88 protein-coding genes and 2 pseudogenes (1 of these 90 running past the window's edge) are annotated in these 93,984 nt (G+C 59.6%); 41 read left to right on the top strand and 49 right to left on the bottom strand.

The features are described 5' to 3' along the window. Both AC2CGI_RS12880 and pqqF read left to right on the top strand, forming a co-directional pair. Window positions 1-750, top strand: a 750-nt coding sequence (locus AC2CGI_RS12880; protein WP_484593949.1) for an SPASM domain-containing protein, incomplete at its 5' end; no start/stop codon positions are given. 2 nt (window positions 751-752) lie between these two features. Continuing rightward, on the top strand, window positions 753-3,065 hold the full coding sequence (gene pqqF, locus AC2CGI_RS12875; protein WP_076740215.1) for a pyrroloquinoline quinone biosynthesis protein PqqF: 2,313 nt from the start codon (window positions 753-755) through the stop codon (window positions 3,063-3,065). A gap of 157 nt (window positions 3,066-3,222) precedes the next feature. Here the strand turns inward: pqqF and AC2CGI_RS12870 are convergent, their stop codons facing one another. Both AC2CGI_RS12870 and AC2CGI_RS12865 read right to left on the bottom strand, forming a co-directional pair. After that, window positions 3,223-3,537, bottom strand: a complete 315-nt coding sequence (locus AC2CGI_RS12870) for an AprI/Inh family metalloprotease inhibitor (RefSeq protein ID WP_004928502.1) — start codon at window positions 3,535-3,537, stop codon at window positions 3,223-3,225. A gap of 98 nt (window positions 3,538-3,635) precedes the next feature. Further along, entirely contained in the window at window positions 3,636-5,075 is a 1,440-nt protein-coding gene (locus AC2CGI_RS12865) for a serralysin family metalloprotease (RefSeq protein ID WP_076740216.1), read from the bottom strand. 948 nt (window positions 5,076-6,023) lie between these two features. Between AC2CGI_RS12865 and AC2CGI_RS12860 the strand changes: the two genes are divergently transcribed. The 7 genes from AC2CGI_RS12860 (at window position 6,024) to AC2CGI_RS12830 (ending at window position 15,401) form a co-directional block, all read left to right on the top strand. Then, window positions 6,024-8,129, top strand: a complete 2,106-nt coding sequence (locus tag AC2CGI_RS12860; RefSeq protein WP_076740217.1) for a putative bifunctional diguanylate cyclase/phosphodiesterase — start codon at window positions 6,024-6,026, stop codon at window positions 8,127-8,129. Between the two features lie 276 nt (window positions 8,130-8,405). Continuing rightward, complete coding sequence (locus AC2CGI_RS12855; RefSeq protein WP_033645489.1) at window positions 8,406-9,782, top strand: glycosyltransferase family protein; 1,377 nt, start codon at window positions 8,406-8,408, stop codon at window positions 9,780-9,782. Between the two features lie 76 nt (window positions 9,783-9,858). Further along, window positions 9,859-11,136 carry a glycosyltransferase family 2 protein gene (locus AC2CGI_RS12850; RefSeq protein WP_031299974.1) on the top strand — a complete coding sequence of 426 codons (1,278 nt, stop codon included), beginning with the start codon at window positions 9,859-9,861 and terminating at the stop codon, window positions 11,134-11,136. Continuing rightward, on the top strand, window positions 11,136-12,584 hold the full coding sequence (locus AC2CGI_RS12845) for a radical SAM protein (RefSeq protein WP_021504585.1): 1,449 nt from the start codon (window positions 11,136-11,138) through the stop codon (window positions 12,582-12,584). The genes AC2CGI_RS12850 and AC2CGI_RS12845 overlap by 1 nt, the downstream gene beginning before the upstream one ends. Before the next feature lie 3 nt (window positions 12,585-12,587). Then, a complete protein-coding gene (locus tag AC2CGI_RS12840; protein WP_015377860.1) occupies window positions 12,588-13,397 on the top strand; it encodes a hypothetical protein in 810 nt (269 codons plus the stop codon). After that, a complete protein-coding gene (locus AC2CGI_RS12835; RefSeq protein ID WP_015377859.1) occupies window positions 13,394-14,566 on the top strand; it encodes an MFS transporter in 1,173 nt (390 codons plus the stop codon). The genes AC2CGI_RS12840 and AC2CGI_RS12835 overlap by 4 nt, the downstream gene beginning before the upstream one ends. Before the next feature lie 22 nt (window positions 14,567-14,588). After that, window positions 14,589-15,401, top strand: a complete 813-nt coding sequence (locus AC2CGI_RS12830; protein ID WP_015377858.1) for a hypothetical protein — start codon at window positions 14,589-14,591, stop codon at window positions 15,399-15,401. A 30-nt stretch (window positions 15,402-15,431) separates the two neighbouring features. Here the strand turns inward: AC2CGI_RS12830 and AC2CGI_RS12825 are convergent, their stop codons facing one another. Beyond that, window positions 15,432-16,625: an MFS transporter gene (locus AC2CGI_RS12825; protein WP_076740218.1), complete on the bottom strand. Its 1,194-nt coding sequence runs from the start codon at window positions 16,623-16,625 to the stop codon at window positions 15,432-15,434. Window positions 16,626-16,774: 149 nt separating this feature from the next. Between AC2CGI_RS12825 and AC2CGI_RS12820 the strand changes: the two genes are divergently transcribed. Continuing rightward, the gene (locus AC2CGI_RS12820) at window positions 16,775-17,692 is read left to right on the top strand and encodes an ABC transporter substrate-binding protein (RefSeq protein ID WP_021504584.1); all 918 of its coding nucleotides are present in this window, start codon (window positions 16,775-16,777) and stop codon (window positions 17,690-17,692) included. A gap of 53 nt (window positions 17,693-17,745) precedes the next feature. Here AC2CGI_RS12820 and AC2CGI_RS12815 read toward each other — a convergent pair whose 3' ends face one another. After that, entirely contained in the window at window positions 17,746-19,521 is a 1,776-nt protein-coding gene (locus AC2CGI_RS12815; protein WP_076740219.1) for a sigma-54-dependent Fis family transcriptional regulator, read from the bottom strand. Between the two features lie 275 nt (window positions 19,522-19,796). On the opposite strand from AC2CGI_RS12815, the gene exaC reads away from it, so the two are divergent. After that, on the top strand, window positions 19,797-21,317 hold the full coding sequence (gene exaC / locus AC2CGI_RS12810; RefSeq protein ID WP_015377854.1) for an acetaldehyde dehydrogenase ExaC: 1,521 nt from the start codon (window positions 19,797-19,799) through the stop codon (window positions 21,315-21,317). Window positions 21,318-21,372: 55 nt separating this feature from the next. On the opposite strand, the gene adhP is transcribed toward exaC, so the two are convergent. From adhP to AC2CGI_RS12795, 3 genes are all read right to left on the bottom strand, one after another. After that, window positions 21,373-22,389 (bottom strand): alcohol dehydrogenase AdhP, encoded by a 1,017-nt coding sequence (adhP, locus tag AC2CGI_RS12805; RefSeq protein WP_004928541.1) that lies wholly within the window; start codon window positions 22,387-22,389, stop codon window positions 21,373-21,375. A gap of 197 nt (window positions 22,390-22,586) precedes the next feature. Beyond that, window positions 22,587-23,876 (bottom strand): bifunctional sulfur transferase/dioxygenase Blh, encoded by a 1,290-nt coding sequence (gene blh / locus AC2CGI_RS12800; RefSeq protein ID WP_076740220.1) that lies wholly within the window; start codon window positions 23,874-23,876, stop codon window positions 22,587-22,589. Between the two features lie 16 nt (window positions 23,877-23,892). Next, on the bottom strand, window positions 23,893-24,678 hold the full coding sequence (locus AC2CGI_RS12795) for a sulfite exporter TauE/SafE family protein (protein WP_076740221.1): 786 nt from the start codon (window positions 24,676-24,678) through the stop codon (window positions 23,893-23,895). Between the two features lie 191 nt (window positions 24,679-24,869). Here AC2CGI_RS12795 and AC2CGI_RS12790 point away from each other — a divergent pair, with 191 nt between their 5' ends. Together AC2CGI_RS12790 and AC2CGI_RS12785 are read left to right on the top strand one after the other, a co-directional pair. Next, on the top strand, window positions 24,870-26,108 hold the full coding sequence (locus AC2CGI_RS12790) for an NAD(P)/FAD-dependent oxidoreductase (RefSeq protein ID WP_049241037.1): 1,239 nt from the start codon (window positions 24,870-24,872) through the stop codon (window positions 26,106-26,108). A gap of 127 nt (window positions 26,109-26,235) precedes the next feature. Beyond that, window positions 26,236-26,529, top strand: coding sequence for an Rdx family protein (locus tag AC2CGI_RS12785; RefSeq protein WP_004928553.1), 294 nt, complete (start codon window positions 26,236-26,238; stop codon window positions 26,527-26,529). Window positions 26,530-26,535: 6 nt separating this feature from the next. On the opposite strand, the gene AC2CGI_RS12780 is transcribed toward AC2CGI_RS12785, so the two are convergent. Further along, complete coding sequence (locus AC2CGI_RS12780; protein WP_015377850.1) at window positions 26,536-27,477, bottom strand: LysR family transcriptional regulator; 942 nt, start codon at window positions 27,475-27,477, stop codon at window positions 26,536-26,538. Between the two features lie 97 nt (window positions 27,478-27,574). Here AC2CGI_RS12780 and AC2CGI_RS12775 point away from each other — a divergent pair, with 97 nt between their 5' ends. The 7 genes from AC2CGI_RS12775 (at window position 27,575) to AC2CGI_RS12745 (ending at window position 32,187) form a co-directional block, all read left to right on the top strand. After that, window positions 27,575-28,774, top strand: coding sequence for an MFS transporter (locus AC2CGI_RS12775; protein ID WP_015377849.1), 1,200 nt, complete (start codon window positions 27,575-27,577; stop codon window positions 28,772-28,774). Window positions 28,775-28,868: 94 nt separating this feature from the next. Next, entirely contained in the window at window positions 28,869-29,363 is a 495-nt protein-coding gene (locus tag AC2CGI_RS12770) for a TIGR00645 family protein (protein WP_004928561.1), read from the top strand. Window positions 29,364-29,551: 188 nt separating this feature from the next. Then, window positions 29,552-30,007: a 3-hydroxyacyl-ACP dehydratase FabZ gene (gene fabZ, locus AC2CGI_RS12765; protein ID WP_015377847.1), complete on the top strand. Its 456-nt coding sequence runs from the start codon at window positions 29,552-29,554 to the stop codon at window positions 30,005-30,007. Window positions 30,008-30,037: 30 nt separating this feature from the next. Then, on the top strand, window positions 30,038-30,826 hold the full coding sequence (locus AC2CGI_RS12760) for a spermidine synthase (RefSeq protein WP_004928565.1): 789 nt from the start codon (window positions 30,038-30,040) through the stop codon (window positions 30,824-30,826). Window positions 30,827-30,906: 80 nt separating this feature from the next. Then, window positions 30,907-31,101 (top strand): ribbon-helix-helix protein, CopG family, encoded by a 195-nt coding sequence (locus tag AC2CGI_RS12755; protein ID WP_004928567.1) that lies wholly within the window; start codon window positions 30,907-30,909, stop codon window positions 31,099-31,101. A 145-nt stretch (window positions 31,102-31,246) separates the two neighbouring features. Continuing rightward, window positions 31,247-31,648, top strand: a complete 402-nt coding sequence (locus tag AC2CGI_RS12750; protein ID WP_015377846.1) for a VOC family protein — start codon at window positions 31,247-31,249, stop codon at window positions 31,646-31,648. After that, window positions 31,648-32,187, top strand: coding sequence for a dihydrofolate reductase family protein (locus tag AC2CGI_RS12745; protein ID WP_021504579.1), 540 nt, complete (start codon window positions 31,648-31,650; stop codon window positions 32,185-32,187). Before AC2CGI_RS12750 ends, AC2CGI_RS12745 begins: the two co-directional genes overlap by 1 nt. Here AC2CGI_RS12745 and AC2CGI_RS12740 read toward each other — a convergent pair. From AC2CGI_RS12740 to AC2CGI_RS12730, 3 genes are all read right to left on the bottom strand, one after another. Then, a complete protein-coding gene (locus AC2CGI_RS12740; RefSeq protein WP_484593948.1) occupies window positions 32,172-33,566 on the bottom strand; it encodes an MFS transporter in 1,395 nt (464 codons plus the stop codon). The genes AC2CGI_RS12745 and AC2CGI_RS12740 overlap by 16 nt on opposite strands. 113 nt (window positions 33,567-33,679) lie before the next feature. Next, window positions 33,680-34,747 (bottom strand): oxidoreductase, encoded by a 1,068-nt coding sequence (locus AC2CGI_RS12735; RefSeq protein ID WP_076740223.1) that lies wholly within the window; start codon window positions 34,745-34,747, stop codon window positions 33,680-33,682. 12 nt (window positions 34,748-34,759) lie between these two features. Beyond that, window positions 34,760-35,509 (bottom strand): DeoR/GlpR family DNA-binding transcription regulator, encoded by a 750-nt coding sequence (locus AC2CGI_RS12730; protein ID WP_033645883.1) that lies wholly within the window; start codon window positions 35,507-35,509, stop codon window positions 34,760-34,762. Between the two features lie 142 nt (window positions 35,510-35,651). On the opposite strand from AC2CGI_RS12730, the gene AC2CGI_RS12725 reads away from it, so the two are divergent. Continuing rightward, window positions 35,652-36,527 carry an alpha/beta hydrolase gene (locus tag AC2CGI_RS12725; RefSeq protein WP_076740224.1) on the top strand — a complete coding sequence of 292 codons (876 nt, stop codon included), beginning with the start codon at window positions 35,652-35,654 and terminating at the stop codon, window positions 36,525-36,527. On the opposite strand, the gene AC2CGI_RS12720 is transcribed toward AC2CGI_RS12725, so the two are convergent. Together AC2CGI_RS12720 and AC2CGI_RS12715 are read right to left on the bottom strand one after the other, a co-directional pair. Further along, entirely contained in the window at window positions 36,454-37,671 is a 1,218-nt protein-coding gene (locus AC2CGI_RS12720) for an MFS transporter (RefSeq protein WP_076740225.1), read from the bottom strand. The genes AC2CGI_RS12725 and AC2CGI_RS12720 overlap by 74 nt on opposite strands. Further along, complete coding sequence (locus tag AC2CGI_RS12715; protein WP_076740226.1) at window positions 37,662-38,828, bottom strand: serine hydrolase domain-containing protein; 1,167 nt, start codon at window positions 38,826-38,828, stop codon at window positions 37,662-37,664. Before AC2CGI_RS12715 ends, AC2CGI_RS12720 begins: the two co-directional genes overlap by 10 nt. Window positions 38,829-38,949: 121 nt before the next feature. Between AC2CGI_RS12715 and AC2CGI_RS12710 the strand changes: the two genes are divergently transcribed. From AC2CGI_RS12710 to AC2CGI_RS12685, 6 genes are all read left to right on the top strand, one after another. Next, window positions 38,950-39,837: a LysR family transcriptional regulator gene (locus AC2CGI_RS12710; RefSeq protein ID WP_076740227.1), complete on the top strand. Its 888-nt coding sequence runs from the start codon at window positions 38,950-38,952 to the stop codon at window positions 39,835-39,837. Between the two features lie 236 nt (window positions 39,838-40,073). Beyond that, window positions 40,074-41,378, top strand: a complete 1,305-nt coding sequence (locus AC2CGI_RS12705) for an MmgE/PrpD family protein (protein WP_076740228.1) — start codon at window positions 40,074-40,076, stop codon at window positions 41,376-41,378. 19 nt (window positions 41,379-41,397) lie between these two features. Next, entirely contained in the window at window positions 41,398-42,735 is a 1,338-nt protein-coding gene (locus AC2CGI_RS12700) for an LLM class flavin-dependent oxidoreductase (RefSeq protein ID WP_021504570.1), read from the top strand. A 17-nt stretch (window positions 42,736-42,752) separates the two neighbouring features. Beyond that, a complete protein-coding gene (locus tag AC2CGI_RS12695) occupies window positions 42,753-43,667 on the top strand; it encodes an ABC transporter substrate-binding protein (RefSeq protein ID WP_021504569.1) in 915 nt (304 codons plus the stop codon). After that, entirely contained in the window at window positions 43,664-44,569 is a 906-nt protein-coding gene (locus tag AC2CGI_RS12690) for an amino acid ABC transporter permease (protein ID WP_015377834.1), read from the top strand. The genes AC2CGI_RS12695 and AC2CGI_RS12690 overlap by 4 nt, the downstream gene beginning before the upstream one ends. Beyond that, complete coding sequence (locus AC2CGI_RS12685; RefSeq protein WP_004940693.1) at window positions 44,566-45,327, top strand: amino acid ABC transporter ATP-binding protein; 762 nt, start codon at window positions 44,566-44,568, stop codon at window positions 45,325-45,327. Before AC2CGI_RS12690 ends, AC2CGI_RS12685 begins: the two co-directional genes overlap by 4 nt. A gap of 39 nt (window positions 45,328-45,366) precedes the next feature. Here the strand turns inward: AC2CGI_RS12685 and AC2CGI_RS12680 are convergent, their stop codons facing one another. The 3 genes from AC2CGI_RS12680 to AC2CGI_RS12670 form a co-directional block, all read right to left on the bottom strand. Next, window positions 45,367-45,504 carry an AcrZ family multidrug efflux pump-associated protein gene (locus AC2CGI_RS12680; RefSeq protein WP_004940695.1) on the bottom strand — a complete coding sequence of 46 codons (138 nt, stop codon included), beginning with the start codon at window positions 45,502-45,504 and terminating at the stop codon, window positions 45,367-45,369. Between the two features lie 193 nt (window positions 45,505-45,697). Further along, entirely contained in the window at window positions 45,698-46,168 is a 471-nt protein-coding gene (locus AC2CGI_RS12675) for an Rrf2 family transcriptional regulator (protein WP_076740229.1), read from the bottom strand. A 131-nt stretch (window positions 46,169-46,299) separates the two neighbouring features. After that, window positions 46,300-46,695, bottom strand: a complete 396-nt coding sequence (locus tag AC2CGI_RS12670; RefSeq protein ID WP_015377833.1) for a DUF427 domain-containing protein — start codon at window positions 46,693-46,695, stop codon at window positions 46,300-46,302. A gap of 230 nt (window positions 46,696-46,925) precedes the next feature. On the opposite strand from AC2CGI_RS12670, the gene osmB reads away from it, so the two are divergent. Further along, entirely contained in the window at window positions 46,926-47,138 is a 213-nt protein-coding gene (gene osmB, locus AC2CGI_RS12665; protein ID WP_004940700.1) for an osmotically-inducible lipoprotein OsmB, read from the top strand. A 153-nt stretch (window positions 47,139-47,291) separates the two neighbouring features. Here osmB and AC2CGI_RS12660 read toward each other — a convergent pair whose 3' ends face one another. Beyond that, window positions 47,292-48,839 (bottom strand): methyl-accepting chemotaxis protein, encoded by a 1,548-nt coding sequence (locus AC2CGI_RS12660; RefSeq protein ID WP_099982797.1) that lies wholly within the window; start codon window positions 48,837-48,839, stop codon window positions 47,292-47,294. A gap of 413 nt (window positions 48,840-49,252) precedes the next feature. Between AC2CGI_RS12660 and AC2CGI_RS12655 the strand changes: the two genes are divergently transcribed. Both AC2CGI_RS12655 and AC2CGI_RS12650 read left to right on the top strand, forming a co-directional pair. Then, window positions 49,253-50,491, top strand: a complete 1,239-nt coding sequence (locus AC2CGI_RS12655) for a hypothetical protein (protein ID WP_015377831.1) — start codon at window positions 49,253-49,255, stop codon at window positions 50,489-50,491. A 46-nt stretch (window positions 50,492-50,537) separates the two neighbouring features. Next, window positions 50,538-50,936 (top strand): SRPBCC family protein, encoded by a 399-nt coding sequence (locus AC2CGI_RS12650; RefSeq protein WP_076740230.1) that lies wholly within the window; start codon window positions 50,538-50,540, stop codon window positions 50,934-50,936. 6 nt (window positions 50,937-50,942) lie between these two features. Here the strand turns inward: AC2CGI_RS12650 and AC2CGI_RS12645 are convergent, their stop codons facing one another. Together AC2CGI_RS12645 and mrdA are read right to left on the bottom strand one after the other, a co-directional pair. Then, entirely contained in the window at window positions 50,943-52,661 is a 1,719-nt protein-coding gene (locus AC2CGI_RS12645) for a penicillin-binding transpeptidase domain-containing protein (RefSeq protein WP_076740231.1), read from the bottom strand. Between the two features lie 107 nt (window positions 52,662-52,768). Then, a complete protein-coding gene (gene mrdA / locus AC2CGI_RS12640; protein ID WP_076740232.1) occupies window positions 52,769-54,694 on the bottom strand; it encodes a penicillin-binding protein 2 in 1,926 nt (641 codons plus the stop codon). Between the two features lie 294 nt (window positions 54,695-54,988). On the opposite strand from mrdA, the gene AC2CGI_RS12635 reads away from it, so the two are divergent. Further along, a complete protein-coding gene (locus AC2CGI_RS12635) occupies window positions 54,989-55,270 on the top strand; it encodes a YjcB family protein (protein ID WP_004940713.1) in 282 nt (93 codons plus the stop codon). A 37-nt stretch (window positions 55,271-55,307) separates the two neighbouring features. On the opposite strand, the gene AC2CGI_RS12630 is transcribed toward AC2CGI_RS12635, so the two are convergent. The 3 genes from AC2CGI_RS12630 to AC2CGI_RS12620 all read right to left on the bottom strand — a co-directional run bounded on the left by AC2CGI_RS12630 (window position 55,308) and on the right by AC2CGI_RS12620 (window position 57,435). Next, the gene (locus AC2CGI_RS12630; protein WP_015377827.1) at window positions 55,308-55,757 is read right to left on the bottom strand and encodes a MarR family winged helix-turn-helix transcriptional regulator; all 450 of its coding nucleotides are present in this window, start codon (window positions 55,755-55,757) and stop codon (window positions 55,308-55,310) included. A 92-nt stretch (window positions 55,758-55,849) separates the two neighbouring features. Then, window positions 55,850-56,866, bottom strand: a complete 1,017-nt coding sequence (locus AC2CGI_RS12625; RefSeq protein ID WP_021504561.1) for an FUSC family protein — start codon at window positions 56,864-56,866, stop codon at window positions 55,850-55,852. Beyond that, entirely contained in the window at window positions 56,863-57,435 is a 573-nt protein-coding gene (locus AC2CGI_RS12620; RefSeq protein WP_033633093.1) for a cysteine hydrolase family protein, read from the bottom strand. Before AC2CGI_RS12620 ends, AC2CGI_RS12625 begins: the two co-directional genes overlap by 4 nt. Before the next feature lie 255 nt (window positions 57,436-57,690). On the opposite strand from AC2CGI_RS12620, the gene AC2CGI_RS12615 reads away from it, so the two are divergent. Beyond that, complete coding sequence (locus tag AC2CGI_RS12615) at window positions 57,691-58,890, top strand: multidrug efflux MFS transporter (RefSeq protein WP_076740233.1); 1,200 nt, start codon at window positions 57,691-57,693, stop codon at window positions 58,888-58,890. Between the two features lie 171 nt (window positions 58,891-59,061). Here AC2CGI_RS12615 and AC2CGI_RS12610 read toward each other — a convergent pair whose 3' ends face one another. The 4 genes from AC2CGI_RS12610 to AC2CGI_RS12595 all read right to left on the bottom strand — a co-directional run bounded on the left by AC2CGI_RS12610 (window position 59,062) and on the right by AC2CGI_RS12595 (window position 61,649). Then, window positions 59,062-59,553, bottom strand: a complete 492-nt coding sequence (locus AC2CGI_RS12610) for a nuclear transport factor 2 family protein (protein ID WP_021504558.1) — start codon at window positions 59,551-59,553, stop codon at window positions 59,062-59,064. Window positions 59,554-59,562: 9 nt separating this feature from the next. Beyond that, window positions 59,563-60,015, bottom strand: coding sequence for a MoaF-related domain-containing protein (locus tag AC2CGI_RS12605; RefSeq protein ID WP_015377823.1), 453 nt, complete (start codon window positions 60,013-60,015; stop codon window positions 59,563-59,565). 311 nt (window positions 60,016-60,326) lie between these two features. Beyond that, a complete protein-coding gene (locus AC2CGI_RS12600) occupies window positions 60,327-60,761 on the bottom strand; it encodes a VOC family protein (RefSeq protein ID WP_021504557.1) in 435 nt (144 codons plus the stop codon). Between the two features lie 18 nt (window positions 60,762-60,779). After that, window positions 60,780-61,649: a helix-turn-helix domain-containing protein gene (locus AC2CGI_RS12595; protein WP_076740235.1), complete on the bottom strand. Its 870-nt coding sequence runs from the start codon at window positions 61,647-61,649 to the stop codon at window positions 60,780-60,782. A 178-nt stretch (window positions 61,650-61,827) separates the two neighbouring features. Between AC2CGI_RS12595 and AC2CGI_RS12590 the strand changes: the two genes are divergently transcribed. Together AC2CGI_RS12590 and AC2CGI_RS12585 are read left to right on the top strand one after the other, a co-directional pair. After that, window positions 61,828-62,745 (top strand): DMT family transporter, encoded by a 918-nt coding sequence (locus AC2CGI_RS12590; RefSeq protein WP_076740236.1) that lies wholly within the window; start codon window positions 61,828-61,830, stop codon window positions 62,743-62,745. A gap of 53 nt (window positions 62,746-62,798) precedes the next feature. Further along, window positions 62,799-63,695, top strand: a complete 897-nt coding sequence (locus AC2CGI_RS12585; RefSeq protein WP_076740237.1) for a PhzF family phenazine biosynthesis protein — start codon at window positions 62,799-62,801, stop codon at window positions 63,693-63,695. A gap of 66 nt (window positions 63,696-63,761) precedes the next feature. Here AC2CGI_RS12585 and AC2CGI_RS12580 read toward each other — a convergent pair whose 3' ends face one another. The 9 genes and pseudogenes from AC2CGI_RS12580 to AC2CGI_RS12540 form a co-directional block, all read right to left on the bottom strand. Next, window positions 63,762-64,142, bottom strand: coding sequence for a hypothetical protein (locus AC2CGI_RS12580; RefSeq protein ID WP_076740238.1), 381 nt, complete (start codon window positions 64,140-64,142; stop codon window positions 63,762-63,764). Window positions 64,143-64,217: 75 nt separating this feature from the next. Then, window positions 64,218-64,685, bottom strand: a complete 468-nt coding sequence (locus AC2CGI_RS12575; protein WP_076740239.1) for a hypothetical protein — start codon at window positions 64,683-64,685, stop codon at window positions 64,218-64,220. Between the two features lies 1 nt (window position 64,686). After that, window positions 64,687-65,016, bottom strand: coding sequence for a hypothetical protein (locus AC2CGI_RS12570; RefSeq protein WP_031299968.1), 330 nt, complete (start codon window positions 65,014-65,016; stop codon window positions 64,687-64,689). A 462-nt stretch (window positions 65,017-65,478) separates the two neighbouring features. Continuing rightward, window positions 65,479-65,937 carry a hypothetical protein gene (locus AC2CGI_RS12565; protein WP_075686905.1) on the bottom strand — a complete coding sequence of 153 codons (459 nt, stop codon included), beginning with the start codon at window positions 65,935-65,937 and terminating at the stop codon, window positions 65,479-65,481. Window positions 65,938-66,100: 163 nt separating this feature from the next. After that, window positions 66,101-66,475, bottom strand: a complete 375-nt coding sequence (locus AC2CGI_RS12560) for a hypothetical protein (protein ID WP_230199816.1) — start codon at window positions 66,473-66,475, stop codon at window positions 66,101-66,103. 8 nt (window positions 66,476-66,483) lie between these two features. After that, window positions 66,484-67,221 (bottom strand): annotated as a pseudogene (locus AC2CGI_RS12555) (RHS repeat-associated core domain-containing protein); the annotation flags it as partial. A gap of 81 nt (window positions 67,222-67,302) precedes the next feature. Further along, window positions 67,303-67,569, bottom strand: a complete 267-nt coding sequence (locus AC2CGI_RS12550; RefSeq protein WP_041035036.1) for an immunity protein TriTu family protein — start codon at window positions 67,567-67,569, stop codon at window positions 67,303-67,305. Continuing rightward, the gene (locus AC2CGI_RS12545; RefSeq protein WP_242517255.1) at window positions 67,554-71,771 is read right to left on the bottom strand and encodes a TreTu family toxin; all 4,218 of its coding nucleotides are present in this window, start codon (window positions 71,769-71,771) and stop codon (window positions 67,554-67,556) included. The genes AC2CGI_RS12550 and AC2CGI_RS12545 overlap by 16 nt, the downstream gene beginning before the upstream one ends. A 31-nt stretch (window positions 71,772-71,802) precedes the next feature. Then, window positions 71,803-72,234, bottom strand: coding sequence for a DcrB-related protein (locus AC2CGI_RS12540; RefSeq protein WP_004940742.1), 432 nt, complete (start codon window positions 72,232-72,234; stop codon window positions 71,803-71,805). A gap of 234 nt (window positions 72,235-72,468) precedes the next feature. Between AC2CGI_RS12540 and AC2CGI_RS12535 the strand changes: the two genes are divergently transcribed. Together AC2CGI_RS12535 and AC2CGI_RS12530 are read left to right on the top strand one after the other, a co-directional pair. Beyond that, on the top strand, window positions 72,469-73,473 hold the full coding sequence (locus AC2CGI_RS12535; RefSeq protein WP_076740240.1) for an alpha/beta fold hydrolase: 1,005 nt from the start codon (window positions 72,469-72,471) through the stop codon (window positions 73,471-73,473). Window positions 73,474-73,542: 69 nt separating this feature from the next. Further along, entirely contained in the window at window positions 73,543-74,190 is a 648-nt protein-coding gene (locus tag AC2CGI_RS12530) for a dihydrofolate reductase family protein (protein ID WP_076740241.1), read from the top strand. A gap of 42 nt (window positions 74,191-74,232) precedes the next feature. On the opposite strand, the gene AC2CGI_RS12525 is transcribed toward AC2CGI_RS12530, so the two are convergent. Further along, entirely contained in the window at window positions 74,233-75,849 is a 1,617-nt protein-coding gene (locus tag AC2CGI_RS12525) for a serralysin family metalloprotease (protein WP_076740242.1), read from the bottom strand. Between the two features lie 411 nt (window positions 75,850-76,260). Between AC2CGI_RS12525 and AC2CGI_RS12520 the strand changes: the two genes are divergently transcribed. Continuing rightward, window positions 76,261-76,614 (top strand): AprI/Inh family metalloprotease inhibitor, encoded by a 354-nt coding sequence (locus AC2CGI_RS12520; protein WP_004940750.1) that lies wholly within the window; start codon window positions 76,261-76,263, stop codon window positions 76,612-76,614. Between the two features lie 4 nt (window positions 76,615-76,618). Here the strand turns inward: AC2CGI_RS12520 and AC2CGI_RS12515 are convergent, their stop codons facing one another. Next, complete coding sequence (locus AC2CGI_RS12515) at window positions 76,619-77,140, bottom strand: chromate transporter (protein WP_041922337.1); 522 nt, start codon at window positions 77,138-77,140, stop codon at window positions 76,619-76,621. Then, complete coding sequence (locus AC2CGI_RS12510; protein ID WP_076740243.1) at window positions 77,137-77,703, bottom strand: chromate transporter; 567 nt, start codon at window positions 77,701-77,703, stop codon at window positions 77,137-77,139. Before AC2CGI_RS12510 ends, AC2CGI_RS12515 begins: the two co-directional genes overlap by 4 nt. Window positions 77,704-77,806: 103 nt before the next feature. On the opposite strand from AC2CGI_RS12510, the gene AC2CGI_RS12505 reads away from it, so the two are divergent. Together AC2CGI_RS12505 and AC2CGI_RS12500 are read left to right on the top strand one after the other, a co-directional pair. Continuing rightward, window positions 77,807-78,718 (top strand): LysR family transcriptional regulator, encoded by a 912-nt coding sequence (locus AC2CGI_RS12505; protein WP_041922231.1) that lies wholly within the window; start codon window positions 77,807-77,809, stop codon window positions 78,716-78,718. Between the two features lie 292 nt (window positions 78,719-79,010). Further along, window positions 79,011-80,180 (top strand): cupin domain-containing protein, encoded by a 1,170-nt coding sequence (locus AC2CGI_RS12500; RefSeq protein ID WP_063919420.1) that lies wholly within the window; start codon window positions 79,011-79,013, stop codon window positions 80,178-80,180. Window positions 80,181-80,222: 42 nt separating this feature from the next. Here AC2CGI_RS12500 and AC2CGI_RS12495 read toward each other — a convergent pair whose 3' ends face one another. Continuing rightward, complete coding sequence (locus tag AC2CGI_RS12495; RefSeq protein ID WP_004940758.1) at window positions 80,223-81,143, bottom strand: alpha/beta hydrolase; 921 nt, start codon at window positions 81,141-81,143, stop codon at window positions 80,223-80,225. 150 nt (window positions 81,144-81,293) lie between these two features. Between AC2CGI_RS12495 and AC2CGI_RS12490 the strand changes: the two are divergent. Then, window positions 81,294-81,551 (top strand): annotated as a pseudogene (locus AC2CGI_RS12490) (LysR family transcriptional regulator); the annotation flags it as partial. 149 nt (window positions 81,552-81,700) lie between these two features. On the opposite strand, the gene AC2CGI_RS12485 reads toward AC2CGI_RS12490, so the two are convergent. The 9 genes from AC2CGI_RS12485 to AC2CGI_RS12445 all read right to left on the bottom strand — a co-directional run bounded on the left by AC2CGI_RS12485 (window position 81,701) and on the right by AC2CGI_RS12445 (window position 92,928). Then, window positions 81,701-83,005 carry a c-type cytochrome gene (locus tag AC2CGI_RS12485; RefSeq protein ID WP_021504541.1) on the bottom strand — a complete coding sequence of 435 codons (1,305 nt, stop codon included), beginning with the start codon at window positions 83,003-83,005 and terminating at the stop codon, window positions 81,701-81,703. An 11-nt stretch (window positions 83,006-83,016) separates the two neighbouring features. Further along, window positions 83,017-83,475 carry a (2Fe-2S)-binding protein gene (locus tag AC2CGI_RS12480; RefSeq protein WP_016927823.1) on the bottom strand — a complete coding sequence of 153 codons (459 nt, stop codon included), beginning with the start codon at window positions 83,473-83,475 and terminating at the stop codon, window positions 83,017-83,019. Beyond that, window positions 83,475-85,697, bottom strand: a complete 2,223-nt coding sequence (locus AC2CGI_RS12475; protein WP_015377805.1) for a xanthine dehydrogenase family protein molybdopterin-binding subunit — start codon at window positions 85,695-85,697, stop codon at window positions 83,475-83,477. The genes AC2CGI_RS12480 and AC2CGI_RS12475 overlap by 1 nt, the downstream gene beginning before the upstream one ends. Before the next feature lie 201 nt (window positions 85,698-85,898). Continuing rightward, on the bottom strand, window positions 85,899-86,723 hold the full coding sequence (locus AC2CGI_RS12470) for a M55 family metallopeptidase (protein ID WP_015377804.1): 825 nt from the start codon (window positions 86,721-86,723) through the stop codon (window positions 85,899-85,901). Between the two features lie 16 nt (window positions 86,724-86,739). After that, on the bottom strand, window positions 86,740-87,795 hold the full coding sequence (locus tag AC2CGI_RS12465) for a P1 family peptidase (RefSeq protein WP_021504539.1): 1,056 nt from the start codon (window positions 87,793-87,795) through the stop codon (window positions 86,740-86,742). 168 nt (window positions 87,796-87,963) lie between these two features. Next, complete coding sequence (locus tag AC2CGI_RS12460; RefSeq protein WP_076740244.1) at window positions 87,964-90,063, bottom strand: peptidase domain-containing ABC transporter; 2,100 nt, start codon at window positions 90,061-90,063, stop codon at window positions 87,964-87,966. Next, the gene (locus tag AC2CGI_RS12455; protein WP_076740245.1) at window positions 90,056-91,330 is read right to left on the bottom strand and encodes an HlyD family secretion protein; all 1,275 of its coding nucleotides are present in this window, start codon (window positions 91,328-91,330) and stop codon (window positions 90,056-90,058) included. Before AC2CGI_RS12455 ends, AC2CGI_RS12460 begins: the two co-directional genes overlap by 8 nt. 261 nt (window positions 91,331-91,591) lie before the next feature. Further along, a complete protein-coding gene (locus tag AC2CGI_RS12450; RefSeq protein ID WP_015377800.1) occupies window positions 91,592-91,915 on the bottom strand; it encodes a hypothetical protein in 324 nt (107 codons plus the stop codon). A gap of 269 nt (window positions 91,916-92,184) precedes the next feature. Beyond that, window positions 92,185-92,928: a sulfite exporter TauE/SafE family protein gene (locus AC2CGI_RS12445; protein ID WP_015377799.1), complete on the bottom strand. Its 744-nt coding sequence runs from the start codon at window positions 92,926-92,928 to the stop codon at window positions 92,185-92,187. Between the two features lie 107 nt (window positions 92,929-93,035). Here AC2CGI_RS12445 and AC2CGI_RS12440 point away from each other — a divergent pair, with 107 nt between their 5' ends. Next, window positions 93,036-93,917, top strand: coding sequence for a LysR family transcriptional regulator (locus AC2CGI_RS12440; protein WP_004940783.1), 882 nt, complete (start codon window positions 93,036-93,038; stop codon window positions 93,915-93,917). A 6-nt stretch (window positions 93,918-93,923) separates the two neighbouring features. Here the strand turns inward: AC2CGI_RS12440 and AC2CGI_RS12435 are convergent, their stop codons facing one another. After that, on the bottom strand, window positions 93,924-93,984 hold the end of the coding sequence (locus tag AC2CGI_RS12435; RefSeq protein ID WP_076740246.1) for a molybdopterin cofactor-binding domain-containing protein. 3,512 nt of this gene lie beyond the right edge of the window; 61 of the gene's 3,573 nt are visible here — the last part of the coding sequence; its start codon lies off the right edge, out of view — the gene reads right to left on this strand; its stop codon occupies window positions 93,924-93,926.

The raw sequence follows: 93,984 nt of genomic DNA, 5'->3' as shown, positions 1-93,984 counted from the left end.
CTGGCGGGCTCCGCCAGGGCGTTTCAGCAGAAGCTGGCGATGGCCAGGGCAGTCAAGGCGCTCGGCTATCCGATGGTGCTCAACTTCGTGTTGCATCGCCATAATATCGGCCAGATCGACCGCATCATCGAACTGGCGATCCAGCTGGATGCCGACGACGTCGAGCTGGCGACCTGCCAGTTCTACGGCTGGGCGCACCTGAACCGCGAAGGGCTGCTGCCGACCCGCGAACAGATCGCCGAGGCAGAAGCGGTGGTGAAACGCTATCGCGAGCGCATGGCCGCCGACGGCAAACTGGCCAACCTGCTGTTCGTCACGCCGGATTACTACGAGGAGCGGCCTAAAGGCTGCATGGGCGGTTGGGGCGCCATCTTCATGAGCGTGACGCCGGAAGGCATGGCGTTACCCTGCCACAGCGCCCGTCAGTTGCCGATTACGTTTCCGTCGGTGCTGGAGCACGATCTGCAGCATATCTGGTACCACTCCTTCGGCTTTAACCGCTATCGCGGCTATGACTGGATGCCGGAGCCCTGCCGGTCCTGTTCGGAGAAAGAGCAAGACTACGGCGGCTGCCGCTGCCAGGCGTTCATGCTGACCGGCAACGCCGACAACGCCGACCCGGTGTGCGGCAAATCGCCGCACCACGGCACCATTCTGGCGGCGCGTGAAGCGGCGAATCGCTCGCAGATCGGTATCGATCAGCTGCGCTTTCGCAATCAGACCAACTCCCGACTGATCTTCAAGGGCTGACGATGACACTCGCCGCTTCGTGGCAGCTCGATAACGGTTTGGCCGTCAGGGCGATAAGCACCCCGGCCGCTGAGGGCGCCGCCGCACTGGTGTGCATCGAAGCGGGCAGCTTTCAGGCGCCTGCCGCCTGGCCCGGCCTGGCGCATCTGCTGGAGCATATGCTGTTTCGCGGCAGCGCGAACTTCAGCGCGCAAGATGGGCTGATGGGCTGGACGCAGGCGGCCGGCGGCCGGCTAAACGCCACCACCCAGGCCACGCAAACCGCGTTTTTCTTTGAAGTGGGCGCTGCCCCTCTGGCGGAGGGGTTGGCTCGGCTGAGCGATATGCTCGCCGCCCCGCAGCTGGCGGCTGAGGCAATCGCCCAGGAGATCGAGGTCATCGACGCCGAATACCGCCTGCTGCGCGCCGACGGTGAAACCCGCTGCGAAGCGGCGCAGCGGCAGATGTTCAGCGGATTTGACGCGCTGCATCGCTTTCATATCGGCAGCCGCGCCGCTTTCGGCAGCGATATTTCCGCATTGCAGCAGGCGTTGCGGCAGTTTCACCACCACTATTACCGCGCACCGAACATGACGCTGTGGCTGCAAGGCCCGCAATCGCTCGAGCAGCTGCATGCGCTGGCACAGCGCTACGGTGGCGGCTTGCCGTCGGGCAGCGCCACGCCGCCCGAGACATTGCCGCCGCTGGCCGCCGGACAAGATTACACGCTGTCTCTTCCCGGCGCGCCGCAGCTGCGGCTGGTGTTTGCCCTGCCGCACTGCCGTTCACGCGGCTGGCTGCGACGGCTTGAGCGTTTATTGCTGGACGATGCCCCAGGCGGGCTGCTGGCACGGCTGCGCGCGCACGCGTGGGGTGACGCCGTTCGTCTGGATTATGCCCGCTGCGGCGAAAACAGCGCCCTGCTGAGTTTTATTTTCACCGTCAATCACGGCTCGGCGTCTGAGGCCGCCCATATCGAAAGCGCCTTGCTAGCATGGCTGCAGGCCCTGAACGCGCTGACACCGGGTCAGCTCGAGCATTTCGGGCAACTGGCGAACCGCGATTTTCACCGTTTGGCGCCGCTCGATCAGCTGCGGGCCAGGGCATTGGGGCTGCCGCCGACGGAACAGCATGACGACTGGACACGGCAACTCGCTATGCTGATGGCAGCGCCGCGCCGCCGCCTGGCCGTGCTGCCCGAGGGGGGCGGTGAAACGCGCGAAATCCAAGGGCTGCCGCTGACCCTTGGCCCCTTCGTCGGCGCCGCGCTGACGCCTACAGCGGAGCCTTTCCGCTTTTTCTCCGCTTCGGCGGCGCTGCCGATACCGCCCTTGCCGGCCGGCCAGGCGCCGCTGCAGCATCTACGTTCCGGCGAGGCGCAGCCGGTGCTGTTGCTGCGCCCATCGTCGCATGGCTCACTCAGCGAAGAACAGGCCTGTGGTTTGCAGGCGGCATTGCGCCCCGGAGCGGCCGAGTTAGCGCATCGGGAGGGACATTTAAGCGTCGAACGCCACCAGGGTGTGTGGCTGCTGCAGCTGGCGGGCAGCCACGGGCTGATCTGCCACGGCCTGAACGTCGTGAACCGGGCCCTGGCGGCGCCGTCGTCGGCCGTCATCAACGAGGCGGCGAGAAACCTGCGCCACGCGCAGTTAAAACAACAAAACGATATCGCCATTCGCCGCCTGTTAGCCCAATTGCCGGCGGCGTTGAACGTCTCTACGGCAACGGCGCCACACTGGCATGCCACCCTGGTCGGCGGCGATGGCGAGTTAAAACGGCGGCTGTCACATTTGCTGTATGACTTCCCCTACGCCATAACGGCTGAGCCGCAAACGCCGCCGCGTTTACCTCCTCCTGTCACGCTGACGGAAAGCGGCGCCGAACACGCCTTGCTGCAGTTTTACCCGCTGCAAAGCGATGAAGCCGAAGGCCGCTGGGCGCTGCGCGTGCTGGCCCGGCTTTACGCGCCGCGCTATTTTCAGCGGCTGCGCGTGGAACGCAACGTGGGCTACGTGGTGCAATGTGCCTTCCACCGCTGCACCCATGCCGAAGGCCTGCTGTTCGCGCTGCAATCCCCGACGTTCACCGCGGAACAGCTGCGGCAGTTAACCGACGAATTCTTGCAGCAGATGCATCATGAGCTGACGCACGTTAGCGTTGGTGAGCTGGAGCAAACGCAACAGGCGCTGCAACAAAACTTGCAACGCCTCAGCGCCGAGCCGTTGCAACGCGCGCGGGAGATTGCGTTGGAAAATCGCGCGACCATTGCTGCCGCTGCGTCAATCACGCTGACACAACTGTTGCACTGGCAGCAGCGGCTGTTCGTTGCCGGCTGATATTGCGCCGGTGTCCACCCGACGCAATATAAACGCAGCAAGACAACGAATAACCAAGGGAACGATATCTCAGAAAATCGTGAGCGGAGCGACGTGAAACCTGATGACAGCGTTCAGAAGCGCCGGCCGAGGCCGAGGGATAAGAAGGCGTTGTTGGCTAGTTATTTCTCTTCAAGATCTTTCCTGTCTCAGCCCAGATTTGACTACGGTAATGATCGTCTTCCTGAGAGAAGAAAAGTACGGTTAGCCCATCCTTGTCCAACAGCGCAATGCCATCGGGGGCGGGACGCCATGCGGCAGGCTCTTGCGGCAATACGTCGGGCGTGCAATCAGACAAGAATTTCAGGCTATAGCCGCCAGCCGAATCCACACTCTCCGTGTTGAGCTGCACAACACAAGATTTTGATTTATCACTGACCGTCCACTGCCCGGATAGCGTTTCGGCGGAAGGTAAAACCAGGCTGCTTGCCATAGAGACTCCTGAAAACAAGAATATTATTCCGACAAGAATAAATTTATACATAGGTGGCCCATGTGAAACGGTGGGCATCATCGCCCACCGTTGCCATTTTAAACGATAAAATCAACAGCGACGTCAGCCTGTCCAACGATGTGCACCAGGAAGTCTGGATTTGCACCGCCCTGGATGTTGAAGGCCAGTTCACTCAGATTGTTCTGGCTATCATAGGACAATAGCGCCTCACCGGCCTGCCCGCTGAAATGATCGACGAACTGAATGAAATCACTGCCTTTATCGCCTTGGTTGAAGAAGGACAGATCGATCTTGTCCTTGCCTGACTCAAAGTCCCAAATTGTATCAGGTGCCTGAACAGGCGAGTCATTAAGATCAGAGAAGACAAAAATGTCATTACCGTCTCCTCCCCATAATTGATCCTGACCAGCCCCGCCGTAAATAACATCATTGCCGGCGCCGCCTTTGAGCGTATTGCCTGCGTGATTCCCAACGATGATGTCATTACCTGAGCCCCCTATCGCGTTTTCGATGGTGACACCGGCAGCGATGGAAACATTCCCTTTTAATCCCCCGACGTCGGAGAACGCGCCTTCGTTCAAGTTGATACGTTGATTTTGGCTATACCCCGAGAAATCAAGGGTATCATTACCACCTGCATCCCAGACAGACATCACCAGCTTGTCGTGGCTGCCCTTGAGTGTATAGAAGTCTCGGCCTGTATTTGAATTAAACCCGTAAACGGTGTCGCCGGTTCGGGTGGTCATGTTGGCACCGTAAAGATGTTGGATGGCCGCGATATCATCAACCAGCGGTGCAGCGGCATAGTAGTGGCCATGATCCGCATCGGTAATGGATTCATTCCAGTAACTCATTACGCTAAACTGCCGGGTATCTTCGGCGTAAACTGCCTTGGTATAATTTGGGCTTCCTTGCCCCGCATTATACGTTCCCGGATGATCTAACCCGAGAGTATGGCCAACTTCGTGGGTAATGGTTAAACGGCCGTAATTACCCAGCTCAGGGTGCAAGTTTTCAGAATGGTTCTTAATATTATACCAACTTTGCCCATCAGAATTGTATCCTCTGTAGTCATTGCCATTATATGAGAATGGTTTCAAGGCATACGCTTGCCCTTTCCCCTCATAATTCCCAAAAGTAATATTGGAAGGTTGATCCGATGCCACTTCGACAAACTTTAGGTTGGCAACATCGGCCCAGGATTGCAAAGATAACTTCGCCTGTTCTTGTTGATGTTGCGTGAACGCACTTAGCCCCGTATCGCGTTCTGAGGAGCGGTGGCCCAGGTTCAGTTCGTTATATTCCCAATCCGGGAAGGAATAGGTCACCGTCGCATCTTTGCCCGTGACGTGAACGCCATTCCAGGTTTTATCGCTGCGCGCTATCTGCAACCCCGCATCATTTATGTCATAGGACGGTTTATTATTGATCGTCAAACCATTCCCGCGCTCATGGTAGTGAATAAGATCGTTAACACTGTCCCAACCTGTTTTGTTTCCATTCATGGTATTACCCATAGATTTCTCCACAAAGAAGCTAGTATTAATATGACATCCGAAATGTCTCTTGGGGTTAATCAAAGTCCTGAGAATAGCGGTAACCCGATACGCCCCATTCTTTTTGCCAATTCCTTTACACCCAGAGAGTAAATTTAATTTTAACCGCCCGAGGCCTCCTTACCCATGATTGAGAACGTATGCAACTCCGTGAGATCGCGATATATCCGCGAAAAATGCGTGGAAATAATAGACCGCCTTGATCCGGCCATGGCTTAATACTGAGATCTGCTGGTTGAGGCTAAGTGAAGATGCCGCCCAAGAGGCCTGATGACAACTGCCGTTCGATACATTGTCTCGTTGCCAGAGAACACAGCAGACGTGGTCTCGTGTGATGAACGTTGCCTGTCATCCGAACCGCTACCTGGGGATCATTACGTGAATGCATTTGCGACACCATCCAGTTTTGCTAATGATTATCATTCGCGAGGCTATCTCACACGTCAGCAAAGTGTCAACAGATGAAACAAAACATTTCTTGATTTATATCATCACTTTTCTCGTCATCGCCCGGGAGCCGTGCTTTGGCGCCTGTTGAAACGTGCATAAAATGGTGAGCATCACCGCCATAAGCGAGGATTTCTTCAGTATTGGTGCATAGCGCAAGCAAAATGCCGAGCGCAACAACAGCATGGCAGCTAAACATTTCGCCACATTGAAACATCAATATTGATTACTTTTTCAGACAGTAAAGCATCGTGGTCGGAGCACTTATTTTTCGATGCAATATAAGAGGGGCTTATAAATAACAGGAGTATTCCTAATGCGTTCTTGCGTAATCTATTTCATGCTACCAGGCTGGTTCTTAGCCGCGCCCGCTGGCTATTCCCATTTTCATTGGCAATGACTATATTGAAAGAGGCTCTGCTATAGAGCAAGAATATGGGTAATTTTCCGAGGAAATACCGCATGACCCTGTTGCCCAAGCAGAGTAATAACAAAAATCCTATTGATCTCTATAGCGAAATCGTAGACGACTTGCCGGGTCTGATTTGCTTCGGCAACCGCCTTGGCGGTTACTTCAATAAGCAGTGGCGCGACTATACCGGCGCCATCGCCGGTGAGCACGCCGCCGCAGACTGGCTCGATGCACTGCATCCCGACGACCGCGATCGCCTGGCCGCGCAATGGCGCCAGGCGATCGTTGCCCTCTCCTCGTTCGCCGGCGAAGCCCGTCTGCGCGAGCGCAGCGGCGCCTACCGGTGGTTTATGCTGGCGTTTAACGCCCGTCAGGACGGCATGGCGCAGGAGCCCAGCTGGTACCTCACCGCCACCGACATCCATCCGCAAATGCTGCAACGCCAGCAAAACGTTCAGGCGCTCTCTATCCAGCAAGACATGCTGGACGCCAGCGTCGACTGCATCAAAGTGATCAATCACGACGGCACGCTGCGCCACATGAATCGCTCCGGCAGCCTGGCGCTCGGTCTTGATCCGGCGCAAAAAGAGTTTGGCATGCCCTGGCTGGGGCTGCTGTCCCCCGAGATCCGTCGCCGCGGCAGCAAGGCGCTGCGCAACGTCAGAGCCGGAAAAAATGCGCGCTTCACCGGATTGAGCGTGACGCCGCAGGGTAAAAAACAGCACTGGGACAACATTCTCACACCGGTCAGCGATGAACACGGCGCCGTGGCCGAGATCTTGTGCGTCTCGCGCGACGTGACGTCGCAACGCGTGATGGAACAACGTCTGTTGCTCGCCAGCGAATATGACGAATTGACCGGCCTGCCCAACCGGCGCTTATTCAAGAAAAAGCTGAAGCAAGAGATGAAACGCGCCCTGCACGGCAAAAAGTCGCTTGGGCTGATGCTGCTGGATCTTGACCACTTCAAGCTGGTGAACGACACGCTGGGCCACGCGGCGGGCGACCATCTGCTGCGGATCTTGGGTAAAAGGCTCAGCGCCTGCATGAATGCGCATTCGTTCGTCTCCCGCCTCGGCGGCGACGAGTTCGCCGTGGTGATCAGCGATGTCGAAAACGAGCAGGATATTTTCCGCATCGCCAACAAGTTTCTGCTGCAGTTGGAGACGCCGATCACCCACGGCGGCAAGACGCTGCATTGCGGCATGAGCATCGGCGGCGCCATCTATCCCAAAGACGCTCGCGACGCTTCGGAGCTGATGAAATGCGCCGATACCGCGCTGTATGAACTGAAAGACGGCGGCCGCGGCGGCGTCTACATGTTCGATCGCAAGATGATGGACAAAGCCCGCGCCCGCGCCAGCCAGCTCAACTACGCGCGCCAGATCGTACGCGACAACTGCATCCGCCCCAGCTACCAACCGAAAGTCTGCCTGATCGACGGCAGCATCATCGGCTTTGAAGCGCTGCTGCGCTGGCACTGCCCGCAAAACGGCGTACAGCTGCCGGCGACGGTAAGCGAGGCGTTCAACGACTACGAATTGGCAACCAAGATCAGCGAAGCCATGCAGCTGAAAGTCTTCGCCGATATCGCCCGCTGGCGCGCGGCCGGCGTGGCGGTGCGGCCTATTTCGCTGAATGTGTCGCCGATCGAGTTTTTACGCGACAACTACGCCGAAACCTTCCTGCAACGTCTGCTGAAGTTCCGCATTCCCCATCACCTGATCGAACTGGAAGTGACCGAACACGCGTTCAACAAGCACGGTTCGAAATATGTACTGCGCGCGCTGCAAATGCTCAAAGAGATGGGTATCCGCATCGCGCTGGACGACTTTGGCACCGGCCACTCCTCATTCAGCCATATCATGGATTACCCGCTGGACTGCATTAAGCTGGACTGCGACTTTATTCAACGCATGAACACCGAACCGGCGATCCTGGCGATCGTGGAAAGCATCGGCATTCTCGGTCAAAAACTGTCGATCGATATCATCGCCGAAGGCGTGGAAACCGAGCAACAGCGCCAAACGCTGTGCGAAGCCGGTTTCCATATCGGCCAGGGTTTTCTGTTCAGCCGGGCGGTGGAGTCCCAGCAGGTGCCCGAGTTGCTGCAGGCGATACTTCAGCCTGCCGAAGGCGGCATGGCGAATCGTTAAATCGGCATCGCATGCCCCACATTCGGGGGGTTGATCCCCCCTCTTTTCCTCTGCTTGTTTCACGCCTCCCGCACCGGAATATTTGTGAGAGCCCTCACAAAGCATAAACGTATCTTTACATTTTTGAACGGTTAAGCTTCCGTTCTGTCAGATTTGAGTGTATTCCAGAGCGTCAAAACGATTCTTTTTCCACTCAATTGGGAACGTTACCGGAGACTTGTTAAGAAATAGTTAATTTAAATCAATGCACTACAAATAATAGCAGGAGGTACTGCGATGCACGAAAGGCAAGAGAAGAATGCAATGTTCATTTCGTTCGATGCCGTCTCGGTCTCGGGGATCACGGTGGAAGCAATGAAGATTGCCAAACGACTGCAAGCCTGTGGATTTCGCTCTTATCTTGATCTGGGATACGACATCAAGATTGATAAGGGAAACTTTAATAAACCCTATCAGCATGAGCATGACATCTACCGCGATGTCTTTACGCTGGTCCGCCTGGACGACATCACGTCGATTCCAGATTACCACCCCGCCTTTCTCGACTACGCACACGCGGCGTTGATCGGCCAGAAAACGCCCATTGACGAGCAAGAAAAAGCCGCTTTGCTGCATACCATCGCGTTGACGGCGCGGCAGCTGGCGGATCGCCTCGTCGCCCAATGGGAAGCGCTCGCAGTCAGCCATGTGGTGGTGGAAAACGGCACGCTGCCGGAAAACATCATCTATACCAAAGCGCTGTATCTGGCGATCGAAGATTATGGCCGACGTTATCGACTGACGCGTTTCGTCATCTGGCGCGATCATGACCTGATGTGGAACAGCGAAAAAAAGGTGCTCAAATACGGCCCGCCACCTTATTCTCACGCCATCAAACCTATCCCTTCAAAATACATTACCTATGTCACGCTCAATCACGATCTGAAGCAAAAGCTGGAGGCCTGGTGCAATCATGATGTCCATGTCGAGGTAAAGAAAAATACCTATGACTTCTCGGACAGTCACGAAAGAACGAATGTCAGAAAGCAGATGAATATTCGCGATAATGATCTTCTCATTGCCAGAACCACCCGCATCATCCCTCAGAAAAGATTGGACCGCGATATTATGCTGATCAGCCGGCTTAATGATTTATTTATCCGCGACCACAACACTCGACGCGCCTATTTGGCGATCGCCGGCAATGAATATGAAAACCCGTCATGTTATCTGCAACTCGCCAAATTGGCGCAGGAACTGAATGTTCTCCCCTATGTCAAATTCGTCGGCATGCTTCCCCATGTCGATATGCGCTCGGAAAACGACGCGTTTTGCATAGAGGACCTCTATCACTCTTGCGACCTGGTCTCTTTTCTCACCTCGTATGATTATGATAGCTATGGCAATCCTATCGGTGAAGCGATCAGTTGCCGCCGTTGCTATATCACCACTCGCTACGAATATTATCACGAAGTCTACGGCCGGCATGGGTTTGAAGCGCCCGTCATGCCGATCTCCGAGTTACAGGATGGGCCGCCGAACGACGAATTCATCCAGGAAGTCTACCGGTTCATTAATAACAAGGAGCAGATGAAGCGCGTGGCGGAAAAGAATTACGCGCTGGGCAAGCGAATTTTATCCAACAACGTCATGGAGTTCTTAAATATCAGCTAATCATCGAATAACGTGACATTTCATTTTCAGACAAGCCATTTCTAACTGTGGACTTTCATTAGCCCTTGGAGGATCTATGCGTGATACTGTTTTTGTGTCTGTCGTACTGCCCGTTTATAATGAAAGCGACCGTATTGAGGCGGTTTTACTTTCGCTGTTCAATCAGCACACCAAGAATGAATTAATCACCCACGACACTTACGAACTGATTGTCGTTGATAACAACTCCACCGATGATTCCGTCGCTAAAATAAACGCGTTTAGTGAAAGGCATCCGGCTATGGCCATTCATGTTATCGCCGAAACGGTGCAGGGTGTCTCCTCGGCCAGAAAACGCGGCATGGACTATGCGTCGCTGCGTTCTAAAGCCCGCGACAGCCGGCTGGGAAATAAACGCAAGCACTATATCGTTTCCGCCGATGCCGATTGCACCGTGGATGCATTTTGGCTTTACGAGCTGGTGAATACCATGATCGAGCAACAAGGCGACCTGGGCACCTGCAACTATTACTACCCTCCCGCAGAGTTTGAGCACCGCCCCAACCTGTTCCGCGAGATCCAAAAAACGCTGCGTCTGCGCGAATTTTCGTTCTCCCTGTTCGGCGGCTTCCCCGACGGCAAAGGGTTCGGGGTGGAGCGTAGCCTGTATGACGCGGTAGGCGGCATCGAAATCTTCTACCAGCTCAACCATGGCCGCTTTGTCGAACACCTGTCCGACGACTGGGATTTCGGCATTAAGGTCATCGCCTACGGCGGCAAGCCGGTTTACGCTCGCCATGCTTACGTTGAGATCAACAGCCGCCGGGTGGACACCATTCTCGATGAGGTGATCAACGGCATCGCCTACGGCAAGGACGGCATCATTATCATGAAGGACGTCCGGCCGGACGTTGAACGGCAGAAAACCGCGCTGGCGGACGCCACGCCGGCGGAGGCGAAACTGGCCTGGGACTACTCGGTCAAGGACTACACGCCAAAGAATATCTTACTGCCGGTGCTGCTCAATCCGTATCTGCTATTGGAAAACAGCGAAGTGCGCGATTTCTTCTCCGGTTCGCTGGCCGACAGCCTCTACCGCCGCATTCACGAGCTGAAACACGAGATGCGCATCATCGATTTCAAACCGATCCATGCCTACAAAACCCCCGCCTATCGGCTCTACCTCGAATTTCGCGATGCGCTGTTTGCCGCCATGCGGCGCGCCGTCGGTGACGATATCGGCTTCCCGCCCGCATTGCCGGCCTGCTTCGATACGATCAAAGACGAGGATTTCACCCGCTTTGTTTATTACTTCTGTGAAGACCGCGAGTCCGGCGAAGCCCACAACTATTTCGGCAACGGAGGGGTATTCTGATGAACGACGAAGCCTTGCACTCATTGCTGGATATCGATGAAAACTATCCCACGCCGCGGGTGAACGCGTTCCTGGTGCAACCGGAAAACCGGGCCTTTCTGGAGTACGTCCATAAGGATCCGTTCGGCTGTCACGTGTTCCCCGGCGATCTCGTCGACTACCCGCTGGCCGCGTTTTTTGCCGATATGGAGGCCGACATTCGCCAGGCGGGCAAAATCCACCTCTGGGCCTATATCCCGACCTGCCGCTATCGCTGCCATTTTTGTCAGTACCCCACGGTGATCCTCAATCCCAAGGCGCCCGCCTCTCAGGCGGTATTCCGCGATTTGGTCGATTTCAACATCAAGGAGGCGCAAATGTGGCTGGCGCGCGTGCCCAGCCTGGCCGAAGTGGAAATCGGCGAATTCAACGTCTTTGGCGGCACGCCGTCCTTGCTGCCGGAGCCGGAACTGCGCCGCATGATGGCCTTCTACTTCAGCCACTTTAACTTCACCAACGCCACCCTGCGCTTCGAAGGGGAGCCCGGCACCCTGAACAAAGCCTATCTGGCGCTGCTGAAAGAGCTCGGCTTCAGCAAAATCAGTTTCGGCACCCAATCCTTCAATGACGACATCATCACCGCCTGCGGGCGCATGCACTCGGCCGAAGAGTGCGTGGAGACCATTCATCACGCGCGCGCGCTCGGCATTGATTGGGTCAGCGTGGATCTCATTTACGGCATGCTGGGCCAAAGCGTGGACGACGTGAAATACGACATGGAAAAAGCCCTCGAGCTGAATCTGTCGCACGTCGTCTGCACCAAGCTGCACATGGATGAGTTTATTAAAAATCGCACCGGCGTCTCGGGCGAGCGCGAAAGCCTGTGGCAGAAAAAGGGGCTGATCAGCATCAACAACCTGCGCTTCCCTGGGCTGGGCAAACAGTACCAAATGCGCGAGCTGGTCGAGAACTACCTGAATGGCGGCTATACCGAACACCCCACCATGTACTTTCACCGCAATGACCAACAGCCGGAAAAGTGGAAAGCACTCATCACCGATCTCGACAAGCAGTATCCGGAAGTGGCGATCGGTTTGGGCGGCAGCTCCAAATCGACGCGATCCGAAGCCATCAACATCACCGGCTACAAGAAGTACAAGGAAGCGCTCAACCAAGACCGCCTGCCCATCGAGGAAAGCCGCGGCTTCTCCCCGATCCAGCGTGAAGTGAACGCCTTCAAAATGGCGCTCTCCACCTTGCTGCCGGTGGACGATCGGGTGTTTAAACGGCGCTTTGACGGCAACAGCCTGTTTGCTAACCCGGTCATCCGCCGCACGTTGAAAATCCTGGTAGATAAAGCGCTGGTCACCGTCGATGGTCCGTGCGTGACGCTCACGCCCATCGGCGTCACGCTGGTCGAAGCCATTATCAATACCCAATTTTCCGCCGCATTCGCCAATCAGGAGTGAAAGATGACGACGACAGTCTCCGATCCCAAACCGGTATTCAGCTTCTATTACATCGGCATCGATACCGAAGCCGGCGTCACGCCACAACAGTTTGAAACCTTCGTGCGCGAACAAGGCGTGCATATCCCCTGTTATCCCGGCTGGCGCTGGACGTTGCTGCGCGGCCTGCGCGGCGAACGCGTCGGGCAATACCTGATGCTGTACGAGATTGACAGCGCCGAACAGCGCGATCGTTACGTCACCGCCACCGGGCAGCGAACGGCGCACGCGCACGAATTCTGGCGGCGGCATGCCGCCGCGCAGGAAATCCTCGCCGAGTGGCGAAAACTGGGCACCTACAGCCTGCTACCGACGCTGTTCAGCGATTATCGCCTGCTGGCTGAGAACAGAAAAAGCGACGTGCCGCCCGGCCCGCGCTACCGGGAACGGCCGGGCGAACCGCCTGAGGCGCGCATTATCGGCATCCACAATCTGGCGCTGCGCGAAGGCGTGACCCCGGCGCAATTCGAACGCTTTATCGCCGAAAATCACCATCGCATTGAGGATTATCCGGGCTGGAAGTTTCACTTGCTGAAGGGAGAGCGCGGCAATCGGCTCGACCAGTACGCGGTGATGATGGAAATCGTCAGCCTGGCGGCGCTGGACGTGTTCTATCCGGAGCCCGATATCGCCACCGCCGAAGCGGCAACCTTCGCCAAAGCGCATCGCGACACCAAGCAAATGTATGAAGAGTGGAAGCAACTGGCGTCATTTTCCGGTTCACCGCAGATTTATACCGATTATCTGTCCGTCGCACAGAGCCGATCGTCATGATGCTGCCTTGGCTAACCGGCGAGGCCGCAGAGAATCATCGCCGGCAAATCGCCACCCGAGCGATCTTCTTCCTCGCCGGGTTGGGCATGGCTGCCTGGGCGCCGTTGATCCCTTTCGTGAAAGCGCGATTGGGCATCGATGACGGCGCGCTCGGTTTGCTGCTGTTTTGCCTCGCCGCCGGCTCCATGGCGATCATGCCCTTCGCCGGTTATCTGATCGCCAAACTGGGGTGCCGTGCCGTGTTGCTGGGCGCAGGCGCCTTGCTGTGCATCGACTTGCCGCTGTTGGCGTTACTCGATGCTCCGCTGTTGATGGGGGCGGCATTGGGGGTATTTGGCGCCGTCAACGGCATCATGGATGTGGCGATGAACTCACAGGCGATAATCGTCGAGCGGGAGAGCGGCCAGGCGAAAATGTCCGGTTTTCATGGCTTCTACAGCCTTGGCGGCATTGCCGGCGCCGGCGGCGTCAGTCTGTTGCTGCTGGCGGGCCTCGCCCCGGCCCAGGCCATCGGCCTGATCGCCCTCCTCATCGCGATCCTGCTGCTGATCGTCGCCGGCGATTTACTGGCGCACGGCGGCATCGGCGAGCAGCGACGGGGCGGCGCGCGGTGGGCGCTGGCCCACGGCAAGATCCTGTTTATCGCCCTGCTCTGTTTCTTCGTGTTCCTGACCGAGGGGGCGATGCTCGACTGGTCGGCATTATTCCTGCATGCCGAGCGCGGCGTGGCCAAATCGCAGGCGGGGATCGGGTTCACGCTGTACGCCGTCGCCGTGGCCTGCGGGCGGCTGTATGGCGACAGGCTGATCGGCGCCGTCGGGCGCTTCCGCACTCTGCTGCTCGGCAGCCTGTGCGCTGCGGCAGGCGTGCTGTTGACCGTCACCGTCCCTCTGGCATCGGCCGCCTTTGGCGGGTTGATGCTCGCCGGCCTGGGCATCGCCAACATTGTTCCCATTCTGTTCAACGCCGTCGGCAATCAAAAACAGGTGCCGCCTGGCCAGGCGTTTCCGGCCGTGACGCTGGTCGGCTATCTCGGCTTATTAACCGGCCCGGCGCTGATCGGTTTTATCGCCAATTACACCAGCCTGGCCCTGGCGTTCGGCTGCACGCTGCTGTGCCTGTTGCTGGTCAGCATCAGCGCCAAAGCCGTGACGAACACATCTCACTAACTTAACTTGCGAGGATCGTTTAATGCATGCATCAACCACGCCGGTTTTCTCCCTGCACTACGTGGGAATCAACCTGAAACGGGGCGTCGCCTCGGATCGTTTCGAAGCGTTCGTTCGCCGTAAAGGCGTCGCCATCCCGGCCTATCCCGGCTGGCGATGGACGCTGCTGCGCGGCCTGCGCGGCGAGCGTGAAAATCAGTACCTGATGGTTTATCAGGCTAAAGACGCCGCCACCTACGCGCGCTATATCGACGGCAACGGCGAGCTGACCGACGAGGCGCACGCCTTTTGGCGGCAGCGTCCGGAGGCCGCCGCGCTGATTGAGGAGTGGAAAACCTTCGCGACCTTCGCCGAACTGCCGACCCTTTACACCTGTTACCGTCTGGTGGCCGAGAATAGCCGCAGTTCATTGCCGCCCGGCCCCAATTACCGCAGCGAACCAGGGAAGGAAAGCATTCAGCGTGTCATCGGCATTCATAACCTGGCGCTTAAAGCGGGCGTCTCGCCCGAGCAGTTTGAACGGTTCATTACCGACAACATCCACCGCGTGGAAGACTACCCGGGCTGGAAGTTTCACCTGCTGAAGGGCCAGAGCGGTAACCGGCTGGACCAATACGCGGTGATGCTGATCATTGAAAGTCTGGCGTCGCTCAACGCGTTCCATCCGGAGCTCGATGTTTCAACCGAGCAAGCGCTCAGGTTCGTGGCCGAGCATCAGGACACCGAACGCATGTACGACGAGTGGAAAACACTGGCGTCGTTCTCCGGCGCGCCGCAAATCTACACGGATTACCTGGCGATTGGCGGCAACGAGAATGACGCCCATCCGGCGTAAACCGCGCGGCGGCGTTGAGCGCCGCCGCTTTCACGGCCGCCGTTCGCCGAACGGTGCCAGCTTCATGCCGACCAGCGTCACCACGCAGATGATCGCCCCGGCGTAAAAGGTGGAGGCGGAACCGAACAGTTCCCACAGGGTTCCGGCGCCGAGACTCGCCAGCAGCAATGCCACGCCACCGATCAGATTGAACATGCCGAACGCGGTGCCGCGCAGGTGCGCCGGCGCGGTATGCGCCACCATCGCCGCCAATAGCCCCTGGGTCATGCCCATGTGCACGCCCCACAGCGCAACGCCCAAAAGCACCCCGCCCCAATGATCGCTCAGCGCCAATACCAGGTCGGCGGCGATCAGCACCAGCAGCCCGGCTTTCAGCAATCCTTCATGGCTCATGCGGTCGGACAATTTACCGAACGGATAGGCCGAGCAGGCGTAGACCAGATTCATGGCGACCATCACCAGCGGGATCAACGCCAGCGGCGTGCCGCCCTGCTGCGCCTTCAACACCAGGAACGCTTCACTGAAACGCGCCAGCGTAAAGATCGCGCCGATGCTCACCACCCACCAATAGCTGCGCCCCAACAGCCGCAGGTTGGCGCGGGTGATCGGGTTGGTGCGCTTGTGGGCTATCGCGGCGGCCGGCTCTTTCAGGCCGAAAAACAGCAGCGCAATCGCCAGCGCCGCCGGGATCGCCGCCACCCAGAAGATGGCGCGAAAATCGTTGTGCCACAGCAGCATCAGGCCGACGGCCAGCAGCGGCCCTAAAAAGGCGCCGACGGTATCCAGCGACTGGCGCAGCCCGAAAGCCGCGCCGCGGATCTCCGGCGGCGTCACGTCGGCCACCAAGGCATCGCGCGGCGCACCGCGAATGCCTTTGCCCACGCGATCCAGCAGGCGCGCGCTCATCACCATGCCGGACGACGACGCGATGGCGAAAAACGGTTTGCTGATGGCGCCCAACCCGTAGCCCAGCAGCGCCAGCCCTTTGCGTTTGCCGAGGTAATCGCTGAGCACGCCGGAGAACACCTTGACGATCAACGCCGTCGCCTCCGCCAGCCCTTCGATCAACCCGATGACGATCACGCTGGCACCGAGCGTCGTCGCCATAAACAGCGGCAACAGGCTATGGATCATCTCCGAGGAAACGTCCATCAGCAGGCTCACGCCACCCAATACCCACACGCCGCGCGGTATGCGGCCCAACGTAGCGAAACGCGACGACATGGTGCATCCTCGATCGATTCAGCGCCGCCAGAGGCGCCTCATGATTTTTCCAAGATTGGTTAGTTGATTTTGTTCGTTCACAGATCTCCCGCCTTTAGAGATAGTGCAACGACCGTGTGACACCCATAATAATGAAGGTAATTAACATAATGATATATAGCAAAAAGATGATAGTGATTGCGGCGCTGCTGAGTTTTTCCGCCGCCGCCGCACCAGGCGTGGATCTCGTCGCCAACGAAACGCCGATCCACACGGTGAAGAGCGCCGAAGCCGTGGCCAAAATCCCCGCCGGCTTCCGGTTCGTGGAACCCGGCACGCTGACGGTCGCCATTTCTCTGCTGGGCAGCGGCCCGCCGTTCGGCCTGTACGCCCGCGACAATAAAACGGTGATTGGCAGCGAGGCGGACATTGCGCGCCTGGTGGCCGACGGTTTGGGGTTAAAACTCAAGCTGGTGCCCACCTCGTGGGAAGACTGGCCGCTGGGGGTGGCCTCCGGCAAATATGACGCCGCGGTTTACAACATCACCGTGACCAACGAACGCAAGACCAAATTCGATTTCGCCACCTATCGGCAGGATACGCTGGGTTTCTACGTCAAATCCGACAGTAAAATCACCCAGATCAAAACCGCGCCGGATATCGCCGGTAAAAAGATCATCGTCGACTCCGGCACCAATCAGGAAGCGGTGCTGCTGGCCTGGGACAAAGAGAACCGCGCCAAGGGGCTGGCGCCGCTGCAGCCGGTGTATGTCACCGACAAGGCCGCCTCCACGCTGGCTATTCAGTCCGGCCGCGCCGACGCCACCTTCGGGCCCAACGTTTCCGGCGCTTATCAGGCGCGGCTGACCGGCAAAACCCGGCTGGTGGGCATCGTGCCCGGCGGCTGGCCGAAGACCGCCAACATCGCCGTCACGCTGAAGAAAGGCAACGGCCTGGTGGACGCGGTGCAGGCTTCGCTCAACAGCGCCATCGCCAACGGCAGCTATCTGCAGGTGCTGGATCGCTGGGCGGAGAGCGACGAGAAGATTGCCCATTCCGAGATTAACCCGCCGGGGCTGGGGGATTGAGAGAGCAACAGGCCCCGCGCAGCGGGGCCTTATCGCCGCTCAATCGCGCCGCCTTATTCCGCCGCCGTTTTCTGCCTCCCCAGCTTGCGATACAGCGTGCTGCGTGAAACGCCGAGCGCCTTCGCCGCCCGGCTGAGATTGCCGCCCGCCCTGTCGATCGCCGCCTGCAGCGCCCCCAGATCGGTATCGGCGTTCTCTTGCCGCGGCGCCAGCACCGCGATGGACTGAGGAAGATCGTCCAGGGTAAGCACCGCATGATCGTCCGCCAGCGCCAGCAGCACCTTGAGCGTACTCAACAGTTGCCGCACGTTGCCGGGCCACGGATAGCGCGCCAGCATCGCCAGCGCCTCCGGCAACAGACGAATGTCGCGCCGCTCGCCGCCCAGATCTCGCCACAGCTGCAAAATGAAGGCCTCCAGCTGCGCCCGCTCTCTGAGCGGCGGAATGCGCAGGCTGTATTCCTGTATGCGGTACAGCAAATCCTCGCGAAACGCCCCCGCCTCTACCTGCCGATGCAGATCGTGGTGCGTGGCGCAGACCAGCGCGAATTCGACCGGATAAGCGCTGCGGCTGCCGAGCGGGGTGACCGTTTTTTCCTGTAATACCCGCAGCAGGCGCGTTTGCAGACCCGCCGGCATGTCGCCGATTTCATCGAGAAACAGCACGCCGCCGTCCGCCTCGCGGATCTTGCCGATGTAGCCTTTCGGATTGGCGCCGGTAAACGCTCCCGGCGCATAGCCAAACAGTTCGGATTCGATCAGCGGCTCAGGCAGCGCCGCGCAGTTGATCGCCACGAAGTTGCCGTTGCGCCAGCGGCTCTCTTGAAACAGGCGGCGGCTGAAATGCTCTTTACCGCAGCCGGTTTCGCCGGTCACGCACAGCGAAAGGCCGGCGTTGAGAATGCGCAGCGCTTTCTGATGCTGCTCGTCGTGCCGTTCCGCCGGCGGCGCAGAACGCAGAGCGCTGACGCGGCGCTGCGGCGCCTCAAGCAACGAATAATAGTGCTGTTGATTGCCGGCCAGCGTCTGGCGCGGTGCCCCGGAAGGCTGTCGCAACAGGTCGGGAAACAGCTGGGTGAACTCAACGGAGCCGAATGAGGCCGACGAGAGCTGGAACTCCATCATCGCCAGTCGATTGGCGGCGATCAGCACTTCGTCGTGAAACACCAGCAGCAGCTCTTGCGCGCTGCCCAGGCAGCGGGCATCGGCGTGCAGACGCAGCGTCCAGTGGCGGTCGGCGATCGCGCTTCTGACCCAGCGGTGTTCGATATGCCGCACCGCCTGCATGATCAGGCGCTGTGCATCGCGGTACGGGCGCTGCGCGGGTGCGGAGAGATCCAGTATGCCGGCAATGCGGCCATCCGGCCGATAGATCGGTGCGGCGGTGCAGTTCAATCCGGCATTTTGGTTGAGAAAATGCTGGTCGCCGCGCACTTCGCAGAACGCGCCCAGCGCCAGCGCGGTGCCGATGGCGTTGGTGCCCCGCTCCGCTTCTCCCCACTGGTTGCCCGGCGCCAGCGCAAAGCGCGACGCCTTATGCAGAAAGTCGGTATTGCCGCGGGTTTCCAGCACCAACCCGTCGGCGTCGGCGATCACCACAATGGCGGGCTGGCGCGTAATTTGCGCGCCCAGCTGCTCGATCAGCGGCTGTACCCGCTGCGGCACCCAATCGTTGCGGCTGCGCAGCTCTTCGAGCAATCCGGCTTTGATAAACGGGATATGTTGATCGGTGCGCGTCAAGCCATAACCCTGGCTGCGTTGCCAGGATTCCGCCAACGGCTGGGTCAGCAAGCTGGCGCCCTCTGCGGGCAAGCGGTCGTCAGACAACATGCGTTTCTCCCCCGTTCGCGAGTGTTGCAAATGTGTATCATAAATGTGTACCAGGCGTTGCGACACGGGACACAAAAAATCATCGGCGACGGCGGCGCCGCCCGAAGTTCTCAGCCCTCTCAATGCTTAAGGTTTTAATAACTCGTTCTTTTTTTACGGATGCTACCTCTGTCGCTAATCTGGCACGCGCCGTGCTTCTCTGTGCTGCGGCGACATGCCGCATTCACAGGCGCAGCCCAATAGCGCCGCTTTTCATCTGCAGAGAGGTGCTTAACATGAAATATGTCCACCCCGGTTTACCTGGCTCGCTGGTTTCGTTCCGCAAACGCTATGGCAACTACATTGGCGGCAAATTCGTCGAACCGGTATCCGGCAACTACTTCACCAACACCTCGCCGGTGACCGGCCAGCCGATCGCCGAATTCCCGCGTTCCGACGCCAAAGACATCGAGCTGGCGCTTGACGCGGCGCATGCGGCGGCGGACGCCTGGGGTAAAACCAGCGTGCAGGAGCGTTCCAACGTGCTGCTGGCGATCGCCGATCGCATCGAATCGCGGCTGGAGATGCTGGCGCTGACCGAAACCTGGGACAACGGCAAACCGATCCGCGAAACCCTGAATGCCGATCTGCCGTTGGCGGTCGACCATTTCCGTTACTTTGCCGGTTGCCTGCGCGCGCAGGAAGGCACCGCGGCGGAGATCGACCAGAACACCGTGGCCTACCATATCTATGAACCGCTGGGCGTGGTCGGCCAGATCATTCCGTGGAACTTCCCGCTGCTGATGGCCGCCTGGAAACTGGCGCCGGCGCTGGCGGGCGGTAACTGCGTGGTGCTGAAACCGGCGGAACAAACGCCGCTCGGCATCAGCGTGCTGATGGAAGAGATCGGCGATCTGCTGCCGCCGGGCGTGCTCAACGTGGTACAAGGTTTCGGCGCCGAGGCCGGCGAAGCGCTGGCGCGCAGCAAACGCATCGAAAAAATCGCCTTCACCGGCTCCACGCCGGTCGGCCGCCACATCCTCGCCTGTGCGGCGGAGAACATCATCCCCAGCACCGTCGAGCTGGGCGGCAAATCGCCGAACATTTATTTTGAAGACATCATGCAGGCGGAACCGGAGTTTATCGACAAAGCGGTTGAGGGGCTGGTGCTGGGCTTCTTCAACCAGGGGGAGGTGTGCACCTGCCCTTCACGCGCGCTGATCCAGGAATCCATCTACCCGCAGTTTATGGAGAAAGTGCTGGCGCGTATCGCTACCATCCGCCAGGGCGATCCCTTCGACACCGAGACCATGATCGGCGCCCAGGCGTCAAAACAGCAGTACGACAAGATCCTGTCCTATATCGAGATCGCTAAAAACGAGGGAGGCAAAATCGTTGCGGGCGGCGAGCCCGCCCAGCGCGGCGACGAAGTGCAAAACGGTTTCTACCTGCAGCCGACGCTGATTACCGGCAACAACAGCATGCGTTTCTTCCGCGAGGAGATCTTCGGGCCGGTGATTGGCGTCACCACCTTTAAGGATGAGGCCGAAGCCCTGGCGCTGGCCAACGACACCGAGTTTGGGCTGGGCGCCGGGCTGTGGACCCGCGACATCAACCGCGCTTACCGCATGGGCCGCGCGATCAAGGCCGGGCGCGTGTGGACCAACTGCTATCACCTGTACCCGGCGCACGCCGCGTTCGGCGGCTACAAGAACTCCGGCATCGGACGCGAAACCCACAAGGCGGCGCTGTCGCACTATCAACAGGTGAAAAACCTGCTGGTCAGCTACGACGCCAAGCCGCTGGGCCTGTTCTGAATCCGGCGTAATGACAAGAAGGCCACCCGCAGGTGGCCTTCTTTTTTCGCATGGCCTACTTCGCCATGCCGAGATCGATCACCATGCGACCGCGAATGGTGCCCGCCTTCATCTCGTCGAAGATGGCGTTGATATCCCCCAGCGGCCGCTTGGTCACTTTCGGCGTCACCTTGCCTTCGGCGGCGAACTGGAACGCCTCCTTCAGATCTTCGCGCGTGCCCACCAGCGAACCCACCACCTGAATGCCGTCCAGCACCAGGCGCGGAATGCTCAGATCCATGCTCTCCGGCGGCAGCCCCACGGCCACCACTTTACCGCCGGCGCGCACCGCATTCACCGCCGAGTTGAAGGCAGCTTTCGCCACCGCCGTCACCACCGCCGCGTGAGCGCCGCCGGTTTGCTGCTGAATGATCTCCTCCGCGTTTTGCGTTTTGGAGTTGATGGTCAGATCGGCGCCGATCTGTTTGGCGAACTCCAGCTGACCATCGTTGACGTCGATGGCGATCACTTTGGCGTTAAACACGTTCTTGGCATACTGCAGCGCCAGGTTGCCCAACCCGCCCAAGCCGTAGATGGCGATCCACTGCCCCGGTTTGATATCGGAAATCTTCACCGCCTTGTAGGTGGTGACGCCGGCGCAGGTGATGCTGCTGGCGGCGAAAGAATCGAGCCCATCCGGCACTTTCACCGCGTAGTCCGCCACCACGATGCACTCTTCCGCCATGCCGCCGTCAACGCTATAGCCGGCGTTTTTCACCGAGCGGCACAGGGTCTCGTTGCCGCTGACGCAGTATTCGCAATGGCCGCACCCCTGGTAAAACCAGGCGACGCTGGCGCGGTCACCCACTTTTAACGAGGTGACGCCCTCACCGACGGCGGAGACCACGCCGATGCCCTCATGCCCCAACGTAATGCCCGGCACCTCACCGAAATCGCCATTTTTCACGTGCAAATCGGTGTGGCACACCCCGCAACACTCCATTTTCAACGCCGCTTCGCCGTGCTTCAGCGGGCGCAGCACTTTATCCTGAATGTCTACGGTATGGTTTTTCGTCACTACGGCAGCTTTCATGGTGTTTTCCTTAGCAGAGTGGGAAGTACAGTTGTTAATGTAGTGACTGTATTCGGTGAGGGCAAGCGCCGCGTGTTTTGTGTAAAAACAAATAATTAAATATGAATCAGTCTGCTTATTTCATAAAAAACCATTAACAGACGGCGCGATCGCCTTGAGGTTGGCAGCCGTGAACGATCGCGCCTCCACGGCTTGATTTACCCCTTGAAGCGATTAACAGGGATTTTGAGGTAGTGCCGCCCATCATCTTCGCAATCTGGCAGAACGCCGCCGCGAATATTGACCTGCAGCGCCATCAGCATCAATTCCGGATGCGGCAACGTAGCGTCTCGCTGCTTTCTTTGCGCGATAAATTGGGCTTTATCCATGTTGGCCACCCAGGGGTTGTTCTCGCGCTGCTCTCGCACGGTGCTTTCCCAGCGGGCCTCACGCCCCGCCGGGCGATAATCATGGCCGGTAAACAGACGGGTATCCGCCGGCAGGCTCAAGATCCGCTGCAACGAATCCCACAGGGCTTCCGCATTTCCGCCGGGGAAGTCGGCCCTTGCGGTGCCGCTGTCCGGCATGAAAAACGTATCGTGAATAAACGCCGCATCGGCAATGTGATACGTGACGGACGCCAGGGTGTGGCCAGGAGACAGCAAGACTTCAGCGCGCAGGTTGCCGATAAAAAAGACGTCCCCATCCGCAAACAGCGCATCCCACACGGTCTCGGCGGGAGGCAATTCTTTCAAATTATAGATGTCTTGCCACAGCCCCTGCACGGCGGTAATTTTTTCGCCTATGCCGGTGAGGGCGCCGGTTTTCTGCGCCAGCCAGGTGGCGGCAGAAAAATGGTCGGCATGCGGGTGCGTATCCAGCACCCAGGCCACTCCCCATCCTTGCTGCTGGATAAAGCTTAAAATGGTGCGGGCCTGCTGATGCGAGACCGTGCCCGATCGGCGATCAAAATCCAGCACCGGGTCGATGATGGCGCAGCGACGCGCTGCGGGATCGGCGACGACATACTGCAGGCTGCCGCTTTCCGGCTCATAAAACGCGTGCACTTGCGCGTGAGGCTGAACGGCCTGATGCCGGCCATACCAGCCCAGCGCCTTATCGGCATCGGCGCCATACTCTGCGCACTGGCTGCGGAATTGCGCTTCGTCTATCTGGCCTTCGCGCAGCGCATACAGCAGGGAAAGGCAGGCAGAACGCGCTCCGCTCCTGCAATGCGCCAGGGTCTTCTCACCCCGCCGCAACAGGTAATGGAAGATATAAACGGTCTCCCAGGTCAGCGTGTCGAATGTGTAAGGCAGATAGACGTAGCCCATTCCCCATTGCTCAGCCAACGCTTTTTCTTGTTGATGGTTAAGGTACTCGCCCGGCTCTTCATCTGGCCGATTGTTGACGATAAACCGATAGCCTTGTTGATGCAGGATGGCGAAATCATTCGCTGCGGGCGCCCCCGAAAAGGAGAGCTGATGATGGTAAGTACGGATGTGCATATTTTTTCCTTTTGTTTTATAGGCTTTTAAAAAGCATATAAAGGGCCAGCACCAACAACATGCCGGCATAGAGCACACGGATAATGTCCTCGCGTTTTTTCAGGCGCTCGGTGAGCGCCACCCCCACGACGCCCCCCAGAACGCCGCCGACGATGAGCCAGCAGGTAATGACCAGCGACACCTTGCCGGACATGGCATAGCTTGCGCTTGTCGATAATCCCATGGCGGAAACCACGACCAGTGAGGTCGCCACCGCTTCAACCAGCGAAAAGCGGAAGAACCAGAGCAGCGCCGGCACCACCAAAAATCCGCCGCCGATGCCCAAAAAACCGGCCACCGCGCCCAGCGCCAGCACGCTGGGCCACACGATGGCGGGATGAAATGTCGGATGGGAGGACGGTAATCCGTTGCCTGCCCGATGATTTTTTTTCAGCGTCAATCCGGCGACAACCAGCATCAGCAGAGAGAAAGGCAGGGTTAAATGGTGCCCGTCCGTCATTTTTCCCACCAGAGAGCCAGCCAGCGTTCCCACCACCGCCACCAGCGAAACGGTAACGCCGGTCCGCCACCGGACGTTTCCTTTGGCGGCATGAACAAAAAGATTGATCAGCGCGCTAATGGCAACGGACATGGCACTGGTGCCTATAACCAAGTGCGTATCCGGGATTTTCACCATATACAGCAACAAGGGAACGCAGACGATGGATCCGCCTCCCCCGGTCAGAGCCAGGAGAAATCCGACTATTCCCCCGGTTATCACCAACAGCGTCAGGGTATAAAAAGTAAAATGGAAAAAATCCAATGCATTAATTCCCTTTCGATATTTATGGCATTTATTAACGATCAGTTTGCGTTGATTGTCAAATAACTTATTACATTTAGCTATTACATATAGCAAAATAGAATATGCGAATTTTAATATAACCATAAGTTCTATAAATTATCTTTAAATCTGAGCCGCAACCCCCTACTTTCTTATGAAAGGAGACCTGCATGAAACCAGAAAAAATAAACACCCTGAAGAAAGTTGTTGTTATTGGCGGTGGTTCATCTGGCATCGGCGTCATCGCAAGCTTAAGGAAGCGAGTTAAAGATGCGGATATAATTGTCGTTGAACCCAATGACTGTCATTATTACCAGCCGGCATGGACCCTGGTGGGCGGCGGGCTCTTTGATATCAATAAAACGCAGCGCGCCATGCGCGATGTTATTCCTTCTGGCGTCTCATGGCTCCAGGACAGCGTTGTCAGGGTTGATCCCAATGAAAAATATATCGAGACCCGTCAGGGTAAACGCGTAAACTATGATTTCCTTATTGTTGCCTGCGGCCTTGTTTTACGTTGGGATAAAATAGAAGGCCTTGAAGAGACGTTAGGATTTAACGGCGTCACCTCTAATTATCGTTTTGATCTTGCAGAATACACCTGGCAACTGGTCCGGGAGATGCAAGGCGGCAAGGCGATATTTTCCCAACCCACGCTTCCCATAAAATGCGCCGGCGCGCCGCAAAAAGCCTTATATCTTTCATGCGACCATTGGCGGCGGCAAGGCGTTCTGAATAATATTAACGTCAATTTCTGCCTTGCGGGCACGGCGGTTTTTGGCATTCCGCAATTTGTCCCCCCGCTGAGCGGCTATTTGGAAAAATACCGTGCACAGGTCAACTTCAATCATAATTTAATCCGTATAGATGGCGAAAATCGGCAAGCGATATTTGCCGTGGAGACAAATGAAGAGGAAAAACGCGAGTTAACCCTGCCCTTCGATATGCTTCACGTGGTGCCGCCTCAATCAGCCCCGGCGTTTATTTCGCAAAGCGGACTCGCGGATGGCGCCGGCTGGTGCGATGTGGATAAATTGACGCTGCAACATAAGCATTGGCCGGATATTTTTGCGGTAGGCGACTGTTGCTCAACGCCAAACGCCAAAACCCTGGCGGCAGCGCGAAAGCAGGTGGTGGTGGTGGCGGAAAACGTCGCGGCACGTATTCATGGCACGCCTCTCACAGCCCATTATGATGGTTATGGTTCCTGTCCATTGACGGTCGAGAAAGGCAAAGTTGTGCTGGCGGAGTTTGGCTATGACGGTAAATTGCTGCCCACGTTTCCACTGCTCGACGCAACCCAGCCCAGCCGTATGGCCTGGTGGCTGAAAGCCTGGTTTTTACCCCGGTTTTATTGGGCGGGCATGCTGCGCGGGGTTGAATGGTTTGCCGGAAGCAAGCGGCCGTGATGCACACTCGGCTCCCCTTGTCGCTCTGGCCGCAGCAGGCGCTTGACTATTTGGCGATACACAGCCACCATCGCTTGCGAGCCAGCAGGCTGATTGCAAGCCGTCACCACTAACCGGTCGATCAACGATGAAAAACGCACCCGCCGTTACGATTCACTACTGTTCACAATGCAACTGGTTGCTGCGCGCCGGCTGGATGGCGCAAGAGCTGCTGAACACCTTCGGCGACGATCTCGCCTCCGTCACCCTGATGCCGGGCACCGGCGGGGTCTACCAAATCAGCGTCGATGGCGTGATGATTTGGGATCGCAAGATTGACGGCGGCTTCCCCGATGCGGCGCAGTTAAAGCAGCGGCTGCGCGATCACAGCTTCCCCGATCGTTCTCTCGGCCACAGCGACGGTAAAAAAGCCAGACACTGAAGGCCGTCAGCGCCCCGTCGGCGGCTGCGCGCCGAGAATGCGCGGCATCGTTTCTTTCATCATTTCCATGAATTTGCGTAAACGCGCGGGATAATAGCTGGCGTAGGGATACAACAGGTAAATAGGCAGTGGCTCGGCTCGCCACAGGGGTAACAGCGTCTGCAGAGCGCCTTGCGCCAATTCTTCTTTCACCACCCAAGACGACACGATCGCGACGCCCAGCCCTTCCAGCGCTGCCTTGCGCGCCGCATAAAGGCTGTCGGTGCTCAACCTCGGCGCGATGTCGAAACGCCGCTGTTCACCGCTGGTCGCGTGGGTCAAGACGACCTCATTACGATAAAAACTGTTTACCGCCAGCCACGGCAATGAGGCCAAATCGTCGAGATCGACGATCGCCGGTCGTTCAGCCAACAGCGCCGGTGACGCCACCGTGCTGCGCGGCACCTCCGCCAGCAACACCGCCACGACCGACGGATCGGTCACCGCACCGACGTGAATGGCGCAATCCACCCCCTCGGGAATAAAGTCCGGAGAATGATCGTTCAGCGTCCACTCAACGTAAGTTTGCGGGTAGCGCCGCAAATACTCGCCCAACGGACCGATCAGCTGATCCTGGCCGAATGCGTGCGGCGCCCGCACGCGCAACACGCCGACCGGTTCGTCGCGCGCGCCGCCAAGCCCTTCTTCCAGGCTTTGCCATTGTTCAATCAGCCCCCGCGCCTGGCGGTAACAGCGCTCGCCGTCGTCGGTCAGTTTGAGGGCGTGGGTGGTCCGCTGGATCAGTTTGGCGCCCAGCAGCTGTTCCAATGCCTGCAGACGCCGGCTGATCGTCGGCTGCGAAGTGCCCAGCTGCTGCGCCGCCGCCGACAGGCTGCCGCTTTCGACGATGCGCACCAGCGTATGCAGCAAAGTTATGCGGTCGCCGTTAGGTAAGTTAATTTTATTCATACGTTGAGTGTATAACAGTTTTACCTGCGAGGGGGCTACAGCGGCATGAAGCAAGCGGTAAAAATGACCGCACATTCACCTTACAGGAATTTTTGCCATGAGCACCGCCACCACCCACGGCGCACCGTCCGCCAACGTCGTATTTCTGCTGGCCGCCGGCGCCGGCCTCAGCGTCGCGTCAATCTATTACAGCCAGCCCATGCTTGGCATGATGGGCGCCGATTTCCACGCCGGCGTCGCCGATGCCGGGATGGTGCCGACGCTGACCCAGTTAGGCTATGCGCTGGGCATTTTACTGTTGGCGCCGCTCGGCGACCGGTACGATCGCCGGCGGATCATTCTGGTAAAAGGCGCGCTGCTGACGCTGACGCTGTTACTCTGCGCTTTTGCTGCCTCGTTCCCGCTGTTGTTGCTCAGCAGCCTGGCGATAGGCCTGACCGCCACCGTCGCGCAGGACATTATCCCCGCCGCCGCCACGCTGGCGCCGGAGACCAGCCGCGGCAAAACCGTCGGCGCAGTGATGACCGGGCTATTGGCCGGCATTTTGCTGTCGCGGGTGTTCAGCGGCGCACTCGCCGAGTACGCCGGCTGGCGCAGCGTCTACGCACTCGCGGCGCTGGGCGTTTTGTCGATCACGCTGGCGATCTGGCGCATGTTGCCGCGTCTTCGCCCTCATAACGCGCTGAGTTACCCCGCGCTGCTGCGCTCGCTGGGACATCTGTGGACCGAGTATCCCGCGCTGCGGCGCGCAACGCTGGCGCAAGGCTTTCTGTCATTGGGCTTCAGCGCTTTCTGGTCAACGCTGGCGTTGATGCTGGCGGAGCGCTACCAGATCGGCAGCGCGGCCGCCGGCGCGTTTGGCCTGGCGGGGGCGGCGGGTGCGCTGGCGGCGCCGTTGGCGGGCAGTCTGGCCGATCGGCACGGCCCTGACGTCGTGACCCGTATCGGCGCGGGACTGGTTCTGGCCTCCTTCGCCTTGATGTTTCTGCTGCCGCTGTTGCCGCTCCCGGCGCAACTGGCGCTCATTGCGCTGAGCGCCGTCGGATTCGACCTGGGCATCCAGGCTACGCTGATCGCGCACCAAACCATCGTTTACGGTCTCGATCCGGCAGCCCGCAGCCGATTGAACGCCCTCTTGTTCACCGGCGTGTTCATCGGTATGGCGACCGGCGCCGCCCTCGGCAGCCGCATTCTGGCAAGCGCGGGCTGGCCGGGCGTCGTGGCGCTGGCGACGGCGGCGGGGGCCGTGGCGCTGTGGATCCGCAGCGGGCGAAAAACGGCGCGCGTAGTGGCCTGATAGCGCCCTCTGCTGGCGCAAGCGGTTGATTTCACCCAGGCCTCTTGCGCTATACTGAGCGCCCTTTTTGCTACGCATTTAAAACAATTTTATGATGGAACGCTTGCTAGAAAACGCGATGTACGCCTCCCGCTGGCTGCTCGCGCCGGTTTATTTCGGCCTTTCGCTCACTCTGGTCGCCCTGTCGATCAAGTTTTTTCAGGAAATTCTCCACGTCCTGCCAAATATTTTTGCCGTTACCGAAGCCGATCTGGTGTTGACCTTGCTGTCGCTGATCGACATGGCGCTGGTCGGCGGCCTGTTGGTGATGGTGATGTTCTCCGGCTATGAAAACTTCGTCTCGCAATTGGATATCACCGAAGGGAAAGAGAAACTGAGCTGGCTGGGCAAAATGGACGCCACCTCGCTGAAAAACAAGGTCGCCGCATCTATCGTCGCCATCTCCTCCATTCACCTGCTGCGGGTGTTTATGGACGCCAAGAACGTGCCCGACAACAAGCTGATGTGGTATGTGATCATCCACCTCACCTTCGTGCTCTCCGCCTTCGTGATGGGTTATTTGGACAAGGTGACCCGCTCCAAGCACTAAACGCGCCACCACGCCCGATCGCCAGGATCGGGTGTCTTCCCCTCCTTCGCTGTTCCCCAACCGTCACCGCCGTCATGTCTTTCATCTGGCACATCTGATGATAATTTTATTATAATGTCATTACACTCATTATGGACCGAACGCCGGCCACCGCACCGGATTCGCCGCAGACAGGATCACGCACTTCCATGCCATTAAACGGTCACCCCCTGCAATTCAACGATATTCAGGCGATTCTGCCTCATCGTTATCCCTGCCTGTTGGTCGATCGCGTGCTGCCCGCCGGCACCTGCATTGCCGAAGGCCGGCTGAGCGCCATCAAGAACATCACCGCCAATGAGCCGACGTTCTGGAGCGGCCATGCGCACTTCGCCGGTTTTCCCGGCGTGCTGTTGGTGGAAGCGCTGGCGCAAAGCACCGGGCTGCTGGCGCATTATTATCTCGGGGCGTTGAATGAAGGAGAACATTACTACTTCGCTTCCATTCAGCGGGCGCGGTTTTATCGCGCCGCCCGTCCCGGCGACCAGGTGTTGATGGAGGTCGCCTTTGTACGCCGGCGAGGCGCGATCGCCCGCTTCACCGGCCGCGCCAGCATCGATGGCCGGCGCATTTGCACCGCCGATTTCATGTGCGCCCGTAAATAGGCCGCTTGCCAAAGGAAACCTGCGAATACCATGTCTCTGGTTGACAGCTTACTCAGAACCCTCGATTTCTCCCCGCGCGGCCAGGTGATCGCTCGCGAAACCGACGCCTGGGGCGAAATCATCGTTTCCGATCACAAGGACTACCGCACGCTGCGGTTTGACGGCATCTGCGAGCAAAGCAAGATGAGCCTCAGCAACCCCGCGCAGCCGATCCACAACTACATCAAAGCGATGCTGATGGCGGTGGCCTGGCAGCCGCCGACCTCGGCGCTGATCTTGGGGTTAGGCGGCGGCAGCTTGCTGCGTGCGCTGCACGCGCTCGATCCGGCCATGCGTCTGGACGTGGTTGAACTGCGCGCCGCGGTGATCGCCGTCGCGCGCCGCTATTTTACGCTGCCGGCCACCGACACCATCAGCCTGCGTACCGCCGACGCCATGGACTTTGTGCGCCCGCCCGCCGAGACGCGTTACGACCTGATTTTCTCCGATCTCTATTCGGCGTTCGCCATGGATCCGCAGCAAGGCACCCAGACATTCCTGGAAAACTGCGCCGCGCGGCTGAACGACGGGGGCTGGCTGGTGCTCAATTACCACGATCTGCCCGATGAAAACAGCCTGCTGTACCACAGCCTGCACCGGATATTCGGCACCGTATTATTTTGCGTCGCCCCCAGCGGCAACGTGATCATTTACGCCACGCCGGCGCAGGTGACGTTGCCGCTCAGCACGCTGCGCACGCTGGCCGCCGGCAGCGGCGAGCTGTTCAACTGCGAACTCGGCTACCTGTCACGCAAAATAGAACGGCTGCATTTCCGCTAAGAACGAGCGGCGACGCGGTCTGGCTGGCCGCTTCGTCCACATGGTATTATCATTCAGTCATCATTCTCTGGAGGATCCTGATGGAAAAGAAAACGGCGCGGCTAACGGTGCTGATTGACCCGGACAAGAAGAAAGCCCTGGAAGAGCTGTGCCTGCAGCAGGACGTCACCCCTTCTCAGGTGGTGCGTCAGCTGATCCGCGATTATCTGCACAAGCATCAGGTGGATTATCCCAGCCAGCCGACCCACGCCAATCCGCGCGTCGAGAGCAATTGAACGGCGGCCTGCCCCGCGAACCGTGAAGCGCGCTACACCTGCGCGCGTCCCTAATCCGAATCCTCCACGGCGGTCTGTCCATCCTGCGATATCGCTGCTACTGTTTTAGGCGTTCATTATTCTCTCTTGGGGAAGGAAACGCGCCATGTTCAGCCATATTACCGTCGGCGTCAGCGATCTGGATGCCGCCGCCGCGTTCTACGACGCCATTCTGTTGCCATTGGGCTTACAACGGCGGGAAGTGACGCCGGACGGCGGCCCCGCCGCCCGCTGCTGGGTGATGCCAGGCCAAACGCTGCCGCGTTTTTACGCCTACCAACCCTTCGACAGACAGCCCGCCAGCGCCGGCAACGGCAGCATGCTGGCCTTCCTCGCCGCCGACGAGCTGGCGGTTAAACGCGCCTACGCCGCCGGTCTGCTGGCGGGCGGCAGCAGTGAAGGCGAGCCCGGCGAGCGCGCGCACTACGGCAAAGGCTATTTCGGCGCTTACCTGCGCGATCCCGACGGCAACAAGGTGCATGTGGTTTATCGGGGAGATCTCGCCTGATGAAATGCTCGGTTTACATCGCCACCAGCGTAGACGGATTCATTGCCGGACCGGATGGCGACATCGACTGGCTGCTGCGGCCCGAATATGCGGTTTCGCTGCTCAATGGGTTGAGTTTTGAAGCGTTTGTCGCCGACATCGACGCGCTGGTGATGGGCCGCCATACCTATGATAAAGTCCGCGCCTTTCCCGAGTGGCCCTATGGCGCACTGCCGGTGGTGGTGCTGTCGACGCAGCCGCCCGCGCCGCACGCAACGGGCCACGTTCGCTGGATGAATGGCGAACCGGCGGCCATCGTGGCGCAGTTGGCCGAGCAAGGCTGCCGTCACCTGTATATCGACGGCGGCCAGACCGTGCAGCGCTTCCTGCAGGCCGGCTTGATCGACGAACTGACGATTACGCGCGTGCCGCTGCTGTTGGGCGGCGGTATCCCCTTATTCGGCGCCGATGGCCAGGAGCAGCGCCTGCGCCTGCTTGCCGTCACTTCATCGGACAACGGTTTCGTGCAAGAACGCTACGCGGTTCAGCGCGCGCCGTAACGCAGCATCAGGCGGCGACCGCCGAAGGCGATGAGCAACGCCGCCAATGCCAACAGCGCCGCCACGCCGTAGGTCACCCGCATGCCGTAAGCCGCGGCGGCCGCAGTGCCCGCAACCTGCTGCGAAGCCAGATAAAACAGCGCCCCCATCGCCGACGCGCCGGTGATCGCCCCCAGATTGCGCGACAGGTTCACCATGCCGGCGATCAGCCCGCGCCGTTCAGGAAACAGATCCTTCATCAGCATGGTGTTGTTGGCCACCTGAAACAGCGCATAGCCGGCGGTCAACAGCGCGATGGGGGCGATATAGCCGAGCACGCCCCAACGGTTAAACAGTGACAGCAACGCCGCGCCTGCGGCCACCGCCGTCAGCCCAAACTGGGCGATGCGCTGCGATCCGAAGCGATCCACCAGATAGCCGGCCGGTATGCCGGTCAGGATCGCCACCGCCGGTCCCGCCGACATCACCAGCCCGACCTGCGCGGCGCTTAAGCCCAGCGCCCGCGACAGATAGAACGGCCCGACCACCAGCGTGGCGGTCATCACCGTCATCACCAGCGCACTGGACGCCAGCCCCGCCGTCAGGGCCGGATGGCGGAACATCGACGGCGCAAGCAGCGGCGATGCGGCGCGGCGTTCCACGCGGATAAACAGTGCCCCCGCCAACAGCGCCCCCAACATCAACGCCAGGTTAAGCGCGCCGAAGTCGCCGCGCCCGAGGGTCATCGCCAGCGAATAGCAGAGCAATGCGCCGCCCAGCAGCAACGTGCCGGCGCGATCGAACGGTTCCGCGCGCGTTGCCGCGCGCGGCCCATTCGGTAAGTATCGCCAGGCAAGCCACAGCGCCAGCAGCCCCAGCGGCAGGTTGATCAGGAACATCGCCCGCCAGCCGAAACCGGCGATCAGCGCGCCGCCCAACGACGGCCCCAGCGCGGTGCCCACGGCTGACATAGTGCCGAGCAGCCCCATCGCGCGGCCGATTTTTTCCTTCCCCAGAACCTCGCCCGCCAGCGCCATGGCGATCGACATCATGACTGCGCCCCCCAGCCCCTGCGCCAGGCGCGCCGCCAGCAACAGCCACATTTGCGGAGCCAGCGCGCAAGCCAGCGAAGCGGCGGTAAACAGCGCAATGCCCGCCAGCAGCAGGCGGCGACGATTGAGGCTATCCCCCAAACGGCCGATGCCGATAATGCAAGTGGTGACGGCCAGCAAATAGCAGAGCAACACCCACTGCACCGCCTGGAACGAGGCATGGAACGCAGTGGCGAGCGCCGGCAGCCCGACGTTGGCAATGCTGATGCCAAGCGATGACAGCAGCATGCTCAGAGAAAGAGCGGCCAGTATGCCGCGGACGCCTTGCGGCGAAGGGTGGGGTAACATGATGAACACTCCTGACATAGACTGCGGGTAAGCCTATGTCAGGGGTTAGCATGGCGGAAGACGCATGGCATGCACTGTATCCATGCGCCTGACGCCTTATCTGACGCGAGCCGTTACCAGGCGGCGATTTCCGCCTCGGTGAGCGGCAACGTCTGAGTCACACCGGTTTCCGCCGCCAGGGTGGCCGCTTCCAGCACCGCCATCACCGCCAACGCCTGCGCCGCGGTAACCGGGTTGGCGCCTGCGCCGCGCAACGCATCGCGCACCTGGAAGTAATACTGGCGCTGATCGCCATCCGGCGTCGGCAGCGTGCGCACCGGCTCCGTACCGATAAACAGGCTCATCGCGTCGTCGTCTTTGCCCCACTCCGCCGAACCCGGCGTCACGCCGGCCAGCAGCTGGCTCTCCTGCCCGTCGGCGCGCGCTTTGACCACGCTGCCTTTCTCGCCGTGCACGGTAAAGCGTGAGACGCCGCCCGCCACCAGCATGCTGCCGTGCAGGATCACGCGGTGCGTCGGATAGTTCAGCACCACGTGGGCCCAGTCGTTAATCTGCGCGTTGGGGCGCAACGTGGCGATGTTGGCCTGCACGCTGTGCGGCAAACCGAACAGCTGCAGCGCCTGATCGACCATGTGCGGCCCCAGATCGAACCACAGCCCGCTGCCTGGGAGGTTTTGTTCACGCCAGCGCACCCGTACTTCAGGGCGATAGCGGTCGATATGGGACTCAAAGTGCGTCACCTTACCGATCAGCCCCTGCTCGATCACCTGTTTCACCCCCAGGAAATCGCTGTCCCAGCGACGGTTCTGGAACACCGACAGCAGGCGGCCGTGCTTCTCCGCCGCGGCAATCAGCGCGCGCGCCTGCGCCAAATCCAGCGTAAACGGCTTATCCACCACCACGTGCTTGCCCGCCTCCAGTGCGGCCAGCGCCAGCGGCGCATGGGTGTCGTTCGGCGATGCGATCACCACCAAATCCACCTCCGGCCGGCGGATGGCCTCCAGCGGATCGGCGATCACCTGCGCGTGCGGCAGATCGGCATGTACCTTGGCGGCATCGCGCGAAGCCACCACGCTCAGTTCCAACCCCGGCACCGCGTTAATCAGCGGCGCGTGAAACGCCTTGCCGACAAAGCCGTAGCCAATCAGGGCCACCTGCAACGGTCGAGCGGTATCGTTCATCAGTGTTCTCCTCTAGCGGTCGTCGGCGACGACACAAAGTTCAATCAATGATTGCTCGTCCAGGTTATCCCACGGGCGATCGGTAAACAGGCGTTGGATCTGCGCCAGATCCGCCACGTGATGCGGCTCGCAGCGATCCAGCTTCATATGGTCGGCCACCAGCCAGCGCTCGCCGCTGTTGGCCAGCATGGCGCGTTTGACCTCTGCATCGGCCTCTTCGCCGGCGCTCAGTCCCAGCTGAGGATGCACCGCGCAGGCGCCCAGCAAGGCGATATCCGCACGGTAGCGCGCCAGCAACGCCAGCGTGGCGCTGCCGGCGAACAGCCGCTGGCGCGCATCCCACTGGCCGCCGAGCAAGATCAGATTGATCTCCGGCCTGTCGCTCAGGCACTGCGCGATATCCAGCGAAGCGGTGATCACCGTCGCCGGGCCGCGCAACGCCTGCGCCACCGCCAACAGCGTACTGCCCGCATCCAGCATCAGGGTGCTGCCGGGCGGGATCTGCGCGGCCACCGCGCGGCCAAGCCGCTGCTTGACCTGCGGCAACAGCGCAGCGCGCGCCTGGCGCGGCATGCCGGACGGTTCGAGCGCTATCGCCCCGCCGTGATGTTTCTGCGCCAACCCCTGCCGCTCGAGATCGGCCAAGTCGCGGCGCACGGTATCGACCGAAACACCGATGGCGCTGGCCAATTCCGCCACCGCCGCCTGCCCGCGTTCGCTGAGCAAATCCAGTAAATGGCGCTGTCGTGCCGCTTTGTGCATGAGTTTATTCCGCAGTAGAACGCATAAAACAGCAATATACCGCAAAAAGAAGCAAAAAAGAACGCCCGTCGGCGACGCATTCCGCATCAAACATTAAAAAAGCATTAGGTGGATAATCGAGCGTCACCAACAAGGAGAAGTTATGAAAATCGACCTGATGTTCGACGATACCGCCGCCAGAGCGGTGCAATACAACGCCCGCGCTTCGGTGGAAGATTTTGACGCCTGCATGGCGGAATACGCCGCGCTGGCCCAGCGCGCCAAGGCACAGATGCCCGGCATTTACGATCTGCGTTACGGCATGAGTGCCGCCGAGCGCCTCGATCTGTTCCCGGCTTGCACGCAGCCCGCCCCGCTGCTGATCTTTATTCATGGCGGCTACTGGCATTCGCAGCGCAAAGAGGAAGCCTGTTCGATGGCCGCCGCGTTTGCCCAGCGCGGCGTGGCCGTCGCCACGCTGGAATACACACTGGCGCCAGAAGCGACGCTGGCGGAGATCGTGCACGAGGTGCGCAGCGCCGTCGCCTGGCTTTATCATCACGGGGCGCCGTTCGGCATCGATCCGGCGCGCATTTTCGTCAGCGGCAGTTCGGCCGGCGGCCACCTGTGCGGCATGCTGATCGCCGACGGCTGGCAGCAACGCTATCGCCTGCCGCCCGACGCGATCAAAGGCGCGCTGGCGCTGAGTGGCCTCTACGATCTGCGCCCGCTGTGCGATATCTACATCAACGACTGGCTGCACCTGACGCCCGAACAGGCGCAAACGCTCAGCCCGCTGTTTTTGCTGCCAGCGAAAGAGCATGCGCCGCAGATCCTGCTCGACGTCGGCCAGCGGGAAACGCAAGGCTTCAAAAACCAGACGCAGGCCTATTATGACGCCTGTCTGGCGCGCGGCCTCGACGTTCAGTTGCTGGCCGACCGCCACTGCAATCACTTTACGCTGGTCAACGAGCTGGCCGATGCGGAAAGCGCGATGTTCCGGCAGGTGATGGCGATGATCGACGCAACGCAGCGGTAGTCTGCCGCTGCAACCGCAGCCTGGCGGCGATCGTAATCACCGCCAGCGCGGCGAACAAGGCTCCGCACAGCAGGCTGCCCTGTAGCCCCCACGCGGCGATGAACCAGCCGCCCGCCAGTGAGCCCAGCGCCACGCCCAAATTGATAAAGGCGATATACAGCCCGGTGGCGAACGCCGGCGCCTCGGGGGCTTCGGATGTCAGCCAGATCTGCGTCACGATCAAACCGCTGGTGTGCGCCGCTCCCCAATACAGACAAAGCGCCGTCATCGAACCGATATTCGCGCTGCCGTAGTGATACAGCAGCGCATAAGCCGCAATCAAGGCTAGCGGGTGCAGCAGCACCGTCAGCGCTCGATGGCGGCTCAACCCCTTGCCGGCCAACAGGTTGCCCGCGACGCCGCCCACGCCGAACGCCACCAGAAGAAAGCCGATGGCGGCGGCGCCAATGCCGGCTTCACTGCTGAGGTACTCGGCCGCATAAGCGTAGACGGCGAACATGGCGGCAAAGATCAGCACGCAGGTGATGATATTCAGCCACAGCGTCCCGCTGCGCAGGATCGTCAGCTGTTTGCCATAGCTGAGGCGCTGAACGGCGACGTCGGGCAACCGCATCAGCAATCCCGCCGCTGCCAGGAGATTGACCCAGGCACAGAACCGGAACGAGGCTTCATAGCTGAACTGCCCGGCGATCCATTGCGTCAACGGTATCCCCAACACCATGCCCATGCTGGTGCCGATGAACGCATAGGCGGTTGCTTTGGTGGCCTGATGCGGCGGATAAAGCGCCGCGGCCGCCACCATGGCCAGCGAAAAATAGATCGGATGAAACAACGCCGGCACAATGCGCAGCAACATGAGCATGGCGAAACTGTCCGTCTGAGCGGACAGCGCGCTGGCCGCCGCGAACACGGTCAACGCGATCAACAACATGCGTTTGCGATTGAATCGCGACGCCAGCAGCACCAACAGCGGCCCGAGCAGCGCGATGGTCAGGGCGAAGATCCCGACCAGCCAACCGGCCTGCGCCGTAGAGATGCCATACCGCGCGATGATCTGCGGCAAAATACCCACCACGCCAAACTCGATGCAGTAGACGCCGAACAACCCCAGCGCGATAAAGAAAATCGGTGGCATCAGGCGCATTGTATCGCTCCCGTCGCGGCATAGACCGCCTGACAAATCTCGCCGACAAAAGCGCCGGACATGCCCTCCAGCGCCGTGTTGGTAAACGCGACGACGCTGAGCTGCCGGACAGGATCGACGAACCACGAGTGGCCATAGGTGCCGCCCATTCGCCAGCTGCCAACGGACTCCGGCGTTTGCGCGGCGACGGGATCTTTCAGTACGGTAATGCCGAGGCCGAAACCGCGCCCCGGCCAAAACGGCATCGGCAAATCGCCGATTTGGTTGGTGGTCAGCGCCGTCACCCATTCGGCCGGCAGCACCTGCCCGCCCCCCTGGCGCAACGTTTCCAGCAGGCGCAGGAAATCCTCCGCCGAGCCGACCATGCCGGCGCCGCCGGAGGCGTACGCCTCCGGATCCAGCGCACGCGCCGGCGACAGATGAAAACCGGCGCTGCCATCGATGAACGGTAAACGATCCGGTTGGCGCAAACGGCGCGGCTCGCCGGGATGATCGGCGTAAGCGGCCGCCAAACGTGCGGGATCCACCGCCAGGAAATCGGTATCCGTCATCGCCAGCGCCCCGGTCACCCATTTTTTTACTGCCTGCGTCAGCGGCAGGCCGCTCGCCTGTTCGATCGCCGCGCCCAGGACATCGGTGGCGATGGAATAGCGCCACGCCGCGCCGGGCGGAGCCAGCAAAGGGGCGCAGGCAATACGCCGCACGTTCTCCTGCAGGCTGACAGACGCTTCATCCATGCCGTCGGAGACGCCCAGCTGGGCATAGAATCCCCCTTCCGGCTGGAAAAAGCGGTAGCTTAGTCCGGCGGTGTGGGTCATGAGATGCCGTAGCGTCATCAACGGAGTGGTGCCGTCCGCCAGCCGCGGGCGAAAATTCGGCAGCCAACGGGTGATCGGATCGTCTAACCGCATGGCGCCTTGCGCCATCAATGCCAGCGCCGCCGTGGACACGATCGGTTTGGATACCGAGGCCAGACGAAACAGCGTATTGAGCGCCATCGGCTTGCCCGCTTCGCGATCTGCCATGCCCGCCGCGCGGTGATAAACGATCTCACCGCCCTGCGCCACCAAAACGACCGCGCCAACCAATCGTTTTTCACGCAAGGCTTGCTCTATCGCGCCGTCAATCGCGTTGGCAGAGGATCCGTATTCATTCATTTTTATTACCCCAGGTAGTCAGCCCATGCTGTCGCCACCGAGCATAGAGCGTGGTGATTAACGAAAAAACAGGCTAGATTTCCTTTCATAGCGGACACTCAAGTCCGCAATGGGGCAAGCAATGGATAATCTGTCTGGGGTGAACGTCTTTGTGCAGGCCGCAGAGACGCTGAGTTTCGTAGAGGCCGGGCGCGTGCTCGGCATTTCCGCTTCCGCGGTGGGGAAAAGCATCGCCCGCCTGGAAAATCGGCTGGGCGCGCGTCTGTTCCACCGCAGCACGCGCAGCATGACGCTGACCGCCGAAGGCCGGCTGTTTCTGCACCGCTGCCAGCGCATTCTCGGGGAATTGGCGGCGGCGGAACGGGAAATCAGCGATACGCACAGCGCGCCGCGCGGCAAGCTGCGTGTCAGTTTGCCGCTGGTGGGCGGCCTGCTGAATCCGGTGCTGGCGGAATTTGTCCGGCGTTACCCGGAGATTGAGCTGGAAACCGATTTTTCCGACCGTCGAGTCGCGGTGATCGAAGAAGGGTTCGATGCGGTGATCCGCGTGGGCGATACCGAGGACTCTCGCTTAATGAGCCGCCAACTGGGCACGTTTCACCTACAGCTGGTGGCGGCGCCAGAGTATCTGCGCCGAGCGGGAATACCCCGCCAGCCGGCAGAACTGCGCGATCACGCCTGCCTGTTATACAGATTCCCCACCACCGGCAAAGTCGAGACCTGGCCGGTGGCGGGCGGAGATAAACTGCTCGACGAAGGCCTGGGCAAGCGCACGGTATGCAACACCGTCGACACGCTGATTTACCTGGCGGAACAGGGCCTGGGCATCGCCTGCTTGCCCGATTTCGCGGTGCGAGAGGCGCTGGAGCGACGGCGGCTCCAACCGGTGCTTGGCGACCACTGCCGACACAGTGGCAGTCTCAAAATTCTCTGGCCTTCAAGCAAACATCTTACACCGCGTCTCAGGGCATTTATCGACATCATGAGCGTTCGCCTTTTCTCGACCTGAGTCCTCTATCGTGCTAGAGCAAATACAGCTTTGCTTTGCACAAAAATAGCTAAGGCGCAGCCTGCCAGCAGCTGGCAGCTGCTGCCAGCTGCTCTGACGGCGGCGCAGTGCCGTCGTTATATTCCATTCAGAGATATGGAAGCGCCGTTCGTTCTTTCGGGACAACGAAAATCGCCACACAATACCTTTCACCCCGCACTCGTGCATAACCGTATATAAATTCAGGTGTTAACGCCTTGTCATTACCGATAACCGCCCAATTCGCCCATCTGATATTGAACAGCCAGCCGGATGAAAACGCCCTGTCAGCCGCTCGCCGCGGCGTGAAAGATTACTTCGCCTGCGCGCTGCCGATTGCCCGCGGGGCGTTGAGCGATGCCGGTCTGGCAGCGATCGGTAAGACGTTTCCGCCGAACGGCAGCGAGAACCGCGCACTGCGCTATGGCTATGTCAGCCACGCGTTGGACTTCGATGATTACCATCCTGCGCTGCGTGGCCATCCGAGCACCGTAGTGCTCTCAGCCCTGCTGGCGCTGAACGGTGAGAGTGACGATGTCACTGAGCTGTTAACCGCCTATGTCATCGGCGTAGAGGCCGCTGGCCGGCTGGGATTGGCCGCTGGCACGCAACATTACGTGCTGGGTTTTCACAGCACCGCCACCCTGGGCGCGGTCGCCGCCTGCGCCGCCGTGGCGCGTTATCTGCAGCTTGACCAGCGGCAGACGCAGATTGCTCTGGGCCTGGCGGCCACGCAGGCAGCGGGCCTGCGCAGCCAGTTCGGTTCGGCGGCCAAACCGCTGCATGCCGGGTTGGCGGCACGCAACGCGGTCAACGCCGCTCTGCTGGCTCAGGCCGGTTTCATCGGCCAACCGGAGGGCGTGCTGGACAGCCTGCTGACTTCCCACGGCGGCGGCCGGCAAAAACCGGAATGCCTGACCGCCGGCTGGGGCACGCCCTGGCGCATCCTGCAGCCGGGGCTGGAATTCAAGCGGTACCCGACTTGCGGTGGCACTCACAGCGCGGCCGAGGCGGCGCTCGCCCTGCGCGCGCGGCTGCTGGCACAAGGCGACGTCCTTGCGGAGATCGCACAGGTTGAGGTCAGTTTTCCGCCCGGCGCAGATACTGCGCCCTTTATTCGCCAACCGGCCACCGGTGTGGAAGCGCGCTTTAGCCTCGAATACGTCATCGCCGATGCGCTATACCACGGCGAGGTCCCGCTGACGCATTACGGCGAACAGCCTGTCGATGCGGCTATCGCCGCCCTGGCGGCAAAAGTTGTGCGCCATGTCGATCCCGCAGCCCCGCCGGACGCGCTCGATCCGGAGATGCGCTTCCATCGTCTGACCCTGACGCTGCAGGACGGGAGGCGAATAAGTGACATAGTCACAAGAAAGCAAACCGCCGCCCGGCCGACAGACCTCGACGCCAAGCTGCGCGCCATTCTGCAGCTGCTTCCGGGCCTCGAAGGCGAGAGCGTTATCCGCGACTGCGCGCTTATGTCCCCTGGCGCGCTGCCGCGACTGATTGCATTGTTAAATTAATAATAAAACAGGAATAATTATGAGTACTTCACCTTCAACACCATCGCGCCAACTCCGTCTCGGCCTGTTCGTTCAGGCTCTGGGGCACCACATCGGGGGATGGCGCGCAGAAGGCGCCAGCGGTTCACCGACCGATATCGACTGGTTCACCTGGATCGCAAAAAAAGCCGAAGAAGGCACTTTCGATATGTTCTTCGTCGGCGACGCGTTGGCAACCAGCGTGCACCGCCTGCCCTCGACGATGTCACGCCTGGAGCCGCTGACGCTGCTCGCGGCGCTGGCGGTCAACACCCGCCATATCGGGCTGGCGGCGACCGCCTCCACCACGTTCGATCAACCCTTCCACCTGGCACGCGCCATGGCCTCCATCGACCATATCAGCCACGGCCGCGCCGCCTGGAACGTAGTGACCTCTTTCTCCAGCGATGCGGCGCGCAACTTCAGCCGTGAAGATCTGCCGTCGCACGCCGAACGCTATGAAGTGGCGCGGGAATTCCTCGAGGCCAGCTACAAACTGTGGGACGGCTGGGAAAAAGACGCCATCGTGCGCGACAAGCAAAATGGCGTGTACGCCATCGACGAGAAAATCCACGCCGCCAACCATAAGGGCAAGCATTTCTCGGTGCAGGGCCCGCTGAACATTTCCCGCTCGCCGCAAGGACGGCCGGTGATCATTGAGGCCGGCTCTTCCCCGGCCGGCCAGCAGCTGGCGGCGGAAACCGCCGAAGTGGTGTTCACCGCCGCCGCCAGCCTGGAAGAAGGACAAGCTTTCTACCGCAGTCAGAAAAAATACGTGGCCGACGCCGGCCGCAACCCGGACCACCTGCTGATCCTGCCAGGTGTGATGCCGATTGTCGGGCGTACCAAAGAAGAAGCGCAGGAAACCTGGTATCAGCTGAATCAACTGGTGGATATCGATAACGGCATTGAGCAGCTGTCGGCGCGCTTTGGTTTCGATTTGAGCGATTATCCGCTGGACGGCCCGGTGCCGAACGTGGGCGCCACCGAAGGCGGCCAAAGCCGCGTGAAACTGCTGACCGATCTGGCCGCGCGGGAAAACCTGACGCTGCGTGAGCTGGCGGCCGTCGCGGCCGGTTCGCGCGGCCACCGCGTGGTGGTAGGCACCGCCGAAGAGATCGCCGACGACTTCCAGCTGTGGCTGGAACAGCAAGGCGCAGACGGCTTCAACATCATGCCGGCGGTATTGCCCAACCAGCTGGAACTGTTCGTCGAGCAGGTGATCCCGGAGCTGCGTCGCCGTGGCCTGTTCCGTGAAGAGTATCAGCATGCAACCCTGCGTGAAAACCTGGGTCTGCCGGAACCGGCAATCAACTTCGCTAACGTAAAATCGGCTTAATCCGCAGGGAAATCATGATGAAAACCACATTCAAACGCACCGTACTGTCCCTGCTGTTGGCTTCCTCCACGCTGGCGCCGTTGGCAGCCGGTCATGCCGCTGAAGGCGATGTTCCCTTCAAGGCGGCGCTGAAAGCTGCCGCCGATCCGGCGCTGCACGACAGCCTGCCTGAAGCGATCAAAAAGGCCGGCTACATCGTTGCCGGCACCAACCCGAACACCCCGCCGACCACCTTTTACCAGGCGGACAACAAAACGCTGGCCGGGCGTGAAATCGACGTGATGAGCGCGATTGCCGATCGCCTGGGCGTGGGGATCCACTGGAAGGACACCGGCGGCTTCGACAACATCATCCCCGGCCTGAAGTCCGGCCGTTATGACGTCGCGCTGGCCAACATTGACGCCAACAAAAAGCGCTTCCAACAGGTGGACTTCGTCGGCTATTACCACGCTTCCAAGCTGGCCTTGATCGCCCGCAAAGACGCTGCGCTAGGCCCTTACACCGAGCTGGCGCAGCTGTGCGGCCAGACCGTCGGCGCCGGCGCAGGCACCTCGCAGATCACCCGCCTGCAGCAGGCCAGCGATCAATGCGTCGCCGCCGGCAAGCCGGCCATCACCATGCCGATCTTCCCGGACCGCCCGGCCGGGGTGCAAGCGGTGATCAGCGGCCGCGTACCGATGTTTTTCGGCCCGTATGAAGGGTTGCGCTACCAGGCCACCCACGTTAAACCGCTGACGCTGGCCGGTGATATCAACATTGACGGCACCACGGTGGCCATTGCCCTGCCGAAAGGCTCCGAACTGGTGAAACCGGTGCAGGCAGCGCTGAATTCTCTGATCGCCGACGGCAGTTACCAGAAAATCCTCGACGGCTGGGATATCGGTTTTGGTGCAGTGAAAACCGCCGGCATCAATGAAGAGATCGCCAAATGAGTGGGCAACACCCTGTCGACGACGCGGAACTGAGCATCGTCGGCCATCGGCATTACGGGCGTTGGCTCAGCGCCCTGATTGTGCTGTTGATCGTCGGCGTTATCATCAATTCCATGCTGCACAACCCGCGCTTTGAATGGGCGGTGGTGGCGGAAAACCTCACCGAGGCTTCCATCCTCAACGGCGTGCTCATGACGCTTAAGCTGACGGTGATTTCGGTGGTGTTCGGCTTCGCCGGTGGCGTGCTGCTGGCGCTGATGCGCCTGTCGGCCAATCCGGTATTGGTTGCGGTAAGCTGGTTCTACACCTGGTTCTTCCGTGCGGTGCCGATGCTGGTGCAGCTGTTCCTTTGGTACAACATCGCCGCGCTTTATCCGCGCATCAGCCTGTGGATCCCGTTTCTTGGCGAAGTCGCCAGCGCGCCGACCAATACCCTTATCAGCACCTTCAGCGCGGCGGTGATCGCGCTGGTGATGCATCAGTCGGCCTATGCGGCGGAGATCGTGCGCGCAGGCATCCAAAGCGTCGGCAGCGGCCAGCTGGAAGCCGCCAAAGCGCTGGGATACCGTCGTGGGCAAATCCTGTGGCGCGTGGTATTGCCGCAGGCGATGCGCACCATCCTGCCGCCGGCGGGCAATGAGGTGATCGGGCAGTTGAAAACCACCGCGGTGGTGTCGGTGATTGCCCTGCAGGACGTGCTGTATTCGGCGCAGATCATTTACCAACGCACCTACGAGGTCATCCCGCTGCTGCTGGTCGCCACCCTGTGGTATCTGGCCATGACTTCGATTCTGTCGATTGGCCAATACTACGTGGAGCGCTATTTTGGCCGCGGCACGCAGGCAACGCGCCGCGGCTGGTTCTTCCTCAACCGCAAAGCCCCTCAGGGAGGTGAACAATGAGCGCATCCATCCACATCAACCGGGTGCGGAAATCCTTTTCCGGCACCGACGTGTTGAAAAACATCAGCCTGACCATCCCGGCAGGCTCGGTGACGGTGATCCTCGGCCCTTCCGGCTCCGGCAAATCCACCCTGTTGCGCTGCATCAACCACCTGGAAAAGCTGGACGGCGGCACCATTCGCGTTGGCGAACAGCTGATCGGCTATCGTCAAAAAGGCCGGCATCTGTACGAGCTGAAAGAAGCCGAGGTGGCCGAACAGCGTAAAAGCATCGGCATGGTATTTCAGCAGTTCAACTTGTTTGCGCACCGCACCGTGTTGCAAAACGTCAGCGACGCGCCGCTGCGGGTGAAAAAGGAAAAAAAAGCCGAGGTGCAGGAACGGGCGAAGCAGCTGCTGGCCCGCGTCGGGCTGGAACATCGCATCAACGCCTGGCCGCGAGAACTGTCCGGCGGCCAGCAACAACGCGTCGCCATCGCCCGCGCGCTGGCGATGAACCCGCAGGTGTTACTGTTTGATGAACCGACCTCCGCCCTCGATCCTGAATTGGTTGGCGAAGTGCTGCAGGTGATGAAAGACCTGGCGCATTCGGGCATGACCATGGTGGTGGTCACGCACGAAATCGGCTTCGCCCGCGAAGTGGCCGACCAGATTGTCTTTATGGATCAGGGAAAGGTGGTTGAAACGGGCAGCGTGCAGCAGGTTCTGGATGCGCCGGGACATGAGAGGACGCGCAACTTCCTGGCGACGGTATTGTAGTCCTGCGTCAGGGGGCGTTGCGTCCCCTGACGTTCAAATTCAGCCGTTATTTTTGCGGCCGATAGCGGAAAAGACGTTGAACACTTCACCCAAGCCGTAAATCGCGCCGAGCAAGACGGCCACCATTACCGGCACCAGGACCACCACGGTGGCCAAGCTTTCAAGCATTTCTAACATCGTTCTCTCCTGGTTTATAAGCACAGCGAATCTGCGCCGGAAGAAAAGGTTTCCGGCCAATCGATCGATTATCGTGGGGAGGCAGTCTAAAACGTGAGCCACATCACACTTGATGCGAGCTAATGTAACTTACACAATTACATTAACGCAATGCAAAAAATGCTCTGCGGGAAGACGGAATTGGCGTGGGTTTTTATTGCGTATCCGATTGATATTGCGCTGAACAAGGGACGAAAGGATAGCCGGCTTGCCGCTCGACCTGCCCGGCCATTTCGGCGATGCTGGTTTGCGCCAGGCTGGCCTCCAGCGCGTGACCAACGCGCGCAAACTCTTGCTCCAGCACCGGGGTAATCGCGTGGCCGATATAACACGCATCGTTAGGCCGGGCGCGGTGCAGCATGAAATAGGGTTGATCCTCCACCGCGCGATACACGTCCAGCAGCGAGATCGCTTCTGCCGGCCGCGCCAGCAGCGCCCCGCCGCCTTGCCCCATCTGCGAATAGGTCAGCCCGGCCTCCGCCAGCGCGCCGAGGATCCGCCGCACCACCGTCGGGTTGGTGTTGACGCTGCGCGCGATATCTTCGGAACGCACCGTCTGGCCACGACACAGCGTGATGTTGGTCAGGATATGGATGGCAACGGCAAATCGCGTAGAGGTAGACACCTTGGCACCTGCTCAGAGTTTCGTTTATGTCGGATTAAAACATAAGGAAAGCGTATCAGTTTCCAGTAATACACATAATGAGTAGGGATAAGCGGAATGTCAACCTGCCCCCGCCCGGCGGCGGCGGCAGGTCAGGCTTCAGTACTGATTTCTGTCACTTTGTCGGGATAAAATGCCAGATAATCCTTGATCGCCACCACGGCGTTGTAAGGCATTTCATAGCTCCAGGCCGTATTGGCCCCCTGTGCGCCGTTCATCGCGAAGGTGAAATAACTGCAGTCGCCCTTATACGGGCAGTAGCTGACGTGCTCGTTTTTCTGCAACAGCGCCATCTTCACGTCCTCACGCGGAAAGTAAAACACCGGCGGATAGGTGGCTTCCTGCAGGATGAGCGCATTGCGACTGTCGGCCAGGGTTTTCCCGGCAGCACGCACCACGACCCGCGTCGGATGACGAGTCAAGGTGATCGGGTGATCCGGGCCGGGGATTTTCACCGGTTTGCCGGACGCGGAAACGAGATCGGACATGGCGGCCTCCAGAGTGTGTGCCCCGCCCCCGCGAGGCGTCTTCCCAGTATAGACCAGCGGTTTTGTCGGTGGCCGCACATTCGGCGAGCAATCGCTTTTCACCGCCGCAAAATTAAGAATTTTTACCTGTTCGATTTTCTTTCGGAGGAATACATTCATCCCAACTTCTACCGGTGGGTTAATCGGATTATTTTTAATCCATTAATCAGCCAATTTACCAGGAACTCATTATGAATATTAAACGTGCCGCAGGTGTGTTGGTGGTGGTGATGGCGACGCTTTCCGTTACCGCATGTGGGCATATGTCCAATCGCGATCGCAACACGGCGATCGGCGCGGGCGTCGGCGCGGTCGGCGGCGCAGTGCTGACCGACGGCAGCACGCTGGGCACCCTCGGCGGCGCAGCGCTGGGCGGTATTATCGGCCACCAGACCAGCCGTTAATCCTCCCGTTAAAATAATCTCTGCAGGCCGGCGCTTTTTTAATCCATAAGCGCCGGCCTGTTTTTATTTATCGAAATAACGTCCCTCAGCACAGGGAAATAATGAATAACATTAAGCGCAGCGTTATTATTCATTAACCTGCATCGGAAGTATTTATTGCGCCGGCAGCCTGAAACGCGCCATCGCTTTTTCTAACCGTTCCGACTCGCCCTGCAACAGCTGCGAAGCCTCGGTCACCGCGCTCACCACGGCGCCGGTTTGCTGCGCCACCTGATTCAGCGCGGTGATGCGCGCCGTCACGTCCTGGATGCTCTCCCCTTGATTGAATGACGCCAGCGAGATTTCCCCCATCAGCGCACTGCATTTGTTCACCAGATCGATAATTTTGCGCAGGTTGCCCGTCAGCCGTTCGACCGCCTGCGAACCTTGATCGATTTGCTGCAATGAGCGACCGATCAACTGCTGAATATCGCGCGTCGAATGGCTGCTCTTTTGCGCCAGCAAGCCCACTTCTTTAGCCACGATGGCGAAACCGCGGCCGTGAACGCCGGCGTGCGCGGCCTCGATCGCCGCATTCAACGCCAGAATATGGGTCTGAAACGCCACGCTGTCGATCAGCGCGACAATGCCGCGCATCTCAGCCGATTGGTTGACGATCCCGTGCATCGAAACATTGACGGTTTGCATCATCTGCTCACCGGCGCCGGCGCACTGCCGGGCCTGTTCGGTTCGTTGGCTGGCCTGCTGCGCGTATTGGCCGTTTTCTTCCACCCGCGCCGCCAACTGCTGCACGTGCTCGGTCGCCAACTGCAGTTCCCCGTTCTGCTTCGCCGACTGTGCCGTCAACTGTCGATTGCCGTCCGCCAGCCGCTCGACGCCGTTCAGGATCCCGCTCGCCGCATCGCGCACCTCGCTTACCAGGCGCTGCAGACCGCCCTGCATGTGGCCAATGCTGGTTTGCAGCTGACGCATCTCGCGGTTCAACGCCCGCTCAGGCGGCAGCGGCCGCGAAAGATCGCCGGCGGCCAGCACGTTGAGGTGGACAATTGCCCGCTGCAGCGGCGCTATCACCCAGCGGGCGACGCCGAACCACACCCCCACGGCGATCAGCGCCAGCGCGGCCAATGCGCCAAGCGCAAAGGTATTGGCCTGCTCCAGCGCCGCCAATTGCCGCACGTTGACGTCATTGCCATGCTGTTCGTTCAGCGCCTGATAAGCGAGGTACTTTTCGTTGAAATCCGCCTGAAACGCCTGGATCGGCACGGCGAAAAACGCATCGATGCTGGCGCTGCTTTGCAACCCTTGCGCCTGTTCCTTCAGGCCGTCATAGAACAGGCGATAACTGTCTTTCAGAGCGCCCGCCGCTTCGGGCGCGGCCGCGCTCAAGCGCTCGAACCGGGCAAAGGCCTGCTTTGAAGCCTCCAACGCCGCCAACGATTCATCCAGCAGGCTATGCCAACTGCCGTCGGAGCCGGTGACTTTGTCCTGCAGATAATAGATGCCCGCACGGTTCAGGGTGTCGCTGGCCGTCAGCAGCGACTGTCTGGCGCGATCCATCGTCGCCTGCTGGCGATGCAACCCGTCTCCCGTCACCAGGTTAACCTTGGCGTCGTGCAGAATAGTGGAAATAAATACGGTGGAAAACAATTGCAGCAGAGAAAATAGCGCAATAACGCAAATTACGCCGCCTAATAAGCCCATGCTCTTGCCGATGCCAAACGCGTGCGGCAGCGCTGCCGCAGGTTTTACCCGGCGGCCAAGTGTCAGTTTTATGCTCATGATTTTTAGTCAGTAATGCCAGAATGCCGCGAGTCTAACGCGCATTTATGACACGACTATTTCAGCCTGCTTTGTGTCGCTCCCGCAAACCAGGGCGACCCAATAATCGGAATTTCTCGTCAACGCTCATTTTTATTTCTTGACTTGTTCAATACCGGATTTATAGTTTTCCCATTAAACAAGAAACAAAGTTTCATATATTAACCGGAAATGAATTTAATATATGAAACGCACAATGAAACGTCTCAAATATAAAACAAACGAGCAACAGTGCCTTATTCACAGGTAAACCCCGCTCGTCTTAATAAAAACCAAACATTCACCAGGGGCCAGGCATGCGCAAGATCACCCTTTGTTTTTTTCTTGTTTCACCAGTGAGTTACGCGACTACCGTCGCATTGCCCAGCGACGCTGCTGCCACCGTGGCGCCGGTTAAAAAAAACCGCCCGGCCTTTCCGCATATTCATTGGCAAAACGAGGATAATAAAAAGAATATTGATATCGGCGGCGCGCTGCGCGCCAATTATCGCTATGAAGACTGGCGCAGCAGCAATTATCGGCATCCGCCGCATTTACGCTTTGACGCCTTTCGCATCGATGCCGCCGGCCAGATAAACGACGCGTTTTTCGATAGCGGATTCTGGTTTCAGGATCGGCGCAAATACGCCATCGACCGCGCCTATGTCGGCTACCACCTGTCTGAGCGCTCCACCGTGCAGCTGGGCGCGCCGTTCAAACCGTTCGGCCTGATGCCCTATCCGCAGTTCGGCTGGTCGTACGGCATTCCGTTTTACCTCGGCTTTGGCGTCAACACCGGGCTCGGCGCCAAATACCAATACCAACGGGGCGATTGGGCCTTTGACGCCGCCTACTACCCGCGCATGATGCCGACCGGCGTGCGTTACGCCCCCGACGTCGCCAGCTACGACGATCTGAAGAACACCAACTTTGCCTCACAGCATCTGCAGCGCAACGAAAAACGCGATCAGGTAAACCTGCGGCTGACGCGGGCTTTCCACCAGGGCGGTTGGGACAATGAGCTCGGCGGTTCGCTGGCGGCCTCGCGGCTCTACAACCAGGCGACCGGTGATAACGGCAGCTTCTGGGCGGCGGGCCTGCATACGCTGGTGAATCGGGATGCCTGGCATCTGTCCGGCCAGGTGATCCGCTACGGTTACGACGCCAAAGGCCCGGCCGGCGCCAGCAATTCGGTGATCCTGATGGGCGGCAACGGCCTGACGCCGGCCTATCTGATCCCGTCGCAGGCCACCACTGCCGCCATCAACCTGGCGCGCGACGTCGAGGTGCCCTGGGGACCGGTGAAAAAGCTGCGCTTCTACAACGACTACAGCGTGCTCTGGAAGGACAGGCACGGCGGCTCCGACTCCAAAATGAATACGCTCGGGGTGCAGGTGTTCGCCATGCCGGTGATGCTGTGGGTGGATCTGACCTGGGCGCAGAACGCCAATCCGTGGGGCGGCGTGGAAAACGCCACCGGCTGGACCGGCACCCAGTCCTCCGGCAGCAATAAATGGTATTTTCGCACCAACGTAAACATCGGTTACTACTTCTGAGCGCGGCGGGATCTACACTGAAGTATCGCCGTCAACCGGAGAAATCATGATGCTGAGCGCGCAAACGCTGCATGTCGCCATCAACCGCCCCTGTGACGAGGTGTACGCCTTTCTCAGCCGCCCGGAAAACTTCCCGTTGTGGGCCAAAGGATTAGCCAATAGCTTACGGCGGGAAGATGAAGATTGGATGGCGGAGACCCCGCAGGGGCGGATCCGCATTCGATTTAGCGCGCCCAATGCCTTCGGCGTGCTGGATCATTGGGTGACGCTGCCGGACGGCGGCGTAGTCTACGTGCCGCTGCGCGCGCTCGCCAACCGACAAGGTGCCGAGGTGATCTTCACCCTGTTCCGCCAGCCGGACATGGACGACGCGCTGTTCGCCCGCGACGTCGGGCTGGTGAACGCCGATCTGCAGGCGCTGAAGCGCCTGCTGGAATCGCGCTAATCCCCCTTACCCCTTGACCGACGACACCACGTTAAGCGGCTGGGCATCCGGCAGAATATTCATGTGCTCCAGCACCTGGGCCATGATCTTGCCGAACACCGGCCCGGCCACCGAACCGCCGAAGTGCTTGCCGGCTTTCGGGTTGTTGACCATCACCACCAGCGCCACCTGCGGATCGCTGGCCGGCGCCACGCCGGCGGTGTAGTTGATGTAGCCGCCGTCGTATTTGCCGCTCGGGCCCATTTTCTCGGCGGTACCGGTTTTGATCGCCAGCCGGTAGCCCGGCACTGCGGCGCTCACCCCGCTGCCGCCCGGCAAGGCGTCGCTCTCCATCATATGCACCACGGCCCGAACCGTATCCGCCGGCAGAATACGTTGCCCCATCACCGGCGGCGTCACCTTGGTGATCGACAGCGGCCGATAAATGCCGAAGGAACCGATCGCGGCATACTCGCGCGCCATCTGCAGCGGCGTCACGCGCAGCCCATAGCCGAAGGAGAAGGTAGCGCGTTCGATATCGGCCCAGCGTTCGCGATGCTGCGGCAAGTAGCCGCTGCTCTCGTTGCCGATGCCGAGCTCGGTCGGTCGCCCCAGGCCAAAGCTGCGGTAGACCGCCGGCAGCACCGTGGCCGGCAGCGCCAGCGCAATGTGCGATACCGCGATGTCGCTCGATTTTTGCAGCACGCCGGTGATGGTCAGTTTCGACCAATGGCCGACGTCTTTGATCAGGTGACCGTTCACCCGATACGGCGTGGTGTCCAGCACCGTATCCGGCCGGATCAGCTTATGCTCCAGCCCCACCATTACCACCACCGGTTTCACCGTCGAGCCCGGTTCGAAGCTGTCGCTGCTGCACACGTTGCGAATATCCTTCGCCGGGGTGCTGCCATAGTTGTTCGGGTTGAACGACGGGTAGCTGGCCATGCCGAGGACCTCGCCGGTGTCGATCTTGACCAGCACCGCACAGCCGGAGTCGGCCTGGTTAGCCACCACGCCGTCGCGGATCTGCGCATAGAGCACGTACTGAATAAATTTATCGATGCTGAGCGTCACGTTCGGCGGCGGCACCGGATCCACGCTTTTAAGCACGCCGATCACCGCGCCGCTGCCGTCCTTCTGATAGACCCGCAGGCCGTTTTTGCCCTGCAACAGCGGGTTGAAACCCAGCTCAATGCCTTCCAGCCCCTGATTGTCCTGGCCGACGATGCCGATCAGCCCGGCGGCGTCCTGGCCCATCGGATAAAAGCGGCTGAAATCCTGCTCGGTGCTGACGCCGGTCAGGTGCAGCTTACTGATGTAGGCGGCGTTATCGTCCTCCACCTTGCGCGCCAGATAAACGAAGCGTTTGCGCGCGTTGCTCTGGATCAGGTGCTGGATGTCCGCCAGCGGGATCTTCAGCACGTTGGCCATGCTCTGCCAGCGTTCGTTGCCGGTATCGGTCTGGGTATCGAGAATATGCTTCGGATCCAGCACGATGTCTTGGGACGACACGCTGACCGCCAGCGCCTCATCGTTGCGATCGGTGATCATGGCGCGGTTGGTCGGCACCACCTGGGTGCGGATCGAACGCTGGTCAGCCTGGTTGGCCAACTGCTGGTGTTCCAGCAGTTGCAGGTAACCGACCCTGAACGCCAACAGAAAAAAACAGACCAGCATGCCGGCGCATATCCAGCCGAAACGAACTGTGGAATAGGTTTTACCGCTCTTTTTGGTCGATGGCGCCACTGTTGTGTTAACCCTACGTTTTTATTCAGTTTATGGTGTTATTTCAGTCTACCTTGCCGGAAATGGTCAGGAGATTGCAGTTTGTAAGAAAGTAAAAACAAACCGCATCACCGTTGCACATCCGCGCTGTCGTTTAACTGCGGTTTACTTTGCGGCGTATCGCCGGGCTGCGGCGCGTTGGCCGGGTCAAAAATGTGGTCGAGGATCGCGCGCGCGGTCGGCCCCGCCACCACGCCGTCGCCACCGCCGTTTTCCAGGATCAGCGCCATCGCCACCCGGGGATTTTTGTAGGGCGCAAACAGCGTATAAAAGATGTGATCGCGCAGCCGCACCGGGATCATTTTGGCGTTGTAAGTCTGGTTTTGCTTCAGGCTGAACACTTGCGAGGTGCCGGATTTGGCGGCGATCTGATACGGCGCGGTGTGGAACAGCTTGTAACCGGTGCCGTTCGGCAAGTTGGCCATGCCGTACATACCGTTGCGCACGATGCCCCAGTAAGGCGAGTTGGGATCGCCGATCTGCGCCGTTTGCGCCGGCGGCTGGTAGCGCGTCACCCGGTTGCCCTGCTGCAGCGAATATAACAGATGCGGCGTTTTCACCCGGCCGTTGTTGAGCAGCGTGCTCAAGGCTTTCACCATCTGGATCGGCGTCGCCACCCAATACCCCTGGCCGATGCCCACCGAGACCGTATCCCCCTGATACCAGCCTTTTTTGTGCACCTTCAGCTTCCAGTCGCGGCTCGGCAGCACGCCGCGGTACTCTTCGTTCAGATCGATGCCGGTCGACTGGCCGTAGCCGAACTGGCTCAGCCAGTGGTGAATGCGATCGATGCCCATCTCATACGCCACCTGATAAAAGAAGGTATCGGCGGATTCCTCGATCGCTTTGGTGACGTTGAGCATGCCGTGGCCGGTTTTCAGCCAGTCGCGGTAGCGCCGCTCGGTGCCGGGCAGCGTCCAGGTCGGCGCGCCGAAAAAGGTGGTGGTGGGCGTGATCACCCCGGCGAACAGCGCCGAAACGGCCATGTAGGGCTTCACCGTGGAAGCCGGCGGGTACAACCCCTGGGTAACGCGGTTGATGAGCGGCAGATCCGGGTTGCCCAGCAGCGCCTTATAGGCCTGATAGCCGATGCCTTTGACGAAGGGATTAGGATCGTAACTGGGGCTGGAGACCATCGCCAGAATGCCGCCGTCGCGCGGATCTTCCACCACCACCGCGGCGCGTTGCCCCTTCAGCACCGATTCGATGTACTGCTGCAGCGGCAGATCCAGCGTCAGGTAAATGTTTTTGCCGGCCTTCGGCGGCTGCTCCTTCAGCAAGCGGATCACCCGCCCATGGTTATCCACCTCCACCTCCTGATAGCCGGTGGTGCCGTGCAGTTCTGACTCATAATAGGCTTCGATGCCCTGTTTGCCGATGTTGCGGTCGGCGGCATAGTTCTCGCTCAGGCCGGCCTTGTCCAGGCGCTTGAGATCGCTGTCGTTGATCTTCGACACATAGCCCAGCACGTGCGCCAGCTGGGCGCCGTAAGGATATTCACGCTGCTGATAGGTATCGATGGTCACCCCGTCGAAACGGTATTGATTGACGGCAAAGCGCGCCACCTCAGTGTCACTCAGCCCGGTTTTTAGCGTCACCGGCTTGTAGCGGCTGTTGTGGTGCATATCGTCGCGAAACGCGCTGATGTCCTCCGGCGTCAGATCGACGATCGGCGTCAGCGCCTGCAGCAGCGCCGCCATGTCGGTGATTTTGCTGGGCGTGATTTCGACACGATACAGTGTCACGTTTCGCACCAGCGGAGTGCCATTGCGATCGAAGATTAACCCGCGGCTGGGGGCGAGCGGCAGCATTTTGATGTCGTTCTGGTTGGAACGCGTCTGGTAAAAGCCGTGCTGGCGGATTTGCAGCCGGTAGAGGTTAACGATCAGCGCGCTGAAGCAGACCACCACCAGCGCCAGCGCTACGCCTGCCCGGCGGATAAACAGCCTCTCTTCCGCAGAGTGGTCGCGAATTTTTTCTTTTAACAGGGCCATGCGGTGCCGGTACCTTTTGCGTCACATTTCCCCGTAAAATCAGGGAACTGAAAAGCCGGCAAGCATAGCGTTATCGAGCGCGCCGCCCCATGAAAAGGTTGCTAATGAAATGGCATAACTGTTTCAGCATATTGGAATGTTACCGTCGGCGATTTTTTCACCGCGCGCCCCATTGAGCCGCCGTTCGCCCCAATGCTACAATGTGATCTGAATCACATTATTCCCGTTATTCCCCCGCATTTCCCTGTCGGCGCCCTGCCGGATGCGGCTTTTTGTTACATAGGATCAAGTTCGATGAGTACCATTGCCACCGGTTTAGTCATGATGCGCTGGGAGTTGCTGAGCGCCGTGATGATGTTCTTCGCCAGCCAGTTAAACGTCGTTTGCCGTAAAACCAGCCGCAACGGTATGGCGTTCATGTTCAGCAGCCTGGGCCTGTTTACCGCCTGCTGGTTCGTGATGGGCCTGATGGGCATCCACCTCACCCTGGAAGCCTTCACCCAATTCTGGTCATCGGCCTGGGATCGCTACGTGGACGTCGTCAGCACCATGCCGGCCGATTGGCCGATGCCGTAACCTCGCTGCACGGGCGGCGCATCTGCCGCCCCGCCGATTATTCCGCGTCCGTTGACGGCGCCGCCGCCAGCCGCGCCATCAACGCCCCCGCTTCGATCAGCTGCGCCTGTTCTTGCTCCGTTAAACAGCTTTCCATCGCCGCCAGCAGCCACGCCTCGCGCCGGGTGCGGCTTTGCTGCAACAGGCCCAGCCCGGCGGGCGTCAGGCGCACCCGCACCCGGCGTTTGTCTTCAGCATCCGGCGTGCGCACCAGCAGCCCATCGGCCTCCAGCTCCCGTAAGGCGGCCGCCAGGTTAGAGGAACGCATGCGCTCCGACTCCGCCAGCAGCGACGGCGTCGCCTCGCCGCCGTGACGATCGATAGCTCCCAGCAGCATCAGCTGGGCCCAGGATTTTTCGTCGCTGCGCGACTCGCGCCGCAAACGGCGCACCAGCGACATTAATTGCGTGCGCAGCAGCGTCACGTCTTCAGGATGATCTTTTTTCATTGGCATCAATAGATAACGATAGATTTGTCCGTACTTTCACACCGAGACCGGAAACGGTCAACCGAAATTGGCGGACGAAATATGCCAGCTCGCTATTGGCGGGTGCCGGCGTTGAGCGGCAACACCGCATGCACCGCCAAAGCGAACAGCAGACCGATGCCACCGCCCAGCAACACATTGACCACCCTTTCTGCGGCGATCGACGGCGCTTTTCCTGCAATCACCAACGCGCAGGCGATGCAGGCGCAACGGGCGCCAAACCCCAAGGTATAACGATGAAAAGACACCAGGGTGAGCATCGTCACCACGCTCAGCAGTTCATAACCCACATTGCCATGCGGCATGAGGCTACCCAGCAAAATACCGACGGGCACGCCCAGCAATGCGCCTGACGCACGCTGGCGGAGTTTGTTGCGCGTAGCGGCCATATCGCCGCTGATCACGCTGACGGCCGACCAGATCACCCATTGCCCGTAATCGAGGTGTTGCCACTCAACGATCGCCGCCGACAGTGCAACGGCACAACTTACGGCGAGCAAAGCCTCGCCGCAGGCCACGCGAGCGCCAAGCTCATCGCTGCGGCGCAGCTGGAGATAATGATGCAGGCTGTCACTCGTCGACAGCCGCGCTAGCCGCCGATGCTCCGCCAGTGCAAGCATCAGCACCGGCAAGACGGCTGCCCCCAGAAAAGGGAGCTGCGCCCAGCCGCATTGGGCTAATGGCGCGCCGGCGCCACCTTCAGCGGTTTCACACGCCAGATAAAGAGCCGGAATAAAAATAAAATTCCCCAGGGATCGCAGCTTGCCGCCGAACGCGGAGATCCCAACCGCCGCCGCCGCTGCCAACACGCACGCCAAAATGAAGATTACCGGCGTGTGCATGGCGCACAGCAGCGCCATAAAGAGCAGCAGCAATGCCGCCGCATGCAGCGCCACGCCGAGCGGCGCCAGTTCAAGGCGCTCACAAACGACAAACAGCGATATGGTGACCACCGAAGCCTTCAGCCAGTTGGCATTGCCTGTCGCCAGGCTCAGGGCCAGCAACGGCGCCAACACCCATGCTCCCCGTCGCAGCTGACGCCAGGCGATTTCTTCACGCAGCAGCTTCACAATGCGCTCAGTTGTTCCAGCGTGACGATATCGGCAATAGTGGCAAGCGTTTCCATCGAGATCCGGTGCTCTTCCGCCGTGGCCGCCGCGCAAGCCTCTTCCAGTATCAGCACCTGATAATCGCGATCGTGCGCGTCGCGCGCCGTCGCCTGTACCGCCCAGGTGCTGCTGACCCCACAGATCACCAACCGTTCAATGCGGCGGGCGCGCAGCGTCGCATCCAGATTGGTGCCATAAAACGCGCTGACGCGCGGTTTTACGATGGTTAACTCCCCCAAATCAGACGCTAAATCAGGATGAAAATCCGTGCCCGGCTGGCCCAGTGCGATAGCGCCAAATTGATGCGCCTGCCCAAACATCCGCGAGTATTTGGGTTGATCGACATAGCCGGCCGCGAAACCGACTTTAACCAATATGCGCAGCCAATCCTTGCGCTGCGCGAGAGACAATGCGCTATTTGCCCGCGCGATAGCATCGCGCTCAATGACCTGCTGCGCCGAGCGCGCAATTTTTCCTTCCGGGTGGGAGATATCCACGATGTAATCCAGAGCGATCAGTGCGGTATTCATAGAAAGCGTCTCCTTGCCGCCGACACGGCGAAATGGGTAGAGAGAGTGTGGCGCCGCCGAATTGTTGAGCGGCTTGGTGGAGTAGCTTAAAATAAATACCTATGATAATATAGCTATTATTTTATAGCGAAATGTAACAACGCCGCCGACGGGCTTTACGTTTTCTCACGCATTTCCCCCGCGCCGGCCAGTTCGCGGTGTTATTATTATCTTGCTTAACAAATCCCTCCAAATTCAAAGTGGTACGACAAGTCGATGGAAGCGTGGAAAGTCAATCTGATCTCGGTCTGGCTCGGGTGTTTCTTCACCGGGCTGGCGATGAGCCAAATCCTCCCTTTTCTGCCGCTGTACGTCGAACAGCTCGGCGTCAGCGATCATCAATCCCTCAGCCTGTGGTCCGGGCTGGTGTTCAGCGGCACCTTTTTGGTCTCGGCGGTGGTGTCGCCGCTGTGGGGCAGCCTCGCCGACCGCAAAGGCCGCAAGCTGATGCTGCTGCGCGCCTCGCTGGGCATGGCGATCGTCATCGCCCTGCAGGGGCTGGCCACCAACGTCTGGCAGCTGTTCGCGCTGCGCGCCCTGATGGGGCTGACGTCCGGCTATATTCCCAACGCCATGGCGCTGGTCGCCTCGCAGGCGCCGCGCGATAAAAGCGGCTGGGCGCTGGGCACGCTCTCTACCGGGCAGATCTCCGGCGTGATCGCCGGGCCGCTGCTGGGCGGGCTGATGGCCGACCATTTGGGGCTGCGGGTGGTGTTTTTTGTCACCGCCGGGCTGATGTTCGTCAGCTTCCTGGTGACGCTGTTCCTGATTAAAGAACGGCGCATCACGGTGAAAAAAGCGGATCAGCTGAGCGGCCAGGCGGTGTTCCGTTCGCTGCCTTATCCAACGCTGATCGTCACGCTGTTCGTTTGTACCCTGATGATCCAGCTGGCTAACTCCTCCATCAGCCCGATCCTGACGCTGTTCATCCGCGAACTGTCGGGCGACGTCAGCAATATCGCCTTTGTCAGCGGCATGATCGCCGCCGTGCCCGGCATTGCGGCGCTGATCTCGGCGCCACGCCTCGGGCGGCTCGGCGATCGCATCGGCACCGCGCGCATCCTGATCGCCGCGCTGCTGTTCACCACCGGCCTGTTCGCCGTGATGGCCTGGGTGAATACGCCGCTGCAGCTGGGCATTCTGCGCTTCCTGCTGGGGTTCGCCGACGGCGCGCTGATGCCGGCGGTGCAGGCGCTGCTGCTGAAGTATTCCTCCGATCAGGTGACCGGGCGCATCTTCGGCTATAACCAATCCTTTATGTACCTGGGCAACGTGGTTGGCCCGCTGCTGGGATCGGGCATTTCGGCGATGATGGGGTTCCGCTGGGTGTTCGCCGTCACGGCGGTATTGGTGCTTTGCAATGCGCTGCAGCTGCGGCATCAGTTCAAAAAAGTGGAAAATCAACGCGCGGGATAACGAGGAATGTGGGGAAACGCCTCAAGCAGTGGCGGGACAATGACGCCCATCAACCGTACCACCACTGCCAAAGGCGGCCGTAGCCTACTCGACGCGGCGGTCATTTCCTATTTATGTAAGTAAATAAAGTGTTGCGGGCATGTAGAGGGCCGCCGCAGCGGCCCTTGCGGATCAGAACATGGTATTGTCATTGGCCGATTTTTCCGGCACATCCTGATTGACGTCCCAATGCTCGGTGATTTTACCCTGATCGTTCACCCGATAAATATCCACGCTGGCGGTGCCGCGATCCTGCGGATTATTTTGGTATTGGACGTGAACGTAGACCAGATCGCCGTTGACCGCGCTGCGGTATATTTTGGCGCTGTACTGCGGATTGTCTTTGAAGGTCTGGCTGAAGAAATCCAGGAACGGCTTGATGCCGTCGCCGACGAACGGGTTATGCTGCTTGTAGTTCTCCACAATCAGCTTTTGCGCCACGCTGATGTCATGACGGTTGAAAAAGCCCGCATACAGATCTTCCACCACCTTCAGCTTCTGCTGGGCATGATGATAACCGCCCTTGCCGGCCGATTTGTAAGACGCCGCCTGATCCGTTGACAGCGCCGGGTAACTCGCCAGCAAACCGCCGACGATCGCACAGGTGATCAATGCCTTTTTCATAACTGCTCCTTAGTTTCCTGAGTGACCTACGATTTTCAGCTGCCCTTTCAGATGGGTGAAGCTGCCGTCCCTGGCGGCGATGTTGGTGTATACCTCGCCGCGCTCAAAGTCCTCGACATGCGTCACGTTGTCGCCGGACTGTGGTTCATGCCAATAGACCATGTAGACCTTCGGCCGAATCTCCACCGCGGTGTACTGCACGGTATCGGTGATGCCCTGCGACGCTTCGCCGATACCGGTGAAGGTCATGGTCTTGTCATCGGTAAAATCCAGCTTGAAGGCGAAATCGCCGAAGGTCACCTGCACCACTTTACCGACCGCAATAAACTGCCCGTGTTTTTCCGTCATCGTCGCCGCCTTACTGTTTGTCAGGGTGGTTTGCGCCGCCAAAGCGGCAGGCAATGCCAGGGGGAAAGTCAGGGCTATCGCCAGCGCGATGCCCGTTCGTTTCACTGTTTTCATCGTTCCTTCTCCTTTCCGTGGTTGAAAACGAGAATCATTATTATTTCTTAACGGTTGGCGGAAATATAAGAATAATCTCTATTCCTATCAGGCACCTGGCGGCGAAAAAAGCGGGCGAAAAATCGCCGTAAAATGGCATGGCAATAGCGCGTTCTGGCCATTGGTTTTTACGCAATGAACGGAATTACTGCTTTCAGGAAGGGAAACCACTCGGGGATTTGATGGGTCTATAGCGCAGATCGCTTTAAGCTAATGCGTATTTATTCTTAAGGCCGCCCGCCGCAGGGAAACGGCGGCGAACGGCGTGGCGTTTAACGCAGCCAGGGCGTATAGGTGACGCCAACCAGCAACCCTTCCGGGCTGAGCAAACGGGTAACGCTTTGCCCCCACGGCTCTTCACGATTGGCGACCAGCAGCCGATAACCGCGATCGACCAGCCCCTGGGTGGCGGCCGCCATGTCGGCCACGTCGAACTCGATCCATGCCTGCGGCACCGCGAGATCCGCCGGCCAGCGATCGTCGCCAAAGCAGGACTGCGCCGCCTGCGCCAGCGGCCACAGGGCGAAGTGTTTCACCCCGTCCAGCGCGCCCTGCTCGGCCAGCAGATAGGTTTCGTTGCCCGGCATCGGCTTGAGCGGCAACCCCAGCGCCTCGACATAAAACGCCTTGCTCTCGTCGCTCTCACGCGTGATCGGCCCGAATCCGGCGACGAACAACACGCCCAGCCCGGCAAATGGTTGATCCATGCTTGCACTCCCTTCCGGTTAGCGCCCCTGCCGCACCTGCAGCGGAGCAAGTCCATAGGCCGCCTTGAAGCGGTTGCTGAAATGGCTGGCGGAGCTGAAGCCGCACGCCAGCGCGATCTCGGTGATCGGCTGTTGGCTATGCCGCAACAGCTGTTCCGCCCGCTGCAGCCGCGCGCGCATCACAAACTGGTGCGGCGCCAGGCCGGTCGAATGTTTGAACATGCGGGCAAAATGGTATTCGCTCAACCCGGCCTGCGCCGCCAGATCGGCCAACAACAAAGGCCGATCCAGGTGGCTTGCGATATATTCCCGCACCCGCCTGGCTGCCGCGGGAGCCAGGCCGCCGCGCGCCGCCGGCAGCTTCCACTGCAGCTGGCTGTAGCGCTGGATCAGGTGCGACATCAGCAGGTTCGAGGCGCTGCTGAGCGCCAGCAGGTTGGCGCTGTCCCGCCAGTCGCAGTTGAGCAAAAACTGGCGATACAGCAGCGTGATCTGCGGATCTTCGCCGAAGCTGCGCGGCTCCACGTTGATCGCCGCCGGGCTGCGATCCCAGGTTTGCTCCGCCAGCCGGCGCAGATGCCCGTCGGTACAATACAGATGCACGAACGACAGATCGCTGCGCACATCCCAGGTGGAAGCGTACTGGCGCGGCATGATGCAGAAGCGATCCGGCCCGCCGCCGTTGCGCCAGCCGCCCGGCACCTGCTGGTAGCACTCATAGCCGTCGGCGACGTACAGGCTCAGGGTATGGTGGTCGGCGCTTTCCTGCGTGACGCGATCGTTGCGGTTAGACCAGGCCGCCAGCTCCACGCCGGTGCCCAGCAGCACGCTGCCGTGCAGCCGCGCCTTGTGCTCTCGCAGTGTTTCAAACGCCTGATAGTTGGACATCGCCGGCCCCGTTGTTCGACATGCTGACAGTGTAAAGAGTGGCGCCGCGGCATGCCAGCGGCCGCCCCGCGCTTTTGGCAAAAAAAGCGCAAGAATATGCAACTGGGCGCAAAGCGCTGCAAGCGCCGCCGCGCGCCAAAGCGGATACTGCGCCATCGGTTTTTTCGGAGTGAATAGAATGAATGCGCTGTTGTACCTCGCCGTGGTGCTGATTTGGGGCACCACCTGGATAGCGATTACCCTGCAACAGGAAGGCCCGGTGGCCATTCCCGTGTCGATCGCTTACCGTTTCGCCATTTCCGCTGCGGTGATGTTCGCCGTGCTGTTGTTAACACGCCGCCTGCGCCGCATCGCCCCGCGCGATCATCTGTTCTGCGTGCTGCAGGGCTGCTGCGTGTTCGGTTTCAACTTCTTCTGCTTTTACCATGCGGCGGCTTATATCAGCAGCGGGCTGGAATCGGTGATCTTCTCGATGGCGGTGCTGTTCAACGCCCTCAACAGCCTGCTGTTCTTCCGCCAGCGCCCCAGCCCCAACCTGCTGCCGGCGGCGCTGCTGGGGTTGACCGGCATCGTGGCGCTGTTCTGGCAAGATCTGGCCGCCACCCGCATGGCGCCGGAGCTGCTTAAAGGCATCGGCCTGAGCGCGCTCGGCACCTACGGCTTCTCGCTGGGCAATATGATCAGCGCGCGCCATCAGCGCCGCGGGCTGGATATTTTTTCCACCAATACCTATGCCATGACCTACGGCGCGCTGTTGATGGCGTTGATCGCCCTGGCGCAGGGCGCGTCGTTCCAGATGGAATACAGCAGCCGCTATATCGGATCCCTGTTGTATCTGGCGATCTTCGGATCGGTGATCGCCTTCGCCGCCTACTTCAGCCTGCTCGGCCGCATCGGCGCCGGCGCGGCGGCCTACAGCACCCTGCTGTTCCCACTGGTGGCGCTGACCATCTCAACGATTTACGAAGGCTACCAGTGGCACTTCAACGCCGTGCTGGGCCTGTGCCTGATTTTGCTGGGCAACCTGGTGATGTTCGCCAAGCCGGGGCTGAAGTGGCGACGGGCGGGTATCTCAAAACAAAACTCAACCCTTTGAAGCTATTGCAAATATCGTTATCATCAGGTTTTGTTGATAACGGATGATGGCCAATGCTCAGAAGTGATGATGTGACACCCCGCGCCTACCAACAGGTGGACGTTTTCACCGCCACGCCGCTGCTCGGCAATCCCGTGGCGGTGGTGCTGGAAGCCGAAGGGCTGAACGACGCGCAGATGCTGGCATTGGCCCGTTGGACCAACCTGTCGGAAACCACCTTTGTGTTTAAACCGACGCACCCGGCGGCGGATTATAAGGTGCGCATTTTCACCACCGAAAAAGAGCTGCCCTTCGCCGGCCACCCGACGTTGGGCACCGCCCACGCCCTGCTGAAAGCCGGATTGACGCCTAAACGCCCTGGAACGGTGATGCAGGAATGCGGCGTCGGTCTGGTGGCGGTCAATATCCAGCCGGAAGGCACATTGGCGTTCGCCGCGCCCGAAGTAGAGTTCCGCCCCATGGCGGCCGAAGAAACCGAACGGCTGACGGCCGCTTTACGGCCTGCAGTGATTGCAGCAGGCACCCCGCCGGTGATTGCCGAGATGGGCATTCGCTGGCTGATGGTGCGCCTGCCGGACGCGCAGTCCTGCCTGGCGGTAACGCCGGATCAGGCCACGATTAAACAGCTGCAAACCGCCTGTGATGTGGATGGCGTAGTGATCTATGGCGCCTGCTCCGCAACCGAACCGGCCGATTACGAAATGCGCGCGTTTATGGTGGAATGCGGTGTTTTGATTGAAGATCCGGTAACCGGCAGCGCCAATGCCTGCCTGGCGCGCTTATTGAAGGCCAGCCGCTTCCCCGACGGCGGCCAGACCGCACAGGGTTACCAGGTGCGCCAGGGCACCCAACTTAATCGAGATGGCCGCGTGAGCGTGCGCTTTATTGACGGCGAACCCTGGATCGGCGGGCAGTGCTGCACCCTGATTAACGGCACATTGGGTATTTAGTTTGGAGATGTAGGATAAGGAAGGCGTTGGACATTTGGAGGGGTGTTTACCCTATCGGATCGCGATTCATGAATTGCTAAAAACAAAGCTTTCCTCTGCTAAGTTATGTTCTTTCCTATGTTGCACATCCCAGTCAAAGTAGCCATCAGGCTGTTTGGATTCTACGCCTTTCAGCCAATACTGTTCACCATAAGCTATCAGCATTGCCCAATGATATTCAATTTCATGGCTCCTGAGACAGACAGCCGTATAACTGTTGATAGGCTTGCACACTAAGCCCGATGATAAAACCAATAACTCCGCGTCACTTTCAGACTTTTGCGCATATTTAACAATGATCGCTTTAAGCATTTCCACCCAAGTATAAAAATTGAAAACTACAGTTTCATTCGAGTCATTCTCATCTCGAAAAAGGATACCATCAACCAGACTAGATTTGTTAATCATTGGTAATCTACATCAAATTAAAAACTCATTGATTATTAGGCTTAATACTAATGATGTCAATTAGAAAAATATCACTCATTTATTTCTCAGAAAAATATCATTGTCAGCGATACCGAAGTCAAGATAAAAACCCAACGTGGATTTTATATGCAGCCGACCGTTTAACCTTATAACATCAAGAAATGGGTTAGAGGTCGTAGAGTACATGAACCATTTCAATTTATTATACTTATCTGCTCTGACAATAAAACCATCAATCCCCATTTCGCCCTCCCCGCAAAATAAAACGTCACCATCAGGAAGCAATACCTTGTTGTTTATTTGAATTTCAGACCACAAATCATCACGTTTCTTAATGAATGAGCTTAACGAAATAACACTCCCATATGAAATGCCATACTCCTTATTAAAAGTATTTTTGAAGCCATCACTTTCTTCAGAGTAAATATTTATCTCTCTTGCTGTATTGTTTTCACTTGCAATGAGGTCCACTCCAATTAACTGACCACGCACCCATTTCTCTTGTATTTTCTTGATATCCATTTTACTTCCCGCCAATTATTTTATCAATTTTTGACCGCCAAAAAAGCACCCACCTATTTTCCAATGCCACAGAGTAGTTTTCAATTAAATAATAGTCATTTTCATCACTATGGGAAGTAAAACACTGATCAACACCATTGACAACCCATGATAGCAAATTTAAAACATCCTTATCACATTCGTTTTCTTTTAAAAACGCCCCTGAATTATTTATTAAGTCACTTAACAGATTTTCATCAAAGAACGACCTCTCAAAAAGCGAGTAGCAAAAAGTCCCTTCAATCAAGTCATTTTTGTTATTCATAACATCAAGCTTTAATTCCTTGCTCACATTGAACTCCTAATCATTCCATGGTTTTTTCTATGAAATCAAAAAGTCAAAAAACTCTTTGGCTCTAAATACAGTGAATTTTCATTGAATACAGTGAATTTTCATTGTCACCATCTTTATACCTGACGATGAACACTGAGAACGGTTCTTCACTATAATTCACTGCAATTATTTTAACTTCCCGTTCAGTTTTAAAAGCTTGTGAATAGATTGACATCATGTAAAATTGATCATCCACATCTACTTCAAACCACGGAGAGATGTTTTCAACTAAATGTGAATTAACAACCCCATCATCATCAATGTAAAATTCAAATATAACCTCACCGGATATAAAGTAAACCCTGTCATACATCGGATGAAAAAACGGTGGTGTATCCGAATCTATGTAGCCAGTAACAATTATATCACCACCCCATATTTAATTATATTCTCACTAAATTCACTCATATGTTCCATAAGCTAACGCCAGAATGAAAAATCAGATACGAAAATTTCGTTTATTATCACCCCGCCAGGAATATCGTTTATCGCATCGGCAATCTCATCATATGGGCATGGGAGGATAAACGAAATACCAAAGTCATCATTAATAACTATTGAACCATTGTATATTTTCTGTGATATCGTCAGCTTGATTATATCTGTTATTTCCATTCCGGGGAATATGATTCCATTGTAGCCCCCTTGGTAATGAGCATTACATCCAAGTGACAAAATGACACCGTCTTTATCAGTTATGACGGATAAGGTATTATCGACTGTATATGACTTTCGCTCACTCCCGTCAGGTAGGGAGTGATTTTTAATCTTAACGCTAAATCTGGATTGCATCTCATTAATATATAATGAAATATTTTCATTTAGAACGACATTCCCTATGGAAACACCAGACACAATCCTAGCGTTAAAATCAATCATGTTAGATACCGTAATATAAAATGATTTATCAATGTTTATGGATGGATATTTCAAAATTATCAAACCTGCTTTTAGATACTTTTTTACTCTAGATATTTAGAACCGACTGAGAATTGTCGGCTCTAACGCAGATTTAGAAATGGTTACATTGTTAACGTGAACACTAAGAGTCAGGATAGACGACTCTATAATCCTCATCCCTATGAAGCTTAGTCCAAATTCCATCCTTCCACTTCACATCTCCATCTCTTAGTATTTTTTTTATTTTTCTCTCAAAGTCTGGATTAAAAAAATCATTAGATTTTATTTTCACGTCGATCACATGATTATCATCACAAAGAACATCCCCTAATCTATCAACTCTATCTATAACCTCTATATTATAATCATCTAGTTCTGCTTTTGCCACATAGCGCCCCTTATCATCTTCACAAGGAAGTGAAACACCAAACGCCCTTTCCAGCTTAATAAGCAGCTTATCAAATGGAATGTCTTCCAATAATAAAATACCTAATTGCCTATTCTCGTTCACAGCCATTCTCCATTTCATGAACATCCGGAACGCCCTAACCTTCTTTGGACGTCGCCTTTTCTAGCCAGATCATCTAACTCATGGGTGTAGAACACCCTAAACCCAAATGGTTCATTTCTTAACCCTGGGAATTTCTGCCTTAACTTCGAATCGATAGACTCCTCTATTGATTTCATCCCCCCAAGCTTAGATACGTCCCGGCGTCTGTTCCTAAACTCAGGTGAACTAGCTAAGTAATCCGACTTAATAAATCCATCAACATCGAAATCATTCATGTTAATAGGTCTAGCAATCGCAGGATCATGGGACTTACTTATTCCACTTGCAGCACTACCTCTATATCCAACGGTTGCGTTTGGATCTATCTTCTGTATAGCAGGAAGATGTTCCAATAGAATCTCATCAATTTGTTGCTGAAGGCTATTTAAGCCACTAAGTCCTAGAGGATCTATCCATCCCAAAGGATTTGGAGCATATCTATAAAGGTTCAACCCGCCGCGTAGCCCTATCGGATCCTGCGTGGTGAAACGCCCCACCTCGGGTTCGTAGTAGCGGAACAGGTTGTAGTGCAGGCCGCTTTCGTCGTCCTGATATTGCCCGGCGTAGCGCAGCGGCTGCTGATATTGCGCGCCCTGCCGCTTCGCCGCGTTGGTCACCTCCAGCGGCGCGCTATTCAGATCGGTTTGATACCAGTAAATATCCGCCGAGCGGCTGTCACCCGCCAGCTCCAACGCCGCCAGCGGGCTCGCCGGATCGTTATTTAAAAGTCCATCAGTGCATAAAGCCGAGCATTTAAAATTAGCAAATCAAAATCAGATCAATAATCTTTATAACTAAGTTCTAAGCAACGATACAAACTCTTTAAATGCTTCTATTACTGTTTCCTCGTCTGATAATTCTCTTCGTTCATTAATTATATAGTTCCCGGTTTCAACATCAATGATCTCCAACATACAAGATGCATCATCCCACACCGTAAAACGCGCAATCTTCGTATCGTCATCTATATCAACAACCAGACTATCTGTAAAATCATTAGCATTGTACTTAACTTCATAATGGCTATTGGATAAGATCCAATCACTTATTTTTTTGAGCATGTTGAAATTCCTGATTCTGTTTTATGAGCCTTAACCTCAATGTTTTTCACAGTCGGCATTTCTGGTACTGGTAGCCCCTTACGTTTGGCTAATCGCCCCTCCAACGAGTCAGGGCCAACTATTTTTGCCCAACCTTCATTTGTCTTGATTAATGATCGTTCAGGCACTTCGAATTCAACGTACATAGTACCCGGTTTAGCTTGTTTTCCAAACGCATCAACATTTGCAGGTGATGCTACATGGGTTGTTCCCGTTGTGCTTTGCACAACCTTACCTGTGGAAACCATTTTTTCATATTCTGCCGGTCCCATCCAGCGACCAACAGTAACCTCAGTCAACCCAAACGGATCCACCCACATCAGCGGGTTCGGCGCATACTGATACAGGTTCAACCCGCCACGCAACCCTATCGGATCCTGCGTGGTAAAACGCCCCACCTCGGGTTCGTAGTAGCGGAACAGGTTATAGTGCAGGCCGCTTTCGTCGTCCTGATATTGCCCGGCGTAGCGCAGCGGCTGCTGATATTGCACGCCCTGCCGCTTCGCCGCGCCGGCTACCGTCTGGCCCTGCAGCTTGCCGAAGGTGTCGTACTGCCCGGACCAGCACAGGTTGCCCGCTGCGTCGGTCACTTCCAGCGGCGCGCTGTTCAGATCGGTGTGATACCAGTAAATATCCGCCGAGCGGCTGTCGCCCGCCTGCTCCAGCGCCGCCAGTGGGCTCCACGGGCTGGCCGGATCGTAGCTCCAGCTGCGGCGGCTGCCGTCGTCGCGCTGCTCCTGCAGCAACCGGTAGCCCTGCCACAGGAAACGGGTCGTCTGTTCGGTTTTGCCCTTATAGCGCACCGTTTTGCGGCTGCGGCGGCCCAGCGCGTCGTAATGATACTGCGCCTCGAACTCACCCTGCGGGCCGCGGCCGTGCGCCTGCACCAGCCGGTTGTCGGCGTCGTAGCGGTAGTGCTGTTCGTACAGGCCGTTGCGCCGGCTGATCAGGTTGCCCCAGGCGTCGTAACGGTAAAACAGTTTTTGCCAGTGCGTCAGGCGGTTGTCGGCGATCGGCGCCAGCGGCAGGTGCGCGTCGATGTCGCTCTGCGGGCTGCGTTCGCCCAGCAGGTTATCCGCCAGATCGTACACCAGCCGCGCACCCGGTTTGCCCTGATTGGGTTCGCGGTGTTGCAGCAGGCGGCCTTCGGCGTCGTAACCGTAGTGCACTTCGCCGCGCAGCGCGTCGCTCACCCCGGCCAGCTCGCCGCGGCCGGTGTAGCGATAAGCGCGCCACAGCACGCCGTCTTCCGGCCGGGTCAGTTTATCGTGGCCGAAGGCGCTGCTCTGCCAGCTGCGGCGGCCCAGGGCATCGTAACGCCGCTGCTGCTGCAGCGCGCCCTGGCTGCGGCCGGTTTCCCGGTGCAGGCGATCGCGGGTGAATTCGCTCACCACCTGCTGGTTGAATTTGATGGCGCTGGCGTGGCCGGAGCCGTAATACAGCCACTGCAGGCGATCGCCCTGCGGCAGCGTCAGCGCCTGCAGGTTGGCCAGCGCATCCCACTGGTATTGCAGCTCGCCGTTCACGCCCTGTTCGCCGAGCAACCGCCCGGCGGCGTCATAGCGCATCTGCACGCTGTCCGGCTCGATGCCCAGCGCCGCGCCGCTCGCCGTCGGCAGGCGGTTCAGCTCGCGCAGCCGCCCCATGGCGTCGAAGCGGTAATGCCATTCCGCGCTGGCGTTGCCGCGCCAGACCAGCTGCCCGGCCTCGTCGAAGCGGAAGCGCTGTTCGCGCTGCGTCAGCTCACCTGCGCTGCCCGGCAGGCCGACCTCGCGGTGCTCCTCCAGCAGCCCGGCCGCGCCGTAGCGATAATCGTGGCGGGTGTCGTCCGGGCGCTCTTCGGTCAGCACGCGGCCCACCGCATCGTAGCTGAAGCGGTATTCGCCGCCGTTGCCGTTCTCCAGCCGCGTCAGCCAGCCCTGCGGGCTGTAGTGATAGCGCCGGGTGCGGTTGATGCGATCGGTGATGCTGACCGGCAGCCCCAGGGCGTTGTACTGCCAGCGGGTCAGGCTGCCCAACGCGTCCTGATGCTCGGCCAGCTGGCCGTGCGCATTCCAGTTAAAGCGCTCTTCGCCGCCGTCCGGGTGGATCAGGGTATGCAGGCGGCCGCCGTTATCCCACAAGTAGCGCGTCTGATGGCCTTCGGCATCGGTCTGCGCCGTCAGTTGCCCCAGCGCATCGTAGGTATAAGCCGTCACGCTGCCGGAACAGTCGGTGTAGCGCGTCAGCTGGCCGCGGGCGTCCCACTCCAGCTTCACTTCCCCGCCCAGCGCGTCGATCATACTAGCGGGCAGGCTCTCTTCGTCATCCGGATAACGGTACAGCGTGGCGTTGCCCAGCGCATCGACATAGCGCGTCGGGCGCCCCAGCGTGTCCCAATGCTGCGCCTCACTGCTGCCGTCCGGGTAGGCGACGGCGAACAGCCGGCCGCTGTTGCGCGAATATTGATAGCGCGTCACGCGGCCGAGCGGATCGGTCTCCGACAGCAGGCGGCCGTAGGGATCCCATTCGCTCTGGCGCTGCGCGCCGCCGGGCAGCAGCACGCTGCACAGCTCGCCGCGTTGGTAGATAAAACCGTAGCGGCGCTGGTCGAAATCGGTGTACTGCGCCACGTTGTCGTCGTCATCCAGCCGCCACTCCGCCCGTTTGCCGTCGCCGCGCACTGCGCTGCGGCGCCCGCCGGCGAAGTCGTAACCGAACTCAAGGGATTCCCCGGCGCTGTTGCGGTAGGCCGTCACGCGCGGCACGCCGTCGATCTCTTGCCATTGGTATTCGTTCAGCAGCCCGGCGGCGTCCTGGTGGCTGATCATCAGGCCGTCGCGCCAGCCAAAGCGCCGCGTCACCTCACCGGCGCGGTTGCTCACCGTCGTCAGCTGGCCCTGCTCATCGTAACCATAACGCGCCAGCGTTCGTTCACCGTCGGCGGTTTGCAGCGCCACTTCGCGCAGGCGGCCCTGCGCATAGCGGCACATCAGGCGCTGCCCGGCGCTGTCCACCAGTTCGCTCAGCAGCCCCTCATCGTCGTAAAACAGCGAGGTGGCGTTGCCGATGGCGTCGGTGATCATGCTCAGCCGGCTCGGCTGGTCACCCGCCAGCGGCGGGTAGTGGAAAATCTGTTCGCCGACGTCAAACAGCTGCCAGCTGCCGTCGTCGTTGTGCATCAGCCAGCATTTTTCGGCTTCGCAGTAGGTTTTGTGGCCGCGCGGCACCATAGGGAAAGCGACGAAGTCGCCGGAAGGCGCACGCCACACCAGGCCGTCCTGATACGGCTGCAGGCTGCTCTCCCAAAACAGGTTCCAGCCGCGGCCCAGTACGCTGTCGCCGGGGTTGCCGCTGCGCCAATAGCGCTGCCAGGCGACCGGCAGGCGCGAAGGCAGCACGAAATCGAGATCGTCTTCGCCGTCGAGGAATTTCTGGCCGCTGACGATATCCACCGGCCGGGCGATAATGCCGACCGCGGCGGTGGCGGTCATCAGGGTGCCGGCGCGGCAGGCGATGCGCGCCAGTTTGTTGATGCCGGGCAGCTTGCCCAGCAGTTTGCCGAGCGCCCCCAGCTTGCCGGCGGCGCCGCCCACGCCGCCCACCAGGCCGGCGAACAGCAGCGTCAGGTCAGAGACCTTGTACAGCCAATCCGGCACTTCGGGCTTGATCGGCAAGGTGGTGACGGTGCCGCCGCCGATAAACACGTTGGGCGAACCTTCCATCACCTGCGCGTCGCAGTTGGTTTTGTCCCCCACGCGCGAGGCGGGCTGGCCGTTGATGCTGACCTTGTCGGAGCCCTGCGCCATCTGCATGCTCGGGCCGTCGTCGCTGCAGGCCACCTGGCTGTTGGTGGCGAGCGCGGCGGGTTTGCCGTTGATGAAGACGTTGGGGGAGCCGGTGACGATATTGCCTTTGGGGGTCAGGCTACCGGCACCGGCGTCGGCAATGCCGTCGCGCGCCGCGGTGGCCGCCTCCCCGGTGAGATACCCCACCGCCAGGCTGGCGCCGATAAGCAGCACGCCGACGCCGATACAGGAAGCCGCCAGGCCGGCGACGAACAGCGCGCCCGCCGCCACCGCGCCTGCGGCGGCGATCAGGCCGCCAACAATGGTGCCGGCAATCATGCCGGCCAGGGCATGGGAATGCCCGATGGTATCGCCGACGCGAGCCGCTTCGGTCATCGTAAGTTCCTTTTACGCAAAGAGTTCATCGTTAGGCCGCCCGGTAGCTGCTCAGCACCTGCTGCAGCAGCGCGTCGTCTTGCGGCGTCAGCTTGCGCGCCATCGCCAGAGTGAATACCAGCACCCGCCCCTCCGCCAGCGCGAACACCGCCTGGTTCTGCCAGATGCGTTTGCCGTCGCGCAGGTAGCTGGCGCGCACCCATTCACCGGCGGCCAGCCCATCGCCCAACGTTGCCGGCTCGCGGCTTTTGAACGCCCAGCCTTTCAGCCCCTGCGCCAGCGCATCGAGCTGGCGGGTGACGTAGCCTTCCAGGCTCTCCGCCGGCTGCAGCGCATCGCGGGAAATATTGACTGAGGGGGAAACATCATCGCCGGCCAACAGGACGTTGACCGTGCGATCGGCATAGCCTTCCGGCAAAGCGACGCTGCCTTCGCTGAAAGCGCAGCGGGATAAAGCGGACATGCGAGGATCCTTTTGCATAAATAATGCTTAAGCATCGCATAACTTAGCCTTGAAATAAAACCATCAGATACGGCGAATGTTGCGCGGCGTGACCGCGTTCACTGTGCAAAAGAGCGGTGCCGGAATCTGGCCGGGAATCAAACCGTCATATTACAGAATTATCTGAATCCACCGGCGCGCCGCCGCGCCGATTATGGCTATACTCGGCTTTCGTCCGTTTTTCAGGAGATCAGGATGCTGAGATTCACCCGTAGCGCGCTGCTGTGCGCCGCGCTAGCCGCGTTCGCCGCCGGCGCCGCCGAAACGCCGACGTTCGGCCCGGAGCTGCAGGGCTTTCACTACCCCTACCCGTTGCAACAGTTCAGCTTCACCTCGCAGGGGCAGCCGTTAAAAATGGGCTATATGGACGTGCCGCCGGAAGGCGCCGCCAACGGCCGCACCGCGCTGTTGCTGCACGGTAAAAACTTCTGCGCCGCCACCTGGCAGGACACCATCAAGGCGCTGAGCAAGGCCGGTTACCGTGTCATCGCGCCCGATCAAATCGGCTTTTGCTCCTCCACCAAGCCGGCGCATTACCAGTACAGCTTCCAGCAGCTGGCGCAAAATACCCACGGCCTGCTGCAGAATCTTAAAATCAGCAAGGCCATCGTCATCGGCCACTCCACCGGCGGCATGCTGGCCACGCGCTACAGCCTGATGTACCCGCAGGCGGTGGAACGGCTGGTGATGGTCAACCCGATCGGCCTTGAGGACTGGAAGGCGAAAGGCGTGCCGTGGCGCAGCATCGATCAGTGGTTCGCGCGCGAGCTGAACACCTCCGCTGAGAGCATCCGCAATTATGAGCTGCACACTTACTACGGCGGCCGCTGGAAGCCGGAGTACGATCGCTGGGTGGACATGCTGGCCGGGCTGAACAACGGGCCGGGCCATCGCCTGGTGGCGTGGAACTCGGCGCTGATCTACGACATGATCTTCACCCAGCCGGTGTATTACGAGTTCAAGGATCTGCAAACGCCCACCACGCTGATGATCGGCACCGCCGACACCACCGCCATCGGCAGCGATATCGCCCCGCCGGCAGTCAAGGCCAAAATCGGGCATTATGATGTGTTAGGCAAACAGGCGGCGAAACTGATCCCGCACGCCACGCTGATCGAGTTCGCCGGGCTCGGCCACGCGCCGCAAATGGAGGAGCCGGAGCGTTTCCATCAGGCGCTGCTCAAGGCGCTGCAACCCTGAGCGGCCGGTTGGCGCGGCCGCCGCACGGCGGCTAAACTTTCAGCTGGCACTCAATTGCAGGAGACAGCCATGCGACAGATTATTGCCAGCGCGTTCGTCAGCCTCGACGGCGTGATGCAGGCGCCCGGCGGGCAGGACGAAGACCGCAGCGGCGGCTTTCGCTTCGGCGGCTGGACCGCCCCCTACTGGGATGACGCCGTCGCGGAAACGATGAGCGATCTTTTCTCTGCGCCTTTCGATCTGCTGCTCGGACGGCGCACCTACGATATCTTCGCCGGCTACTGGCCGCAGATCACCGACGAGGCCGACCCGTTTTCGGCCGATATCGCCCGCGTGTTCAATCAGGCCACCAAGTACGTCGCCACCCACCACGGCGAGACGCTGGCGTGGCAGAACAGCCAGTGGCTGGGGCGGGACATCATCGCCCGGCTGCGCGAGCTGAAGCGCGCTCAGGGGCCGGTGCTGCTGGTGCAGGGCAGCAGCACGCTGATGCAACAGCTGCTGGCCAACGATCTGGTGGACGAACTGCGCCTGCTTACCTACCCGGTGCTGCTCGGCGCAGGCAAGCGGCTGTTCGATGACAACGCCGCGCCGGCGGCCTTCACGCTGACCCAATCGGTGGTCTCGCCCGGCGGCGTGATCGTGGCCCACTACCGCCGCGCCGGCGAGGTGGCCACCGGCGACTTCACGGTGGAAAGCGCAGCGGCCCAGTCGTAAAAAAAGGGCCGTTCGGCCCTTTTCTCTTTTCCTTCCTCGCCCTCAGGCAAACAGAATATCGCTCTGCTCCACCTGCCCGACCACGTGGATCTTGAAGTCGGCGGCGTAGCTGTTGCTCTGGGTGTTCATCAACAGATCGGTGGTGCCGTTGAAGGCGTCGAAGTTGAGTTGGATCTCGCCTTTCTGGCCGCTGAAGGCGCTGCCGCTGTCGATAAAGCGCAGCTCGCTCAGGCTGTTGTTGAAGCGCAGGCCGGAGAGATCGATCTTGTCGATGCCGTGCTCGAAGTCTTCAATCACGTCGAACGCCGCCACCGTGGACTCTTTGGCGTTGAGATAGACGAAATAGTCGGTGAAGTTATTGGCGTCTTTGCCGCCCCACAGATGATCCGCCCCCAGGCCGCCGTACAGGATATCGGAGCCGGCGTTGCCCGCCAGCAGGTTGTCCTGATCGTTACCGATGATCACATCGCGCCCGCTGCCGCCGATGGCGTTCTCGATGATCGCCCCGCGCGCGATGGCGACGTTCTGCGTGCCGCCGCCGACGCTGGAGAACGCGCCGTCGTTCAGGTTGATCATCTGCTGCTGGCTGTAGCCGGAGAAGTCCAGCGTGTCGTTGCCGCCGGCGTCCCACACCGCGAAGTTGACCGGTTTGCCGTTGTCCGCCGTGGCGGTCAGGAAATCGCGCCCGGTGTTGGAGTTGAAGCCGTACACCGTGTCGCCGGTGCGGGTGCTCATGTTGGCGCCGTACAATTTCTGGATCGCGACGATGTCATCCACCATCGGGCCATAGCCGTACACCCCTTTGGTGTCGGCGCCGGTGTAACCGGCGTTGAAATAGCTCATGATCGAGTATTGCAACGAATCCTGATAATAGGCGGCATCGTTCTGGTAGCTCGGGTTGCCTAACGATGCGTCATAAGATCCCGGGTGCGCCAGCCCCAGGGCATGCCCCAGTTCGTGGGTGAAGGTCTGGCTGCTGAAGTCGCCGCTAACCGGCGCCTTATGGGTGGCGAAGTTTTTGTTAAACCATACCGTGCCGGCGAAGGCGTTATCGCTGCCCGCTTTGGAGCTAGGCGGGTAATAGGCGTACGCGTTGATGGCATTCGGGCCGCTGCCGGCGGCGGTGCTGCCGTCGGCGCGCTGGGTGAAGTAAGCGAAGGTAATATCCGCGCGGTGGTTGATGTCGGTGGACGCCGCCGCAGTAAAGGTTACGTTCGCCACATCGGCCCAGGCCTGCATCGATTTCAGCGCCTGAGCCTGCGCCGCCAGGGTCAGCGGCTGCAGCCCCTTGTCGCCGTCGCCGGTCTGGCCGATGCGGTTCAGCGCGCTCTGCGTCAGGAAGGAATAGGTCAGCGCCACCGGCTGGTGATACGCCTGATCGCCGTTGTGCGTCAGGCCCGGCCGCGTCAGCTGATCGGCGGCGCGATCGAAGCTGAAGTTATCGCGGATTTTACCCAGGTTGTTGATGGCTGCCCCGCCGCGCTGGTTGCTGTACAGGTTAGCGTTGTCCAGCGTGAACAGCGCGCCGTAGCCCAATCCGTCATAGGGGCTGCCGGGCTGATGATAGTAAAACTGATAGTTGTGATCGTTGGGGGATGTGGCGGCCAGGCTGGTGAACTCATCGTCATCTTGCAAAATGTCGTTGTGGCGACTGCTCATTGCATTCTCCTTTTACACAGTAGGAATCCACTCGCTTTGTAAGACTATTCATCAGTCGTTCTAATCTAAGCCAAGGCTTAGGATTGACCAGTATAGTAATTAACCCCGACGGCGCGAGCCCACGCCGCCGCGCATCACCGCTCCGGGCGTTAAGGCGGAAATAATCATAACGATTTGTATTAGCGCAGTATTAATGAGAAAGATAAGCGTATCGGCGGGCTAATGACTCGTCTTTTTGGGCATGTTATCGCCGGTTAGATCAGAATTATCGAGGATTAAAAAACCTAATCCTTGCCTCATCATCCTGCCGGGAACGTGCTAAGGTGTGAACGGACAGCCGAAAGGAGTGACCCGATGCCAACCCATTTCCTTATGCGCGCCTTGCGCCGCGCCAGCCTGACAGGAGTCATTATGAGCGTATTGTGCAGCAGTGCCCTGGGCAGTTCACTGCCGTTGCTGGAACCCGCCGCGCTGAAGGGCGACTGGCAGCTCGCCGCCATCGGCGACGGTAAAACCGTCTGCGAGGTGCAGCTGAGCGACGAAGCGGTAGCCAACACCAACGCCTTCCGCTTCAGCGCCTCAGCCGAATGCCTGCAGCCGCTGGCGCTGCACGCGCTGCCGGTCGCCTGGCGGCCAACGCCGGACGGCATGACGCTGACCGACGCTGAAGGGAGCATGGTGGCGTTTCTGGCCCTGACCGCGCCGAAGCGCTATGAGCTGATCGACCGCAACGGCCCTTCGCGCTTTGTGCTGATCCCGCGCTAATCCTTCAGGCGAACAGCAAGCCAAGCAGCGCGCCACCGGCCAGCACCCACAGCGGATGGAGGCGCTTGCTCATGCTCAAGCCCGTCGCCAGCGCCACGATCGCCGCCAGCCGCCAATTGGGCGCGGAAGCCTCGGCGATCAAAAGGCCGCTGGCCACCACCAGCCCCACGGTCAGCGGCACCAGCCCGGCCTGCACGATGCGGCGCCACGGGCGATCCTTAAAGCGCCGCCAGGCGCCCATCACCAATAGCGTAACGATGGAAGACGGCCCGAACTTGGCGACCGAAGACACCAGCAGCCCCGCCCAACCGGCGACGTGCCAACCGACCAGCGGCACGATCATCATGTTCGGCCCCGGCGCGGCCTGCGCCATGGCGAACAGCGCGCTGAACTCCTGGGCGCTCATCCACTGATGCACCTCCACCACCTGCCGCTGCATCTCCGGCAGAATGGTCATGCCGCCGCCGAACGCCAGCAGAGACAGCTCGGTGAAAATCAACGCCAACGCCATCAACACCCCGCTCATGACGGCCACCGCCACATCAGCAGAATGCTCAGCGGCGCCAGCACCAGCATGGTCGGCAGCAGCGGCAGGCGCAGCCAGGCAATGGCGATCAATGCCAGCGCCACAATCGCCAGCGCCGCCCACTTGCCGCGCAGCGGCAGCAGCATCTTAATCCCGGTCGAGAGCAGCAACCCGGCGGCGGCGGCGGCCAGACCGGCGAACACATGCTGCACATGAGGATCGTTTTGGAAGCGGGCGTACACCACGCCCAGCCCCACCACAATCGCCGTCGGCGCGCTGATGAGACCCAGCAAGGCGCACAGCGCGCCGCGCAGCCCGCGAAACTCCATGCCCACCGCCACCGACAGGTTGATCACGTTGCCGCCGGGCAGAAACTGACACAGCCCGAGCAGCTCGGTAAACTGTTCGCCGCTCAGCCAGCGCCGCCGCTCCACCAACATGCTGCGCGCCAGCGGCAACACGCCGCCGAAGCCGATCAACCCCAGCCACAGAAAGCCCAAAAACAGCGCCGCGTTGCCCGGCGCTGCCGCCGGGTGCGGTTTTATCGTATTGATATCTGACATGACATTGCCGTTCCACATCGCTTGTTTTGATGTCTGGTATCATGCGCGCCGCCGTGCCATGATGTCTAATGCATTCCGGAACAACGAAAGATACCTTTGAGGTATGGCTATGATTGAACTGCGTCGCCTGCGGGCGTTCGTCACCGTGGTGGAAGAAGGCAACATCACCCGCGCCGCCGAGCGGCTGTTTATCCAGCAGCCGCCGCTGACCCGCCTGTTGCAGGGGCTGGAAGATGAATTGGGCGTGAAATTGTTGCAGCGATTGCCGCGCGGCGTGCGCGTCACCGAAGCGGGCGGTGTGCTGTTCGAAGAAGCCCGCGCCCTGCTGGCGCGCGCCGAACGCCTGCGCGAAGCGGTGCAGCGCGCCGCCCGCGGCGAGCAGGGCCACATCGCTATCGGTTTCACCAGTTCCGCCGCGCTGCACCCGTTCGTGCCCAACCTGCTGCGCCGCTACCGCGACATCCTGCCGGGCATCACGACTCAGTTGGAAGAGGCCGGCAGCGGCGAACTGATGGAGGCGTTGCTGGAACAGCGCCTCGACGCCGCCTTCGTGCGCTCGCCGGCCAACGGCATTCCCGGCCTGAGCGTCGAGCCGGTGCTCAGCGAGCCAATGATCGTCGCTCTGCCGCTGGGCCATCGGCTGGCGCATGAGACGCAGCAGCCGCTGCCGTTGGCCGAACTGGCCCACGAGGCGTTTATTCTCTATCGCCGCCCGGCCGGCCAGGGGCTGTACGACGCCATTCTGGCCGCCTGCCACCGTGCCGGCTTCAGCCCGCGCATCGTGCAGGAAGCGCCGCGCCTGCCGGCCACCCTCAGCCTGGTCGGTGCCGGATTGGGGGTATCCATCGTGCCCGGTTCCATGCGGCGGCTGGGCGGCGACGGCATCGTCTACCGCACTCTCGCCGAAGAAGCGCAGCTCAGCGCCCCGCTTTACCTGGCGCTACGGCGCAGTCCGACCTCGCCGATCGTCGAGCGCTTTCGGCAACTGGTGCTGGAGACCGTGGGGCAGTCATAAAAATAGCCCGAACGGCCAATAAAAAATGACGTTCGTTTATTATTTATTTAAATTAGCCGGCGACTAAAATTAATCCCACCCAATGACTATTCAACTTCCGTTTAATTAATTAAACCTGCACTCACTTAGTAACAAACGCAAACAAATAAGCGCCTACGCAATACCTTCCAGCCGCTAGGATTTAAGGGTCACAGCCTATTCCCGCCGATGACAGAAAATCATTTCAATGGCGATCGCGCCTTCCCTGTCGCCTGCTTCTGCAGGCGCACGGCTTTATATTGGAGAAAATGCTATGCTATCGCGTCGTGATATATTGAAAGTCTCCGCCGTCAGCGCGGCCGCCGCCGGCATGATTGGCGGCATCGCCAAAAATGCCGCTGCTGACGACCATCGCAATATCGTGCCCCCCAGCAGCTATCAGCCGCCTGCCGATGCGCAGCATCTCTATAAATACAAATTCACCGACAGCAAAAAGCGCAGCCTGCCCAGCGGCTGGGCGCGCGAAGCCACCGTCGAGCAATTCCCGATCTCCGAGGGCGTGGCCGGCGTCGACATGACGCTGGAGCCGGGCGGCGTGCGCGAACTGCACTGGCACGCCATCGCCGCCGAATGGGCGTTTATGCTGGAGGGCCATGCGCGCATCACCATTCTCGATCCCGAGGGCAAATGCGAAGTGGCGGATTTCGGGCCCGGCGACGTCTGGTATTTCCCAAAAGGCTACGGCCATTCCATTCAGGCCTTGGCAGACGGCGCGCATTTTATTCTGGCGTTCGATAACGGGCACTTCTCCGAATTCGGCACCTTCAGCATCACCGATTGGGTGGCGCATATGCCGAAAGAGGTATTGGAAAAAAGCGTCGACATGCCGGCGGCGGTATTTTCCAAGGCCAAACAGGGCGAGGCTTATATTGTCGGCGGCGCCGTTCCGCCCGCCTTGCCATTACCGAAAAACGACGGCGGATTAAATAATGCCCCGCTGACCCACCGCTATGAATTAATGAAGCAAAAGCCGTTCTTTGAAAATGACGCCGGCAGCGTGCATTTGGTGTCGTCGAAAGAATTCCCCATCTCCACCACCATGACCGGCATCATCGAGATCGTGAAACCCGGCGCGATCCGGGAATTGCACTGGCACCCCAATGCCAACGAATGGCAATACTATATTTCCGGCAAAGGCCGCATGACAGTGTTCAGCTCGCACGGCCACGCGCAGACGGAAGAGTACGCACCTTCAGACGTCGGCTACGTGCCGCAGGGCTTCGGCCATTACATCGAGAACATCGGCGATGAGGATTTGAAGGTACTGATCGTGATGGACAACGGTATCTATCAGGACATTTCGTTGTCCGACTGGCTGGCGAAAACCCCGGCCTACCTGCTGGCGGACAACTTCAATAACCAGGTTGAAGACTGGCAGGATCGGCCGAAAGACAAACGGGTGATGTCGCGCCGCAGCCGCTGACGCCACGGCGAGGGAGAAACTCCCTCGCCTCCGGCCCGCCGCTTACAGCGTCGCTTTAAAGAACGGTACCAGCTTCTCCAGCGCCTGAGCTACCGGCTCCGGTTTGTCGTAGAGATCGTAATGTGACCAGCCTTCTACCACCACCAGCTCTTTGTGCTGCGACTTGGCGCGGCGCACAATCTCATAGCCGTCGCGCAGCGCGCCGAACAGGCCGGGTTTGCTGCCGACAATCACCAACAGCGGCTGGGTCAGCAGCACTTCCGCCAGGTGGAACGCGTCCCAGCCCACGGCTACCGCGTTATGGGAATACAGCGTTTTGTTTACGCCGTTCGGCTTCTCGCCGCGCGCCGTACGGTAGTATTCCGTCGCCTCGCGCAGATCGATATCGGCACCGTCTTGTTGCGCCGCCTCAACGCTCGGGTACAGGCCCACATCCACACGCAACGCCGCGCCGCGCGCCTCTGCGGTGCGCTGCCGAGCAATATCCTCCAGGAAAGCCACAGGATCGCCATTGGCCAACACGCCCTCGCGCATCACCCGGCCATAGTTGGCACCGGTAATGGTCGCCACCGCTTTGATGCGCCGCTCGGTCATCGAAGCATTGATGGCGTAACCGCCGCCGCCGCAGATGCCGAGCACGCCGATACGCTGGTCGTCAACGTAGTCCAGCGTCACCAGATAATCGGTCACGACGCGAAAATCTTCCACGCGCTGAGCGGGATCTTCGATAAAGCGCGGTTCGCCGCCGCTCTCGCCCTGGAAGCTGGCGTCGAACGCGATGACCACAAAGCCGGCTTTCGCCAGCGCCGCCCCATAGACAGTGCCCGAGGTCTGCTCTTTACAGCTGCCAATTGGATGGGCGCTGATGATCGCCGGGTACTTTTTCCGCTCGTCGAAATCCGGCGGGAAGTGGATATCCGCCGCGATGTCCCAATACTGACGTTTGATTTTGACCGTTTTCATCATGAGTTCCTCACAGGGTTGCTGGCTCGGGAAACGCGCTCGGCATCGCTTCCGCTGGGATAACGCTCACTTTATACGCCGTATTGTTCTTTGATAAGCCCAGAGAATGGACTACAGTGTTAAGCTGTAATTTACAATGTGGGCATCTCGATGGATCCTTCCCTGCTTCCTTCACTGGCGTGGTTCGCGCATATCGCGCAGCACCGCAGCTTTACCAAAGCGGCGGCCCAAATGGGCGTTTCCCGCGCCGCGCTGTCGCAAAACCTGAAGGCGTTGGAAAAACAGCTGAACGTCAAGCTGCTCTACCGCACCACCCGCGATATGTCGCTCACCGAGGAAGGGCAACGCCTGCTGGAAGCCCTGACGCCCGCCCTCAGCACGATCGAGCACGCCGTCGGCACGTTGGGTTAGTGCGGATACTGCAGGCCTGGTCGCAGCCCTTCCCCGGCTTCTATCTGTACATTCCCTCCCGTGAGCACATGTCTTCCAAGGTCAGGGCGCTGCTGGACTTTCTGGTCGAGAAGCGCGCAGGCTAATCCGGCCCGCGCGCCTTTTCGCTACTGCTTGCGCTGCTCCGCTACCTGCTTGGCGGTGACTTTGCCCTGCTTATCGCCGAAATGGCCGACCACAAAGTTGGCGACCGCCGCCACTTCCTCGTCGGAATAGGCGCTGCCGAACGCCGGCATCATTTCATGCCGCTCGCCAACGCTGATGCTCGTCCCCTTCAGGATAGCCTGCACCACGCTGCGCCCCTGCGGATCGTTCACCGCCGTGCTGCCCACCAGCGAAGCGTACTCGCTCTGGCGGCCCGGCCCGTTCCACTGGTGGCAGCCGCTGCAGTCGTTGGCGAACAGCCGCCGCCCGAGCGAACTGTCTTGCCCGCCCGGCAGGATCGGGGTGGATGCCGCCGCGCCCTTCGGCTGCAGGTTCACCGCGGCGGCAGCGTCGCCGGCGATCGGCTCGATGTCGCGCAGGTATTTCACCAACGCCAGATTGTCTTCTTGCGTCAGGAACTGCAGGCTGTTTTCCACCGCTTCCGCCATCGGGCCTGCGGCGCTGCTGCGCCCCGGCGCATGGCCGGTAGCCAGATATTGCGACAGCTGCTGGTCGCTCCAACCGCCGATGCCGGTCTGTTTGTCCGGCGTGATGTTGGCAGCGAACCAGCCCTGCACCACTTCACCGCTCAGGTGCTTGCTCTGGTTAAGACCAAACCCCAGATTGCGCGGCGTGTGGCACTCGCCGCAGTGGCCCAGCGCCGTCGCCAGATAGGCGCCACGATTCCACTGTTCGTCCTTGTTGAGATCCGGCGTAAAACGCTGCTCGTTAAAGAACGCCAGGTTCCAGAATTTCATGCCCCAACGCTGGTTGAACGGGAACGACAGATCGTTTTGCGGGTTGGCCTGTTTCACCGGCGGCAGACTGAACAGATAATCCTTGATCGCCAGCACGTCGTCGCGGCTCAGCCCGGTGTACGAGGTGTACGGCATCGCCGGATACAGGTTGCCCTGCGGGCCGATACCCTCACGTACCGCGCGTACGAACTGATCGTCGCTCCAGTTGCCGATGCCGGTCTCCTTGTCGGCGGTGATGTTGGTGCCGTAAATGGTGCCGAACGGCAGTTTAAAGGCGAAGCCACCCGCATAAGGCGCGCCGCCCGGCGCGGTATGGCACGCCACGCAGTCGGCGGCGCGCGCCAGGTACTCGCCGCGCGCCAGCTTATCGGTGATACCGGCCGGCGCCCCGGCGATCGGCGCCGCGGGTTCCGCGCCGGTGGGCCGCAGCTGCGTGTACAGCGCGTACCCTCCCGCCAGTACCGCCACGGCGATAATCAGCCATAACAGCCCTTTCAAGGCGTTGCTCATCGCATCTCTCCCTAACCCAATGCCTTGGCGGCCTGGTGGATGGCGGCGCGAATGCGCACATAGGTGGCGCAGCGGCAGACGTTGCCGCCCATCGCCGCATCGATGTCCGCATCGCTTGGATTTTTACTTTGCGCCAACAGCGCGCTGGCGCTCATGATCTGGCCGGACTGGCAGTAACCGCACTGCACCACGTCCAGGTCAAGCCAGGCTTCCTGCACCGCCTTGCCCTCCGGCGTCGCGCCCACGGCTTCGATGGTGGTGATTTTCTTGCCGACGGCGGCGGAGACCGGCGTCATGCACGAACGCACCGGCACGCCGTCCAGATGCACGGTACAGGCGCCGCACATGGCGATGCCGCAGCCGAACTTGGTGCCGGTCAGGCCGGCTTCGTCACGCAAAAACCACAGCAGCGGCATGTGCGGATCGCCCTCAAAGGTCAGCGGCTGATCGTTTACGGTTAAATGAATCATCAGGTTCTCTCCTTGTCAGACGCCGGATTCGCAGTGGGATTATGCAGCGGCAGGCTCAGCGAGGTGCGCGGCCGCCCGAGCAGCGCCAGCGCATTGCCGACCGCCGGGGCGATGGTCGGCACCCCCAGCTCGCCCACGCCGGTCGGTTTCTCGGTCGAGGGCACGATGATCACCTCGATCTCCGGCATCTCATCGATACGCAGCGGGCGGAAGTTATTGAAATTGGACTGTTCGACCACGCCGTCTTTCAGCGTGATATTGCCGTATAGCGCCATGCTGAGGCCGTAACCAATGCCGCCCTCGATCTGCGCGCGGATCACGTCGGGGTTCACCGCCACGCCGCAATCCACCGCACACCACACTTTATGCACTTTCGGGATGCCGCCTTCGCCGATCGACACCTCGGCCACCTGCGCCACATAGGTATCGAACGCCTTGGCGACGCCCACGCCGCGCGCGCGCCCGTCCACCACCTTGGCGCCCTGCCAGTCGGCGGCTTTAGCCACCGCCCGCAGCACGCCCGCCGCGCGCGGCGCATCGCCCATCAGCGCCAGCCGCCCTTCGACCGGATCCTGCCCGGTTTCCTGCAACAGCTGATCGATAAAGCTCTCCACCGCGTGGCCGGTGTGGGTGCTGGCGACCGACCGCAGCGAGGTGGTCGGCACCTTGCCGGGCACGATGTGCGCATCGCAGCGGAAGGCTTCGAAGGTGTATGACACCTCGCTGGCGCCCTCGACCATCATTTGATCGAGCCCGTTGACCACCAGCGCATCCATCGCGCTGTGGCGCGTCCAGGAGTGGCCGACCACGGTATCGGTCCAGCCCACCACCTTGCCGCCGCGAATGGCGCCGCGCAGGCGGTGCAGGATCATCGGGCGATACCAGCCGTTGCGGATGTCGTCCTCGCGCGTCCATACCACCTTCACGCCGTGACCGGGGCCGATGCCCTTGGCCGCCGCCGCCATGTCGGCCGCCAGATCCGGCCCCAGCGTCGGGTTGCCTAAATCGATGCGCCGGCCGAAGCTGCCGCCCGCCAGAATGGTTTCAATCTGCACCTTCTCCGGCGGCAGCTCGAACAGATCGCACAGCTGCTTATGGTCAAGCGTCTGGATTTGGCAGCCGTAGCGCGCCTTAACGCTCTCGCCGTCCCAGAACAGATAGCCGTCCAGCGGCTCCATCGGCGCGTGGGCGACGTACGGGAAGGTGTATTCAGCCTCGATCACCTTGTCGGCCTTATCGAACACCTCGTCCGGCTTGCCGTGGCTCTTCGCCACCACGCCGGTTTTCTGCGCCACCTGGCGGAACTCGGCGTAGATCTCCTCGGTGTTGCGCCGTTCGGCCTGCGCATCGTCCCAGGTGACCCTCAGCCGTTCCCGCCCCTGGATCGCCGCCCAGGTGTTTTTGGCGTAAACCGCTACGCCGGTGGCAACCTGTTTCACCGCCACCACGCCCGGCACCGCCAGCGCCCGCTCGGCGTCGAAGGTCGCCACTTTGCCGCCGAAACGCGGCGGTTTCTTGATGGTGACGGTCAGCATGTCCGGCTCGTGGATATCCTGCGAGAACTGCGCGCTGCCGTTGGTTTTCGCCAGCGAATCGACGCGGTGCAAACCGCGCGTTTTGCCGATCAGGATGAAATTGGCCGGGTCCTTCAGCGTCAGGCTGGCGGGATCGGGCGGCGGCAACGTGGCGGCCAGCGCGGCGAACTCGCCAAAGCCCGCTTCTCGCCCGCTGGCGGCATGGCGGATCTTGCCCGCCTGCACGGTGATTTCCTGCGCCGAGGTTTTCCAGCTCTGCGCGGCGGCCTGCACCAGCAGCGCGCGCGCCATGGCGCCCATGCGCCGCATTTGCTCATAGGCATTGGCCACCGAACTGGAACCGCCGGTGCCCTGGAATCCGAACGCCAGGTTCTTGTAGATATTGGTGTCCACCGGCGCGGCCACGACCCGCACCTGCGCCCAGTCGGCGTCGAGCTCTTCGGCGACCAGCGTCGCCATGCCGGTATAGACCCCCTGGCCCACTTCGGTGTGTTTACTGATGACGGTGACGACGCCGTCGGCGCCAATCTGAACGAAGGCGTTGGCGTCTAACGCCGCCGTGCCGGAGGCGGCCGGGGCGTTCGAGCGCGCCAGCGCGCCGGTGGACGGCAGATAGGCGCCGATCACCAACGCCCCGGCGCCGACGATAAACCGCCGCCGCGAAAGCGGAACTTGGGATATGCTCATTGCTCATGACTCCAAAAAAACCGAAGGCGTCACTGCCTTCGGCAAAACAACTCTTGTTATGGGAATGGCTTGCCGCGCCGGTCAGGTGACATAGCGCAACAGAGCAATAATTAGCGTAGCCTATTATTCAGCAGGCCTAATCTTGATAAGGGATTTTCTGTTGGAGAATCGTGCGGTGCGGGCGGGAACCCGCACCGGGAGTCAGCTCTGCGTCGTCGCCAGAGAGGAGAAGACGCTGAGCAGGCGGATTTGCGCCGCCATGTTGTCGCTGTCGAAGGCCACGGTGAGCGCGTCCTGGCGCTGCACGCCGGGCACCAGGCTGAACAGATCCGCCAGCACCGGTTTGGCCGCCATCAGCGTCAACCGGTAAGGTGGCATGAAGCGGCGCTCCACCGGCAGTCTGGCGCCCTGGCGCACCTGCTGCATCGCCCGCTCGCGGATCTCCGCCCGCGCCCGCTGAGGGCTGAGCGATTCGGCGGCGGTTTGCGAGATGGCGCGTTTCACGCAAACATAGCCAGATTGCGGATAACGTTCAGCGATCCAGCGTTGCAGCTCGTCGTCACCGCTCACCAGCCACAGCGGGACGTTCAACTCGGCCGCCGCCGCCGCATACAGATCGCTTTCGCCTACCACCTCGCCGTTCAGGCTGACGCGGTAAAAGGCCCGGCCATTGATGGTATGCGCCAGCACGCCGCGTTCGCCGGCGGCGCTGTGATAACCGATACACATCAGGCCGTCGTAACGTTGATGCTGCAGCCCTTCCACCATCGATAGCCCGCGCGGTTTGCCCTGCACCAGGCGCGCCCGCGCATCGATGCGATCGGCGCGCAGGTTCTGCATCATGGCGTGGCTGTCGGCCACCGTCACCTCGGTGGCGCCGCCGGCAAAAGCGCCGTCGATGGCGGCGTTGACCTCCTGCTCCATCAGCTCGCGCGCCGCTGCATAGTCAGCATGAGCCGGGTTGCACTGCTCCGGCCGCATCACGCCGGCAATACCCTCAATATCCGCAGAGATAAAGACTTTCACATCACACTCCCGTTATTTAATTTGCCGCCAGCCGATCGAGCAGCGGGCCCAACGCCATACGATCGTGCTGCTGGAAACCGCTGACGCCTTCCGCGCTCAGCAAGGCATCCAACACCGCGTATTCGGTGGCGTCCGCGGCGGCCGCAAACAGCGGCTCCAGCCGCTCGTCCGGCAACGTCGCCCCCAGCAACCGGGTGGAAAACGCCAGCGCGATATCGCCGGAGCCGTGCCCCCAATGGCTGCCCACCCGCCCCAAACCGGCGCCCGCGCGGCGGGCGATGCGGTTCAGCTGGCGGCTGTCCAGCGCCCGATCGCAGGCGATGATGATAATGACCGAACCGGCGTCCACCTGCGGCGGCGGATCCGCCAACAGTTTGCCCAGCGCCTGGCCAACGCGCACGCCGCTCAGCGTCAGCGAGTCGAGGGTGCCGAAGTTGGCCAGCACCAGCACGCCGAGCGTGGTGCCAAGCCCTGGGCAATAGCGCGAGGCGGTGCCGATGCCCCCTTTCAAGCCGAAACTGCTCATGCCGCGCCCAGCGCCAACGCTGCCGCGCGCAAAGCGGGTGGAATGGTTATCCAGCGCGCTGAAGACGTGCTCCTCACGCACCGCCATCGCCTGAATATCGTTGAGGTAGCCGTCGTTGCACTCCAGCACCAGCGGGTTAATGGTGGCGCTGCCGCGGCCGATCTGCGGGTAACGCAGACAGCTGCGCCGCACCATGGCGTTGAACAGCGTGCCGACGGCGAAGGTGTTGCTCAGCAGAATAGGCGTTTGCAGCACCCCCAGCTCGTTCAGCTGCACCAGCCCCAGCGGCTTGGCGAAGCCGTTGAGCACCGCGCTACCACACGGCAGCGGCTGGTTAAACAGATCGCCCGGCGGCACGATGGCGGTAACGCCGGTCTGGCATTCGCCGTCGGCCAGCGTGTGATGCCCGACGCTGACGCCCGGCACGTCGCACAGGGTGTCGGTCGGGCCGGCCGGATAGCGCGCGCCCGGCAGGCGGCGATGGCGCCGCCAATAGCTCAGCAGATTGTCGAGGCTTTGTTGTTCAAACGCCTGGCTGTCTGTCATGGTTCCCTCATCCGCCGTCAGCCCATCAGAAAACCAGAATATCGCGCAATGCGCCGCGCCGTAAATTGAAAGCCGAAGCGAGCAGCAAAAATAGCCTTGCCCCATCGCCATTATTGGGTTTTTAGGGGAGAACAGTGAAAATGGCCGGTGCCGCGGGTGATACCCCCCTTATCCCAAATGTATAACCCGATCTGCCGACGCAATGGTCGTTTCACGGTGGGCAATGATCAGCTTAGTGATATTGAGTCTCTTGATGGCCTGATTCACCACAGCTTCGCTCTCCTTATCCAGCGCGCTGGTGGCCTCATCCAGAAACAAAATAGCCGGTTTTTTGTAGATTGCCCGGGCTATGAATAGCCGTTGTTTTTGCCCGCCGGACAAGCCTTCCCCCAACTCGCCAATCAGTGTTTCATATCCCATAGGCATGCGTAAAATCACGTCATGCAGATAGCTGGCACGGGCACAGGCTTGCATCCAGGCATCGTCCACCTCGTCCGCAAACCCGCAAATATTTTCCCGGATCGAGCCGGAGAACAGTTTGTCGTCCTGCATCACGCAGGCAATCATTTTGTGGTAGTTGTTGATGCCGAGCTGGCGGATATCGACACCGTTCACCTCAACCCGCCCTGAATCCGGGGTAAACAGTCCGCACAACACCTTCATCAACGTGGTTTTGCCAGCGCCGGACGGGCCCACGATGGCCACGCTTTCGCCCGGCGCAACGCTGATGTCCAGGCCATCAAAGATAGCCGGTGACTGGCTGTCGTAACGATAGCTCAGGGCATGGGTCGTCAATCCCAAAGGTTGCAGCCCCGCCGTGTAAGGGTGATCGGGTTTACGCGCCTCCCGCGGATGCAGGGCGATATCGGCAATGCGCTCGTTATGCAGGCTCATCATGCGCAGTTGCAGCAAAAACTCCGTCAGCGACCCGATGCGGTCGGAGAACTGGCCCCGAAAGGCGCCGAACGCCACGAACATGCCGAGGGTCATCTGGTTATCTATCACCAGGCTGGTTCCCAACCACAGAATGACGATCTGGTCGCACGCCGCTATGAAGGTGTTGATCCCGCCAAACAGCATGTCCATCCTGGTGACGCGGATACCCGTGTTGATAGTGTCAATTTCAAGGTTTAGCCAGTGGGCGATGCGGCGTTCTGCCATACCCTGCATCTTGACGGTAGCGATACCGTACAGCGTTTCCATAAAATACGAGCCGGCCCGCGCCTCTCTCACCAGCGCCTCCTCGGACAGCTGACGGTAATATCCATAGGTCAGCAGCCGCATCAACACATAAAGCGCAGTGAAACTGAGCACTACCCAGGTCAGCCAGCCGCCATACAGCACCATCATCACCAACACACCGATCACCATGATGCCGTCCATGATGGCGCCGACGATACTGGTGGTGAAAGTGCTGCGCAGCGTATCCAGTGAACCGAAGCGTGATTGAATGTCACCCAGCTTACGCCGTTCAAAGTAACCGAGTGGCAGGCGCAGCAGATGGGTGAACAACCCGGACTGCCACTGCACGTTGATAAGCGTCGACATAACCAGTCCGGACCATGCCCGCACCATGCCGATGGCAGCCCGCAACAAGATAAACAGCATCAATCCGGCGCAGATGAGCGACAGTAACCCGCGATCTCCGGCAGGAATGGCGTGATCCATCACCAGCTGCGTGCCGATGGGCATCACCAGGTTGATGGTTTCGAATACCAGAGACAGGCAAAAGATTTTGCCGAGCGCCCCCTTGAGCCCGTGTACGCTGCCAATCAGCGTGCGCAGGTGAATGCGGTGGCGAACGCTGTCGGCGGTAAAGGTGCTGCCGGGCCAGGCCTCAAGCGCTACGCCGGTGAAACTGTGCGACAGCTCCGCCAGGCTGACCACCCGCCGCCCGCGCGCCGGATCGTGCAGCACTGCGCGGCGGCCTTTGACGCTGACCAGCACCACAAAATGGTTGAATTCCCAGTGCAGAATGCAGGGCAGTTTTAGCGCGCCAAGTTCGTCCAGCTCCAGTGACAAGGGGCGAGTGCTCAACCCCAGCTGTTCGGCGATACCGGTCAGTCCAACCAATGTGGCACCGCGGGATGACAGATTGAACTGCCGGCGCAGCGCAATCAGGTCGATGTTTTTGCCGTAGTAGCCGCAAATCATCGCCAGACAGGCCAGCCCGCATTCTGACGACTCGGTCTGGTGTACCATCGGAACCCGGTGGCGCAGCCGCAGATCCAGCTGGCTGACCCGTTGTTTGAATGTGGTCCTACTCATTGACCGGCCCCGTCGCGCTGTGTTTCATGTCGTAGAACGGCGACAGCATCCATTGATAAATCTTCCTTTTTTCCAGAAACAGGGTGCTTTGCGCTTTCATGCCGTTTTCCAGGCTCAGACGTTTACCATCGTAAGCAATGGATTGTTTTTCCGGGATAACGATCACTTTGTAGTAAGGCACGGCGGCGGTCAGCGCCGCTTTGGGCGCCCCCTGGTAGGTCAGCATTTCCTGCGGTGAGGCCGGGGCTTTGGAGATGACGGACACTGTGCCGGCGAACTGGCCGAACTTCTCCGCCGGAAAGGCGTCATAGCGCACATTGACCCGATCACCGGCAGCAATGTAAGGGATGGCGTCGTTAGGTACCCACAGCACCAGAGCATAGCGATCGATGTCGTGGGGGAGTACCTGCAGCAGACTGTCGCCGACGTTCACCATCTGGCCAACCGTGACGCTCAGCGAATCGATGCGGCCGCCGGCCAGCGCGCGAACGATAATATCGCCAGTGGCATCGATGTTTTGCCGCTCCTTTTGCAGCTCGTAGCGCTGCAGCTCCATCTGGTAGATCTGGTTGTCGAATTCGGCAGCCTGGATATGGATCTGGCTTTCCAGCGCGGTGATCTGCAACGCATTCTGTTCGTTCTGGCCGGACAGGCCCAGCAGGTTGTTCTGCTGCTGGTAATACAGCGCCACCTGATTGGTGAGCTGATCCTTATTGATCAGCCCCTGGGTCTGATAGTGCCGGTAGTTCTCCATGTTTTCCTTCATGATGCGTATCCCTTCCTGGGCGCGTTTGAGGATATCGGTGGAGCGGGTGAATGCCGCGGTGTATTGCGCCTTCTGTTGTTCCAGCATGATAAGCGTGGCCTGCTTGCTGCTTTCCAGTCGGTTAATGATTTGCGCAATGCGCGCCAGCTGGCCATCGATATCCCGGCGTTGGTTGTCGCTGAGCACACCGCTACGGGTGCTTTTACTGACGTCAATCTGGTAAATGGGGGCACCGGCGGCAATCACCTGCCCTTCGGTGACAAATTGTTTGACCACTACCCCTTGAACCGTGGAGTAAACGTTCGCGGCGCGGGGATAGGTGCTGATCTCACCGGTCACGTTGACCCGCCGGGTATAGGTGCCGGCGATCGCGAAGGTGAGAAAGGCGATGAAGAAAAACAGGCAGAGCCCTGTCGTGCCCCAAACGGGAATACCGGGTAGCAGGAGCGCCCTGCCACGCCATTTCATTTTCTGATTCTCGATCGCTTCCTGGCGAAACATGAGCAGCGTCCCTTAGTGATAGCTAACATTCAAATTCACAGGCTACTGTATTGACAATAAAATAAGCAGAAGGTCAGTTAATTTTGGTGAGAGGATATGAAACCATTAGAATAAACACCTTTAAATCTTCTGAGTGATCCTAGCGCCAATAAATTTTTATGAACGTATATTTCACCCAATGGCAGTATCATATCCAGAGAAAAATCAGAGAGATCCAGTTCGACAAGCCTTTTTATTTTTTAAATCCTACAGTATCTACTTCTAACTCATTTTCATCGTGGTAAAATAGACTATCGTCATAACAATAACAAAAATAGAACAGAACAATAAATCACCTGAAAAATTTCTCAATGAATCCAAATAATCATTGCTGTTCTTATTTAATTTTTTAATGGCATCGCTTTCGTTATCAGCCTCTACTTCGATATGATGCTTTCTGAACCCCTTCTGCTTCATGTCTTTAATTATTTCTCGTGTAACCACTTCCTTTCTTAGCACTTTTGATTCATCACTCTTTATAAAAACAACATATCTATTCATCATATACCCCATCTCCGTTATCAGACGCTCTTTTTCCACTCCCATCTCGATCCTGCCATCCACCTGACACCGCATCGAATTGGCTGCTTAAAATTTCCTTCATCAAGGTTCCCCTATACATTCACTGGGGTTATCCCATTTTAAAAGGGTTATAGTTGAAAAAGTAAAACACACTAATAACAATCCATAACCATCCTGTATTTCATGAAAAAACCAATAAGAAAAGTGTGTTCTAAACATTGCAAGCCATCATATTAAAATAAAACCCAGAATAATATACCGAACCTGATTACACGCAGATGCTATCGATTCAATTAATTGAATCGCCAAATAATCTCAACGCCCAAGATTAATAACCCAATAAAGAAAAGGCGGCGAAACAGCTGCGGGCGACAATGACGGCGCACGATCCCGCCCAGCCACATGCCGGCCAACGCCGGCAACAGCGACAGCAAGGAAACGCCGAGCAGCGTGCCGGGCAGCGCCTGATGCCAGGCCAACCCTGCGGCCAGCGCCAGCGTCGAGACGGTGAACGACAGCCCCAGCGCCTGCACCAGCTCATCGCGCGCCAGGCCCAACGCATTCAGGTAAGGCACCGCCGGAATGACGAATACCCCGGTGGCGCCGGTCAGCGTACCGGTCACCAGGCCGCACAGCGGCCCCAGCCAAGGCTCTGCCACGGCGGAAATGCGCCAATCAAAACGGGTGAATCCCAGCAGCGCATAGCCGATCAGACACATGCCCAGCGCCAGCGGCGCCAGGCGGCCGTCGCCGGCAGTGAGCGCCCCCGCGCTCAACAATGTGCCCAGCGTGACGCACAGCATCATCGGCCAGAGCCGCCGCCACAGCGCCCACAGCGTCGGCCCGCACAGCAGTTGCCACAGGTTGGTGATCAGCGAGGGCAACAGCAGCAGCGCGGCGGCCTGCCCCGGCGGCATCATCAGGCTGAGCAACCCCATCGACACCGTCGGCAACCCCAGACCGATCGCCCCTTTGACCGTGCCGGCCAGTGTAAAAATGCCCGTCAGGGCGACAATTTCGAGTAACGTCAGCGACATGCGTCTATCCTTATGGCGAATCAACGGCTCGATTGTGGCCAGCGCCGCGCCGCGGCACAATGCGGCAATGACAGAGCCTGCCTGCGGCAAAGACAGAGGGAAAACGCATGCATTTTGACTTTATCGATCTGCGGCTGTTGGCGGCAGTGCTCGAGACCGGCAGCATCACCGCCGGCGCCGAGCGCGTCGGGCTGTCGCTGGCCGCCGCCAGCGCCCGCATGCGCGGGCTGGAGCAACAGGCCGGCGTAGCGCTGCTGACGCGCAATCCGCGCGGCGTCCAGGCGACGCCCGCCGGTGAGCGCCTGTTGCATCACGCGCGAGTGCTATTGCAGCAGCGCGACCGGCTGCGCGGTGATATGGCCGAGTTCGCGCCGGGCCAGCGCAGCCAGCTGCGCATCGTCGCCAATACCGTCGCCGCCGACGCCTTTTTGCCGGAGCTGTTGGCGGATTTTCTGATGCTGCACCCGCACACCGATATCGCGCTGGAAGAGCTGCCCAGCCCGGCCATCGCGCAGGCAATCGCCGAACGGGCGGCGGATATCGGCATCGTCGCGGATCACGCCGATCTGCGCGGGCTGACAAGTTACCCTTTTCGCCAGGATCGTCTGGTGCTGGCGCTGCCGCCGGGGCATGCGCTCAGCGGCCGCCGGCAGGTCAGCTTTGCGGACGCCCTGCCTTTTGATTTCATCGGCCTGCCGGAAGAGAGCGCGCTGCAACAGCATCTTGAGCAATTGGCGATACGCAGCGGCGGCCCGATGCGGCTGCGGGCGCGTGCCGCTCATTTCGACGCCATCTGCCGCATGGTGCTGCGCGGCGCCGGGCTGGCGGTGGTGCCGGAAGAGAGCGCACAACGCCAGCCGGAAATTCGGCACAGCGCACTGCCGCTGACGGACGATTGGGCGACCCGGCGCCTGTCGATCGCGGTGCGTGACCCTGCGCAGTTGCCGCTGCCGGCGCAGCGGCTGGTGGCGTTCCTGCGCCATGCCTGAGGCGGCTCAGTGCGTGCCCGGCTCTGCGCGCAGCCGCGCCACCTGCGCCTCCACGTCGCGCCAGGCC

It is taken from the genome of Serratia sp. LSHTC3 (assembly GCF_057197125.1).
This window is presented reverse-complemented; position numbering and strand designations above follow the sequence as displayed.

Excerpts from the sequence above, each read along its gene's own strand:
- pqqF (WP_076740215.1), top strand. The coding sequence starts at position 753 with ATGACACTCGCCGCTTCGTGGCAGCTCGATAACGGTTTGGCCGTCAGG.
- AC2CGI_RS12870 (WP_004928502.1), bottom strand. The coding sequence starts at position 3,537 with ATGGCAAGCAGCCTGGTTTTACCTTCCGCCGAAACGCTATCCGGGCAG.
- AC2CGI_RS12865 (WP_076740216.1), bottom strand. The coding sequence starts at position 5,075 with ATGGGTAATACCATGAATGGAAACAAAACAGGTTGGGACAGTGTTAAC.
- AC2CGI_RS12860 (WP_076740217.1), top strand. The coding sequence starts at position 6,024 with ATGACCCTGTTGCCCAAGCAGAGTAATAACAAAAATCCTATTGATCTC.
- AC2CGI_RS12855 (WP_033645489.1), top strand. The coding sequence starts at position 8,406 with ATGCACGAAAGGCAAGAGAAGAATGCAATGTTCATTTCGTTCGATGCC.
- AC2CGI_RS12850 (WP_031299974.1), top strand. The coding sequence starts at position 9,859 with ATGCGTGATACTGTTTTTGTGTCTGTCGTACTGCCCGTTTATAATGAA.
- AC2CGI_RS12845 (WP_021504585.1), top strand. The coding sequence starts at position 11,136 with ATGAACGACGAAGCCTTGCACTCATTGCTGGATATCGATGAAAACTAT.
- AC2CGI_RS12840 (WP_015377860.1), top strand. The coding sequence starts at position 12,588 with ATGACGACGACAGTCTCCGATCCCAAACCGGTATTCAGCTTCTATTAC.
- AC2CGI_RS12835 (WP_015377859.1), top strand. The coding sequence starts at position 13,394 with ATGATGCTGCCTTGGCTAACCGGCGAGGCCGCAGAGAATCATCGCCGG.
- AC2CGI_RS12830 (WP_015377858.1), top strand. The coding sequence starts at position 14,589 with ATGCATGCATCAACCACGCCGGTTTTCTCCCTGCACTACGTGGGAATC.
- AC2CGI_RS12825 (WP_076740218.1), bottom strand. The coding sequence starts at position 16,625 with ATGTCGTCGCGTTTCGCTACGTTGGGCCGCATACCGCGCGGCGTGTGG.
- AC2CGI_RS12820 (WP_021504584.1), top strand. The coding sequence starts at position 16,775 with ATGATATATAGCAAAAAGATGATAGTGATTGCGGCGCTGCTGAGTTTT.
- AC2CGI_RS12815 (WP_076740219.1), bottom strand. The coding sequence starts at position 19,521 with ATGTTGTCTGACGACCGCTTGCCCGCAGAGGGCGCCAGCTTGCTGACC.
- exaC (WP_015377854.1), top strand. The coding sequence starts at position 19,797 with ATGAAATATGTCCACCCCGGTTTACCTGGCTCGCTGGTTTCGTTCCGC.
- adhP (WP_004928541.1), bottom strand. The coding sequence starts at position 22,389 with ATGAAAGCTGCCGTAGTGACGAAAAACCATACCGTAGACATTCAGGAT.
- blh (WP_076740220.1), bottom strand. The coding sequence starts at position 23,876 with ATGCACATCCGTACTTACCATCATCAGCTCTCCTTTTCGGGGGCGCCC.
- AC2CGI_RS12790 (WP_049241037.1), top strand. The coding sequence starts at position 24,870 with ATGAAACCAGAAAAAATAAACACCCTGAAGAAAGTTGTTGTTATTGGC.
- AC2CGI_RS12785 (WP_004928553.1), top strand. The coding sequence starts at position 26,236 with ATGAAAAACGCACCCGCCGTTACGATTCACTACTGTTCACAATGCAAC.
- AC2CGI_RS12780 (WP_015377850.1), bottom strand. The coding sequence starts at position 27,477 with ATGAATAAAATTAACTTACCTAACGGCGACCGCATAACTTTGCTGCAT.
- AC2CGI_RS12775 (WP_015377849.1), top strand. The coding sequence starts at position 27,575 with ATGAGCACCGCCACCACCCACGGCGCACCGTCCGCCAACGTCGTATTT.
- AC2CGI_RS12770 (WP_004928561.1), top strand. The coding sequence starts at position 28,869 with ATGGAACGCTTGCTAGAAAACGCGATGTACGCCTCCCGCTGGCTGCTC.
- fabZ (WP_015377847.1), top strand. The coding sequence starts at position 29,552 with ATGCCATTAAACGGTCACCCCCTGCAATTCAACGATATTCAGGCGATT.
- AC2CGI_RS12760 (WP_004928565.1), top strand. The coding sequence starts at position 30,038 with ATGTCTCTGGTTGACAGCTTACTCAGAACCCTCGATTTCTCCCCGCGC.
- AC2CGI_RS12755 (WP_004928567.1), top strand. The coding sequence starts at position 30,907 with ATGGAAAAGAAAACGGCGCGGCTAACGGTGCTGATTGACCCGGACAAG.
- AC2CGI_RS12750 (WP_015377846.1), top strand. The coding sequence starts at position 31,247 with ATGTTCAGCCATATTACCGTCGGCGTCAGCGATCTGGATGCCGCCGCC.
- AC2CGI_RS12745 (WP_021504579.1), top strand. The coding sequence starts at position 31,648 with ATGAAATGCTCGGTTTACATCGCCACCAGCGTAGACGGATTCATTGCC.
- AC2CGI_RS12740 (WP_484593948.1), bottom strand. The coding sequence starts at position 33,566 with ATGTTACCCCACCCTTCGCCGCAAGGCGTCCGCGGCATACTGGCCGCT.
- AC2CGI_RS12735 (WP_076740223.1), bottom strand. The coding sequence starts at position 34,747 with ATGAACGATACCGCTCGACCGTTGCAGGTGGCCCTGATTGGCTACGGC.
- AC2CGI_RS12730 (WP_033645883.1), bottom strand. The coding sequence starts at position 35,509 with ATGCACAAAGCGGCACGACAGCGCCATTTACTGGATTTGCTCAGCGAA.
- AC2CGI_RS12725 (WP_076740224.1), top strand. The coding sequence starts at position 35,652 with ATGAAAATCGACCTGATGTTCGACGATACCGCCGCCAGAGCGGTGCAA.
- AC2CGI_RS12720 (WP_076740225.1), bottom strand. The coding sequence starts at position 37,671 with ATGCGCCTGATGCCACCGATTTTCTTTATCGCGCTGGGGTTGTTCGGC.
- AC2CGI_RS12715 (WP_076740226.1), bottom strand. The coding sequence starts at position 38,828 with ATGAATGAATACGGATCCTCTGCCAACGCGATTGACGGCGCGATAGAG.
- AC2CGI_RS12710 (WP_076740227.1), top strand. The coding sequence starts at position 38,950 with ATGGATAATCTGTCTGGGGTGAACGTCTTTGTGCAGGCCGCAGAGACG.
- AC2CGI_RS12700 (WP_021504570.1), top strand. The coding sequence starts at position 41,398 with ATGAGTACTTCACCTTCAACACCATCGCGCCAACTCCGTCTCGGCCTG.
- AC2CGI_RS12695 (WP_021504569.1), top strand. The coding sequence starts at position 42,753 with ATGAAAACCACATTCAAACGCACCGTACTGTCCCTGCTGTTGGCTTCC.
- AC2CGI_RS12690 (WP_015377834.1), top strand. The coding sequence starts at position 43,664 with ATGAGTGGGCAACACCCTGTCGACGACGCGGAACTGAGCATCGTCGGC.
- AC2CGI_RS12685 (WP_004940693.1), top strand. The coding sequence starts at position 44,566 with ATGAGCGCATCCATCCACATCAACCGGGTGCGGAAATCCTTTTCCGGC.
- AC2CGI_RS12680 (WP_004940695.1), bottom strand. The coding sequence starts at position 45,504 with ATGTTAGAAATGCTTGAAAGCTTGGCCACCGTGGTGGTCCTGGTGCCG.
- AC2CGI_RS12670 (WP_015377833.1), bottom strand. The coding sequence starts at position 46,695 with ATGTCCGATCTCGTTTCCGCGTCCGGCAAACCGGTGAAAATCCCCGGC.
- osmB (WP_004940700.1), top strand. The coding sequence starts at position 46,926 with ATGAATATTAAACGTGCCGCAGGTGTGTTGGTGGTGGTGATGGCGACG.
- AC2CGI_RS12660 (WP_099982797.1), bottom strand. The coding sequence starts at position 48,839 with ATGGGCTTATTAGGCGGCGTAATTTGCGTTATTGCGCTATTTTCTCTG.
- AC2CGI_RS12655 (WP_015377831.1), top strand. The coding sequence starts at position 49,253 with ATGCGCAAGATCACCCTTTGTTTTTTTCTTGTTTCACCAGTGAGTTAC.
- AC2CGI_RS12650 (WP_076740230.1), top strand. The coding sequence starts at position 50,538 with ATGATGCTGAGCGCGCAAACGCTGCATGTCGCCATCAACCGCCCCTGT.
- mrdA (WP_076740232.1), bottom strand. The coding sequence starts at position 54,694 with ATGGCCCTGTTAAAAGAAAAAATTCGCGACCACTCTGCGGAAGAGAGG.
- AC2CGI_RS12635 (WP_004940713.1), top strand. The coding sequence starts at position 54,989 with ATGAGTACCATTGCCACCGGTTTAGTCATGATGCGCTGGGAGTTGCTG.
- AC2CGI_RS12630 (WP_015377827.1), bottom strand. The coding sequence starts at position 55,757 with ATGAAAAAAGATCATCCTGAAGACGTGACGCTGCTGCGCACGCAATTA.
- AC2CGI_RS12620 (WP_033633093.1), bottom strand. The coding sequence starts at position 57,435 with ATGAATACCGCACTGATCGCTCTGGATTACATCGTGGATATCTCCCAC.
- AC2CGI_RS12615 (WP_076740233.1), top strand. The coding sequence starts at position 57,691 with ATGGAAGCGTGGAAAGTCAATCTGATCTCGGTCTGGCTCGGGTGTTTC.
- AC2CGI_RS12610 (WP_021504558.1), bottom strand. The coding sequence starts at position 59,553 with ATGAAAAAGGCATTGATCACCTGTGCGATCGTCGGCGGTTTGCTGGCG.
- AC2CGI_RS12605 (WP_015377823.1), bottom strand. The coding sequence starts at position 60,015 with ATGAAAACAGTGAAACGAACGGGCATCGCGCTGGCGATAGCCCTGACT.
- AC2CGI_RS12600 (WP_021504557.1), bottom strand. The coding sequence starts at position 60,761 with ATGGATCAACCATTTGCCGGGCTGGGCGTGTTGTTCGTCGCCGGATTC.
- AC2CGI_RS12595 (WP_076740235.1), bottom strand. The coding sequence starts at position 61,649 with ATGTCCAACTATCAGGCGTTTGAAACACTGCGAGAGCACAAGGCGCGG.
- AC2CGI_RS12590 (WP_076740236.1), top strand. The coding sequence starts at position 61,828 with ATGAATGCGCTGTTGTACCTCGCCGTGGTGCTGATTTGGGGCACCACC.
- AC2CGI_RS12585 (WP_076740237.1), top strand. The coding sequence starts at position 62,799 with ATGCTCAGAAGTGATGATGTGACACCCCGCGCCTACCAACAGGTGGAC.
- AC2CGI_RS12580 (WP_076740238.1), bottom strand. The coding sequence starts at position 64,142 with ATGATTAACAAATCTAGTCTGGTTGATGGTATCCTTTTTCGAGATGAG.
- AC2CGI_RS12575 (WP_076740239.1), bottom strand. The coding sequence starts at position 64,685 with ATGGATATCAAGAAAATACAAGAGAAATGGGTGCGTGGTCAGTTAATT.
- AC2CGI_RS12565 (WP_075686905.1), bottom strand. The coding sequence starts at position 65,937 with ATGATTGATTTTAACGCTAGGATTGTGTCTGGTGTTTCCATAGGGAAT.
- AC2CGI_RS12560 (WP_230199816.1), bottom strand. The coding sequence starts at position 66,475 with ATGGCTGTGAACGAGAATAGGCAATTAGGTATTTTATTATTGGAAGAC.
- AC2CGI_RS12550 (WP_041035036.1), bottom strand. The coding sequence starts at position 67,569 with ATGCTCAAAAAAATAAGTGATTGGATCTTATCCAATAGCCATTATGAA.
- AC2CGI_RS12545 (WP_242517255.1), bottom strand. The coding sequence starts at position 71,771 with ATGACCGAAGCGGCTCGCGTCGGCGATACCATCGGGCATTCCCATGCC.
- AC2CGI_RS12540 (WP_004940742.1), bottom strand. The coding sequence starts at position 72,234 with ATGTCCGCTTTATCCCGCTGCGCTTTCAGCGAAGGCAGCGTCGCTTTG.
- AC2CGI_RS12535 (WP_076740240.1), top strand. The coding sequence starts at position 72,469 with ATGCTGAGATTCACCCGTAGCGCGCTGCTGTGCGCCGCGCTAGCCGCG.
- AC2CGI_RS12530 (WP_076740241.1), top strand. The coding sequence starts at position 73,543 with ATGCGACAGATTATTGCCAGCGCGTTCGTCAGCCTCGACGGCGTGATG.
- AC2CGI_RS12525 (WP_076740242.1), bottom strand. The coding sequence starts at position 75,849 with ATGAGCAGTCGCCACAACGACATTTTGCAAGATGACGATGAGTTCACC.
- AC2CGI_RS12520 (WP_004940750.1), top strand. The coding sequence starts at position 76,261 with ATGAGCGTATTGTGCAGCAGTGCCCTGGGCAGTTCACTGCCGTTGCTG.
- AC2CGI_RS12515 (WP_041922337.1), bottom strand. The coding sequence starts at position 77,140 with ATGAGCGGGGTGTTGATGGCGTTGGCGTTGATTTTCACCGAGCTGTCT.
- AC2CGI_RS12510 (WP_076740243.1), bottom strand. The coding sequence starts at position 77,703 with ATGTCAGATATCAATACGATAAAACCGCACCCGGCGGCAGCGCCGGGC.
- AC2CGI_RS12505 (WP_041922231.1), top strand. The coding sequence starts at position 77,807 with ATGGCTATGATTGAACTGCGTCGCCTGCGGGCGTTCGTCACCGTGGTG.
- AC2CGI_RS12500 (WP_063919420.1), top strand. The coding sequence starts at position 79,011 with ATGCTATCGCGTCGTGATATATTGAAAGTCTCCGCCGTCAGCGCGGCC.
- AC2CGI_RS12495 (WP_004940758.1), bottom strand. The coding sequence starts at position 81,143 with ATGAAAACGGTCAAAATCAAACGTCAGTATTGGGACATCGCGGCGGAT.
- AC2CGI_RS12485 (WP_021504541.1), bottom strand. The coding sequence starts at position 83,005 with ATGAGCAACGCCTTGAAAGGGCTGTTATGGCTGATTATCGCCGTGGCG.
- AC2CGI_RS12480 (WP_016927823.1), bottom strand. The coding sequence starts at position 83,475 with ATGATTCATTTAACCGTAAACGATCAGCCGCTGACCTTTGAGGGCGAT.
- AC2CGI_RS12475 (WP_015377805.1), bottom strand. The coding sequence starts at position 85,697 with ATGAGCATATCCCAAGTTCCGCTTTCGCGGCGGCGGTTTATCGTCGGC.
- AC2CGI_RS12465 (WP_021504539.1), bottom strand. The coding sequence starts at position 87,795 with ATGACAGACAGCCAGGCGTTTGAACAACAAAGCCTCGACAATCTGCTG.
- AC2CGI_RS12460 (WP_076740244.1), bottom strand. The coding sequence starts at position 90,063 with ATGAGTAGGACCACATTCAAACAACGGGTCAGCCAGCTGGATCTGCGG.
- AC2CGI_RS12455 (WP_076740245.1), bottom strand. The coding sequence starts at position 91,330 with ATGTTTCGCCAGGAAGCGATCGAGAATCAGAAAATGAAATGGCGTGGC.
- AC2CGI_RS12450 (WP_015377800.1), bottom strand. The coding sequence starts at position 91,915 with ATGGGAGTGGAAAAAGAGCGTCTGATAACGGAGATGGGGTATATGATG.
- AC2CGI_RS12445 (WP_015377799.1), bottom strand. The coding sequence starts at position 92,928 with ATGTCGCTGACGTTACTCGAAATTGTCGCCCTGACGGGCATTTTTACA.
- AC2CGI_RS12440 (WP_004940783.1), top strand. The coding sequence starts at position 93,036 with ATGCATTTTGACTTTATCGATCTGCGGCTGTTGGCGGCAGTGCTCGAG.